This window comes from Vibrio sp. Vb0888 (assembly GCF_033338835.1).
Lineage (GTDB): Bacteria > Pseudomonadota > Gammaproteobacteria > Enterobacterales > Vibrionaceae > Vibrio > Vibrio alginolyticus.
Map to the genome: position 1 here is coordinate 115,343 of NZ_JAWOTL010000004.1, position 115,343 is coordinate 230,685.

Genomic DNA, 115,343 nt, shown 5'->3' on the forward strand with positions numbered 1-115,343 from the left:
CCAGATAACCAGTGATTGTTTTGGCTTGCGGATCTTGTTGACCAGTGAGCACAAAGCGCGTTTGCACTGGAAGATGTTGCGGGTTGGTCAGCCAACCTGTATCAGTAGTTTGAGCTGAAATACTCAGAGAGAGCAAACTCAAAGCAAGCGTCATAAAAAACATGGACGCAAACTGAGTCAGTTTAGTAATTTGATTCATAGTGATTCCTAGTTAAAAGACAAAGGTGCTAAATAACTGACGCTAGTGGTCAGAAAGCACGCTTTTATTCTCGGAACACACAGAAAGTCAGATGGACTCGATACTTACGGCCTATCGGTTCCGTCCAATGTTGCGCACCAATATAGGCACTGCACAACCAAATTGCCGAAGCAAAAAGACCGACAAACAGAACAACAATAAATACATCGAGTTGATGTTGAGAAAACTGAATTAACTTTTCAGACAATTCGCACTTGCTAGTTTCTTTAGTATCAATCGACTTGACGCTCGAACGCTCATCAGCAAGTGAAACCGCGGGCGATTCCGTCTCATATTTCATAGAGCATGACGATGCAAAGCCTGAATTTTGCATCAGACACACAACGACCACCCAGCCAATAATCGCCAGTAGCCATTTTGCCCGCTTATGTGGCGTGTGATGTCGTTTAGTCAACAAACTCATAAGAATTCAGATAAAGTAAGAACGAAGAAGATAATACGCGAGTCGTCATAAAGCTCAAGTTGTATCCTCTAAATAACCTTAAGAGGCTTCACTCGGTAACCTTTAATCTAGCTTGCCATAAATATATGCCAACTCTGCGACGGTTTTTGCCGAGAACTTCTTCAATAGATTAGCTCGGTGTACTTCAACCGTTCGCATTGCTATGCAAAGTTCGTCAGCAATACGAATGTTGCGCTTTCCTTCAATAATCAAACGTAAAATGTCTTTTTCTCTAGGTGTGAGCGATTCATAAGCCGATTTAGCTGCTGCCATATCGAGGTTTGTGGCAGACTGCGCCTGTCCCTGCAAAATGGCTCGTGCCAGTTCATCGCCTTTGACTGGTTTTTGGAAGAAATTGACCGCCCCAGCTTGCAATGCATCGACCGCCATCGGAACATCACCATGCCCTGTCAGATAAATAACGGCTAACGGGCTGTTGGCTTTATTTAAAATTTGGTGCACTTGCTGACCACGAAGGTTGGGCATTCGGCTATCAAGGATCACGCATCCGGCCTGATGAATGTCCACTTTATCGAGAAAAGATTGCCCATCAGCAAAAGTCGTCACGTTGAAGTCATGCTCTTCCAGCATAAAAGCGAGCGAGTCACGCACCGATTCATCATCATCGACTACAAAAACAGGTAGCTGCTTTTCACCGCTGCTCATTGAATGCTCCTATGCCTAGTTCAGATTAGTTTTGATATGGAAACACAAGCTCAACCAAACAACCATGTGGTGCTGTCGAGCTGATGACAAACTCGCCACCATGCATTTCCATCACATCGCGACAAATGGCTAACCCCAGCCCAAGCCCTTCTTCTTTGCTACTCACAAACGCTTGAGTCGGATTCTCTTGCTGCAACCCTGTACCATTGTCTAACACTCGAATAGAGAGTTGACTGATTTGGTAATCGCAATGCAGGGCAATTTTACCTTGATAACCTGATGAGTGATATTTCTCTTGGAACAAAGTACACGCATCAATCGCGTTGCTGATCACATTAACTAAAACCTGTTGTACGCCAACTGCATCGACAAGTAATGGACGAATGTTCCCTTCTGTACTGGCCACAATAGAAATGTTTTGCTTCTGCATTCGAAAATGGAGTAACTCAATCGTGTCATCAATGAGTACTTGAAGATCGCACGGCGCTTTGTCGACACTACGCTTGCGGATCAACGTTCTTAATCGCTGAATAATTGCATCGGCTCTTTCAACTTGGCCCTGTATTTTCTCAAGTACAGGGACAATATCTTCATGTGGGCGTTTTTTGGCCAAGCGAAGTAAACCGCCTTCACTATAATTGCGAATGGCTGCCAATGGCTGATTGAGTTCATGAGCAAGACTAGTGCCGATTTCTCCGACAATCGCGACCCTTTGTGAATGTTCTAACTGTTCACTTTTCTCTTTTAATCGTAACGATGTCTGCTCCAACGCTTGCTTACTCTTGCTAAATCGATACTCAAGCCAAAAGTGGTACGCGTTCAACACAATCACAAACATGAACAGAGCCCATGCCCATTCTTGATGACTACGCAGCCAGCGTAGAGCCTCACTCCACCAGGGTTGTTGCAACGGATGGAGATCCAACGCCTGATAAAGTTTGTCGATGCTCAGCAAGCTGACGGGGGACGTCCAACCTGACGCGCCTGCCGCAATAACCGCAGGGTGTTCAGGTGGCATCGCTAACAATACTTGCGCAATCTGTTTGGCGATCTGAGCTGAGCCGCGCTCTGTTTTGGCAAATGACCAGTTAGGATAAAGCGGTGTGGAAACAGCGCATAACGAGCGCTCGTTCGGCTGTTGATTTAAAACTCGGTAATTACCCGGTTGTAAAAGCCCTTCACTTAGCATCTGTTCCAATAAACAAGCAGGGACGACGGCCGCTTCCACATTACCATCACGTAATTGATACAGGTTGGCATCAATAGGAAAACCAAGATAGCGGACATCAGAAAAGAAATCGTTTGGATTAAGCCCCATTTTGACTATTTGATAGCGCATCGTTAGATAACCACCAAACGCTTTTTCTGATACCGCCGCAACGGGACGTCCTGAGACATCTTGCACCGTTTGATAACTTGAATTGGCTCGAACCACAAGCGCCGAACCAATGCCGTAATTCGAGTTTTGTGGGGCTCTGCTGGTTAGCGTTGCCATCCACGACAGCGCGTATTGCCTGCCCAATCGCACTGCCTGACCTGGGTTGGTTAAGATGAAATCCATGGTCTGAAACTTCACCGCTTCGCCCATTTCATCCAAGTTAAGGGGATGAAGGACAAAATGCACATCGGAAATTTGCTGATTGAGCCAATCAATGGTCGGTTGCCATCTCTGCTCAGCATAAAGATGGCCGCGTATCGCTAACACGCCCACTTCGACTTTTTGCTTGGCCTGTGGCTGCTCTGCTTTTTGCTCTTGCATTCCTTGCAGATCTGCTTGTTCAGAAACTGCGCCCTGAGTCAAAGATGCAAAGGCAACTAAGCAAAGAATCCAAAGCTGAAGCCACAGTGCTTTTTTCATGATGAGTCGAATCGTTCCGTCAAGAGAGTACGACAAGAATAACAGCTACCTTCCCTAAACCACATTTGTTTTAGATCAAGTTTGATCTGGGTATGTGGAAATCCACAATATAAGCCTCGCAGTGCATTTCTCACAATGGAATCAGTCAATTCAAATACAACAAAAAAGCAGGTGAGTTATGGATTCCACCAAACGTCGCTTTCTCAGCGCGGTCACAGCCGGAGCCGCGTTAATTCCAGTCGCAGGCATTGGCACGGCAACTGCGGGAAACATTATTCGAAATAACCAGTCCGCTGACCGAAAAGGACAAATCGGCAAGCGTTATGCCATGGTGATAGATTTGCGTAAATGTGTCGGATGCCAAGCGTGCACCGTAGGTTGCAGCATTGAAAACCAAGCGCCAATTGGTCAATTCCGAACCACCGTAAAGCAATACGAAGTTACGTTAGATGATGGCTCTACAGCCACGCGAGAAGCAAAAGCCTTTATGCTACCGCGCCTTTGTAACCACTGCGACAACCCACCTTGCGTGGCAGTGTGTCCGGTTCAAGCAACCTTTCAGCGCGAAGATGGTATTGTCATGGTGGATAACAGTCGCTGCGTCGCCTGCGCGTACTGTGTACAAGCTTGCCCTTATGATGCTCGTTTTATCAATGAGGACACCCTCACCGCAGACAAATGCACCTTCTGTGCTCACCGTCTAGAAAAAGGTCTATTGCCTGCCTGCGTGGAAACCTGTGTTGGCGGAGCACGTGTAATTGGTGATTTGAATGATCCATCAAGTGAAGTCCGCCGCTTAATTGCGAAGCACCAAGACGATATCAAAGTGCTAAAACCCAATGAAGGCACCAAGCCTCACGTGTTTTACATCGGCATGGATGAACGCTTCACCAGCCACATCGACGGACAACCTGCTATTTACGACCCACAAGGAGATCGCGCATGAACATCACCGAAGTGTTAGTCCAACCTCAAGCGATGGCTTGGCTCCCGTGGGCGGTGCAGTATTTCTTCTACATCGGTTCGGCTTATGCGGCTGCTGTTTTATTCCTAATCGCCCTATTATTTGAAAAACACACCAGTCACAGACTGCGCGCTGCGCTTGTTCTGACGCTGGCCATCGGCGCCATCGTGGGGCCATTAGCGTTAACTGGCGACCTTCACCAGCCGGGACGCGCATGGCATTTTTACGTACACATCACGCCGTGGTCATGGATGTCTCTAGGCTCGCTGTTCCTGCCTGTTTTTTCTACGCTGGCGGTTGCGACAGCATGGCTGTATCTGCGTCAGGATCTTATCGCACTGCGAAATCAACCGGGAAAAGTACTACCTCTGTTATCTAAGTTATCGCTCGGTGAGTGGACAATTTCTCACAAAGTGATGCTCACAATATCTGCAATCACCGTGTTATCAGGCTTAACCATCGCCCTCTATACTGGAGCTGAAATTGCAGTCGTTAAATCGCGCTCTTTATGGCACCAACCCGCGTCACCAATTCTTTGGTTTGTCACTGCATTTATGGGCGCTGTCGGATTTTCTCTGCTGATTTGGTTACTGCTGCCTAGCCAATCGAAAGCTCTCACTTCTGGTGATAACAATTTACTCAAAAAGTCACTGGTAACGAGCGGCGTTCTGACGCTGATTCTCCTACCCATTTGGGCATCCAACAACTCTACATTTTCGCTCTATTCTAGCGAACGATGGATGCACAACATTGCCTTGCTCACTTTTGTCGTTTTAGGTTGTATTTTGCTCGCCTTCATCTTCTTGCGCGATACCCAAAAGTCCACATCAGCCAGATTTCGTCACGTCATAGGGCTCGGTTTTGTGTCTGCTGCCGCACTGGCAAGTGCATGGCTGATTCGCTGGTTCACCATCATGGAAGTGCAAACCATCGCCAAGTTCGATGCAGGGCTGTATCCATACCAACTCACTATGGATGGAAATGGCTGGATAGGCATTATCGGCATGCTCGGATTATGGCTTGCTCTGGCACTGCTCGGCTCAGAGCTGGTTCAGCCAAAACAAAAGATCGAAGTAAAAGCCTCATCACCCACCTTAACTGAACGCTAATCAAAGGGGATTTCATCATGGATAACAAACGCCGTCAGTTTTTGAAATCAGGCATTGCAGTGGGTGGGCTTGGCGCATTCGCTGCGGGTTACGCCACCACCACCAAACACATGGTCAAGGGTGCGCTCGAAGGCACTGCGGGAGAAAAAACGCGTGATATTCACCACGGTAACTCGCTTGAACCAGAGTACACGGTCAACAGCAAAGGCAACCTAATCCCTAATCCAAATCAGCGCGTTGCACCATCGATGTGCTTTGGTTGTTGGTCACTGTGCGGATTGCGTGTACGCATTGATAACCGCAACGACGAGATTTTGCGTATTACTGGCAACCCATATCACCCACTCTCTCATCAGCAACACATTCCGTTCGAAACGCCAGTCAAAGGTGCTTATTTAAGTTTGGCAGGAGAAGCGGGCCTTGACGGTCGTTCAACAGCATGCGCACGTGGCAATGGGATGCTAGAAATTCGCAACAGCCCGTACCGCATTACTCAGCCACTGAAACGAGTTGGAAAACGCGGCGAAGGAAAATGGATTCCGATCAGTTACGAACAACTGATAGAAGAAGTCGTCGAGGGCGGTGATTTATTTGGTGAAGGTCATGTGGATGGCTTACGCGACATTCGCGATTTAACAACGCCCGTTGATCCTGAAAACCCAGAATATGGACCGAAAGCCAACCAACTGTTAATGACCAACGCCGGTAACGAAGGCCGAGACGACATATTCAAACGCTTCGCGTTCAACAGCTATGGTACGCGTAACTTTGGGCATCATGGCTCTTACTGCGGCTACGCATTTCGTGCTGGCAGCGGCGCATTCATGAACGATTTAGATAAGAACGCGCACTTGAAGCCAGACTTTGATAACGCGGAATACATCATCTTCATCGGTATGTCACCAGCTCAAGCGGGTAACCCTTTTAAGCGTCAGGCGCGCCAACTCGCCAATGCGCGAACAGAAGGTAGCTTGGAATACACCATCATCACACCAAGTTTGCCTGCTGGTTCATCGAGCTTGGCTGCCGGTGACAACAACCGCTGGGTACCAATCAAACCAGGCACCGACTCTGCCCTCGTGCTTGGCATGATCCAGTGGATCATCGAAAACCAACGCTACAACAAAACCTTCTTGGCGCAGCCGGGGGCAAACGCGATGAAACGAGCCGGCACCGCGCACTGGTGTAATGCTACGCATCTCGTGATAAGCGATAATCAGCACCCGAGAAACGGCACGTTTTTACGCGCGTCCGACTTGAATCTGCCATTCGAGGGCGAAGCGTTGTCTGACTCCGACCCGTACGTCATCGTGGATGAGCAAAGCGGCGAATTTGGTGTTCATACCCAAGCTGAGGAAGCGGCACTGTTTGTCGATAAAACGGTTTCGCTTGCATCGGGCGAAGTGCGCGTAAAATCGTCTCTACAAAGACTCAAAGAAGAGGCGTTCAAATACAGTCTTGAGTTCTACAGCCAACAATGTGAAATCCCTGTCGAACAAGTTGTTGAACTAGCAAAGCGCTTCACCAGTCACGGAACAAAAGCGGTGGTCGATACCCACGGTGGCAACATGCACACCAATGGGTTCTATAACTCGTTTACCATCATGATGCTCAATGCGTTGATTGGTAACATAAATATGAAAGGCGGCGCGATGGCCAAAGCGGGTGGCTACCCAACTTCCGCTGCGGGTCCTCGTTACGACTTCACCAAATTTGCTGGCAAAGTCGGCCCGAAAGGCGTCTTTTTGTCGCGCAGTAAATTCCCCTACCACAAAACCAGCGAATACAAACGTCGCGTTGAGGCAGGTGAATCACCTTACCCAACTCGCGCCCCTTGGTATCCGTTTGCCGCGCCACTGCTGACAGAACACCTATCTGCGGCTATTGATGGTTATCCATATCGCGTTAAAGCGTGGATCAACCACATGGCGAACCCGATGTATGGTGTGCCCGGTTTGAAAACGCTGCTGGAAGACAAGCTTAAAGATCCAAAACAACTCGGTTTGATTGTGTCTGTTGATGCGTTCATTAACGAAACCACCGCATTGTCGGATTATATTGTGCCGGACACGGTCACCTACGAAAGCTGGGGTATGGCAACGCCTTGGCACGACGTTCCGGTGAAAACCGTCACCGCTCGCTGGCCGATTGTGGAAGCGCGAACAGAGAAAACCGCCGATGGTCGTTCAATTTGCTTAGAAAACTTTTTGATTGATGTCGCCAAGAAAATGCAACTAGGCGGCTTTGGTGACAACGCGATTCAAGATGCGCAAGGGAATTGGCACGCTCTCCACAGCGCTGAAGATTTCTACTTACGTTCCGCGGCAAACTTGGCTTATGTGAAAGGCGGGGTGCCTGAAGTTTCGGCAGAAGACATTGCGTGGTCCGGCCTAGAGCGTTTAATGCCAGCCATGCAGAAGACGCTGACAGCGGATGAGATGAAACGTGTGGCGTTTATTTTTGCTCGCGGTGGACGTTTTGAAAATGCAACCGAAGCGTATCAAGGTGAGCAAATGAAGCACAAATGGACACGACCTGTCGCGATATGGAATGAACGTGTCGGCAGCGCAAGAAACACCATGACCGGTGATTTCTACACGGGTTGCCCAACATGGCATCCACAAAAACTGGCCGATGGCACACCAATGGAAGACCAGTTCCCAAGCTCAGAATGGCCTTTCAGCCTAACGAACTTTAAATCCAACATTCACAGTGCGGTATCCAACCTATCGCCAAGGTTGAACTCGATTAAAGGCGTAAACCCAGTGTACATCCATCCAATCGATGCCGAGCGCGCAGGCATTAAAACGGGTGATGAGTTTGTTATCGAGACACCATCTGCAAGCACCAAAGCACTTGCGATGATAGTCAACGGGATTCGCCCTGGCACACTCGGATTTGAACATGGGTTTGGTCATACCGAGCTAGGACAACGCTCGCACTGGATCGGCGATAAACAACAACCCGTAAAAACGCGCAGCCAAGATGGCGTCAACATTAACGACATTGGCTTAATTGATCCTACCCGAGAAGGTAAAGGTGTATTGTTGGATTGGGTAGTGGGCGCGGCGGCACGTCAGTCCTTGCCGGCCAAAATCCGCAAAGCGTAACGCCGCACGTTAAGACGTCTCTACCACTTAGAGCTGCCGATTTGTGCAGCTCTTCACCACTTTGTTTTTATAGCTTATAGAACAACCAATAAAAACAAATACGGCCATTTACACTTATTAAATATGTGGAAATCCACAATACCTTTCATTATTGACAAGGCCGACAATATCGTCCGAGTGACTACCAAGTAGCACTTAGACATATTAATAAAAATTAAAGTGAGTCAGCATGTCAAAAATTCTTCCAGTGGTGGTGGCCTGTTTGTTAGCAACCACTATGGGCGCAAGCGCCTCGTCTATTCCGGAAAAAGCCAGCGTATGTAGCGGTTGTCACGGCCAAGATGGCATGGGACAGCCAAATATCGCGCCGATGATCGCTGGTTTAAACGCGAATTATCTCAACACTCAAATCGAACTATTCCTTAGTGGCGAACGCCAAAATGTGGTCATGCAAGGCATGGCGAAGGAACTCAGCGATCCCGCAGGCCGTAAGGAAGTTATGGAGTACTTTGCTAACCTCCCGAGCTATGAGTTCACGAATCCAGAACAACGCGGCGACCAAGCTGATATTCGTAACCCGTATCGTAAGTTAATTTTCCAAGGCGATTGGGATAGAAATATTCCAGCTTGCGCAACTTGTCATGGAGCCAGCGGTATGGGCGTCGACAAGTTCCCTCGCCTCGCAAGCCAACATGCTGATTACTTAAAAACGCAATTGATGGCATGGAAAAACGGCACTCGCAGTGGCGACCCGCTCAATATGATGGGGACCATCGCAAAAAATCTCACTGACAAAGAGATCGAAAATCTTGCTTACTACTTTGCCTCATTACGTTACTAGGAGCAGTCATGAAACGTTTCTATTCTTTGTTCGCACTGCCTTTCATTTCTACGCTCGTACTAGCTAACGCTCCATTACCGGACCGCCAGAAAGAGCTACCTGCGATAGAAAAAGAAAAGCACGGTGAATACTTAAAACCGCGTGATCTCAGCACAATCCCAAACACCGCATTTGGTGAGCAAGTAAAACGCGGTTACTCGCTCTTTGTTAACTCACAACAAATGCGCGGAAAATACGTTGGCAACGAACAAAACTGTGTGAACTGCCATATGGAGGCAGGACGAAAAGCAAACGCTGCGCCACTGTGGGCAGCTTACATGGCGTACCCGGCATATCGTAAGAAAAACGATCGCGTAAACAGCTATGCTGACCGTATCCAAGGTTGTTTCGAGTATTCCATGAACGGTAAAGCGCCCGCTTACGATTCGACAGAAATTGTTGCCCTTAGTGCTTACGCCTACTGGTTAGCGATGGGCGGCTTGCTTGACAAACATGGTATGGCGGATGAACCCATTCCAGAACTAGACGCAAAAACGTTGCAAATTGGTGGAAAAGCAAAAGACTTCCCGTTGCCCGAAGCCATCGCACAAGCATTACCAATTGAAAAGCGGGGTAATCTCTCTGGGCGTGGCTACCCAAAAATCGCCGCCCCTGAGCAAGAACCATCAATAGAGCGAGGCGCATTGGTCTACGAAAAGAACTGTGAAACTTGCCATCGCGCCGACGGTTCAGGCATCAAAGACACCAACGACCATTCATACATTCCACCACTTTGGGGCGAATATGCGTATAACTGGGGCGCAGGTATGCACCGGATTAACACAGCGGCCTATTTTATTTACGAAAACATGCCGCTTGGGAAAAGTGTGCAGCTGACAGAGCAAGAAGCTTGGGATGTCGCAGCATACGTCAACAGCCATGAGCGTCCACAAGATCCTCGATTCAAAGGCAATGTCACCGCAAACGCGGAGAAATATCACCAGCACCAAGGCTATTACGGCAAAACGCTCAACGGTACGCAAGTCGGCTCCAATGCCTTTAAGAGCGGAACGGTCAAGTAAAGTACAACTAAGTACCTTAAATAAAATGCTCTTTTTCCCTGCTCTGATTATCTGGGCAGGGTTACTTACCCTTAAAAACAAGTAATTACCCCCCTCCACAGACAAGCAATATCACATTATTTTCGACTTCCAACATACTCATCTTCGCCGTAAAATCTTGTACCAAACGCGACTTCGTTTATGTCTTAGATCTCCCATATCCTCTAATGCCAAAAGTAAGAAACTCGTAAACTCCTGAATCAAAACAAGCGTGCCTAGTGAAAAAAGAGTATTCTTAAAGCAAATGAATCTAAAACCTACCCGATGAGTATTCAACCTAATTCCCGTCAGTTAATTTCATGCGAAGAGTGCGGCCTTGTTGTTCGCATTCCCGATATCGAACAGGGGCAAAAAGCACAATGTCCTCGATGTTCGCATTCGCTGACTAAAGTGAATGCCAAGCCTTACCAAAGCGTGATCGCCATATCATCGGCATGTTTGATCATGTTAGTGCTAAGCATTTCTTTCCCTTTTATGTCGTTCAGCGTGCAAGGGTTGTCGCAAGAAATCACCTTGTTGCACGCTGCCAAAATGCTGGCTGAGTTTCAAAATGTGCTTTTGGGTGTGCTGCTACTCGCAACAGTTATCGTTTTGCCTGCAATCTATGTTGGTCTCATTCTCTTTCTTCACCTTGAAGCATTAAAAGCACGTAAACATACCCCCTCTAAAAAGCAGCAACGAATGGCAAAAGTTTTATGCCGTCTTCTGTTTCGAGTCGAACCTTGGTTAATGGTGGATGTATTTTTGATTGGCGTGTTGGTCAGCTTAATTAAAATCGCTTCCCTCGCAGACATAGGAATGGGCACTTCATTCTGGGCGTTTTGTGTATATACCGTTCTGGTAGTCAAATGCATATCAATGGTCGACAAAAGCTGGCTCTGGGGGCACTTTATTCCAGCTATCGAGCTACCTGATGTAAAAGAGGGTGATACGCACCATAACCACAACCATATTGGTTGTCATACGTGCCACCAGCTCAACCCTATTGAAGCTAAAAAACACCAACACTGCATTCGTTGTAAAAGCCCTATTCACAAATACAACCCCGCAGACAATTTACAAAAAGCTTGGGCGCTTTTGTTTGCTTCAATCATTTTCTATATCCCTGCGAACCTCTACCCTATGATGTACACCGTAAGCCTTGGACATGCAGAAGGTTCGACTATCATGGAGGGGGTAATATTGCTTTGGCATTTAGGTTCTTACCCTATTGCGATGGTAATTTTCTTTGCTAGCGTATTTATTCCAATGGCGAAAATGCTGGCACTCGCGTGGCTGTATTACAATGCGCAAAAAGCGCGATATCTTCCGCACGAAGAGAGTATTTCACGCTTAAAGATCTACCGCATAACTGAGTTTATTGGCCGTTGGTCCATGATCGATATCTTCGTCGTCGCGATCTTAGTTGCACTGGTTCAGCTGCAAAACTTAATGGCGATTTATCCAGGTCCTGCTGCGCTCTCTTTCGCGGCAGTGGTCATTTTTACTATGCTTTCTGCAATGATATTTGACTCACGTTTGTTGTGGCAATTGCCACAAAACGAAGTGCAGGAGCCGATTTCTGACAACTTAAACGAGAAAGCCAAATATGAGTGATGAGAACAACGTAACCGCTCAAATAAAACCGCAAAAGCAGATTTCTGCGATATGGATTGTCCCGATCCTTGCGCTAGCCATGGGAGCGTGGATGCTGTTCCAATATATCAACAGTACAGGCCCACAAATTACTCTCCAACTGCCAACCGCAGATGGGATTGAGGTTGGCAAAACCGAAATCCGAGCATTGAATGTAAAAGTCGGACTGATTACTGAAGTCACTCTCAGTGAAAATTACGATCACATCATCGCTAAGGCACAAATGAACAAGGATGCAGAACGCATGCTGCGAGATGACACCATGTTTTGGGTTGTGAAGCCTCGTATTGGCCGTGATGGCGTTTCAGGTTTAGAGACCTTGCTCTCTGGCGCTTATATCCAACTTCAGCCGGGTAAATCTAAGATAGAGAAAGAGCGCTTTACGGTCTTAGATGTTCCCCCAGTCGCCTCTCCTGATGCAGAGGGGTTACGCCTTGTGTTAACACACCGCGAGGCTGGTAAGCTAGGCGTTGGTGACCCCGTCATTTATAAAGGCTTTACGGTTGGTCGTGTAGAGAAAACCAGCTTTGATGTTGACACTCGCAAAGCGTTATACCAACTCTTTATTTTCAAGCCTTATGACAGCTTAGTGCGCACTCGTACCAAGTTCTGGCTGAATTCTGGCGTAGATTTACAGCTCAACGCTGAAGGGTTCGAAGTCAAGTTTGGCTCATTAGAGAGCATGCTAACGGGTGGTGTTACCTTCGATACCGTTCCAGGTCTTGAATCCGGTGAACAGCTCACTGAAAATATGGTCAACTTCCGCTTGTACGATGATATTAAACAACTTCGAGAAGGCATGTACGATGATTATATTGAATTCGTTATGCTTTTTGATGAATCGGTACGAGGACTTAAACGTAAGGCACCTGTCGAATATCGAGGCTTGAGAATTGGTACTGTGATGCGTGTACCAATGCGACTTCCAACCCCAGAAGAGAACTTTTCTGCGAAAAAAATCCCTGTATTGGTACGTATCGAGCTCGGCCGTGTTTATGGCGATTTCCAATCCCAATCTTTACCAATGTTAAAAGATAAATTGAAGAGTGAGTTTGCTAAAGGCCTACGTGGTACTTTAAAAACAGGTAACTTATTAACAGGCGCACTGTATGTTGACGCCGACTTCTATCCAAATGACGAGCCTTACGTACCGAGTAAGTTTGCTGATTTAGATGTTTTCCCAACCATGCGTGGTGGTTTTGCGCAGGTTCAGCGCCAAGTGAACGACTTCCTAAATAAGATTAATAACTTACCGATGGAAGAAACGCTAGATTCTCTCAATTCAACGTTAAAAACGTCTGAAAAAACGTTAGCTTCAGCAGAACGCGTGGCGGACAGTATTGATAAACTTTTGAATCAAAAAGAGACGCAAGAGATCCCAACAGATATTCGCCAAAGCTTACAGCAATTACAAAAAACACTCGATGGTTATGGGCCCAACTCAACCATGTACAGCGAAATGGAAGCCACGCTAAAAGAATTAGAAAGCGTGATGACAGAGTTTAAACCCGTACTTAAACAGCTAAACGAAAAGCCAAACTCTCTCGTGTTTGGAGAAGATGAAATCAGTGACCCAATACCAGTTAAAGGCCAAAACTAATGAAACGAGTATTCTTTCTGTCTATCGCGCTATTTGTCGGTCTAACGGGTTGCAGTAGCGCTCCGCAAACTAAAGGAGCTATGTACCTTCTACCTAAGGCGGAACCAGTGACGCTGAGCTCTTCTGATATCGCTCAGCGCCCAACTTTAGTTGTTCGTCCAGTGACATTGGCGAGTTATTTGAATGATAATGGCATTGTTTATCGAACCTCTGAGACCCAAGTTATTCAGGCAAAACACAATCAATGGGCGCACAGTATTTCTGAGCAAATCACTCAGAGAGTTGTCGCGGAACTACGTCAAAAGCAAAGTCATTACTGGCCGACTGAAATGAATAATCTGTTGGATCAAAGCGGTGAAGCCAAACTACAGCTTACGTTAAATAAATTTAATGGCAGCTACAAAGGTAATATCGAAATTGAGGGAGAATGGTTACTCATTAATGCCGAAGGTAAGGTCGAAAACAGTGCGCCAATACAAATCTCAAAGCCGCTTCAAGATGAAGGCTATGAAGCGCTCGTCAACGCTTTATCCATAGGCTTAGAAAGCCTAACCTCAGACATTGCCAAACAACTCTAAGTCAATGTTAATTACAGGGAAGCAAGTTGCTTCCCTTTTTTATGCAGAGTGTAGCGACTTCTACTAAGCTGAAAGCTGACGAAAAGCCGAAAAGGAAATTGGATGAAACCATGTAACCTGCTATCACTCTCCTCACTCATTCTTGTATTACCTACATCAGTAGCGCTCTCAGCCGAGACACAAGAATCTCGTTGGCGAAATAGCATAGAAGTGTACATGCTAGGACTGAATATCCACGGGGATACCAGTATTGGTCGCTTTTCATCAGAGGTGGATGTCGATCCTAAGTTCATCGTAGACCACCTCGATATTGGGGCGATGTTGCGATTCGAGAGTATTTACCAAAGTAAGTGGGGCTACTACATAGATTATAGTTTCATGAACTTAAGTGGTGATGTTAATAATATCAAGGGCGCTCTGCCTAACGCTCGTTATCGTGCGGACATCGAAATACGGCAAGGTGTTCTAGAAGCAAAGGCATTCCAACGCGAACAATATTCATTTGGTAAACTGGATTATATGTTTGGATTACGTTGGTGGGACAATGACATCACCGGCAAGCTGTATCGTAATGACAACCGGGTACTAGAAGATAGACTGTCATTACAAGAAGATTGGGTCGATTTTTTAGTTGGCTTGCGACTCATTGATGAATTGAGCGAAAACTGGCGATTTCATGCCAGCATCGACGCCGGACTTGGCAACGATACTCACTTCACTTATGCCATTCAAACTGGTGTTCGTTATAGCTTTAACGAGTGGTCTGATCTCAACTTAGCTTACAAGTCGACCTGGGTCGATTACAAAAATGAAGAGGTATTTGAATATGATACGGCTTCTCAAGGGCTTTTAGTCGGACTTGGCTTTTACTTTTGATTAGGTTGAACCCTAGCCTATATTCAAGCGTTGTAACTTGTACCAACTCTAGGTACACGTCTAGTGCCACGTTACAGATGCTTAAATAAGGCAAATTGATCTTCATCAGACTATAAATTGCTCTTCGGTGCTACTCTCTGTCACAAAATATAAAACCCCACTCTATGACCTCATATAGGTCTTGTTGATAAGGTTCCCGAGTAGCAATGTCGATTAACATTTCCGATTTAACCACCGCCCTAAATAAGGTGGAGCATATTCATAAAGTGCAGCTTGAAAACGTACATCAGTTCTTCAAAGCAAACGAAGCTTTCTCGTTGCAAACATTCAGCCAGCTGATATCAAGCGACTCGCTTGATGATCGATTTAAAACCATCGATAAAGCGTTCTCTTTGCTTGGTGATGCAAAAACCTACCTTTTAGAAGCGTCTTACCTTATTAAGTAAAAAAGAAAGCCCCGATAAAATTCATTACCGGGGCTATCATTTTCTATCTAAACTACTGATTTACAATTTGTAACGATCATCAATTACCGTTAATTCTGGGAAGGTTTTACCCTCGTCCATCGCTTCTTCTGTCTCTTCTTTTACTTGGTTATCAATCCAGAAATTACCGATATCCATTGGATGAAGCACCCATTCTGTCGCTTTTGTCATGCCGTTTTTAGGAATTTTAACCCAGCGCCAATGAGCAACTCGAGAATAAGGCACCATGTAGCCAGGAACGATGATGTTCGCTTTGCTGACATAGTTTTGGATTTGATGCGACAAGTCGTAACGCTTCTCCTGATCAAACTCAGAATCATACGCTTCAATTAACTTGTCTAGCTCAGGGCTGCTGTAGTTGGTGTGAGCATTCGTTTGTGGTCGATTTGCATTATCCGAGTGTAGGTATTCCCAATACGCAGGGATCTCACCAGAGCCCATATTCAAAAACGCTAGCTGATGCTTTTTCTCAAGAATGTATTTAAACGCAGATGAGCCATCCACCAAGTTTAACGTGAACTCAAGACCAGCAAGTTTCGCTTGCTCTTTCAGGTATGCAATACGCGGTGTCCAAGAGTTGTATCCATAGGTGATAGCAAAGCTCAAGCGTTGGCCCTTGTCGTTAATACGAATACCATCTGCGCCCACTTTGTCAAAGCCCGCTTTTTCGAAGTGTTTAACCGCCGCATCAGCATCAAACTTTGGCGGTGTATTGTTAGGATCATCGTATTCGCCATGACCAAAGCCGAGTCCATGCGGTTTACGTGAATAATCTCCACGCATGATGTTTTCAATCATGCCGTCATAGTCAGTGGCTGCCATAACACCTTTACGCACTTCTAGGTTATCCAACATAGGCATCGCTGTGTTCATCCAAAGACCACCAGCTCCTTGCGGTGCTTCGTTAAAGCCCCAGTACTTTTGGATATAGCCTTTTTTGTACACATCACTATTGGTTTTGTCATGCCAAAAGCTTGGTAGCACCATCTCAAAGTAGTCTAAGTTGCCTTTCTCAAAGTGCTTCATGGCAATATCAGGATCGCGAATCACCTTAATGCGAACCTTTTCAACGTTATAACGGTTTTTATAGTAGCGGTTGTTGTATCCCCACCAATCTTCACCGACATGTTTGAATGTCACGCTCTTACCTTTCTTCACTTGATCAATGTAGTAAGGCGCTGCGGTTGGCTCAGATTTAAAGTTAAACTTTCTGACGAAGTTATCAGGCATACCATCGTTATTTGCGTCCTTTTCTCCTTCAAAGAAGTGTTCAGGACGAGGCTGAAAACCATTACTTGGCATGTTAATCATAACCATAAGTGAGTCATGACTTTGAGCTACAGCAAGATTGACTTTGATCGTGTAGTCATCAATTTTTTCAACACTCACAATACTGTTTGTGAAGAAGTCGTTATACCACGGGTCGATAATGTCTTTTGACGTGTAGTACTTCATCATAAAGACGTAATCATCTGCTGTAATTTTTTCACCATCTGACCACTCGGCCGTTTCGTCGAGTTTAAAGAATACGGTTTTGTTGTCTTCTCCAAATGCCCATGACTTAGCAAGTTGAGGGATCCATTTGCCAGTATTTGGATGACGCTGAGCCAGTTTTGGTGAACCATCCATTAAGTATTGGCGCAAACCTGAGTTCGCATCTGGACCAACACTTCGTAATGTTTGCGGAAAGCTCTGAATGTAAGTGCGATAGGTGCCACCTCGTACCGCTTCTTCAGAGGCAAATAGAGGTTCGTTGTTGTTTGAAATCCATTCGATATCAGCTGGCAATTCTGCCGCACTCAGTTGAAAACTGGCAGCGGTCAGTGTTGCTAGTACTGAAAATGGCAGTTTTTTAGTCATGTTTCTTCCTTGTTGTGTTTGCGCACTAAGGTCGTAACAAGGAAGACAGCGTGTGAAAGCTCACAGAAAGCTGCGATTTAAAATACGCAGATAGGAAATAATAGGAACGTAATATGAAGTGACGTCCTGCCAGCTTCTATATTAATTTCAAAGAGTTTCACTAGGTCATCCTAGACCTTACAACGCAGTGAATGCATCTTCGCCATAGTATTCTTTAGACATTTGTAACGCAAGCCATCAATAACACATGGTTGCATTTTCGAGGCATCACAGTGAGTTATGTTACAAAAGTGTGATCGGCATAGTACCAAGCCCTACTTTACTCAGAATAAACCGCAGAACCTTTATCTCAATTGGCCCCGATATACCAGTTAAAGCGAGTAAATGATCAGACATAGCTGGTTAAAAGGAATGGTTGTTTACCGCGATCAGTATTTTCATTCGATGTAAAAAGTGAGGCATCTTAGCCTCACTTTTCTCCATACAATCGAGACAGTGCTTACATGTTAGATAAGCTCTCATTGATCGACTTCAGCACTTCTGCAGGATTTGACGCTTGAGTGATAGGGCGACCAATCACAAGATAATCTGAACCTGATTGGATAGCGTCTACTGGCGTCATGATACGGCGTTGGTCACCTTGTTCTGAGCCAGCAGGTCGAATACCAGGGGTCACTAACTTAAATTCTTGGCCTAGTTCGCTCTTCAGTAATGAGGACTCTTGCGCTGAACATACCACACCATCTAAGCCTGCGTTTTTGGTCAAGGTTGCTAGACGAATCACTTGCTCCTGAGGCGCAACATTCAAACCAATACCAGCTAAATCACTTTGTTCCATACTGGTTAGTACCGTTACACCGATAAGAAGTGGACGATCTTTACCATATGGCTCAAGAATTTCACGTGATGCCGTCATCATACGCTCACCACCGCTCGCGTGTACGTTCACCATCCATACACCCATTTCAGCCGCAGCGCGAACTGCTTTCGAACAGGTGTTTGGAATATCGTGAAATTTTAAATCTAGGAATACCGAGAAACCACGTTTATGGAGTTCACGTACAAAATCAGGACCAAATAGCGTAAACATCTCCTTGCCAACTTTTAGTCGGCATGACGCAGGATCAATTCTATCTACAAACGCAAGTGCATCTGCTTGGTTATCATAATCCAGTGCGACAATAACTTTTTGGTCGATCATTTCATCTCCTAACTGTTTTGGTTCTTATTAAATAAAAAGTTAAAAAAATGCAGCGGACAGAAACTCTGCCAGCTGCATTAAGAATTATTCACCATCCAATCCGCGGATTGGCTTGATCGTCCCCCATCCTTTACAGGACGGACAATGCCAATAAAGGGAATGGGTAGAAAATCCACACTTCCGGCATCGGTAATGTGGTTTCACTTTTAACTGTTCACCCACCATCGCTTGTAGTGTTGATAGGCTGTCTTTCGCTCGACCATCTTCTGCTTCTGCAATGTGGTAGTCAATTAAACGGTAGAAGCCCTTCATGGTTGGGTTTTTCAGCAATTGTTTCGTCAGTAACTCTTGAGCAGCCCCAACGTTCTCGTGATGAGCAACTAATTGAGCCAACATCAACTCGGCTGATACGCCTGCTTTCTTATCAATACAAGCTCGCAGAAACTCGACAAGTTCATCTTCCTGACCCAGATGATGATAGCATTCTGCAATAGTTGGCAAGACATCACTGATAAAGTCTTTATCTTGCTCAAGTACCCCTGTCAGATATTTGATGGTGTGCTTATAGTCTTCAGACTCTAGATAAATTCGTCCCAAAGCAATACTTGCTCGAACACACTTCGGGTCTTCCGCTAACGCTTTTTTAAAATGCTGTATTGCCTTATTAGTATTCCCATCAGCTTGGTCGAGCATGGCTATTTCACACCAAAAATGGGCAATATTTGCACGCATCCTTGAGCGTTTATTACCTAACTTAGCCAATTGGTTCGCGTAATAAATCGCCTTTTCCCATTCTCGTGTTTGCTGATAAATGGTCACTAATTGTTGAAGAGCCGCCTCTTTGTAATCTGGCTCTTCGACTAACTGTTCGAAGATTTTCTCTGCACGATCAAGAAAACCTGAGACCATGTAGTCTTTCGCTAACTGTTGAAGGGCGAGGTTCTTTTGGTCCAGTGTTAAGCCTGAACGAGAAATAAGATTTTGGTGAATTCTGATTGCGCGGTCGACTTCACCACGAGACCGGAACAGGTTACCCAACGCAAGGTGAGTATCGATGGTCTCGTTATCAACTTGGAGCAATTCAATAAAGTGATCGACAGCCTTATCTGATTGGTCAGAGAGCAGCAGATTAAGACCCGTCATATACTGACGAGAGATTTGATGAGATTGCTTCTGCTTGTCTTGCTGAGCGCTGCGATGCCCCATATACCAGCCATACGCAGCAGCTATAGGCAACAACAAGAAGAGTAGTTCAAGCATTAAAGTTAAGCCTTATCCTTATGCCTGTTTTTCAATGGCTGGCTTATCAGCAGCGTTGTTTGATTCAGTTGGTTCGTACTTTTTCAGTTTTTTCTTTAAACGACGGACCTGTAGCTGAGTTTTCAGTTGGATGCTACCAAAGATAACCCACGCTAAAGCAAAGCCAACCACAAATACTACACCTAATAGCGTAGATAAGTGGAACTCTCCTTTTGCTAGAAGATAGTTAAAAGTCACGAGCTCTTGGTTTTGGGAACCTAACGCCAATGCAATTAAAAAGAGAGCTAAAACAGCAACGATTTTTATAATTTTCATGTTACATCACCCTTCTAGGAGTAAGTCGGTAAGATTATGCAGGAAAATGCTTCTTCAGACTACGTATATTAGCAATAATCTATACCCAAGTAACCTCAAGATGCTTAGTTTGTAGACATGCTTAGAAGTTAAAGTTATTTGGGTATAGAAAGCAGCAAAGAAAACAGCTGAATCCACAATTAGATTAGTAAACGATCTTGGATGTATGACTAACTTGGATACATTACAAAAAAGCGGCATACACAAACGTATGCCGCTTTTTTCAAACTAATAAGAGTGCATTAACCAATATTTACACGCTCACGAAGTTCTTTACCAGGTTTGAAATGTGGAACGTATTTACCTTCCAATTCCACTTTATCGCCCGTTTTAGGGTTACGACCTACGCGAGGCTCGCGGTAATGAAGAGAAAAACTACCAAAGCCACGGATCTCGATACGGTCACCGCTCTCTAGTGTAGAGGCCATGTGCTCTAAAATATCTTTTACAGCATCCTCTACCTCTTTCGCTGATAAGTGTGTTTGCTCAGCGCAGAGTCTTTCAATCAGTTCAGACTTAGTCATAGTTGCCCTCTTTGAGTATCTTTATCACTTATTATAGTAAGTAATACTAATTCCAACAAACACTTGCTGACAATTCTAGACAAATTTTATGCAAAATGCGCAATGAAGAAATGCCTTTTATTAAGATAGTTTACTGTCATTAGTATTACTACTTAAATATGACCAAATATAAAAAAGGAGCCTTGCGGCTCCTTTTTTGCTTAAGCGAGTATATTATTCGCCTTTAGCAGCTTTGAAAGCGTCAGCCATTGCGTTACCGAATGCATTGTCATCTTGCTTGTTGATAGATGCCATTGCTTCTTGCTCGTCAGCTTCGTCTTTAGCTTTGATAGATAGGTTGATTACGCGGTTCTTACGGTCTACACCTGTGAACTTCGCTTCAACAACATCACCAGCGCTTAGGATTAGAGAAGCATCTTCTACGCGATCGCGTGATACTTCAGAAGCACGGATGTAACCTTCAACGCCTTCTGCGATTTCAACAGTAGCGCCTTTAGCGTCAACAGCAGTTACAGTAGCGTTAACTAGAACACCTTTCTTGTTGTCAGCAACGTAAGCATTGAATGGGTCATTTTCCATTTGCTTGATGCCTAGAGAGATGCGCTCACGCTCAGCGTCTACTGCTAGAACAACTGCAGAGATCTCGTCGCCTTTCTTGTACTCACGTACAGCTTCTTCGCCAGCAACATTCCAAGAAATGTCAGATAGGTGAACTAGACCATCGATGCCGCCTTCTAGACCGATGAAGATACCGAAGTCAGTGATAGACTTGATCTTACCAGTAACTTTGTCGCCTTTAGCTTGTGCTTCAGCGAATGACTGCCATGGGTTAGCTTTACACTGTTTCAGACCTAGAGAGATACGACGACGTTCTTCGTCGATTTCAAGAACCATAACCTCAACTTCGTCGCCAACATTAACAACTTTAGAAGGGTGGATGTTCTTGTTAGTCCAATCCATTTCTGAAACGTGAACTAGACCTTCAACGCCTTCTTCGATTTCAACGAAGCAGCCGTAGTCAGTTAGGTTAGTTACGCGACCAGTTAGTTTGTGACCTTCTGGGTAACGCTTAGCGATTGCTACCCATGGATCTTCGCCTAGTTGCTTAAGACCTAGTGATACGCGAGTACGCTCACGGTCGAACTTAAGAACTTTAACTTGGATCTCGTCACCAACGTTAACGATTTCAGATGGGTGCTTAACGCGCTTCCAAGCCATATCAGTGATATGTAGAAGACCGTCAACGCCACCTAGGTCAACGAACGCACCGTAGTCAGTAAGGTTCTTAACGATACCTTTAACTTCAGAACCTTCTTGTAGAGTTTCTAGAAGCTCGTCACGCTCAACGCTGTTCTCTGATTCGATAACTGCACGACGTGAAACAACTACGTTGTTACGTTTTTGGTCAAGTTTGATAACTTTGAACTCTAGCTCTTTGTTTTCTAGGTGAGCAGTGTCGCGGATTGGACGTACGTCTACTAGAGAGCCAGGAAGGAAAGCACGGATACCGTTTAGTTCAACAGTGAAACCGCCTTTAACTTTACCGTTGATGATACCAACAACAGTTTCAGCTTCTTCGTAAGCTTTCTCAAGTACGATCCAAGCTTCGTGACGCTTAGCTTTCTCACGAGAAAGTTGAGTTTCACCGAAACCATCTTCAACAGCGTCTAGAGCTACGTCTACTTCAGCGCCAACTTCAACTTCAAGTTCGCCAGCAGCGTTCTTGAACTGTTCAGCAGGGATAGCAGATTCAGACTTAAGACCAGCGTCAACAAGAACGAAACCGTTCTCGATAGCTACTACAGTACCTTTAACGATGCTGCCTTGTTGGAATTCTGTTTCGTTTAGAAACTCTTCAAAGAGTTGAGCAAAAGATTCAGTCATTTAATTAATCTTCAATAAATTAAACTTCCACGGGTATCCTACCGCATGGGGTTATTAAATTCGCCAGTCATCATCCTTGCGACCAACGCTCTTAGCCTAGTCGAGTATTATTACTCAGCTAGCTTCGATTCGATATATTGTAGTGCCTTTTCTACTACTTCGTCGATAGTCATCGACGTAGAATCTAGCACAAGCGCATCCTCAGCAGGGCGTAATGGCGCCACTGGGCGGTTACGATCTCGGTCGTCACGCTCTTGGATCTCGCTTAAAAGGTCAGCAAATCTAACATCTAACCCTTTCTCTTGCAACTGTTTAAGGCGTCGATTTGCACGCTCTTCAGCACTCGCATCAAGGAAGATTTTTGCTTGCGCACTCGGGAATACAATTGTGCCCATATCACGACCATCAGCAACCAGACCCGGAGCGGTCTCAAATGCACGCTGACGACGTAGTAATGCTTCACGAACACGTGGCAAAGCCGCAACTTTAGATGCTGCCATGCCTGTTTCTTCTTTGCGAAGCTCCCCTGACACGTCTTCGCCTTCTAGAATGACCTTAACTAAGTCACCTTCCGCGATAAATTGAACGTCTAGGTGGGTTGCTAGTGGGACAAGAGCATCTTCTGACTCGGTGTCGACACCGTGGTGAATCGCAGCGAGTGCAAGTACACGATAAATTGCGCCAGAATCTAAGAGTTGGAAACCCAACTTTTTCGCCAGCAACATACATAAAGTGCCTTTACCTGCACCACTAGGTCCATCTACGGTTACAACCGGAGTTTGAGAGGACATGTTCTTCTCCACCAATAGTTTCTTTTCAGCAATTTGCTCGGTTTTCGAGGCGCACATTATACGGGTAATCAGTCTTTGGAGCGAGGAAAAATGTCGTGTAAAGCATTACACCTAATGCGTAATTGGATTCATCAATAAACATAAAGTTCAACAAAAACGGCGAGAGCTTCTGCCCTCGCCGTTTTAAATGTCATGAACTTAAGCTCGATTAAACAATCGGTTTTTGACCACGCTCAGCTAACTTTAAGATCACACTGTCAGCAACTTTGCCCGCGACACCTGCTAGCTTGTCTGCCAGCTTTTTCTTCTGCACATAATGCACAGAAAGTACGGTTTTATCTTTGCATGCCGCAACAACGATATCATCAGATGTACTAATGTCATCCACCAAACCAAGCTCTTTCGCTTGTGTACCGAACCAGTGCTCACCAGTGGCTACTTTGTCTAGGTCCAAACTAGGACGACGCTCACGGATGAAGTCTTTAAACAAGACATGTGTTTCTTCAAGTTCTTGCTTAAACTTATCGCGCGCTTTATCGGTATTCTCACCGAACATCGTTAGCGTGCGTTTATATTCACCCGCTGTTAGTTGTTCGTACTCAATGTCATGTTTCTTCAACAGTTTGTTGAAGTTAGGAATTTGTGCGATAACGCCAATAGACCCCACAATTGCAAATGGTGCAGAAACAATCTTATCTGCTACACATGCCATCATGTAACCACCACTTGCCGCAACTTTGTCAACAGAGATGGTCAGAGGAAGACCCGCAGCTTTGATTCGGTCCAGTTGAGAAGAGGCAAGGCCGTAACCATGAACCATACCACCGCCAGACTCTAAGCGAAGTAACACTTCATCACCTTCACGTGCGACAGCCAAAATAGCGGTGATTTCTTCACGTAGAGACGCGACTTCTTTTGCGTCTATGCTACCGTTGAAATCAAGAACAAATAGGTGTGGTTCACGCTTGCTATCTAATGAACCGTCTTTGCTCGCTTGTTTGATTTCTTTCTCGCGAGATTTGTTCTTCTCTTTTTCTTCTTTCTTGACGGCTTTATCTCGAGCCTTGATGAAAGCATCGTCATGCAAATGATGCTCTAACTGCTCAACAGATTGTTTGTGTTGCTCTGAAAGGTTGGTAATCTCTAACTCCCCTTTCGCCGCACCCGATTTGCCACCAGCCGATTTTGCAATAATGAGCAGAACAATTATCGCAGCAACCACCGTGATAATTTTGGCCAGAAACAGACCATAATCTAATAAAAATTCCAACGAGAGCTCCTTTATCTCATTTCAGATGACGTTAGTATGTTACGCAGAAACATCAGCGAGAAGGCAGCGCGGTTTGTAACCACTTGTTCTGATTGATAGCATACCTAACGAAAGTTCTGGAATTGGTATAACACATGAATTGGTGTATTGTAACCATCTTGTCACGATTACCAAGATTTTCCATTGAGAAACAGGCGTTTTTTAGCGTCAATTAACTATCATGGACCCTCTTACAATAATAAGGATTTATCGCCGTGAACTACTCCGTTTCAGCTGATGCTCTAAAAGGTAAAGTCATTCTTGTTACTGGCGCTGGTAATGGCATCGGCCGTCAAGCCGCGCTTTCTTATGCCGAGCACGGTGCAACTGTTATTCTCTTGGGTAGAAATGTGCAAAACCTTGAATCTATCTATGATGAGATTGAAGCTGCTGGCTATCCACAAGCTGCTATCATTCCATTGGATCTCAAGGGTGCAACTCAGCAGAATTACATTGATATGGCAGAGACAATCGAAGGACAGTTTGGTCGCTTGGATGGTCTATTACACAACGCAGGTGTCTTGAGTTCGCTGTGTCCATTTGATCAAATCAAAGAGGAAGACTTCGACGATATCATGCAGATCAACGTGAAAGCCGAAGTGCTAATGACTCAAGCATTACTGCCTGTGATGCGTAAATCAGAAGCTGGGCGTATTATCTTTACCTCTTCAACTGTCGGCCACTCTGGCCGCGCATTCTGGGGGCCATACGCTATCTCTAAATTTGCCGTAGAAGGCATGATGCAAGTTTTAGCTGACGAGCTGAGTGATACACCGATCCGCGTTAACGCAATTAACCCTGGTGCCACTCGTACTCGCATGCGTGAAAAAGCATATCCGGGTGAAGATGCGAATACTCTCAAAACGCCACTGGATATCATGCCGCTATATTTGCACTTAATGGATCCTGCGGTTACCGATGTGAACGGTCAGTGCATCGACGCTCAACCGAAGCGTAAATAACTCATTCAGGTTACCTCACATAATCGATTGAAAAGGCAGCAAACGCTGCCTTTTTTCATTTCTCTCTTCATAAAAATCTTGCGACTTTCTCCCACAGAAATATACTGTACATATATACAGGTATTTATTATGCAAGATATTATTCAGAACTTAAAAAGCCAACACCTTGTTTGGCAAGCAAATTTAACGAAAGCAGATCCTCAGCAGTTGCAGACTAGTTCCGGTTTTTCTGAATTAGATGATTTGCTCGGCGGAGGCTTTCCACCTCATGGCGTAGTGGAGATGGAATCTATTGGTAGTATTGGTGAATTGCGTTTGCTCGCTCCCTATTTAAAAGCCACTCAGACCAATGGTATGACCGCATTTATTCAACCACCTGCGCTAGTGAATTCTCTGTTTTTACACTACATCGGGTTGGATATAAACCAAGTGTGGGTTGTTACTCCAACTCACCCCAAAGATGCTCTTTGGGCTGCAGAGCAATGTCTGAAAAGTGGGGTATGCAGTAATGTTTTGTTATGGCAAGAAGAGCTTGAAATACACCAAGTGAAACGCTTACAGGTAGCGAGTGAACAAGGTACTTGCCCTCTCTTTATGCTTAAAACAGATACTATCAACCGCTTGTCTTTGCCTGTGTCACTCAGTTTAAAACTGAAAGGCGACGAGCAAGGGATTCATGTTGAAGTGCTGAAAAGGAAAGGAGGCTGGAATAGAGGTAGCGTTAGTATCGGCTTCCAACACCATTATCCGCAACTGGTGAAACCATCATCTGAAACTGTGCACTCGACTGTGGTCAATTTCCCACTGGCGAACCAAGGTTAGTGATATGGCTCTGTGGATTTACTTGCACTTCCCTCGCCTGCAGCTAGACGCACTCTTTGGTGATAACCAAGAACAACCCGTGGTGATTGTCGAAAGCCAACGTTGCCAGATTATTCAATACAACGAGATTGCCGAACAACAAGGCATTAAACCAGGTATGGGCCTAGGCAGTGCTGCGTCCTTGTGTCGAGATTTACAAGTGCATCCTTATCATCCGCACACCGAATGGAGCAAGTTACAAGAAATTGCTCAATGGCTGTATTTGATCACATCTGACGTTGTGTTGATGCCAAACCAAGGTATTTTACTGCGTGCTACTCCAATGCTCGCTCTGTATGAAGGGCTTGAAAACTATTGGAATAAAGTCAGAGCTCACTTATCGGAGCTGAAACTGAGTTTTCAATTCGGATGTGGTTTTTCGCCTTTTGCTGCCAAATTGATGGCAATATCAGGAGCGAACGTCATCAGTGAAGACAAATCTGCCATACAAAAAGTCCTATCACCATTACCGTTAACACTGGCAGATTTATCAAGCGCTACAGTAGAGAAGTTACAACGTGTAGGCGTCACCACATTGCAAAACCTGCTTGAACTGCCATTGCAAGACATCGCACGACGCTTTGATATCGATTTGGTGAACTACGTTGGTCGACTGACTGGGCAGTTTAAACACCCTGTCGACCTTTATCACCCTACCGAATCCTTCCAAGTTTATTTAGAGCTGTTGTTTGAGATCGAAAACGTTCAGTGGATTGAAAAACCGTTGGCCAAATTACTTCGTCAACTCGAAACCTTTCTTAAATTAAGAGATAAGGTCGCTTTTGAACTGTGTTTAACACTCCACCAGCGTGAGAAACAAGAGCAACACCTTCAACTCACTTCTGCGCAAGGTGATTACCTATGTCAGCGTTGGCAACAGTTAGCGAGTTTGAGCTTAGAGTCACTCTCGCTTAATGGCCCAGTCACAGGGCTAACGTTAAAAGTCATCCGTCAAGGTGAGCCTCTTAGTGCATCACGCGATCTCTTTGCTGGGCAGAAAGGAAACATGAATGCTTTAGAGCTGCTCTCTTTACTGCAAGCTAAATTGGGGAAAAGTGCCGTTTTAAAACCCAATATTGCTTGCGATCCTAGACCAGAAAAGGCCAGTCAGTATCGCCCTGCTGATGCTCCAGATAAAAAGGGGCACGCCATACCCTCCATACTACGCCCCGCAATGCAATTACCCACTCCCATTGTATTGCAAGAACAAGTTTCTTTGGTCCACGGACCTGAGCGAATAGTTTCTGGGTGGTGGGATGGTGATGAGATCATGCGTGATTACTACATTGCACACACCAAGCAAGGCCGCTGGTTATGGATATTTCGCGATCAGCACAAGCACTGGTTTCTTCATGGCTATTTTTGTTAAATCGACAGTTATTTTTGTTGGGTCATTATGAGTTACGCGGAACTATTTTGTCAGTCTAACTTCTCTTTTTTGACTGGAGCTTCTCATGCAGAAGAGCTGGTACTCCAAGCTGCTTTCTATCGCTATCAAGCTCTAGCTATAACGGATGAATGTTCAGTCGCGGGCGTTGTCAAAGCCCATGCGACCATCGAACAACATAAACTCGATATCAAACAAATCGTTGGAAGTATGTTTTGGTTAAATGATGAATGCCAAATCGTACTGCTTTGCCCTTGTCGCAAGGCTTATGCCGAGTTGTGTCGTATCATCACAAACGCAAGAAGACGTAGTGAAAAAGGCAACTATCAACTGTTCGAATGGGATTTGATGTCGGTTCGACATTGTTTGGTATTGTGGCTGCCCACACATCAAGAGAGTGATCACTATTGGGGGCGCTGGCTCAATCAACACCACGCTAATCGTTTGTGGGTAGCGATTCAGCGCCATTTGAGTAACAACGATACTGAGTACATTGCGCACTGCGAGCAGTTAGCACATGAATTTCAATTACCTATAACTGCCTGCGGAGGCGTTCTCATGCATGATGTTGAACGCTTGCCATTACAGCATGTACTTACTGCTATAAAGCATGGGTGTAGCGTCGATAAACTCGGTTTTGGCCGTATTTCGAATACTGAGCGAGCGCTTCGTCCTTTTAAAAAGTTGATTCGGATTTACAAACCAGAATGGCTGGAAGAAAGTACTTACATCGCCGATTTATGCGAGTTTAAGCTCTCCGATTTAAAATACGAATATCCTACCGAGCTGATCCCAGATGGTTATACACCCGACTCTTACTTACGTATGTTGGTCGAACGTGGTAAAAGGCTGCGTTTTCCTGAAGGCGTGCCAGCAGAAGTCAATCAAACCATCGAGAATGAACTGGCGCTTATTCAAGAGCTGAAATACCACTACTACTTCCTTACTATTCACGACATCGTAATGTTCGCGAAACAGCAAGGCATTCTTTACCAAGGGCGAGGTTCCGCTGCAAACTCTGTGGTGTGTTATTGCCTGGAAATTACCGCCGTCGATCCTCGACAAATCGCTGTCTTATTCGAACGATTTATCAGTAAAGAACGTAAGGAACCGCCGGATATTGATGTGGACTTTGAACACGAGCGCCGTGAAGAAGTTATCCAGTATATTTACAAAAAATATGGCCGTAAGCGTGCAGCACTTGCTGCAACAGTGATCAGCTATCGCTTTAAAAGTGCCGTGCGTGAAGTCGGTAAAGCACTAGGGATTGAAGAGACCCAATTAGATTTTTTCATTAAGAATGTTAATCGCCGAGATCGCAGCCAAGGCTGGCAAGCTCAAATTATTGAACTTGGCTTACAACCAGAATCTCTCAAAGGGCAGCAGTTTATCCAATTGGTCAACGAGATCATTGGCTTCCCACGCCATTTATCTCAGCACGTAGGTGGCTTTGTAATTTCATCTGGCCCTTTATATGAGTTGGTACCTGTTGAAAATGCCTCGATGGAAGATCGCACTATCATTCAATGGGATAAAGACGATTTAGAAAGCTTGAAGCTACTAAAAGTCGATGTGCTCGCACTCGGCATGTTAAACGCCATCAAAAAGTGCTTTCAGCTGGTCGAGAAACATCACCAGCGATCCCTCTCTATTTCCGAAATCACTCGCCGACAAGATGATCCACACGTGTATCGCATGATCCAAAAAGCTGACACGATAGGCGTATTCCAAATAGAATCTCGTGCACAAATGAGCATGCTTCCTCGCCTAAAGCCTGCTTGTTATTACGACTTAGTGATTCAAATTGCAATTGTTCGTCCAGGCCCTATTCAGGGTGATATGGTGCATCCTTTTTTAAAACGACGAGATCACAAAGAGCCTGTCAGTTATCCATCGGAAGAAGTAAAAAGCGTTCTTGAGCGGACTATGGGCGTCCCTATTTTCCAAGAGCAAGTCATCAAGCTAGCCATGGTAGCCGCAGGGTTTAGCGGCGGCGAGGCCGATCAACTCCGTCGAGCGATGGCATCATGGAAAAAGAATGGCGATCTCGCTAAATTCAGACCAAAACTGATCAATGGTATGCAAGAGAGAGGTTATGACTTAGCGTTTGCTGAGCGCATTTTCGATCAGATTTGCGGCTTTGGTGAGTACGGCTTCCCTGAAAGTCATTCAGCGTCTTTCGCAGTGCTGGCATATTGTTCTGCATGGTTAAAATATTATTACCCAGCCGAATTTTACACTGCATTGTTGAACAGCCAACCAATGGGATTTTATAGCCCATCGCAATTAGTACAAGATGCTCGCCGACATGGCGTCGAAGTATTGCCGGTGTGCGTCAATCATTCAAAATATCAACATCATCTCGTCTCACGTCCGAATGGCAGGCTCGGCGTGCAACTTGGTTTTCGCTTGGTGAAAGGCTTTAACGCAGAAAGCGCACAAAGGCTTATTGAGCGCAAACCACTTAATGGTTACCGATCGATTCAAGAAGTAAAGCAGATATTAAGAAGCCGAAGTGACATTGAATTATTGGCTTCAGCCAATGCATTTCAAGCCTTATCGGGAAATCGTTATAACGCTCGCTGGGCAGCAATGGATTCCTTATCTGACCTACCATTGTTTCACAAGGTCGAAGAACCCAATGTTAGCTACCAGACTCAACCCTCTGAATATGAAAATTTAATTGAGGATTACGCAAGCACGGGACTATCTCTTAGCCGCCATCCAATTAAATTATTAGAAGAAACGGGCAAACTCCCTCACTTTACCCGCATGAGGCAACTGACAGAGAAACCGCATAAGTCACTGGTCACAGTGGTAGGTGTGGTAACAGGAAGACAATCTCCAGGCACCGCCGCTGGCGTGACATTTTTTACGTTAGAAGATGACACGGGCAACATTAATGTGGTCGTTTGGCAAGCTACAGCACGAGCCCAAAAGCAAGCGTATTTAGGCGCTAAAGTATTAATGGTGAAAGGCATTCTTGAAAGAGAGGGAGAAGTCACGCACGTCATTGCTGGTAAGTTGATTGATTGCACGCACTACTTGAACAATCTACAAAGTAAATCTCGGGATTTCCATTAGTACAGAGGAATTAAGGAGAGAGATGTTAAAAATCAGAGAGAGGTGCGCTCCCTCTGATTTCACTAGATCTAATCATGCACTTTTAGAAAGCATCTGGCGTAATCGGTCTTGAGCAACTTCAACCAGCAGATCCGGTTGGAATTTAGATATAAAGCGATCACAGCCTACTTTTTGTACCATGGCTTCATTAAAACTACCGCTCAGAGAAGTGTTCAATGTGATAAACAACTTAGACATACGTGGATCTTGGCGCACTTCATGGGTCAGTTTATAACCGTCCATTTCAGGCATTTCAGCATCCGTAATCATCATCAACAGCTCTTTTTCTACATCTTTACCTTCATCACACCAACGTTTTAAAACCGTTAACGCTTCTAGCCCGTCACGACACTCGATGATATTCATACCTAATTGAGAAAGCGTATCGCGAACTTGATTACGAGCTGTAGAGGAATCATCCACAATCAGAACATTACGCCCGACCATTGCTTGGGCCAATTCTTGATCGAGAATATCCTCCGAGATAGTCACGTCGTAATGTACGATCTCTGCTAAAACTTTTTCAACGTCAATAATTTCGACAATTTGAGAGGCATCCCCCTCTTTAATTTGCGTGATAGCCGTGAGGTAATTCGAGCGACCAGACGTGGAAGGAGGCGGCTGAATTTCAGTCCATGCCGTATTAATAATGTTTTTAACCGGACCGACTAAGAAGCCCTGCACCGTGCGGTTGTACTCTGTCACGATCAAATTTTCTTCTTCCGCTTCACCACGCAAAGCTGGGAAACCTATCGCGCCACGCAAATCAATCACTGGCACTGCTTCACCTCGTAAAGAAGCGACCCCACGAATGTTGTAGTGTGAGCCAGGAAGCTTGGTTAACGGTGGCAGCTTGATGACCTCTTTCACTTTGAACACATTAATCGCAAACAATTGGCGACTATTTAAAGTGAACAGCAGAAGCTCTAGTCGATTTTCACCAACCAAGTTTGTACGCTGGTCAACCGTATTTAACACTCCGGACATACTACTACCTAAATTATGGATAATTCTTATTTTACTCGAAATCAGTACAGACACAGCAAGGTTATATAACCAAATAACCTTAAAATATTTGGCTTTTCGAGCACAGCTTTAAAGTACAACAGTTTTAGCGTATTACTTCTCTTTGCATCAGACGCAAAGTCACGCAGCACATTGAAAGCCATTTTGTTTATTTACTTGAGCTTTTTAGGAAATTACATGAATGGCGCAGATATAGCAATGCAGCATAACTCAAATTCCCTTTCTAGTAATAGGCGATCAAAAAGGGTGAGCCGTTAAGTCTCACCCTAAATCACCTACAAATGCAGTCTCAACAGCCAGGCACATCATCATGTTAAAAAGTACTTAACCTTCCACAACCTTCATCAATAGTTGACCATCGTACAACGCTTGCTTAATCAACGCGGCACCAGGCATTGTGGCTTGCTTATAGAAACGAGACTCCACCAGCTCAAGATCTTGGTGATAAACAGGTAAACTCTGCTCTTCGATACAGCGACGAACCGCAGGATAAAGCACATCTTTTGCTTGGTTAATCACACCACCGATCAAGATTTTCTCAGGGTTAAATAAGTTGATCACAATAGCAATTGCAGAGCCTAAGTAGCCTCCAAGTTTTTCAATCACATCGACGGCCAAAGGATCACCGTTTGCAGCGGCTTCACAAATGCTCTCAATACTCATTTCCTCTTGTTTAGCAAGAATAGAGTCTTCGCCATCAGCGATTCGTCTTACGACTTCTTCACGAATTGCCTGAGAACTGGCAACGGTTTCCAAACAGCCAATATTGCCGCAATGACAACGTTTTCCATTTGGGTCAATTTGAATATGCCCGAGTTCACCAATGTTACCGTGACGGCCTTGCAAAACGCGCCCATCCAGAATGATGCCCGCACCTAAACCGTGGTGGATAGAGATAAGAACGGAGTTGTCATTATCTTGAGAATGACCAAAAAGCTTTTCTGCTAATGCCCAAGCTCGCGTGTCATTGGCAATGAAAACTGGCAAGCCTGTTGCTTTGTATATCTCTGGTCCAAGAGCAAGATTTTCGACATTGTAATGAGGCATCTGCAAAACGACACCTTGCTCTGAGTTCACGAGACCAGGCAGCGTAAGGGCAATACTGGTAACACGATCAAGTTGATCCGCGTAAGTCTGAAAGAATTCATCAATTTCGTAAAGCAGGCGCTCAAGCACATCGTCTTGATCAAGCTCGTGTATCTCGATTTTAGTATCGATTAGTACATCACCGCCTAACTCATGCAAAGCAATGGTTAAATAACCCCGCCCCAAACGCATTGACAAAAATTGCCAGCCTTCATTATTGACCTGCAAACCGACAGCAGGTCGACCACGACTCGTCGCTTCTTGTACTGTCGTTTCATGAATCAAGTGCGCTTCAATTAATTCTCGAGTGATTTTGGTGATACTAGCAGGAGCAAGCTCACTCTGCTTGGACAAATCAATTCGAGAAATAGGACCTTTTAGGTCAATTAGTTTATATACACGACCAGCATTGACCTGTTTGATATGATCAATATGGCCCGGTTGAGCCATGTACATCTTGCACTCCGAAATTCTATAACGGGACAATTTTTTTACTTTGCGAACTAATTGTGAAGTGAATTAATAAATCCCCGTGACAAGCATCACGTATAAACCTGTTTGTTTGTGTATTCAATCAAATAACGAAGAATCTACTCCTGTTAAATTGTTTGAAAAATAACTTATTTTTATTCACTAAATTATGAAGTAATGCCTTTAAAGCAGCGTATTTTTATCAATAAGGCCATTGCCTGTCGAATATCTGTCTGTTTTACCGGGGTTACTCTTAATGTAAACATTCTGTGCATATACTTATATTCAAGTAGCTTTAAGGTGTGGGCTAAGCGAGGCTAACCTTGAGAGCGATTGCGTAAAGTAAGGATAGAGTTCAAGTTACCTGTACACACACATTCATCGGAGAATCTATGACTTCCAAATTAAGACGAACAAAAATTGTCACTACGCTGGGTCCTTCAACGGATAAGGACAATATACTTGAGGAGATCATCAAAGCCGGTGCAAACGTTGTCCGTATGAATTTTTCACATGGAACCAGTGAAGACCACATTCAACGTGCGAACAAAGTCCGTACCATTGCAGCAAGACTTGGGCGTCAGGTTGCAATTCTTGGTGACTTACAAGGCCCTAAAATCCGTGTATCAACGTTTAAAGACGGCCAAGTCATTTTGAATGTGGGCGATAAATTCACATTAGATAGTGATTTACCAAAAGGTGAAGGCAATCAAGAATCTGTAGGGTTAGATTATAAAGAACTACCGCAAGATGTTTCACCAAATGACATTTTATTACTCGATGATGGACGCGTTCAGCTGCAAGTTACCAAAGTAGAGGGTAATAAAGTTCATACCCGTGTGATTGTCGGTGGTCCACTGTCCAACAATAAAGGGATCAACAAAAAAGGCGGCGGATTGTCAGCCGATGCGCTCACAGAGAAAGATAAAGCCGACATTCTTACCGCCGCAGCAATTCAAGTAGACTACCTTGCTATTTCATTCCCGCGTAACGGCGAAGACATGCATTACGCTCGACGCTTAGCCAGAGATGCAGGCCTTGAAGCCATGTTAGTGGCTAAAGTCGAACGAGCAGAAACCGTCGCGACCAATGAGTCTATTGACGACATTATTCTCGCATCCGATGTGGTGATGGTTGCACGTGGTGACCTTGGTGTAGAAATCGGTGACCCTGAGCTCATAGGTGTCCAGAAAAAACTGATTCGCCGCGCACGCAGTTTAAACCGTATCGTGATTACTGCGACACAAATGATGGAGTCCATGATTACTAGCCCAATGCCAACGCGTGCTGAAGTGATGGATGTGGCCAATGCGGTTCTAGACGGCACTGACGCGGTGATGCTTTCTGGAGAGACCGCTGCAGGTAAATATCCTGTAGAAACGGTCAAATCCATGGCCGAAGTATGTGTGGGGGCAGAAAAAATGTCGGAGGCAAGTCTATCAACCTATCGCTTAGATAGAACCTTCGAAACCGCTGAAGAAACCATCGCAATGGCAACCATGTACTCTGCGAATCACATGGAAGGAATTAAAGCGATGATCTCGTTAACTGAGTCCGGCAGGACTGCGTTGATGATGTCTCGCTTAAGCTCTGGCTTGCCAATATTTGCCTTATCACGGAATGAATCGACACTAAATCGAGCAGCATTATACCGAGGCGTGACACCTGTATATTTCGAGTCAAAAAGTGATGCGGGTTTACCAACGGCTCAAGCAGCGATTACTAGCCTTAAAGAGCAAGGGTTCTTGCACAAAGGTGATTTAGTCATTATTACTCAAGGCGATGTAATGGATGTTGTTGGCTCAACCAACTGCATGCGCATTCTACAAGCGTAGTCGTTATACCTAACCGGAGTTAACCACAAGAACCCGCAAATAAGGCTCCGAAAATGGAGCCTTATTTATATGCTTTGTATATTGCGCACATCGTGAACGTAAGAAGGTTTATGCACTCTCTCTACCATCAATTTCAACATCCAGCTGGTCATAGAGTTGAACTAGGTTAAACCCAGCTTGAAGCCCAAGTTGATAGTCATGCTCTAGTGACTCTTGGTCACTTAACAAAGAAGAAGAACGAAGTCCCTCTTTAGGCGCAACTTGTAAAATAAAAGTGTCGTCAGGTGGAGCAGATATAAAGGCCTGAGTGAGCTCAAATGTTTGATAATGAATCATCAGCATGTCGGCTAAACCTGAATCAAAATTCTCACCAATCAGATGACTTAAACGATACAAGTTATCGGCACCGAACAACCAACGGCCTCCATTTAACAGCATTTTCCCTGCAAGCTTCGATTGATGTGCTGCATTAATTTTTTGTTGGAAGAACGACGCCCAATCCAGCTTCCACTGATTCACTTTTTGCTGCCATGATTGCTGTACTGAGTTGATAGACTCCCGATACCATTCGACAGGCACATCCCCCACCTCACTTTGGGCTCTCGCTTCAATCTCTGAAAACGGCTCTGTGCGAATGACAATAATGTTGCGAGCATTCTGACGCCACGCTTCTTGAACAGGGATAGAGGCAGACACGCCGCCATCCACAAACTTATTGCCATTTACGTCGACAGGTCCGTGATATAACTTGGGAATCGCACATGTCGCTAGCATAGTGTTAAACCACGAGTCATCCAAGATTGGTAGATATTGATCTGATAGCGTCTCTATATTCGTTACCGCAGCAAACGCCCCTCGTTTTCCCAATGCACTGCGACCTAAATCAAGGTCAAGCTTGTATGGGAAATCTTGAATCCGTTCTAATGCCCACTCTAAACCTAAGTACTGCTGCTTTCGGATATAGCGAAACAGATTAAAAAATTCAGGAGACGTTGTCAGCTCGGTAATAAAAGCTTTGCCCATGCCATGTTGACGACACAAGTAAGAACATAAGTTAAGTGCTCCGGCAGAGGTGCCATAGAATTCATCGAAAGGATCGAAGTTGGAAAGTAAAAAGGCGTCTAAAACGCCAGCGGTAAAAATCCCTCTCTGCCCTCCACCTTGCGTGACTAAAGCAGTTTTACCATGCCTAAAGTGCTCATAAACTTTTACATCAAGCTCTGCATGGCTTTCTGTGATTATACCGCTGTTACGTATCATAGGCTCACGCCGTTTTGTTAAAACGTTTGGTAAAAGTGGTTATCTTAAGCTGTTGTAATAGCAATGATGCCAAATGACAAAAGCACTGCAAAAACAGTCACCACAATGATTAATGCGGATTTTAGATCGTGTTCCATAAACACCTCCTTAATATGTAACAAATTAATAACACCGGTGTGAAATATGTTCAAGATTTGCTTAATTTAGTCGCGCAATTTTGACTAACCCATCACAATTAGCTTAGTCATAATAAGGAGATAGGGCATGAACCAAAAACTCAGCTGGCTAGTAGGAATCATGATGATGAGTACTGCTATCAATGCACAAGCGAATATCATCGTTACACCATACATAGGCTATACAGGAGGCGGCCAAGTAGAGGATGAAAGTGGTAATACATACGATCTCGACCCCGCAGTGAATTACGCTCTTTCAGTCGAGACTCCCTTAGAAAAAGGAAGGATCGGATTGTTTTACTCCAATCAATCGACGGAACTTGAAAAGCTGTCCAACTCGGCAGATATCCATTATCTGCACTTCCAAAGCAGCATGTACTATCCTGTCGCAGAAAAATGGCAAACCTATATCGGTGTAGGTTTGGGCGCTTCTTACGCCGATGTGGATTGGGTAGACAAAAAATACGGATTTTCGGCTAGCGCTTTTGCAGGGCTGGAATATGAATTTTCAAAGAACTTTGCATTAACAGCCCAACTGAGATGGTTAGGAACGGTCGTTGATAACGATACATCTGGCGCCTGTACTCTACCTAATGACGGCTCAAACTGTATCATTAAGTTCGATACTGATTGGATGAACCAATTCCAATCAAATGTCGGTTTTAGTTTCCGCTTCTAATTTTTATGCATGTTCCTTTATAGGACTCGTCACAAAGAACGCTGAACGAGTCCTGCACAGAGCCGATAAAGGATATCGTCTAAACACCATTGTTTGGCAAAGTAACGAAGCATCATCTAGATAGGTGCACAAAAGATAGCCGTACGCCCTAATTAATCAAAATAGTCTTAAACACCAAAGCAATTATTAGATCCCAGTCATTTATTCCAGACAAACAACCACACACCCACATAAAACCACAATCAAACTCAAATTTAACAAGATTAAAACCAGACAACGCATCTGAATTAACATTTAGATTCTATTGCGCTAAGTATTATTAGAAGTTAGTCTGATCAGTGAAAACAGATAAATATTTCAGTTTTATCAAACACACATCAAAATTTTAAGATTAATAATCTACTTTCTCTTACAGTAGCCAGAATATAGCTCTACAAAATTATAAGAAGTTAGAATTAAGGATAGAAAAGCTGATGGATAACAGCGGTCCTTTCTTCCAACTATTTGCGCAATTATTACTGTGTTACGTAGAGAGCTTCATTCCTCAGGGAGTCTTATAGGAGTCAAATATGAAGCGAGAACAATGGGGATCCCGGGCGGGATTCATCTTAGCAGCAGTTGGGTCTGCTATCGGTTTGGGAAACATTTGGCGTTTCCCATACATGGCCTATGAAAACGGTGGCGGCGCATTTTTTATTCCTTACATTTTTGCCATGATCACTGCCGGTATTCCATTTATGATCCTTGAGTTCAGTATGGGACAAAAATACCGAGGCTCGGCACCAAAAACACTTGCGAAAATTCATTCTAAATTTGAATGGCTTGGCTGGTTCCAAGTTGGTGTGGCTGCAGTTATTGCCGTTTACTATGTGGCTGTTATCGGTTGGTCGATTTCTTACTTTGGGTTGTCGTTCACTCAAGGTTGGGGAACCGATACCAACGCATTTTTCTTTAGTGAATACCTAAAGCTAGGTGACAACTCACCAACAGACTTAGGCAGTATTCAATGGAAGATTGCTTTATCCATGGTAATTGCTTGGGCAATTACTTACACCGCCATTGCCAAAGGCGTGAAATCAGGAATTGAACGAGCATCTAAAATTATGATGCCAATCCTATTCTTGATGGTGATTTTCTTAATCGGACGTATGATTTTCTTGCCAGGAGCTCTAGATGGCGTGAACTACATGTTCGAACCCGATTTCAGCAAAATTTGGGATGTGAAAGTATGGGCAGCGGCATATGGTCAGATCTTCTTTACGCTAAGTATCGGCTTCGCCATCATGCTAGCTTACTCTAGCTACCTACCAGAAAAGTCAGACATAACGAATAACGCGTTTATGACCGTGTTGATCAACTGTGGCTTCTCGATCCTAGCCGGCATCATGATCTTCTCAGTATTGGGTTACATGGCTCAAGAGCAAGGTAAGCCGTTAACAGAGGTGGTATCTGCAGGCGTTGGCTTGGCTTTTGTTACTTTACCTGCGGCAATTAACCTACTACCTGCCCCATATATTCTTGGTCCACTGTTCTTCTTTGCACTGGTGGTTGCTGGTCTAAGTTCGCATATTTCAATTATGGAAGCCGTAACTTCAGCCATTATCGACAAGCTGAAGTGGAGCCGTAAAAAAGCTGCAAATGTTGTGATCGGTATTGGCTTCGTTGTCTCTATGGCGTTTGCTACCAATGGCGGTCTGCTGCTACTCGATCTAGTAGACCACTTTGCAAACAACGTTGGCATCATGGTTGGTGGTCTGGTTGAGATTGTCTTGATGGCGTGGCTATTGAAGCGCGTGCCAGAAGTACGTAATTACGTTAACGAGCGCTCTGATTTCTCTGTTGGTCAATGGTTCGAGATCTGCTTACGCTTCGTTACACCAATCATGCTCGCCATTATCTTAGCGACCAAGCTATACGCCCTAATTACTGAAGGCTACGGTGGCTATGATCTAACTTTAGGCTGGGCACTTATCGCCGCACTCTTTATCTTTGGTCTAGTGATCAACGCAGTGAACCGCAAGGAGACAGCAAAATGACAATCAGCGCAATTATTATGATGGTTATTGGTTTAGGTATCACTTGGGGCGGCGCTGCCGTTTGCATTAAGCGAGCCATGGATAAACAATAGAACGTTAAGTTCCATACAAAAAAACGCCGGTAGTTACCGGCGTTTTTTTATACATACATTAGTTCAATTCTAGAAACTGTACTTGATGCCAACGGCGCCGCCAAGTTGCAAGTCAGCACCTTTGTAAAGATCTAGCTCTGGGTGTATTTGGCCATAAAGGTCCCAGCCGCGTGATAAATCCCAGTTCACACCAAGTGGTACTCTCACACCAAACTCGTCATCCCATTCATACCAGCCACCAACGCCGACATACCAAGTCACAGGCATGTTTTGATCGAATGTTCCACGCTTAGCGATGTAATCAAACGCCATACCATCGTTTCCGATAATGCCACGATATTTGTTATCTAACTCTACAACAACACTTAATTGTTGATCGACAGCCATACCAACTGATAGATCCGTTGGTTCGCTTGCCGCCATTGCCGTACTAGAAACTAGTCCCAAAACTAAAATGAATTTGTTCTTCATACACGTTATCAATTATTCAAAAAAACATTATTCGCTATTCAAACATAATGGCATATCAATATGTCAACGATGGGTAAGCTCGATGTATGAAAAAGCTGACAAAAGTAAAGATGAGTTTAGGATCACACTAAAAAAGGAACTGTCAGTTAATAAAATAGGAACTAAAAAAGGAGGCCGAAGCCTCCTTTTATGCATTACTATGAATGACTGCGATTAACCGTGGTTACGAATCCACTCATCCATTTCAGTTTTTAGGTTATCAGACTTAGTACCGAAGATAGCCTGTACACCACCAGCTACAACTACAACACCAGCAGCGCCTAGTTGTTTTAGCTTGTCTTGGTCAACAGCTGCTGTATCTGCAACTGCTACACGTAGACGTGTGATACATGCATCTAGACCAGTAATGTTAGCTTTACCGCCAAACGCTGCAACCAGTTCACCGCCCATATCAGAGCCAGAAGTTACAGCTGCACTTTCCGTTTCATCTTCACGGCCAGGTGTTTTTAGGTCAAGCGCTGTGATTACACCACGGAACACTACGTAGTAAATTACTGCGTAAACTAGACCGACGGCAATCATTAGCACCATCTTCTGAGCGTTACCAGATAGGACTAGGAAGTCGATCAGACCGTGAGAGAAAGAAGTACCGTGTACAAAGCCTAGAGTGTTCGAAACGATGTATGCAGAACCAGCTAGTAGAGCGTGGATACCGTATAGTAGCGGAGCAACGAATAGGAATGAGAATTCGATTGGCTCAGTAATACCAGTTAGGAATGAAGTCAGTGCAGCTGACGCCATGATACCCATTACTTTTGCACGGTTTTCTGGTTTAGCACAATGAGCAATTGCGATTGCTGCAGCTGGTAGACCGAACATCTTGAACATGTAACCACCCGCTAGCTGACCGAAGCCATTACCAGCAGCACGAGATGCTTCATCAGCAACTAGGTAACAAGTTAGTACACCATTTTGAGCTTCACCGGCAGCGTTAACACAAGAACCTGCTTCGAAGAAGAACGGTACGTTCCATACGTGGTGTAGACCGAATGGGATTAGAGAACGCTCAACAACACCGTAGATACCGAATGCTAGCTGTGGGTTTTGGTGTGCAGCCCAATCAGAGAATGCAGAAATTGCACCGCCAATTGGTGGCCAGATAACAGAAAGGATAACACCTAGGATGATCGCAGCAAAACCAGTGATGATTGGCACTGCGCGCTTACCAGCGAAGAAGCCAAGGTACTCTGGAAGTTGGATTTTGAAGAAACGGTTGAATGCCCAAGCAGCCACACCACCGACAAGGATACCACCTAGTACACCTGTATCGATTTTCTCAACACCCATAACGCCCGCCATTACACCTAGCGTTGCCGTCATGATGCCGTAACCAACGATAGCTGCAAGACCTGCAACACCGTCGTTGTTAGTGAAGCCTAGAGCTACACCTACTGCAAATAGAAGTGCCATTTGGCCGAATACTGAACCACCAGCTTGTTCCATAAGATTAGAAACGATCTCTGGAATAAAGCTTAGATGGGCAGCACCCACACCTAATAAAATACCTGCAACTGGTAAAACTGATACTGGAAGCATCAGAGCCTTACCAACTTTTTGCAGGTTAGCAAAAAGGTTCTTAAACATGTTTATGCTCCTGATAAATTTATAAGTATTATTTGGGCACTAACGGCACACCCCCGTAGCCTAAAGGTTAGCACCCAATGAAAATGTAACCACAACTGCATTATATTTTCCGGCTCTAAATATATATTGATGACCCTCAAACTTTCCACACAGTTACGAAATTTAGTTTCAAAACAAGTCTTGGATCACACCCAAAAACAGCCGATGAAAAGGTTTGCATTGCACTTATATTACTGTTTTATAAAGAATTAATTATTTATATAATTAATTTTAAGGCGTAAATAAAATACGCCTCAATGTTATTTTTAGTAACAAAATTACATTTGTGATTTTTGAATGTTATTAAATCAACATTTTTAGTAAACATTAAACTCGTGAGCGTATCTGTTGCTTTTATCAACAAAAAAGGAGCCTAAGCTCCTTTTATATGCTCTTATTATTTTTTCATCGCAAAAAAAGATCTCGGAAGTTTTCGGTGGTTTTTTGTGCCACTTCAGAAAGAGAGCACGATTTGAGTTGCGCAATATAAGAAGCGACTTCGACAACGTAAGCGGGTTGATTCTCTTTGCCACGATGAGGGACAGGAGCCAAGTAAGGAGAATCTGTCTCAATAAGAAGCTTCTCTAAAGGTAGAGTCTTCACCACTTCTTTTAGCTCTGTAGCTTGACGGAAAGTAACAATCCCCGAGATAGAAATATAAAACCCCAGCTCCAGTGCAGCTTCAGCAAATGGAAGATCTTCTGTAAAACAGTGGATAACACCACCACATTTCTCTGCCCCACCCTTACGCAAAATATCTAGAGTATCCGCACGTGCGTTTCTGGTATGGATAATTAAAGGTTTGTTGAGCTCCACTGCAAGATCAACGTGTTGCTCAAAGCGCTCTTTCTGTAACGCGGCCGTTTCGGGCTTGTAATGATAATCTAAACCCGTTTCGCCAATAGCGACGACTTTTGCATTCGACGCATGGTGGCGCAATACGTCCATCGAAAAGTCGCTTTCAACATCAAGTGGGTGCACACCGCACGAAGCATAAACATTGTCATAAGGCTCGATCATTTCCATCATTTTCGGGAAAGAATCCAGCGTTACTCCAACAGAAAGTAGTTCAGTTACGTTTGCTTGTTTAGCTTTGTTAATAACGTCTTCCACATTGATGTGGAGATCGTCGTAATTCAATTTGTCTAAATGACAATGAGAATCTACGAACATAATGCCTCTCGTGATTCAATTAACCAATTCATTGATAGTAGCTCAAGGTTCAGGCCAGGAAAGGCTTGCACCTGAGCTTTCAGGTTCATCAGCGCCTTCGCTGATGAGTACAAACCGTTATAGTTGTCCGATTGAAACTTTGTCGCGCCCGGAAGCATTTGAGCTTCTGATACACCAAACTGCGCTTTCTGAGCATCTGTCAGTAAATACCATGCCCAGTCTAGTGATTGCTCTGAGTGTTTAGCGATTAAAGAAGCACACTCAGAAACGTCTGAAACAGGCGAAGACATTGCCTTAATAAAACTGCGTTCAAAAGCCAAGTAAGCTTCGAGCTCACCATTATTTAACGCATCCAATGTTTTTATTGGAGAGCCCATATTCAGTTTTAAGGCATAAGCAGGAACTTGCTTCGCCCCTTGTTCGTGCATCCATTGCATCGCTTGTTCCGCTGACGGAGGCGCAACAACCCAGTGTTGGCAACGGCTACGAATCGTTGGGAGCAGACGCTCCTGATTGTGGGTAACGAGCAAAAACAAGCACTTTGCCCCAGGCTCTTCTAGCGTCTTTAACAGCGCATTCGATGCCGACTCGTTCATAGAGTCCGCCGGTTCTATTACAAATAGGCGGTAACCATTAAGCTGAGATGATTCCTGAGCAAGACGGTTACAAGCGCGAATTTGGTCCACCGTTATCGCCTTTCCTTCTTTCTCTGGCTTGATCCAGTGTAAATCAGGGTGGTTTTGAGATTGATTTAGCTGGCAGCTATGACAAAAACCGCATGCTTCACTCGCGTAATTTTGGCAAAGAAGTACTTGGCTAAAAAACTCGATAAGTTTTTCGATGCCCAAGCCCTGCTCGCTTTGTAATAAAAGCGCACCTGGTATTCTGTCCGACTCTAACCCTACTTTGAGGTTATCCCATATTGGCTGTAGCCATGGATAATCATTTAACATGAGTCACCTAAATTTACGTTTCACTTATTGACGAGCTAGCCACTCGTTTAGAGCGTCCCGAATATCACGCGACACGCCTTCAATCGTCTGTTCTGCGTTAATGATAACGATGGAAGGATCGGCATGAGCAATCTCCAAATAACGCTCACGTGTACGCTCGAAGAAACTAATATCCATCTTCTCTATACGATCTAACTCACCACGCCCACGCGCACGCTCAAGCCCAACACGAGGGTCAATATCCATATAGAGAGTGAGAGCAGGTTTAAAATCACCAAGCGTTGTATCCCGGAGATTTTTCATTAACGATGCGTCAATCTGACGGCCACCACCTTGATAAGCTTGCGACGACATATCGTGTCGGTCACCAACCACCCACTGACCGTTTTCCAAAGCTGGTTTGATCACGTTCTCAACCAACTGAACACGTGCAGCGTACAGAAGAAGCAACTCCGTCATGTCCTTAAGTTCTTCGCCTTCGTGCTCTTCTTTCACCAGAGCGCGCATTTTTTCTGCTAGCGGTGTGCCTCCTGGCTCACGGGTATTTACGATATCCTCAATACCGGCCGCTTTTAGCGTATCTAAAACGGTTTTAATCGCAGTGCTTTTACCCGCGCCTTCTAGGCCTTCAACGACAATAAAGTTTGCTTTCATCATTTGTTCTTTCTTAGTTCTCTTAAATAGGCACGAACAGCACGGTTGTGCTCAGCAAGGGATTTCGAAAATACATGTCCGCCCTTTCCACTTGCTACAAAATATAAATAGTTGCTGCTTTCTGGATTCAAAGCCGCTTCAATGGAAGCTTCACCAGCCATCGCAATCGGTGTTGGTGGCAAACCATTGATGGTATAGGTGTTATATGGTGTCGGCGTACGCAAATCTTTCTTACGAATGTTGCCATCGTAGGCGTCACCCATACCATAAATAACTGTCGGATCAGTTTGTAACCGCATGCGTTTGTTCAATCGGTTGATAAACACAGAAGCGACGCGCTCACGCTCAGAATCAATAGCCGTCTCTTTCTCGATGATAGACGCGAGAATCAAGGCTTCATATTTATCCTGTAATGGCAGCTTTTCTTGACGAGCTTCCCAGCTAGCGTCCAGTATTTTATTGAGTTTTCGATGCGCTCGTTTTAATAACTGGCTTTCACTCGCACCCGCTGTGTAATGGTAGGTTTCTGCTAAAAACAACCCTTCTAGCTTTTCTCTCTCAATTCCGAGCTTCGCAGCCATTTCTTTTTCTGAAAGATCGGTTAAATCATGCTTTAAATAAGGAGCACTTTTTAGTTGACCTACCCATTCAGAAAAGCGGCTGCCTTCAACAAAAGTGATCGCAAACTGGTATTCTTTTCCAGTATTCAGATGCTCCAATGTTTGCGAAAGTGACATACCAGGCTCAAGTTGGTAAGTACCCGCTCGCACTTGCAACAATTCTGGATATAAGTGAGGAATTAAACGGATGTACTCCGATGTTTCAATCACCTCATCTTCAACTAAGACGCGCATGACATGATGAAAGCTTGTACCACTTTCTACAGTAAACAGCTGAGGTTGTTCCAATAGAATAGGCTTTTCAACGTATTGTTTAGCCTGTGAAATTATATAAAAAACAGCTGCTGCGCCTATCACTGCGATCAGCACAACAAAAGCCAACAGTTTTTTAATCACGTAGTTAAATTCCCTTGCAGTCGTTGAGTCAATTTTCCTATCGGAAATATAGTCTTAGAGTTCGATGTCACTATGCTGCGAATAGGTGCGACACCTAATATTGAGTTACACATGAAAGCCTCGTCAGCACTCAGCAAATCTGGAAGTATAAAACGCCCCTCGATGACTTCAATATGACTTACTTTAAGTAACTCAAGCACCTTACGACGCATTACGCCCGTAACGCCTGATAAGGTCAGCTCCGGCGTAAATACTTTATTACCTTTAACCCAAAAAAGGTTGGCCATTGTAGTTTCAATGACATGGTTTTGCACATTTAACGTTATTGCATCTGCAAACTCTGTATTGTCGATTTCAGCCTTGGCGAGAATCTGCTCTAAACGGTTGTTGTGCTTATGTCCCGCAAGTAAAGGTTGAATCCCTAGACGAGTATTACAAACGCCCAAGTCCACACCTTGTTCTTGCCAAGATGAATAATGAGAAGGAAACGCAAAATTGGAAATCGTCACGATAGGGCTTTCAATCCCATTAGGGCTATACCCTCGCCCGCCAATACCGCGGCTAACGTGAATCTTCACCCCCGCTCGTGCGTCAGATAAAACCGCTTTGCTTGCCCAATCATGCACAACTTTCCAGTCAGGTGAAGAGATCTTCAAAGCGTCAAGGCAAGCACTCATGCGCTCAGTATGTTCCTGCCAGTAAACCAACTCTCCATTTTGGGTCAGGATGGTGGTAAAGCCTCCATCACCGTATTGGAATGAGCGATCACCTAGCTCTACATGCGTTTGCGGAACTCCATTTACCCAAAACATTCACGTACCTTCAAATTAGCAGACAACAAATAAAACAAAACGGCTCAATGCTAAGCATCGAGCCGTTAGAATACAAGTTTCGCTTATCTAAATTAGGTTAGATAGTGTTACTCAGCGAACTTCTTGAAGATCAAAGAACCGTTTGTACCACCAAAGCCAAACGAGTTACAGATAGCGTACTCCATACCTTCAACTTTGCGCGCTGTATGCGGCACAAGGTCGATGTCTAGACCTTCTTCTGGATCATCAAGGTTAATGGTTGGCGGAACAATTTGGTCAACCAAAGACATAACCGTGATAATTGCTTCAACAGAGCCAGCAGCACCTAATAGGTGACCCGTCATCGACTTAGTTGAAGACACAAGAACTTGCTTCGCACCTTCTTCACCAAGAGCACGTTTCACGCCCTTGATTTCTGCAACATCACCAGCTGGAGTAGAAGTACCGTGAGCATTCACATAACCTACTTGAGTACCTGTGATGTTAGCGTCACGCATCGCCGCTTCCATCGCAAGTGCACCACCAGAGCCGTCTTCGCTTGGAGATGTCATGTGGTAAGCATCACCAGACATACCAAAACCAACCAGTTCTGCGTAAATCTTCGCGCCACGTGCTTTTGCGTGTTCGTACTCTTCAAGCACCATCATGCCAGCACCATCACCTAGAACAAAACCATCACGTCCTTTATCCCATGGGCGAGACGCTTTTTGAGGCTCGTCATTACGAGTAGATAGCGCTTTAGCTGCACCGAAGCCAGCCATGCCAAGAGGCGTAGAAGCTTTTTCTGCACCACCAGCAACCATCGCATCTGCATCGCCGTAGGCAATCATACGTGCTGCATGGCCGATATTATGCAGGCCAGTAGTACATGCGGTAGAAATCGCGATATTTGGACCACGAAGACCACGCATGATAGATAGGTTACCTGCAACCATGTTTACAATGGTCGAAGGAACAAAAAATGGGCTAACTTTGCGAGGGCCTTTGTCTACTAATGCAGTATGGCCAGTTTCGATAAGGTCAAGACCGCCAATGCCTGAGCCGATAGCAACACCAACTCGAGCCGCATTTTCTTCGGTAATTTGTAAGCCAGAGTTATCAAGAGCTTGAATACCCGCTGCAATGCCGTACTGGATGAAAAGGTCCATCTTACGAGCATCTTTTTTAGACATGTACTCTGTGCAATCGAAATCTTTAACAAGACCTGCAAAACGAGTTGAGAAGTTCGTAGTATCAAAGTGCTCGATATTTACGATACCACTTTGACCTTCTAGCAGGGCTTTCCAAGATGATTCTACTGTGTTGCCTACCGGTGACAACATACCCATGCCAGTGACAACTACACGACGCTTGGACACGATATAATTCTCCGGGAATTGAATATTTCTATGAGAGGATAGAAGAAGTTAGAAAGAACACAGGCGGTCTAGGAGACCGCCTGGGAGAGCTAATTACTGAGCGCTGTTTACGTAGTCGATTGCAGCTTGAACAGTAGTGATCTTCTCAGCTTCTTCGTCAGGAATCTCAGTGTCGAATTCCTCTTCTAGAGCCATAACTAGTTCTACAGTGTCTAGAGAATCAGCACCTAGATCGTCAACGAAAGAAGCTTCGTTTTTAACTTCTGCTTCGTCTACACCTAGCTGTTCAACAATGATTTTCTTTACGCGTTCTTCGATGTTGCTCATTTTTCTTTTCCTTTACAGATTTCGCCTAATGCGATGATTCCGTAGTTTATTCGAACTATTGAAAGTTGCAAGGGGGTCCTTGCTGGTCAAACCACAAAATTAGCGAATTTAACCGAATTTCAATACATTTTTGACTTAAATCATGCACAAATCTTGCGCATAAGCATGACAAGTTCATGACAGTTAACTGCAACTATAGGCTATTTTTCACAATGTAAAATAGCTTATTTTGCATAAACTGTCGCATTAAACCATGTACATGCCACCATTTACATGCAAAGTTTCACCAGTAATGTACGCTGCTTCAGGAGAAGCAAGGAAAACTACTGCTGATGCAATTTCACGTGGGTCACCTAAACGACCTGCTGGCACGTTCGACAAAGTTGCCGCACGTTGGTCATCATTTAGCGCCTTAGTCATGTCAGTTTCGATGAAACCAGGAGCAACAGTGTTCACTGTTACACCACGAGACGCAACTTCACGAGCCATTGATTTAGTAAAACCAATCACGCCCGCTTTCGCTGCTGCGTAGTTAGTTTGACCAGCATTACCCATGGTACCAACAACAGAGCCTACGTTGATGATACGACCCGCACGTTTTTTCATCATACCGCGTAAAACCGCTTTAGACATGCGGTAGATAGGCGTTAGGTTGGTATCGATGATGTCGTTCCACTCATCATCTTTCATGCGCATCAATAGGTTGTCACGAGTAATACCAGCGTTATTCACCAGAATATCGATCACACCAAATTCTTCGTTGATCGTTTTTAATGTCGCTTCGATAGACTCGACATCAGTCACGTTAAGCGCTAAGCCTTTACCGTTATCACCAAGATACTCGCTGATAGCAGCCGCACCACTTTCAGAAGTAGCAGTACCGATAACCGTAGCACCTCGCTCGACAAGAAGTTCCGCGATCGCGCGGCCAATACCACGGCTTGCGCCGGTAACTAGCGCGATCTTACCTTCTAGATTCATCATGTTGTGTTTCCTTTTCTTATCGCAAATTTATCGCTTGATGGATTACTTCGCAGCGTCTAGCGATGCGATATCATTCACTGCTGCTGCAGTTAGCGTTTTCACGATACGTTTTGTTAGACCTGTTAAAACTTTACCAGGACCAAGCTCAAGAAGATTTTCTACGCCTTGTTCGTGCATCAGTTCAACTGTTTCAGTCCAACGAACTGGGCTATGTAGCTGACGAACAAGCGCATCTTTGATTTTTGCAGGATCTGTCTCAGCAATCACATCAACGTTGTTGATAACTGGCAGCTGTGGTGAGTTAAATTCGATAGACTCAAGAGCTACAGCAAGTTTTTCCGCTGCTGGCTTCATAAGTGCACAGTGTGAAGGTACTGAAACAGGAAGAGGAAGCGCACGCTTCGCACCAGCTTCTTTACATAGCGCACCAGCTCGCTCTACTGCGTCTTTGCTACCAGCGATAACGACTTGACCAGGCGAGTTAAAGTTTACTGGAGAGACCACTTCGCCTTGCGCTGCGTCTTCACACGCTTTTGCAATCGCATCATCAGCCAAACCGATAATCGCGTACATTGCGCCAGTACCAGCTGGTACTGCTTCTTGCATAAGTTGACCACGTAATTCAACCAGCTTGATGGCTTCTTTAAAGTCAATAACACCCGCACATACAAGTGCTGAGTACTCACCTAGGCTGTGACCGGCTAGGTTTGCTGGTTGCTCTAAGCCAAGTTCCTGCCATACACGCCAGATTGCAACAGATGAAGCTAGCAAAGCTGGTTGAGTACGGAAAGTCTCGTTTAAATCTTCTGCAGGTCCATTTTGAACAAGCGCCCATAGATCGTAACCTAGTGCGTCAGATGCTTCTGCAAATGTTTGTTTTACTACGTCATATTGTTCGCCTAGTTCTGCAAGCATACCTACAGCTTGAGAACCTTGACCTGGAAATACGATAGCAAACTTGCTCATGTTGTTTTCCTTTAAGCAAAGTAAAAAGAAATAAGATGCACCAAGTGCACCTTAAATTTTGAATTCTTGTGAAACTTAGAACTTCACAAGGGCCGAGCCCCAAGTGAATCCGCCGCCAAACGCTTCAAGAAGCAGAGTTTGACCGCGTTTAATACGACCATCACGTACCGCTTCATCTAGTGCTGTTGGCACAGTCGCAGCTGATGTGTTGCCGTGTTTATCAAGTGTAATCACGACTTGGTCTAGTGACATCGAAAGTTTCTTCGCTGTCGCTGAAATAATGCGGTAGTTCGCTTGGTGCGGCACTAGCCAGTCTAGTTCAGACTTATGCATGTTGTTGGCTTCAAGCGTATCTTTTACTAGTTTCGATAGCTGAGTGACAGCGACTTTGAATACTTCGTTCCCAGCCATATGAAGCCATTTATCCGCATCTTGCCCCCGCACAGGTACAGGTAGGCTTAGAAGCTCTCCGAATTGACCATCCGAGTATATGTGGGTAGAGATAATGCCAGGCTCTTGGCTAGCGCCTACGACAACGGCTCCGGCACCATCACCAAATAGGATGATGGTTGAACGGTCTGTCGGATCACACGTTTTAGACAAAGCATCTGAACCAATCACAAGTACGTTTTTGCACATACCAGATTTGATATGTTGGTCTGCAACAGATAATGCGTACACAAAACCAGAACAAGCAGCGGCTAAGTCAAAAGCTGGACAACCTTTAATGCCAAGCTTTGCCTGCACCTGACACGCAGATGAAGGGAAAGTATGGCTACTGCTCGTTGTGGCTACGATAATCAGGTCGATATCGTTTTTATCAATACCCGCCATATCGATAGCGTTTTCAGCTGCGTAGAATGCCATGTCTGCTACAGTTTCGTTTTCTGCAGCAATTCGACGCTCTTTAATACCCGTGCGAGCAACGATCCACTCATCACTTGTATCTACCATTTTCTCTAGATCTGCGTTTGTACGCACCTGAGATGGCAGGTAGCTGCCAGTACCTAAAATTTTGCTATACATGAAGACTAATAATGCCTCTCGAGTAAAACCGCTTCCAAACGATCGCTAATACGGCTTGGTACTTGTCGTTTGACCTCGTGTACTGCCTCGCCAAGTGCATTGACAATCGCAGATACATCCGCACTTCCATGGCTTTTTATGACAATGCCGCGCAATCCTAGCAAACTTGCGCCGTTATACTGGTCGGGGTTCAGTGTTTTTAGTTCATTAAACAGCCTAGAAAACAACTTTCTAGCTATCCAACCCTTTATCGTTGATGCCATTATGCTGGTTTTAATTTTTTCGATAAAAAGTTGAGCTGTTCCCTCACTGGCTTTTAAGCATACGTTGCCGACAAATCCATCACAAACAATGACGTCAGCAACATCATGCAAAATTTGATTACCTTCAATATAACCGACAAAGTTAATCGCATCGGTCTGAGAAAGCATTTCTGCGCAACGTTTGACTAAATCGTTACCTTTAATCTCTTCTGCGCCAATATTGAGTACAGCAACGCGAGGAGGACGACCCAAGTGTTCTTCAGCTAATGCACTGCCCATTACAGCAAATTGGAACAAGCTATCAGCATCGCACGATACATTCGCCCCCAGATCTAGCATCCAAGTGCGCTTTCCGGTAATCGTCGGTAAAGCGGAAACTAAAGCAGGACGTTCAATGCCAGGAAGTAACTTAAGAATGAAACGCGATAGTGCCATTAATGCACCGGTGTTGCCACCACTAACACAAGCATCCGCTTTCTGCTCAGAAACCAAATCGATAGCCATACGCATAGAACTATTTTGGCTATTACGTAACGCCAATGAAGGTTTTTCTGAGTTCGAGATAACTTTCTCGCTGTGAAGAATAGTCAAGCGGGAACTGGTCGAGGTACCGAGTTGAGATAATTGAGACGTGATCAGAGATTGATCACCAATAAGAATCACTTTTAGCTCTGGGAAATGAGACAGTGCCTGCACGGCGGCAGGCACTGTTACGCGTGGACCGAAATCCCCGCCCATTGCATCAAGTGCAACGGTAATACTTTGCAAAGGTTCAACCTTACTTGTTGATAACCTTTTGACCACGGTAGTAACCTTCAGCAGTTACATTGTGGCGTAGGTGAGTTTCACCAGAAGTCGCGTCTACAGATAGAGCAGCTGTAGTTAGCGCATCGTGTGAACGACGCATACCGCGCTTAGAACGAGTTTTACGGTTTTTCTGTACGGCCATTGACCCTACTCCTATACTATTGGGTTAAAAACCTGAAGAAGAATCGGCTACCACACCTATTACTTTTTCAGACTTTTCAAAACGTCGAATGGATTCGGTTTTTCTTCCTCAATTTCTTCAGGAATCTCACCAAAAACCATGTTATTTGAATCAACGCTACAATCCGCTTCATCGTGCATCGCAATTTGAGGTAATGCTAAGATGAACTCGTCTTCAACAAGTTGTATGAGGTCTAATTCACCATATTCATTTAGATCTACCAAATCATAAATTTCTGGTGCTTCCTGTTCTGTTTTCTCACCGTAGTAAGGAGTAGAAAGGAATTCAACTTCGCACTCATGTGCGAATACCTCATTACAACGCTGACACTCTAAATCGACTTCGATGTTAGCTTTACCAGAGATAACAACGAGTCGCTGTTCATCCATCCCAAATGACAATGAGACTTCTGCGTCGCGTTTTACGCCTTCAGTTGTTTCCACTAAGCGCTTGAAAAGACTAGCTTGGATGATGCCATCGTAATCCAATCGTTTCTGTGCAGCTTTAGCTGGGTCAACCGTTCGCGGTATTTTTACCTTTTGCATAGGGCGCGAATATTATCTTCCAAATCAAAATTAGTCAAAGAAAAAGGCAAAAAAGTTGTACTTTTTTACGCTTAACATACAGAGCATTAGCCAGAATCATTTTTGATCGATTATCCTATTGGAAATGCTCCCACGAATTGTAATTCAAAATGAAAAATTACCAACTGGTTTTAGCCTCAACTTCCCCTTTTCGTAAACAACTGCTTGAAAAGCTCTCACTACCATTCGTTTGTTTACCACCTGATTGCGATGAAACACCTTTTGACCAAGAAACGCCAACTGAACTTGTGCAGAGACTGGCCCAAGAGAAAGCAATATCTTGCCAGACGGATAAAGCAAGTTTAGTTATCGGCAGTGACCAAGTTTGTGTCATTAATGGTGAAATCGTTGGCAAGCCTTTAAATAGAGATAACGCGATAAATCAACTTTTGGCTCAAAGTGGAAAAGTCATCACTTTCTATACTGGTCTTGCGGTACATAACACCGTCACAAACCATACAGAAGTCGGCTTTGATTCTTTCGAGGTGCACTTTAGAGATTTAACGCTTGAACAAATCGAACGCTACGTCGACAGGGAAGAACCTTTTTACTGCGCAGGCAGCTTTAAAAGCGAAGGCATGGGAATTTGTTTGTTTACGAAATTAGTTGGTAAAGACCCGAACACACTTGTCGGACTACCATTGATTGATTTGATTGATATGTTGCATGTTCAAGGACTCGATGTCCTTTAACCCAAATACGATAAAAGGGAGCCACAGGCTCCCTTTTGCATCCGCGAGGAAAACATGGTTACGCGTTTCTTAAACCCGCCAACACTTTTTCTAGTTTCGGTTCCATCGGTGCGTTGATTTCCATCCACTCATCATTTGATGGGTGTTGGAACTTGATGTTTGCCGCGTGTAGGAACAAACGATCTAAACCAACTTGACCTGTATAAGCATCAAAGCGACGATCACCGTAGCGATCATCCCAAGCGATTGGGTGACCAGTGTATTGCGTATGAACTCGGATTTGGTGAGTTCGACCAGTAATCGGACTCGCCTGAATCAATGTAGCTTGTTCGAACTTTTCCAAAATCTTAAAACGCGTTTCTGACGGCTTACCATTAGGGTTAACACGAACAATACTGTTCACTTCGTTTTTGAGCAGTGGCGCGTTCACAACCTTACAACTGCTTTTCCATTGCCCCATGACAAGAGCTAAGTAAAACTTCTTTACTGTCTTTTCACGAAACTGGGCTTGCAAGTGACGAAGTGCAGAACGCTTCTTAGCAACCAGCAAAATCCCTGAAGTATCACGGTCAATACGATGCACAAGTTCAAGAAAGCGAGCTTGAGGTCGCAGAGCCCTAAGCGCTTCAATCGCACCAAACTTTAAACCACTGCCACCATGCACAGCGGTGCCAGATGGTTTGTTTAGAATCAACATATGATCATCTTCGAAGATAATCATATTTTCCAACTCAGCGACTTTGTTAAGTTTCGTACTTGGTGCGACATCGTCATCTTTTTTCTCGACGGTAACCGGTGGAATACGAACGAGATCGCCTGCTTTTAACTTGTACTCTGCTTTTATACGCTTTTTATTTACGCGCACTTCGCCCTTACGCACAATTCGGTAAATCATGCTTTTAGGAATGTCTTTTAATTGGTTGCGCAAAAAATTATCAATGCGCTGACCCGCCATATCTTCGTCAATGTCGACGAACTGGACTTTTGTTCTTATTTCGTTCATGAGCCGTATTGTAAACTCAATTTCGTGCGACTTCACATTATTCTTGTCGTAAAAGAAACACTCGGTGGCACATACTAGTCTAAATTTCGCCAAGCTTTTGTTTAAATTATTAAAACTCTCAATCAAGTTCTCAATTTGTTTTCTGTCTTGAACAGTTTGTACATCTCAACTGCTTATGAAACAGCCAGTTATAAAATAGAAATTTTGAGTTTAGCGGCAAATTTTCTATCGTTTGCGTGAAAGCAGATTGCTGATAGCCACGTGCACTGCTATAGTTCACAGCTGCTAAGGAAGGTTTGGTTACATTTTATTCATTACCAATCATTTATCCTCAAGCAATGTGAGTAGATCGTTGAAGGTCGAGTGCAGCATTGGCGTGAGACACATCGAATTCAACACTCTTGCCACCCTACTCCTCGCATATTCACGTTGAGTACCTACCGCCCAAATAGCGGGTCACAAGTCTACGTTTCCAACAGAAACCACAAGAGGCTTGTGATGACTGAAGTGCCCGAGAGCATCCCCTTCCAGCCGGGAGGCTGCAAAATACAAGCCATGGGATCAGGCACCGTGAAAGAGCGAAAAAACAGTGGCAAGTCGACAAGAAAGATATAAAAGAAAAGACAACGAGAATTTTCAATGAAAAGAATGTTAATTAACGCAACTCAAAAAGAAGAGTTGCGTGTCGCTCTGGTTGATGGCCAGCGACTTTTCGATCTTGATATCGAGAGTCCAGGACATGAATCTAAAAAAGCGAATATCTACAAAGGACGTATCACACGTATCGAACCAAGCTTAGAAGCCGCATTTGTTGATTACGGCGCCGAGCGTCACGGTTTCCTCCCTCTCAAAGAAATTGCCCGCGAATATTTCCCTGAAGGTTACACCTACCAAGGTCGTCCAAGCATCAAAGAAGTGCTAACGGAAGGCCAAGAAGTTATCGTTCAAGTGGAAAAAGAAGAACGTGGAAGCAAGGGCGCTGCTCTTACTACTTTCATTTCTCTTGCTGGTAGTTACCTTGTTCTGATGCCTAACAACCCTCGTGCTGGCGGTATTTCTCGTCGAATCGAAGGTGACGAGCGTACTCAACTAAAAGCCGCATTAAGTACTTTGGAACTGCCTCAGGGCATGGGCCTAATCGTACGTACTGCTGGCGTTGGCAAGAGTGCTGAAGAACTTGAGTGGGATTTGAATGTACTACTTAACCACTGGGGTGCAATCAAAGGTGCAGCGGACTCTAACCCTGCTCCATTCTTAATCCACCAAGAAAGTAACGTTATCGTTCGTGCAATCCGTGACTATTTGCGTCGTGATATTGGCGAAATCTTAATTGATAGCAACACCATCTACGAACGTGCAAAAGAGCACATTCAATTGGTGCGCCCTGATTTCCTTAACCGCGTTAAGAAATATGAAGGCGAAGTTCCACTATTCAGCCACTACCAAATCGAAAGCCAAATTGAATCGGCTTTCCAACGTGAAGTGCGTCTGCCATCTGGCGGTTCTATTGTTATTGACCCGACTGAAGCACTAACGTCTATCGATATCAACTCTGCTCGTGCAACCAAGGGCGGTGATATTGAAGAAACAGCCCTAAACACGAACCTAGAAGCAGCCGACGAAATTGCTCGCCAGTTACGTCTACGTGACTTGGGTGGCTTAGTGGTTATCGACTTTATCGATATGACACCTGTTCGCCACCAACGAGAAGTAGAAAACCGTCTACGTGAAGCCGTTCGTCTTGATCGCGCTCGTGTACAAATCGGTCGTATTTCTCGCTTTGGTTTGTTGGAGATGTCACGTCAACGTTTAAGCCCTTCTCTAGCAGAAGCAAGCCACCACATCTGTCCTCGCTGTAGCGGTACTGGAGTCGTTCGCGACAACGAATCTCTAGCACTTTCTGTACTTCGTTTAATCGAAGAGGAAGCACTGAAAGACAATACAGCGCAAGTTCTCGCAGTTGTACCTGTGCCAATCGCTTCTTACTTGTTGAACGAAAAACGTCGTTCAGTTAACCATATCGAACGCATTCAAGAAGTGAAGATTACGGTTGTTCCAAACTCTGACATGGAAACGCCGCACTTCGAAGTTATCCGTGTTCGTGAAGGTGAAGAGTTCGATCTGATTTCTTACCTACTTCCTAAAAAACTGGAAGCAATGAAAGAAGCGGAAGGTAAAGAGCCAGCGGAAGTTGACGTAAAACCAAAACGAATTGAAGAGCCAGTTCTTAAAGGCTTTGCGGCTCCGTCTCAAACCGCACCTGCACCAGCAGCTAAACCAGCTCCTGAGGCGAAGAAGAAAGAACAAAACGTTGAACAAGAAGAGAAACCTGGATTGTTCAGCCGTCTGTTTAAAGCACTTGGTAGCTTCCTATTCGGTGGTTCTGAAGAAACAAAAGAAGAACAGAAACCTCAGGAAGAGAAAAAACCAAATCGCGATAATCGACGTAACAAACGTGATCGCAACGATCGTCGTCGCAATAACAACCAGCGTGATAATCGTGATAACCGCGACAATCGCGATAACCGACGTCGTCGTAAGCCTCGTGATGAGCAGGCTAATGAGCAAAACGAAGCTCAACAACAAACAAATAAACCGCAAAACCGTAACCAAAAGCGTAAACCTAAAGCTCAACAGGCAGATAAAGCCCAAGAGCAGAAAGCAAACGCAAAAGTAGCGGAAAAAGGTCTGCAGCTAGCAGCGGAAGCTCGTACTGAAACAAAACCAGAAGAGAGCAAACCGAAGCAGCAAAATGCGAAAGCAGAAAAAGTGAAAGAGCGCCGCCAACGTCGCAAATTGAACAAGTCTGTACGCGTTAAGGACCAAGAAGCTATTGAGAAGAAAGCCGAAGAAACAGCGGTTAAGACTCAAGAAACGGTTGAAGCTAAAGTTGAAAAGCCAACAGAAGCAGCGGTAGAGGCACAGCAAGACAACAAGCAAGCAGAGTTTAAGCAACGTCGTAATCGTCGTTCGCCACGTCACCTGCGTGCAAGCGGCCAGCGTCGTCGCCGTGGCCGTGATCGCCGCCCTAACCCGTTCCGCCTACGTAAGGGAGGTGTCGCTTCTCCTGAAATGGCTATGGGTAAAGTAATGCCACGTTACATTCCGAAACCAGCACCTAAGAAGGAAGAGCGAGTTAAGGAAGAAGCTGTAGCAGCAGTACCTACAATCCAAGGTGGCTTTGCGTGTCCAGAAATGGCAATGGGTAAAGTGATTATTCGTCGCGAGCAACCTGTCGTAACAGATGCGCCAGTTGTTGAACACAAGGTTCAAGAAACCGTTGAAGCGAAAGTGGAAGCTCCAGTAGTAGAAGCACCTGTTGTTGAAACAGTAATCGCAGAAAAAGCTGAATCGGCAGTAGTAGAAACAGCATCGGTAGAGCCTATCGTTGAAACTCCTGTAACTGAACATGCTGAACCGGTTGATGCCATTGTAGAAACGGCACCTACTGAAGAGCCTATCGTTGAAGCAGCAAAAGAGATTGTAGCCGAAGCGCCAGTAGATAAACCAGAGCCTAAAGTCGAAGCCATTAAAGTTGCTGCTAAGCTAAACGCTAGCGCACCGATGACGAAAGCACCTGGCCCTCAAGAGCTACGCGAAATCACGGTTGCAGCAGCGCCGTTCAAAACCGAACGTTACCAAGCTAAAGGTGCAGGTAGCCAAGTGGCTAAAAACCGTGCATCGGCAGAGATGACAAAGCCTAACTTTAACTAGGCTAAATCATTACGTTCAACTGCTTAACGGCATAAATAAATTAAAGGCTACCATCTGGTAGCCTTTTTTATCTTCATATTTGCCCAATAAATTGTTCATATAAATACCAATTCGTGATCACATTTGTACGCCATTATTCGTATCATTCTTGAACTTAATCACACTTTTCGGTAGCATGCGCCGACTCAAGTTTTCGACACCATTCTGATGCTGCTCTTTTAATACTACGGTTTACACTGCAATGTTTGATTAAAAATCAACCTTCCAGTGGCTTGTGCAAATACGAATATGTGTCGGGTTTAACTCATTGCAAAGAGAACTTAAAAACAAACATGTTCGAATTTCCCCAATTTTCTAAGCACTCCGTAAAAAATGATGTGCTATCAGGCTTAACCGTTGCGCTAGCATTGGTTCCTGAAGCTGTCGCATTTGCGTTCGTCGCAGGCGTAGATCCGATGGTCGGTCTTTACGCTGCATTCATCGTTGGTCTTATTACTTCCATTTTCGGTGGTCGTCCTGGCATGATTTCTGGTGCAACAGGTGCCATGGCAGTCGTAATGGTTTCGCTTGTCGCGACTCACGGTGTCCAGTACCTATTCGCAGCCATCATGCTCGCTGGTATTCTTCAAATTGCCGCTGGTATGTTTAAATTGGGTAAGTTCATCCGTATCGTACCTCACCCTGTGATGATCGGTTTTGTGAACGGTCTGGCTATTGTTATCTTCCTAGCTCAGTTGGGTCAGTTTAAAGCGCCAGACATCAACGACATGCTTACTTGGCTACCACAAGACCAGATGCTGCTAATGCTTGGTTTGGTTGCGCTGACTATGGCAATCATTCACTTTCTACCAAAAATCACAACAGCTGTACCCTCTTCACTTGTTGCGATCGTAACGGTGACGGCTTTAGTGGTTGGCTTGGATCTGGAAACTCGCACTGTTGTTGACTTCCTGCGTACAATGTCTGGTGATGAAGCTGCAACACTCGCAGGTTCACTACCAACCTTCTCTATTCCTGCGGTACCATTTACACTAGAGACACTACAAATCATTCTTCCATACGCGATCATTCTCGCGGCCATTGGTCTAATTGAATCTCTACTAACACTGACAGTTTTAGATGAGATGACGAATACTCGTGGTCAATCTAACCGCGAATGTATCGGTCAAGGTATGGCAAACATGACGTGTTCTGTGTTTGGCGCAATGGGTGGTTGTGCGATGATTGGTCAGTCGATGATCAACGTAAACTCAGGTGGTCGCGGCCGTCTATCTGGTATCGTTGCGGCTATCGCTCTATTGATGTTTATCTTATTCGCTTCTTCGCTAATTGAAATGATCCCACTCGCTGCTCTGGTTGGTGTGATGTTCATGGTTGTCATTGGTACATTCGAATGGGCAACATTTAAGCTAGCACGCCGCGTACCGAAGCAAGACTTCTTCGTTATTGTTCTTGTGACCGTTGTTACTGTTCTTACTGACCTTGCTGTTGCCGTAGCGGTTGGTGTTATCGTTTCTGCATTAATGTTTGCATGGCAACACGCTAAGCACATCTATGCCGACACGTGCTTAAACGAGGAAGGTTCAAAAGAGTACAAGATTCACGGCCCTATTTTCTTTGGCTCTGCGGCTAACTTCCTGGAGTTGTTTAACGCGCCTGAAGATCCAAAAGATGTGATTGTCGATTTTGCAGACTCTCGCGTGACAGATCACTCTGCAATTGAAGCCATTGAAACACTGGCTGAGCGTTACAATGCTCAAGGTAAAACGCTGCACCTTCGTCACCTAAGCCCAGATTGTCGTAAACTTTTGGACAAAGCTGGCAGCTTGGTTGAAATTAACGTGAAGGAAGACCCAAGCTACAAAGTCGCAACCGACATACTAGCGGGTTAACACGAATAAAAAGGGATGAGCTGAGCTCATCCCTTTTTCTATTGTCTTCAAGCACGGCGATTATAGCTTCTTCAAAATTGCGTCTGATGCCTCTTCGATTAAATCAAGCACCAGTTCAAAGCCATCTTCCCCACCATAATATGGGTCAGGGACTTCGTCGTAACCTGACCCAGAATGACTTAAAAATAACGATACTTTGTGTCGATACTTCAACGGACAGATATCCAATAAATCGGCCAAATTTGCTTTATCTGCGGCTAATATAAGGTCAAACTTTTCAAAGTCATCAATGGTGACTCGGCGCGCTTGCATTCCTTTAAAAGAATAACCTCGCTGCTTTCCTGCTGCCATCGCTCTTGAATCCGGTCGGTTTCCTGCGTGGTAGCCAATTGTACCTGCCGAATCAACCTCTACTTCAACGCCTAGCTTTTGAGCTTTCGCTCTTAACACTGCCTCTCCAGTTGGTGACCGACAAATGTTTCCCATACAAACAACAAGTATTTTCTTCATTTTATTCCCTGAATTATCGGTGGTTTTTCTTCACGATATGTTGGTCTATCATAGCGAGATAAATCAATGAACCCAAATTAGCTTGGACACAGCACGAAAAGGAATTGAGGAAGTATTATGTCTATCGAAGAAAATAAAGAAGCACGCCATAAAGCTCGCCAACAAAAAGTCAAAGAACAGGTAGACGCAAAAATCGCTGCTGCTCAAGAGGAAAAAGGTCTGCTACTGATCATTACCGGAAATGGTAAAGGTAAATCGACATCAGGATTCGGTACGATCGCACGCGCAGTGGGTCATGGTTTGAATTGTGCTGTCGCGCAGTTTATTAAAGGTACTTGGGACAACGGTGAGCGCAACCTACTTGAGAAACTCGGCGTTGAATTCCAAGTAATGGCAACCGGCTTTACGTGGGAAACTCAAAACAAAGCCGCTGATACCGAAGCTGCGCAAGGCGTATGGCAAGAATGTAAGCGCATGCTGCAAGACGACTCTATCGATGTCATCTTGTTTGACGAGCTAACTTATATGGTGAGCTACGGCTACATCGACTTAGACGAAGTGGTCGAAGCACTGAGCAACAGACCTAAAATGCAGTCGGTTATTATTACTGGGCGTGGCGCACATCGAACCCTGATTGAAATGGCCGATACCGTTTCTGAAGTGAAAAATGTAAAGCACGCATTTGAATCTGGCGTAAAAGCTCTCAAAGGCGTCGATTGGTAACACTCGCAGAGTAATTTAAAAAGGGTTGGCAAAATGCCAACCCTTTTGATTTTCACGCACGGTTAGTTGAAAAGATTCTTCAATAAACCATCGACCGCATCTTTGGTTTTCTCGTCTTTGATTTTGTCCGTTAGCTTCTCTACGCCACGATCGATTTCTTTCTGAGCTTTCTGCTTCAGAACATCATCGAATACGAGCTTGAATTTAGGTTCTGCCCACTTACCAGACACATTGATTGGAATCGTGATGTCTTTCAGCTCATCTATATCTTTACCGCCCTGGCCTTCTAGGCTACCTACAACTGACGTGCTGATAGTAAAGTCGACTGTTTCATTGATGTAGTTTGCGGTACCTTTACCACGAACACGTAACAATGGAGACTGAGCTTGCATATTATCCGTTGATACAACACCTTTGTTGAGTTTCAATGTCGCCGTCATCGCACTGAAGTCTGTTTTCTTAGCTTCATTGGTGCCTTCAACTTTTTGCCCTTTAAATTTCGCATAGTTTTCACGAATCAACTGAGCAACGTTGATGCCATTCACCGCACCGTCAGCAAAATTGATAACAACCGTACCAGATAGATTCTTCTTGATACCGGTAGGCGTGAGACTCTTACCTGTAACATTCACATCAATGTTACCTGTCCCTTCAAGTTTGTCGTTTTCAGCAACGTCTATAAGTAGCGGTTGAACTTTCACGCCTTTGATTGACTTTTTAACGCTGTAAGTCGCTGGTGATTGGCGTGCATCTAACTTCGCTGTCGCTGAGATTGAGCCTTGGTACAACTTCGAACTAAAAGATGTAAGCTCAAACACGCCACGATTTACAGTGAAGCTCGTTTTTACCGCTTCCATCTTCGCATTTGCCGCTTTGAATTTGTCGATGGTAATGTCACCCTTTACATCTAACGCTTTCAACGCAGACAAATCAGGCTCAACCTCAGGTCCGGCAGGAGCACTCTCGCCACCAGAAGCAGGCTTATTACCTTCGGCAGCTTGCTTATCTAACCCTAAGAACTCATCAAGATCGATATTGGGGCTATGGAGAGCAAAGCGTACTTTAGGAATATCACCGAGTGTCACATCTGCCTTACCATCTAGGGCGATAGCATTCGCTGTTAACTTCTCTAGAACAAAACTCAGATGGTTTTTCGTTAGGTCGAAAGACAGATCAGACACCATGTCGACTTTCATCGGGGACTGAGGTAAAGCATCACCCTCAAAAGTCGATTTAAGAGTTAACTTATCCAACTGTACTTTGCTGATAGCCTTGTCCACGCTAAGTTGACCAGCACCCTGCATATCTAACTTCATACCACCAGCGTCACCCTTAATGGCATAAGTCAGGTTATTTACTTTATCGAATTCAAACGTGTCTAAACCGATCGTTGCCGATTCAATTTTATTGGCAGGGTCAGAGTATGTCGCATCAAAGTTGATGTTCTTTAGCGCGTAGTTTGCCAAACCTTTTTCTAGCTTAAAGTCTGCCTGACCTTTCGCGGTGAACTTTTGGTCGTTCATTTCGCCCTTCACGCCAAAATCAGCCGTTGTCCAGTTGTCAAAAGCGAATTCGGAAAGGTTTAATGAAATATCATAGAGTTTGGTGTAACTACCGGCTTGCTTATCCTGCATTTCTAATGAACCGTTAGAAACCGTAACGCCAGCAAGATTAATACTCCAATCAGAACCAGAAGTTTGCGTTTCACCATTTTGCGTAGGCGCAGCATTGCTCTCTTGTTCTGCTTGTTGTGTTTGGGCTTTCGTCAATGCATCAATATTCTTGCTGCCATCTTTCTTGGTTTCAATGTAGAACTCAGCACCATCAAGCGTGACGTTTCCAATTTCAAGCTGTTGACTAAAAAGTGGCATAACAGAGATGTCTACACCAACGGTATCAACTTTGAATAAATTGGGTTTACTAAAGCCTTGTGGATTTCGCAATTCTGTATGTCCCAACTCAAAGCCAATCGATGGGAAAAATTGCCAACTGATATCCCCTTCAATCACCAACTCTAATCCCGTTTGCTTTTGCGCTTGCTCAACAATAAGGGGTTTAAACTGATTCGGATTGACGAAGATGGTTAACGCTAAAATTGCGACCAAAATGACCACAATCGGTATTGCTAGAATTAAGAGCAGTTTCTTCATTTGTTTTTCCTTGCTCGAGTGTTTTTACAATTATAAGCGCAGACTCCATTTACCGCTGACAGTTCCACAAAAGCGTGAAAAGTGTCTGGTTTTAACCTGCAACTGACTAATTTAAAAACAAAAAAAGAAGTGGCACTTAAGGTGCCACTTCTTCTCCTAAAAATAAAGCGATATAGCCGTCTATAGGCTTAAGCTTTCAAAAGTCTTGCAATGTGAGCTTTTAATACATCAATTGCGATACGGTTTTTACCACCGCGAGGAACAATAATGTCCGCATATTGCTTAGAAGGTTCGATAAACTGCATGAACATCGGACGTACTGTTTGTTGGTATTGCTTAAGAACAGATTCCATAGTTCGGCCTCGTTCTTCCACATCACGCTTAACACGGCGAAGCAAGCAAATATCTAACGGTGTGTCCATAAATACTGTCGCATGCATCAAATCACGAAGACGAGGGTCTGTAAGAAGAAGGATACCTTCTAGAATGATCACCTTTTTAGGTGTCATTGTGGTGGTGTTAATTGTTCTTGTGTGCTCAGTGTAGCTGTACTCAGGCACTTCTACTGCTTCACCACGTACCAATTTTTCTAGGTGCTCACACAGTAGGTCGTGGTCCAACGCACTCGGGTGATCGTAGTTCGTCTTTACTCGCTCTTCCATGCTTAGGTGGCTTTGGTCGTTGTAGTAGCAATCTTCCGTGATGACACCGATTTGATGATCGCCTACTTTCGCGCGAAGCTCATTATAAATAGTGCTCGCGATCAGACTTTTTCCAGAAGCAGAAGCGCCAGCAATACCTACGATGACGCATTGATTATTATCAGACATTAGTTTGCACCCGATGATGATTTCTAGTCACATAAAAAGATAAACTGCCTGATTATAGGGAGTTCACCCCATAGTTACTAGTTGGAATTAGGGTTTAGTCATAAGTTTCTGCCTGCTCAGAGGATTAACCTCCGAGCAAACGTTAAAATGTGCAATTATCAACCAACAGGCATAGTAAACTTAGTTCACCATTGTAAAGCTAATCGCATCTGGTTTTGCTTTGCCTTGCCAAAACATCGTGCTACATACGCGATCGGCAAGTTGCTTATAATACCCTGCATGCTCACTTTCTGGGCGTCTTGCTACCGTTGGCACGCCAGCGTCAATATCTTCTCTCATAGAGATATGAAGCGGAATTTGTCCTAACAATGCTAAGCCAAATTCTTGCGACATTTTTTCAGCTCCGCCCATACCAAAAATATGCTCTTTCGCGCCACATTGACTACAAATGTGATAACTCATGTTTTCCACAACACCAATAACCGGGACATGGACTTTGTTAAACATTGCCGCTCCCTTCCTTGCATCGGCAAGGGCTAAATCTTGCGGTGTTGTGACTAACACGCTACCTGTTACCGGAATTTGTTGTGACAGCGTCAATTGAATATCCCCCGTACCTGGCGGCATATCAATCACCAAATAATCCAAATCTGGCCAATCTGTTTCAGTTAATAACTGCGACAACGCTTTTGAAGCCATTGGACCGCGCCATATCGCCGCTTCTGATTTATCCACCAAATAACCGATAGAATGAGTATAGATGCCGTGAGCAAAAATGGGTTCCATCCACTTGCCATCACGAACTTCTGGTTTAGCATCTTCTTGCCCCAACATCATAGGTACAGACGGACCATAGATATCTGCATCCAACAATCCCACTTTCGCCCCAGATTGAGCAATTGCCAACGCTAAGTTAACTGCGGTAGTAGATTTACCAACGCCACCTTTCGCAGAACTGACGGCAATGATGTTCTTAACACCCTTAACCGAGTTAGCCACTTGAGTTTCTAAAGCTTTAACTCCAAGGCGAATATTAAATGGGAATTCAGATACTTTACCCGAGGCTTGCTGCTGTTTGATCCAGTCATGCAGTACGGTTTGAAGCTCATTACTTGCGAATGACAACGTTATATCAATAGAACCCTGTGTCGTAATCGAAATTGCGCCATGAATATCTGCCCAGTTTTCCACCAACTGTGGATGTTGGAATTGGTTAAACCAGTGACAAAAATCTTGTTTTGAAGTGAACTGATGCATAAGCCCTCCTTTTAGATGTCATGCTACCACCGTCCAGGCTCAACCAGAACCCCAAAAAAACTAAGGCATTCCGCAGTTTGACACCTTGGAGTTAGTCAGTTCATGGGGTAGTATTATCCATCAAAATTTATTTATACCTATCAAGAAAAGCGAATATTAAGTATGGCAAACGATCCAAAAAACTTTCCGTCAAGGAAAATGCTGGTAACTTGTGCCCTTCCGTACGCTAACGGTTCGATCCACCTTGGTCATATGCTTGAGCATATCCAAGCGGACATTTGGGTTCGTTACCAACGCCTACGCGGCAACACTGTAAACTTCATCTGTGCTGACGATGCTCACGGCACGCCAATCATGCTTAAAGCGCAACAGATGGGTATTACTCCTGAAGAAATGATTGCCGCAGTTAGCGAAGAGCACCAAAAAGACTTCGCTGGATTTGATATCAGCTTTGATAACTACCACAGCACACACTCAGATGAGAACCGTGAGCTAGCGTCACACATTTATCTTGAGTTGAAGAAAAATGGCTTTATCTCTAGCCGCACTATCTCTCAGCTGTTCGATCCAGAAAAAGAGATGTTCTTACCGGACCGTTTCGTAAAAGGTACCTGTCCAAAATGTAAGTCTGAAGACCAGTACGGTGACAACTGTGACAACTGTGGTGAGACTTACAGCCCAACAGAACTGATCAATCCTAAATCTGCGGTTTCTGGTGCGACGCCAGTAATGAAAGATTCAGAGCACTTCTTCTTCGACCTGCCTCAGTTTGAAAGCATGCTAAAAGAGTGGACTCGCTCTGGCTCGCTACAAGCTGAAACAGCGAACAAAATGCAAGAATGGTTCGAATCTGGCTTGCAGCAATGGGATATCTCACGTGATGCACCATACTTTGGCTTCGAGATCCCTGGTGAGAAGAACAAATTCTTCTACGTATGGCTAGACGCGCCTATCGGCTACATGGGCTCTTTCAAAAACCTATGTGACAAGCGCGACGACCTAGATTTCGACGAGTACTGGAAGAAAGACAGCTCAGCAGAACTGTACCACTTCATCGGTAAAGACATCGTTTACTTCCACAGCCTATTCTGGCCAGCAATGCTAGAAGGTTCCGGCTTCCGTAAACCAAACAACGTATTCGTACACGGTTACGTAACCGTAAACGGCGCGAAAATGTCGAAGTCTAAAGGTACGTTCGTAAAAGCAAGCACTTACCTAGAGCACCTAGACCCTGAGTGTCTACGTTACTACTACGCTGCGAAGCTAAACAGCCGTATCGATGATCTAGATCTTAACCTTGAAGACTTCACTCAGCGCGTAAACGCTGACGTTGTTAACAAGATCGTTAACCTGGCATCTCGTAACGCAGGTTTCATCGCGAAACGTTTTGAAGGCAAACTGTCTGACAACTTTGCAGAGCCTGAACTTTACAACGAATTTGTTGCTGCTGCTGACCGTATCGCTGAGCTTTACGAAACGCGTGAGTTTGGTCGTGCAATCCGTGAAATCACGGCATTGGCAGACAAAGCTAACCAATACGTTGATGAAAAAGCACCGTGGGTTGTAGCAAAAGAAGAAGGCAAAGATCAGGAACTACAAGACATCTGTTCTGTCGGTATCAACCTGTTCCGCGTACTGATGACTTACCTGAAACCAGTAATGCCATCGCTAGCTGCGCGTACTGAAGCGTTTCTAAACCAAGAGCTAACTTGGGAAAACATCGCTGCTCCACTAACAGGCCACGAGATCACTAAGTTCAAAGCACTGTTCAACCGTATCGATCCGAAGAATGTTGAAGCGATGATCGAAGCGTCTAAAGAAGATGCGGCGGCAGAAATGGCGGCGAAAGAGAAAGCTGAAGCGGAAAAGAACAAGGCTAGCCAAACCGAGCTAGACAAAGAACCAATCGCTGAAGAGATTGAGTTCGATGCTTTTGCCGCAGTAGATATGCGTATCGCTCGCATCATCTCTTGTGAAGAAGTACCAAAAGCCAACAAACTGCTTAAGTTCCAATTGGACATCGGTGGTGAAACTCGTCAGGTATTCTCTGGCATCAAGTCAGCTTACAAACCTGAAGAGCTAGAAGGCAAGCTAACAGTAATGGTAGCAAACCTAAAACCTCGTAAGATGAAGTTTGGTATGTCTGAAGGTATGATCCTAGCGGCAGGCCCTGGTGGTAGCGACCTGTGGATCCTTGAGCCACACGAAGGCGCTCAACCAGGGATGCGTGTAATGTAAGTTGTAGCTTTACAATCAAATTTAAAAAGTCCTCGCCAGTTCAGCGGGGACTTTTTTGACTGAATTCACACTTTTGGGGAATTTGTGCACCAAACTTGTACAGCACCTCTCCCATCACAATCCTAAATTACTGTTTTAATAGAATTTAATTAGTGGCATCAAAACTGCAATCTTCCTTGCTAGGTCCAAACACTAACAAGGAGTTGGTTATGTTTGTTTTGATTTCCACATTATTATCTATCGCTATTTTAGCCGGAATATATCACTTATCTTCTAAACGAGAGCAGCAACACGCGCGTAAATATCAGCTGTTAACATTATTGCGAGATGTTGTTCATCTGCTGAGACGCCATCGAGCTGCGACGCACTACTCACTTCAATTTCAACAAAATAACGAACAAGAATTAGAAGTCCTTCATAACGATCTCACCAACAAGCTTCATCTTTTAGTCGAAACCTCACGGTTTGAAAACAAACCCATGTATCGCGTATTACAGATTAAAGTAGGGAAACTACTTGAACAATGGGATGACCATAGTGTTGCAAGAAACCAGATGGAGCATGGTAAGTTGATTCGTCATTGCTTGTTCTTGATGGATGAAGTAACCATCGCATGGCTAGCGGTTGAGCAAAGAGATGACTTGCATAATGAGTATCACATGAACTGGCAAAACATTATGGATAGCTTGGAGACCCTGACTCAGTTACGAATCAGCATTCAAGATTTAGGAGAACAAGGCGGAAATGAGCGTTTCAAAAACTATGCATCGGTCATGATGCGTAAGCTAAACCAACTAGCGGTTATCGCTCCACTTAGCATTACCTCTCCTGCTTCCACGCGCTCAATACAGACGCTAAATGAATACGTGACAGGGAGTCATGTCGACTTAACAGAAGCAGAGCTTTATGGCGTCACATCGGACTTGTCATTGACCATCTTCAATACTTACGACCATGTCCTTTCAGATGTCGTAGAGTCATTATATCTACCGTTACCCAGACTCTCGCTAGCAGGATAAACGTTCCATGCCTTATTATTGGTGCTAGGTCCGTCGCCGACTTATAAATAAAAACAAAAAAACCGCAGGCCTAAGGCACTGCGGTTTTCGTTTATTCAACTTGTCAGCGCTTAGCTGTCGTCTTCCGTGAAGTTCGTTGGTAATTGCTTTTTCATTTCGTTCCAGATCAACGCACTTTCCATACCATAATGACGAATCACTACTGGTAGTTGCTCACGCTGGCCACTTTCACAAGTTTCGAGCAATTGATGGTAAAACTTCAGAGCTAGCTCACGAGAAGCTGGATTTGAGAAGTAGTAGCTACCGACACGATCGTAGAGCTTCTTCAAACCATTAAAGATCAAACCGTAAATTTGATTTCCTGAATGGAATGCTAGGCGCTGGAAAAGCATATAATCGTAAAAGTTGAACGTTTTAGCAATCAAGATTTCTTGACGCTTCGCTTCATCTTTCTCGTTATCTTCTTTCACATTCTGCAGAACTTTTTCGGCATACGGCGAGGAAGCGATGAATTCGTCCCAGGAAGCCGCATTCATTAAAGCTTCACAAGATTCGATTACGTTCTTAATTGTACGCTCAGAGCTCTCTTTGTTCGCTTTAAATGCATAGCGCATAAAGATAGGACTGATGTTAGTACGTGCCGCAAGCAGATCTTCTACAATGTTTGTCGCATTATCAACGTCTAGCGTCATTAAAGTATCCAAAATATGCAGACCAGAGGTCTCCATAAATTGGTTAACTTTCGTAGGTTTGCCGTGCTGGATAGTCAGCCATCCATCACGGGCTAGTCGTTGAAGAACCTCTCTTAAAGTCGTTCGAGTAACACCAATCAGTTCGGACAGCTCGCGCTCAGCAGGTAAAATTGAGCCTGGAGGAAAACGGCCGTTCCAAATGCTCTCGATAATATATTTTTCTGCGAATCCCGCAGGGCTTTTCGCCTTTATGACCATTCTACTTTTTATCCAATATTGATTTCTGAGGGTCGATACTACTCATCATACCACTACTTAGCGGTTTGAGAAAATTTACGATCAATAGTGAAAACGACTCCATAACATAGAGTTAATACTCTATATGTTGTGTCAATTTAAGAGGCTCTAACATGCGAGCGAAAGCAGTAAAATATGAATTTTCATTTAATTAAACAGCTCACAAATCTCGGAGAAATAAAGACAACCGTGTCACATTTTTATATTCAAAATATGAAAAATTACTTTGTATATCACAGTTAATATTCTTTCTTAATTTGCCTTTTCTCGTCACTGACCGTCATTTAAAATCCAAGAGGATTTTTTTAATACTTTCATGGTATAGTAACGCCGTTTTGATCGCGTTATTACATTTAAAAAGTCATTTTAGTCGGTAGCATCACGTTTTGTTATTGACTAATAAATGCCTGAGTGTAGAGTTTGCGGTCGAAAGTGAGCGGTGCTTGAGTTCAGGGGAAGTAACTTGGCAAGACTACAATAAACAAAGGATTGTTGTTTTACTAAGTTATTGTTTTTAAAGACTAGTTAATAAGTCTAACAAACAGATACTTAAGCACTATTGTAGTGTCTATTCATAATTTTGTTATAAAGAGAATTATCATGCCGATATCGCTCGGAAACGCTTTTATCAAGAACTTCCTTGGTAAAGCGCCTGATTGGTACAAAGTTGCCATTATAGCCTTCTTAATAATTAACCCGATTGTATTCTTCCTAATAAACCCATTTGTAGCTGGATGGTTGTTGGTCGCTGAATTTATTTTCACGCTAGCAATGGCATTAAAATGCTACCCATTACAACCTGGCGGTTTACTTGCTATTGAAGCCATTGCTATCGGCATGACTAGCCCTGCGCAAGTTAAGCACGAATTAGTAGCAAATATCGAAGTACTGCTACTTCTGGTATTTATGGTTGCGGGCATCTACTTCATGAAGCAGCTGTTGCTGTTCATTTTTACCAAAATTTTACTTGGCATTCGCTCTAAAACCCTTCTATCACTCGCGTTCTGCTTTGCTGCGGCATTTTTATCTGCATTTTTGGATGCCTTGACGGTTATCGCCGTTGTTATCAGCGTGGCGATCGGCTTTTACTCTATCTATCACAAAGTAGCGTCTGGTAACCCTATCGGTGACCATGACCATACACAAGATGACACGATCACTGAACTAACGCGTGATGACCTAGAAAACTATCGTGCCTTTTTGCGCTCTTTGTTGATGCATGCTGGTGTAGGTACTGCCTTAGGTGGCGTAACCACGATGGTTGGTGAACCTCAAAACTTAATTATTGCAGACCAAGCGGGTTGGTTATTTGGTGAATTCCTAATCCGTATGTCTCCAGTGACACTACCTGTATTTTTCTGTGGTCTCATCACTTGTGCTTTAGTTGAAAAGCTTAAAGTGTTTGGCTACGGCGCGAAGCTTCCTAATAACGTTCGTCAGATCCTCGTCGATTTTGACCGTGAAGAGCGTAAAACGCGAACAAATCAAGATGTCGCAAAACTCTGGGTTCAAGGTCTTATTGCGGTTTGGTTGATCGTTGCACTCGCTTTGCACTTAGCGGCTGTCGGCTTAATTGGCCTTTCTGTGATCATTTTAGCGACCGCATTTACTGGTGTCATTGAAGAGCACTCCATGGGGAAAGCGTTTGAAGAGGCCCTGCCCTTCACTGCACTGCTTGCTGTATTTTTCTCGATCGTTGCTGTAATCATTGATCAAGAGCTGTTTAAACCAGTCATCGATGCGGTGCTTGCCGTTGAAGATAAAGGTACTCAGCTAGCTCTGTTCTATGTGGCGAATGGCTTATTATCTATGGTGTCGGATAACGTGTTCGTTGGTACGGTTTACATCAATGAAGTAAAAACTGCACTCATTGAGGGCCTCATTACTCGTGATCAGTTCGACTTACTGGCGGTGGCAATCAATACTGGTACTAACCTGCCTTCTGTTGCAACGCCAAACGGTCAAGCGGCATTCCTATTCTTACTCACATCGGCTCTCGCTCCATTAATTCGTCTGTCTTACGGTCGAATGGTTATCATGGCGCTGCCTTACACCGTCGTTCTTGCGATTGTCGGTCTGATGGGAATCATGTTCTTCCTAGAGCCTGCAACAGCTTCTTTCTACGAAGCTGGTTGGATTTTACCTCATAGTGGTGATCTGACTCCCGTAGTATCCGGTGGTCACTAAAATTTGAGTTGATTAGGAAACTTATCCACGATAAAAAGCTCTGAGTATTCAGAGCTTTTTCTATTTCAGACAGGAACAAAAACGTGACTATTTTAAATTCACTTAACCAGTTTTCAAAGGGACGTTTATCGTGGCTACTGCTTCTGCTATTCGTCGTTTTCTTTGAAGCATGTGCCCTCTATTTTCAGCACGTCATGATGCTTGCACCATGTGTCATGTGTATTTATGAAAGAGTCGCGATGATGGGAGTGGGCGTCGCTGCAATGGTTGGTATATTGGCACCCAAGAACCCAATTTTCCGCTGGCTAGGTTTGATAGGCTGGGGATTAAGTGCTTACAAGGGTTTGTTACTTGCAATGCAGCACGTTGACTACCAGTTTAATCCATCACCATTCGCGACTTGCGATTTATTCGTCACATTCCCTAGCTGGGCTCAGCTCAATCAGTGGGTTCCTTGGATGTTTGAAGCATATGGTGATTGCTCTAAGGTTGTATGGCAGTTCCTTGATTTATCAATGCCACAATGGTTAGTCGTAATTTTTGCAGGCAATTTAATCGCTTTGGCATTAATTGTAATTGCACAATTCTTCCCTGCAAAACGCGTTAATCCAATTCGTTAATCCTACTGACGCGTAAAAATTAACAAAAAGCCGACCATCTGGTCGGCTTTTTGTTAAGTGGATAGCGCGGCGATTCGACTTAGCCGCGTGATTGACCACAGCACTGCTTGAATTTTTTTCCGCTCTCACAAGGACAGGGATCATTGCGCCCGATACCTTTGAATGGGTTTAGGCTTTGAGCTTTATTGCCTACCATCAACTCATCCGCGCCCAGCGCGACTTCACCGACCATTAAATCAAGCTGGTCGACTAAATCTGTCAGGGCCGGTGGCGTTTCAATACCTGCGTCACGCATCTGTTGCTGCGTTGCTGGCTCATCGATCGCCAGCATCAAAGTGGTCAGTAATGCTTGCAGCATACGCTGTAATCCATCATTGAGCTCAACGTCTTGCCACTGTTCTTCAATCATTGGCCAAACAGACATAAAGCCTTCGGCAAAATCAGCAAGTTGTTCAGGTTCTTTGCCTGTTAGCTCTAGCACGGAATATTCGTTTCGTTGAATTCGGTTATGCTGCTTGTGAATTTGCTCTTCCACAGCTGGTTGAATCGCTTTGAATCCCTCACCTAATAGCGGCTCTAACCACTTTTCAGGAGCGAGTGGTTTTGTCGTCAGATTCGCAGCTAACACTGCGCCTTCGATAAATAGGCAAGATTCATCGACGTGAACTTCACCTTTTTCAATCAATGTGTATTGCATGACATCTGGTTTCCCATAAATTTGGCGGCATTATACCTCAGAGCTCAAAAGCACGTAACCTAACGTTGTGTGTTTGACTGCATTGGGCGCTTCGACTCTTTTAATGACAAACTTAACTTACATCGCTACAATCGCCCTCCTTTTTACCACCAAACTGTATTAGGCAAGCTATGCAAGTTGTACTAGGCCCAATGGAAGGCGTTTTAGATCATTTGATGCGCCAAATCCTGACCGAGATAAACGACTATGACCTGTGTGTTACGGAGTTTGTTCGCGTAATCGACCAGCTATTACCCGATCATGTGTTTCACCGTTTATGCCCAGAGCTGTTGCAAGGTTCTCAGACTGCATCTGGTGTGCCAGTACATGTGCAATTGTTGGGACAAGAACCGAACTGGATGGCTGAGAACGCAATTAAAGCGGCAAACCTTGGCGCCAGAGGTATTGATATAAACTTTGGTTGCCCAGCCAAAATGGTCAACAAAAGTAAAGGTGGAGCAGCGCTACTCCAACATCCAGAGCTCATTCACCGTGTGGTTAAAGCTTGTCGAGAAGCCGTTCCAGAAGCCATTCCCGTAACTGCAAAAATTCGTCTTGGCTGGGAGAACCCTGAAGATTGCTTTGAAATTGTCGATGCCATTCAGTCTGCTGGCGCAAATGAACTGACCGTACACGCACGTACTAAACAAGGTGGTTATAAAGCTTCTGAGATAAAATGGGATTACATCAACCAAATTCGTGAACGTTTTGATATCCCACTGATTGCGAATGGCGAAATTTGGAATTATGAAGACGGTCAACGTTGCATTGAAACGACTGGCGTTAGCTCTTTGATGGTGTGCCGAGGCGCTTTCAATATCCCTAACTTAGGCAATATGGTAAAACATAACCACCAGCCAATGTCATGGCCCGAGGTGGTTGAGTTGCTCATCTATTACTCCAAGTTTGAGATGAAAGGCGATAAAGGCTTGTATTACCCAAACCGCGTAAAACAATGGTTCTCTTACTTACGTCAAGCTTATCCTGAAGCAAAAGACCTATTTAGAGAAATCAGAACGTTCAACAAAGCCGCACCAATTGTTGAGCATATTCAACGCTACCGCGATGACTTAAACTCTCAGGTTGCATAATTCCCGAACACAAAAAAGAACGAATATCTCGTCCTTTTTTGTACCTAAATCCTAGTAACAGATCTTATTTTTGCCGGTACTTTTGGCTTGATATAACTTTTCATCCGCCGCTTTAAACAATTCATCAAAGTTTTCTACTCGGCTCTCTTTACTAAACACCACACCGCCAGAGATCGTAAAGCCTTCTTTCGTTACGCGTATCGAGCGCTCATCTATGGCTTTTTTTACTCTGTCTAAAATGAGTTTAATGCCTTCTGAATCTTCGTCATAAATAGCTAAAACGAACTCTTCGCCACCAAACCTTGAGGCAACATCGGTATGGCGAATATTTTCACGTATACATTTTGCAACAAGCTGAATTGCAGAATCACCGACATCATGACCATAGGTGTCGTTGATCTTCTTGAAGTTATCAATATCGAACACTGCTAAAGCAACCTGTTTTTTTGTCATCTTATTACGCCACACGGTTTGCATACCTCGACGATTCAATAAGCTGGTCATTGGGTCTCTTGCTGCCAGTTCTTTAAAGTAACGTCGCTCGCTATGCATATTCACATAGAACAAGACGACGGTACTCAGCACGTAAATAAATAGTGCGACAATAAGGCTGTATTTTTCAAAAACCGCTAGGTTCTTAGCTTCATCCCAAAGGTTGTACTCGTAGTACATGCTGTGATTCGCACTCAATCGCTCTAATTCGACTGGTTTGATTCGTGTACTGTTTGAAGGAATGGATTGTAAATTGGAAACCAAATGAAACTGACCAACAAGACCTAGCGACGAAGCCATGAGCGTATTGATGTCGAAATCAATAGACAAAACACCTTGATGTTCTCCTTTCTCATAGACGGGTACCGTCATACTAATGACTTGACCTTCCATCGAGTCCAACACAGGCCCTGGTCCAGCCAAGGTAATGTTCACTTTATCTTGCGCGGTTTTTTGCCAAAAAGGTCGGGCTTTTAGCGTTGACAAAAGCTCTCTAGTGAAATTTTTTGCGTAGGTATCGGGTGAGGAGATAACGTAACCGCGCTTGTCAATGTAATGGATTCCAACAATGTGCGATTCAATATCGTGCAGAAATGACAATGACGGCGCAAAACCCGCCTTTTGTTCAGCTAACTGGTTAATCGTTGAACCTTGCTGACATAAGCTTTCATCCCCTACGATCATATAATCAAGGTCAACCGCAGGTAACCCTTCACTATAAACACTTTCGAGTAATAACACATCTATAGGCCAAAGATAACAAAGCCCTTCTTTGACTAAAGAATTATGTTCTTCAAACAGTGGGTTAGCGTAATTGGTATAGTTGGTGAAGCTGTAATCTAAAGCCGTGAGTACTTTAATACCGCGAGACATTGCACGCTCGATACGCGAATACTCAGAATCGATATAGCGGTTAACCGCATCATAGTAATTTTTCGTTGTCACGAGTAAAACCACTACAAATAACGCCAGAGGAAAAAAGATGACAAATGAGAGGCTAAATCGCCTTTGGTTTACCATTGAGTACCATGCATATGAAAGGTCAATAGTCTCTTATGACTGCTATTAAATTGATACTCGTTATCTGGTGACGCATGCAATGCAGCACCAGATAACAAGAGACCAAACAAATGTGTGCGCGCTGTTTGAGACCGTTTATATATTAAAGGAGTTTAATCAATATAGAGTGTGGTGTCACTTTAGTCGCCATAATTTGCAGCTCTGTGCCGACATATTGACAGAGATATGACCTTTATAATCAACCTGTTCTGTGTCATCTAACAACGATATAACTTGGCTAACCTCCAAGCCCAGTTGCCACATAGGTAAATCGATTGAACATTCATTACCACTGAGATTAATCATAACAACGACTGCTTCACGACCCAGTACACGTGCGTACGCCAACTGGTTGTTAGTGCAATGCAGCCATTGAATACAGCCCGACTGTAAAGGCTTACATTGTTTACGTATCTTGATCCATTGTTGGTAAAGCGATAGCCATTGTGAACTTTCAATTTCATTCCAAGGAAAACAACGACGATTATCCGGGTCTAGCCCTCCTTCTAGACCGACTTCACTCCCATAGTAAATACAAGGCGTGCCAACGTAAGTCATAAGCATTGCTAGCGCGATGTTCATTTTACGCTTATCACCATCAACCAATGTGATAAACCGAGCAGTATCGTGACTATCGAGTTGATTTAGCTGCGATAGCTGATTCGAAAATGGGATTTTTGCTCTGGCTTCGTCCAACCATGCTTTAAACTCCAAACCATCAATGTTGATTGGATCGTACATAATGTCTTGTCGTGCGATAAAAGCTCGGACTGGATGAGCAAAACCGTAGTAGTTCATCGCCCCATCCTCTTGATCACCTTGCAACCACTGCGTTGCTTCAAAAAAGTGCTCACCTAACACATAAGCATTCGGGTTTACTGACTTAGTTGCATGACGAAACGCTGCCACATAATGAGCATTGTTTTTCGCGCCGTCCCCTTCGCCAAGCATATGGATTACATCAAACCGCCAGCCATCAACCAAGTACGGTGGCTTCAGCCAATACTTGATGACAGAATCTTCACTTTGGTAGATGTAGTCGCGCACCTGTTCATTTTCGAAGTTCAGAACCGGTAAGTTACCAATGCCTTTCCAACCAATGTAGTGATTGGTTTCGCCTTCGAAAAAGTAGTAATCACGGAGCTTTGACTGCGGATTGCCATATGCTCCTTCTCCTTTTTGTTGGATATCAAACCAAGGATGATGCACTGACGTGTGGTTAAACACCGCGTCTAAGACAATCTTCATATTCTTACCACGGATTTTCTCACACAGTTCAGCAAACTGATCGTTGGTGCCGAACATAGGGTCAACAGTGAAGTAATCAGTGGTGTCGTATTTATGATTACTTGGTGAAGAAAAGATCGGATTAAAATAAAGCGCAGTAACGCCGAGCTGTTCAAGATAGTCCAACTTTTGCTCCACACCTTTGAGGTCGCCGCCAAAGAATTCACGTGCCCCGGTATTTTGGTGAGAGCCTACCGCATCTCCCCACGCCTTGACGATCGATGCAGAATCATACTGAGCATAAGCGTGGCGAATATCAGACTCACTTTTACTAGCAGAAAAACGGTCAGGAAAGATTTGATAGAAAACTTGCTCTTGGACCCAGCTTGGTGGTTGATGCTCTACATTCAACTTAAAGTGGAACTCTTTGGGTGGAATACGCTTTTGTACGCCTCGTGCATCGAGCCAGTATTGTTGTCCGTCTTTGAGGAGCTTAAACACATAATGTGTGACATCTCGATCTTGATTTGGTCGAAACGATGCCTCCCATAGTAATAATTCACCAGCTGTTCCTACTTGAGCCATATCGACCAGATATTCTTCATTGTCCGGCTCAATACGCACATAGACGGAATCAAAATCCAATGTCTCGGTTTTCAGTCTGACTGTAACTTGCTCGTCATTAAAAGCTAAACCATCAATAGTTTGACTATGAAAAATAAATGGCAGGTTCATTATGGGCACTCCTCGTCATCGGATATGCCACTATGTTATTGAAGAATTAGAGACAAGAAATCCTCCTTGCGAGTTGACATATCAGCCAATTTTCCCAAGGAGGATCACACTTAGTAGGCGTAGTGACTTGTCGGATACCGCTTAGTTCAACAAGAGACTGTCATCTGCCAGCTCTTCACCACGCACTTTGGAGAACATATCCAACAAGTCTGGTACTTGCATGTTAGCGCGCTGCTCTCCAGCCACATCAAGCACAATTTCACCTTGGTGAAGCATTACGGTCCTATCGCCACATGCTAATGCGTCTTTCATCGAATGCGTCACCATCATCACTGTTAAATCGAACTCATCGACAATACGTTTAGTTAAGTCGATAACAAACGCCGCCATACGAGGATCAAGCGCAGCCGTGTGTTCATCAAGCAATAACAGCTTACTCTCCGATAACGTCGCCATCACAAGGCTAACGGCTTGTCGTTGTCCACCAGACAGCAACCCAATGCTATCGCCCAAGCGGTCTTCTAAACCAAGACCGAGGATGCTAATTCGCTCTTGGAACAGCTTGCGACGTTTAGTAGAGAGCGCCAACCCCCAGCTGCGTTTTTTACCACGCATGTGCGCTAGAGCCATGTTCTCTTCTATCGTAAGTTCACCACAAGTCCCGGCCAATGGATCTTGAAACACTCGGGCGCATTGCGTCGCACGTTGGGCAACCGTCTGCTTGGTGACGTCTTTGCCGTCAATGATAACCTGACCACCTATCATCGGCGTCTCACCTGTCACCGCACCAAGCAACGTCGATTTTCCTGCGCCATTAGAACCAATCACGGTAAGAAATTGATGATCTGGAACCTCTAAAGAGACGCCTTTCAATGCACGATTTTCCAAAATCGTCCCAGGGTTGAACGTGACCTGAATATTATTTAGTTCGATCATAATGCCTCCCCAGAACCATTTTTTGATGCCGCTTGTTTAGCATCAGTAACGCGTTGTTTCGCTCTCATGCTCTGTTTTAGCTTTGGAGCAATAAGCGCCACAGCCACCAATACTGCGGTAACAAGGTTGAGGTCTGAAGCTTGTAAACCAAACATGCCAGAACTCAAAGCGAAAGCTACTGCAAGGCGATAAAGTACCGAACCGATGATGACCGCAAACACCGCAACCCAAATCTTGCGCCCGGGAATAAGGGTCTGCCCCAAAATCACAGCTGCCAAACCAACGACAATGGTGCCCACGCCAGAGGTCACATCCGCAAAGCTGTTCGTTTGTGCAAACAACGCGCCTGCGAATCCCACAAACCCGTTGGATAAAGCCAAGCCAAAGTAGGTATAAAAGCCAGTGCTCGCCCCTTGCGCAGAAACCATACGCGCATTCACACCCGTGGCTCGTAAACCAAGACCAAAGTCGCTGTTCAGCAGGCGAATGACAAAGAAAGCGGACAGAAGAACTAAGGCCCCAACAACCAGAGGGCGAATAAACATCGCATCGCCCAATGCTTCAAACGGAGTGAGAATCGTATCCTCTCCAAGCAACGCCATATTAGGTTTGCCCATAATACGAATATTAATTGAAAATGCAGCGATCATGGTAAGAATGGAAGCTAACAGGTGTAAAATACCACACCGAACAGCCAGAAAAGCGGTTACCCACCCCGTCATACTACCAGCTATCATCGCCATTATTGTCGCAAGCCAAGGATTAATACCTGCGACAATCGCCGTTGCAGCCACCGCCGCTCCCATTGGAAAGCTGCCATCCACACTCAAATCGGGGAAATCGAGAACACGGAACGTAAGATACACACCCAGAGCGACTAGGCCATAAATCAAGCCAATTTCGAGTGCACCAAAAAAAGCAAATGCAGACATAACTGCTCCTTTCTGCATGCTCAGGCTGGCTAATACCAACCTGAACTTAAGACTTCTAACGTATACTCCCCTTCTTCTCTAGCAGAATGCTTTACACGAGAAATCTGGAGAGTATCAGTTTTGGGGCAAGCCTCTATCAACCAACGTGACAGGCTTAACCCCAAAAAGCGTTACTTATTGCATGCTTGTCGCACGTTCAATCACAGAACTTGGCAGCTTGATACCGAGCTTAGATGCTGCGCTTTCATTAATTACAAGGTCAGAGCCCGTCGCGACTTTTACATCCAGCTTGCCTGGTTCTTGACCATCAAGAATCGCCGCCACGTAATCCGCGGTTTGTACACCAACCTGATAGTAGTCAAAACCTAAGCCTGCAATTGCACCCTTTTCGACATACGACGTCGCGCCACCAAATACAGGTTTCTTCGCTTGATTCGCTGCAACAATCATCCCTTCAATCGCACTTGCAACTGTATTGTCTGTTGGGGCGTAAAGAATGTCTGATTTCGCTGCAATCGCTTGAGTCGCAGACTGAACATCAGCACTTTTTAGTGCGGTCGCTTCAACCACTTGTATGCCTTTTGCTTTTGCGCTTTCTTTTAGTAATTCAACTAAAGTCACGGCATTAGCTTCACCGGGATTAAATACAACCCCGATGCTTTTCACCTGAGGAAGAATTTCTTGGATGAGATCGACATGCTGAGCAACGGGTGAAAGATCAGACAGGCCAGTTACGTTTTTGCCTGGTTGTTCCATCGACTTAACCAATTTCGCACCAACCGGATCTGTTACCGCAGTAAAGACAACAGGAATAGAGCGAGTAGCCGACACCAAGGCTTGTGCCGAAGGTGTCGCGATGCCAACTAACACATCAGGATTTTCGCCGACGTACTGACGGGCAATTTGCACCGCAATCGCTGGATTACCCTGTGCGGTCTTATAATCAAATTCTAGATTTTTGCCTTCTTCGTAGCCTTTCGCTTTCAAACCATCAAGCAATCCTTGACGCGTCGCGTCTAACGCCGGGTGTTCGACAATCTGTGAAACTGCGACAGTTGCAGTGGCGGCCAGTACATTGGTAGAAGAGAAAATAGCAGTAGCTGATAGAACGGCAGTGGCTAATAAACGTTTCGTTTTCATCATAACTCCTTGATGTGACTTCGTCCTTGTTTCACGAGCTTTCAATATGTGTATCGACTCGTGAATTCAAATGTTTGAAGGCGGTATTGTTGTGTTCATATAACTGTGCACTTCTTGCGCATCTTGTTTTTATTATTACTACTAAGTCTTAGTAAAGAAAAGAAAGATTTAACACTAAAGCAACATTTGTGATCGGGGGGACTTCTTCATCCGGAAAGAATCTTTGGTAAACAAAGCTTCGCTCGCTTCATCAACGACCGTCAAAGTAGGTAATAGAGGCAGGATCAAAAATGGAGCGGCCAGTGCACACTCCATTTCAAACAATTTAAATTAGAACCAACGCTCTAATGACGATTTATCGAGCTGGCGAAACGCTCGGTTCAGTATTATCGCAAGCTCTTTGTAACGAGGGCGAGCTTTGACAGGCTCTAATGCAAAACCTGTTTCCACAATTTTTTGATGCAACTCCCGATACCAAGAGGCCAAAGAAGGCGGCAATTTCGTGTTGGATCGAGCACCAAGCCACCAAATGCCTTGAAGTGGCAAGCTAATCGCAAACAAGGCAACAACAATGGATTGAGGTAACGCGTGGTAATTGTTGAATGCCATTTGAGTGAGTACGCTGATCGCAGCAACGGCCGGCATGACTTTAATGCCAAAGCGAGTCGCCTTAATGATACGCTGTTCCGGAAATATGGCGCTTAGCTCTTTACGAACTGGCCAGATCTCCATGTAATTCTGGCCATCTTTCAGGCTATGGATCAATCCGACTTTATTACTCATACCGCTCTCTCACTAAAAAATAGTTGAACATTTCAACTGAAGGTACAAAAAATTGATGAAAGTTAATATTCTTTCAAATTTTTTTTGTTATCATTGCTTATTATCGCTATCCTTTGCAGACCCTCAATCTCATTGTTGCTGTTATTTACAATTTAAGCAACTCCGAGATATCTATCTGCACGGATCGCATCATAGTGATGGAAGGGTTCATCACTATTTCTTTATATGGAATTAGAACAATTTTTGACCAGGATTAGTACGCAGCCTTCTGGGTATCGGCTATTCTTGTGATTAATTTTTCATTCTTTAACTGATTTTTTATCAGACGAATAACAGGTAGTCATACATGTCTAAGCTAGTTTTAGTTTTAAACTGCGGTAGTTCTTCTCTTAAATTTGCCGTTGTTGATGCCGAGAACGGCGACGAGCACTTGTCAGGTCTTGCTGAGTGTCTTCACCTTCCTGAAGCTCGCATCAAGTGGAAACTTGATGGCAAGCACGAAGCTCAACTAGGCAATGGTGCAGCTCACGAAGAAGCACTAGCGTTTATGGTAGAAACTATTCTTGCTTCTAAGCCAGAGCTTAAAGCTAACCTAGGCGCAATCGGTCACCGTATCGTTCACGGCGGCGAGCAGTTCACTCAATCTGCACTAATTACTGATGAAGTTCTAAAAGGTATTCAAGACGCTGCAACATTTGCACCTCTTCATAACCCTGCTCACATCATCGGTATCGAAGCGGCTAAGAAAAACTTCCCAGAGCTGAAAAACGTTGCTGTATTTGACACTGCGTTCCACCAAACTATGCCTGAAGAGTCTTACCTATACGCTCTTCCATACAACCTATACAAAGAACACGGTATCCGTCGTTACGGCATGCACGGTACTTCTCACTTGTTCATCACTCGTGAAGTTGCAGGCCTACTAAACAAACCAGTTGAAGAAGTAAACATCATCAACTGTCACCTAGGTAACGGCGCATCTGTATGTGCGATCAAGAACGGTCAATCTGTAGACACTTCTATGGGTCTTACTCCACTTGAAGGTCTGGTAATGGGTACTCGCTGTGGCGACATCGACCCTGCTATCGTCTTCCACCTACACGACGCTCTAGGTTACTCTGTTGATCAAATCAACACGATGCTAACTAAAGAATCTGGTCTTCAAGGTCTAACTGAAGTGACTTCTGACTGTCGTTTCGTTGAAGACAACTACGGTCAAAAAGAAGAAGCAACACGCGCAATGGACGTGTTCTGCCACCGTCTAGCTAAATACGTTGCTGGCTACACTGCTTCAATGGAAGGCCGTCTAGACGCAATCACTTTCACTGGCGGTATCGGCGAGAACTCTGGCCCTATCCGTGAAATGGTTCTAAACCGTCTTGGCATCTTCGGTATCGAAGTAGATAGCGAAGCTAACCTTAAAGCTCGCTTCGGCGGCGAAGGCGTTATCACGACTGAAAACAGCCGTATCCCTGCAATGGTTATCTCTACTAACGAAGAGCTAGTCATCGCTGAAGACACTGCTCGCCTGACAGGTCTTTAATTGAATTCCTGGCTAGCCACTCGGCTAGCCAGATTTTCATTCAAACGAATTTCTTAGGGGCTCAACTCCTATTCTTCGAGCTTCATGGAATAAGAGTTGAGCTTTTATCCCCCAAATAGCTAAAGGTACTCTACGAATGTCTCGTACTATTATGCTTATCCCTACTAGCGCAGGCGTTGGCCTAACAAGCGTTAGCATGGGTGTTCTTCGCGCTATGGAGCGTAAAGGCGTTAAAGTTTCTTTCTACAAGCCAATCTGTCAGCCACGTTCAGGTGGTGATCAACCAGATCTGACTTCAACTATCGTTGGTCGTAACAGCGATATGAAGATCGGTGAACCAATGGCGATGTCTGTTGCTGAAAGCCTAATCGGTAACGACAACATGGACGAGCTGCTAGAAACCGTTGTTGAACGTTACAACCAAATCAACAAAGACGCAGACGTTACGCTAATCGAAGGTCTTGTACCTACTCGTAAGCACCCATTTGCAAACCAAGTAAACGCGGAAATCGCGGCAACACTTGGTGCAGAAATCGTGCTAGTTGCGACTCCAGGTACTGATAACCCTGCACAACTGAAAGAGCGTATCGAAGTAGCATGTTCTAACTTCGGCGGCACTAAAAACAAAAACATCTCTGGTGTTATCATCAACAAGCTAAACGCTCCTGTTGACGAAGCTGGCCGTACTCGCCCTGACCTATCTGAAATCTTTGACGATGCAGACAGCGCGAAACAAAACGAATTGAAAGTGATGGAAATTTTCAACACTTCTCCAATTCGTGTACTAGGTTGTGTGCCATGGAGCATTGATCTGATTGCGACTCGTGCAATCGACATGGCTAAGCACCTGAAAGCAGATATCATCAACGAAGGTGACATCAACACTCGTCGCATCAAGAGCATCACTTTCTGTGCACGTTCTCTGCCAAACATGATTGAGCACTTCAAACCGGGCTCTCTACTTGTTACTTCTGCAGACCGTCCTGATGTTATCGTTGCTGCTTCTCTTGCTGCAATGAACGGTGTGGATATTGGTGCAGTACTGCTAACTGGCGGTTACGATATCCCTAGCGAAATCGAAGGCCTATGTAAACCAGCATTCGACACTGGTCTACCTATCTTCAAAGCACAAGGTAACACTTGGCAAACGTCTCTAAACCTACAGAGCTTCAGCATCGAAGTACCTGCAGACGATAAAGAGCGTATCGAGTTCATCAACGAACACGTTGCTGGCCACATCGACGGTAACTGGATCGAGTCTATGACTGAAGGCACTCAGAAGTCTCGTCGTCTAAGCCCACCAGCGTTCCGTTACCAGCTAACTGAACTTGCTCGTAAAGCAGGTAAGCGTATCGTTCTTCCAGAAGGTGACGAACCACGCACAGTTAAAGCAGCAGCGATCTGTGCTGAACGCGGCATTGCAGACTGTGTACTTCTAGGTAACCCAGATGAAATCCGTCGCGTAGCGGCTCAACAAGGCGTTGAGCTAGGTACTGGTGTAACCATCATTGATGCAGATGCTGTTCGTGAAAACTACGTTGCTCGCCTAGTTGAGTTGCGCGGTGCGAAAGGCATGACTGAAGTTGTGGCTCGTGAGAAGCTACAAGATTCAGTATTCCTAGGCACAATGATGCTTGAGAACGACGAAGTTGACGGCCTAGTTTCTGGTGCTGTTCACACTACGGCGAACACTATCGTTCCTCCGTTCCAAATCATCAAGACGGCACCAAATGCGTCTATCGTATCTTCAGTATTCTTCATGCTTCTGCCTGATCAAGTACTGGTTTACGGTGACTGTGCAATCAACCCAGATCCAACTGCTGAACAGCTTGCTGAAATCGCTATCCAATCTGCTGACTCTGCAGCAGCATTTGGTATCGAACCACGCGTTGCAATGATCTCTTACTCTACTGGTGAATCTGGTAAGGGTGCAGACGTTGATAAAGTACGTGAAGCAACAAAACTGGCTCAAGAGAAACGTCCTGATCTTATCATTGACGGTCCTCTACAGTACGACGCTGCTATTATGGAAAACGTTGCTGCTTCTAAAGCACCAAACTCTCCAGTTGCAGGTAAAGCGACAGTATTTGTATTCCCAGACCTAAACACGGGTAACACAACTTACAAAGCGGTACAACGTTCAGCTGACCTAGTATCTATCGGTCCAATGCTGCAAGGTATGCGTAAGCCTGTAAACGACTTGTCTCGTGGCGCGCTAGTAGACGACATCGTGTACACCATCGCTCTAACAGCTATCCAAGCAGACCAAGAAGCTAAATAATCGCTTCTGACATCTAGTTGGATATAGATACAAAGCCCTCGATTCATCGAGGGCTTTTCTATTGCTGGCCAGAACACTTATTTGTTTTTTATACCAATCACTGCACAACCTATAATTACTGGTGCACAAAGCTTTTCTCCCTATCGCCCCCATACCTAATCGACATTGCTCGTGCTTGTTCTTACACCGATTGACCCACTCCTCAAAATGTATTGGCTCCAAAGCAGCACGGTCCCTGTTCAATTTATCGACATTATTTACGTTTTAGCTAAACTTTTTTGCTAGGAAATACGTAAAAACTACTGCAATGCACAAACTCGTTGACTGCTAAGGAATATATATGAAGGATTTCATCAATACATCACTGATAAAGTTTGGTTTAGCTGCGTTTCTGATTAGTTTTTCTTCATTCAGCTTTTCCGCCCCGAGTATTAAAGGCGTCGATCAAGATATGTCCGGAGGAACGGTGACCGCTGAAATGGCTCATGCTGATGACAATGGGTGGATGGTTGTCCACCGAACAGACGAATCAATGAAGCCTGGTCCTGTTATCGGCTACGCTCCGTTAAAAATGGGAAAGAATGAAAACGTAAATGCAATTTTGATGGAACCAGTAGAATCAGGCGATATGCTGATGTTAATGGTCCACGGAGAGAAAGGTGGCATGAAGACTGGCGTGTTTGAGTATACGCTCGGCGCTAAAGAGGACGGCCCTGTAAAAGTGGACGGAAAGCTAGTGATGGACATCGTACGCGCTAAGTAAGGTGGCGATGAATGAAAAAGTAAACTTCCTACTCCAGGTATTTAGATGACACAAAAGTACTTAACGGCATTGCTAACCGTTAAGTACTTTTTCATTTGCGATGGAAGCAGCAAACTAACCAATCCTTTCTCTTCCATGAGGAGTATTTAGGTCTAAATCAGGCCCTTTTGGTACAACTTGCGTCGGATTAATCCCAGTGTGGCTGAAGTAGTAGTGGCGTTTAATGTGATAGAAATCCGTCGTGTCTTCGACGCCTTCGACTTGATATAACTCTTTTAAGTAGCCTTGTATATTTTCGTAGTCTGCGATGCGCTGCTTGTTACACTTGAAATGCCCCACATACACCGCATCAAAACGAATAAGAGTCGTAAACAAACGCCAATCAGCCTCAGTAATTGTGTTCCCTGCTAAGTAACGATGCGTCGCTAGGTGAGCATCGATTTTATCTAACGCATTAAACAAAGAATCAAACGCTTCTTCATACGCCTCTTGCGTAGTCGCGAAGCCACAACGATACACTCCGTTGTTGACATTTGGATAAACAAAATCGTTCCACTCATCAATAACGTGTTTTAGATGATCTGGATAGTAGTCGTCGTGATTCCCTGTTAACGCATTGAATTCCGAATTGAACATGCGAATGATCTCTGACGACTCGTTTGACACAATAGTATTGGTCTTTTTATCCCAAAGTACAGGCACGGTTACGCGGCCCGTGTAATCGGGTTTGGCCTGCGTGTAAATTTGATACATGCGCGTGTGACCAAACAATGGCTCAGGAAGCCCCATTTGCCAACCTTGGCTGAGCATATCAGGGCAAACGACCGTGACATCAATATGTGGTTCTAAACCTTTCAGCTTGCGGAAAATGAGGGTTCGATGTGCCCACGGACAAGCAAGAGAGACATACAAATGGTATCGACCGGACTCTGGTGTAAACTCCGCATCAGGGTCGTTTTTAACCCAATGACGGAATCCGGCATCTTCGCGCACAAATTTGCCACCATTTGATTTTGTGTCATACCAGACATCTTGCCAAACACCTTCAACCAACTTACCCATGATTGCTCTCCTCTCGTTCTGTTTGTGTCTATATTAGCGTTTCCTATCAAACAGAGAATCATCGAACTTAGGACATCATGTTCAAGAAATTCGAATGTATAAATCAGACACATAAAAAAAGCGCGACCCGATGAAGGTGTCGCGCTTAAGCCCGTCACAGGCTGAATTTATACACTAACGTGTAAACAAGATACCGCGTGAACGTCATTACCTAAAATGGTTGGCTTTGTCTTCGCACACTCTTCGGTTGCTTGTGGGCAACGAGTGCGGAATACACAACCCGACGGTGGGTTGATAGGTGAAGGAAGATCACCCTCTAGCATTTGGATTTTCTTATTGCGCTCAATATCCGGGTCCGGGATCGGAACCGCAGACATCAGCGCACGCGTATATGGGTGCTTAGGATCAGCAAACAGAGCCTCGGCCTCGCCAAGTTCCACGGCATTACCTAAATACATAACTAAAACGCGATCTGAAATGTGTTTAACGACAGACAAGTCATGCGCAATGAATACCAGAGAAAGCCCTAACTCTTTTTGAATCTCTTTAAGTAGGTTAACCACCTGAGCTTGAATAGATACATCAAGCGCCGATACTGGCTCGTCACAAATGATCATCTTAGGCTTAAGGATAAGCGCACGCGCTATCCCGATACGCTGACACTGACCACCCGAGAACTCGTGTGGGTAACGGTTAATCACGTTAGGTAATAGGCCAACTTTCGCCATCATCTCTTTAACGCGATCTTTCACTTCCTGCTTAGACAGTTCTGGATAGAATGTCTCAAGAGGTTCAGCAATGATATCACCAACAGTCATACGCGGATTCAGCGATGCCAATGGGTCTTGGAAAATCATCTGAATTTCTTTACGCGTCTCACGGCGCTGAACGCTTTTCATTTTAGTAAGGTCTTGACCCAACCAAACTACTTGGCCGTCAGTAGCTTCAACCAGACCAATGATGGCACGAGCAAACGTCGATTTACCACAACCTGATTCACCTACTACACCAAGCGTTTCCCCTTCGTATAGTCGAACGTTCACGCCATCTACCGCTTTCAGGCTCGAAGGCTTTGACCACGGCCATGCCGACTTTGAGGCAATGCTGAAGTGAACTTTCAGCTCAGAAATGTCCAGAATTAGTTTTTTGTCTACTGCGTTCATTTGTTCCAAGCCTCCCATTCAGAAAAACATGCACGCTGACGACCATCACCAAATGGTGTCAGAATTGGCGCCTCGCGCTTACAACGATCCATCACACGGTGACAGCGCTCTTGATAAGGGCAGCCCGGCGGTAGACGAAGCAAGTTTGGTGGATTACCAGGAATGGTCGGCAGAATTTCACCCTCAGTATCGAGGCGAGGAATCGCCTTCAGCAGCCCCTCCGCATAAGGATGGCTTGGATTGTAGAAAATTTCGTTTACGTTGCCGTACTCCATGGTACGGCCTGCATACATCACCAGCACCTTGTCACACGAACCTGCAACCACACCAAGGTCGTGAGTGATCATGATGATCGCTGTGTTGAACTCAGATTTCAGCTCATTCAACAAGTCCATGATCTGTGCTTGTACCGTCACATCAAGTGCTGTTGTTGGCTCATCGGCTATAAGCAGTTTAGGACGACATAACAACGCCATCGCGATCATTACACGCTGACGCATACCGCCTGAAAACTCATGCGGGTACATCGTGATACGCTTACGCGCTTCAGGGATTTTTACCGCTTCCAGCATGCGTACTGATTCTTCAAATGCTTCCGCTTTGCCCATGCCTTTGTGCAGCATAAGCACTTCCATCAACTGATCACTGACTTTCATGTAAGGGTTCAGTGATGTCATTGGGTCTTGGAAGATCATTGCGATCTGTTCCGCACGCACTTTGTTCAGTTCTTTTTCTGGTAAGTTTAGGATTTCTTTGCCTTCAAACTTTGCGCTACCAGAAATAATACCATTCTTAGCCAAAAGGCCCATGATTGCGAATACGGTTTGAGATTTACCTGATCCCGACTCTCCAACGATACCTAAGGTTTCGCCTTGGTTGAGAGAGAAGTTCAAATCGTTTACTGCGGTTACGATACCATCTTGCGTGGTGAATTCGACGCGCAGATCTTTGACATCTAATAAGCTCATCATTGCTTCCTTAATCTTATCTTTTAATTATCTGTCTTTTGGATCCAGCGCATCGCGCAGGCCGTCACCAACGTAGTTGAAGCAGAATAGCGTCACAACCATGAACACTGCTGGGAATGCCAGCTGCCAGATTGCTACTTCCATTGTCTGTGCACCTTCTTGTAGAAGAGCGCCCCAACTTGTCATTGGTTCCTGAACACCAAGACCAAGGAATGATAGGAATGATTCCGTTAGAATCATACTTGGGATAAGCAGCGTAGAGTATACCGCTACAATACCCAGTACGTTCGGTACGATATGACGAGTAATGATTTTCCAGTTGCTTACACCACACACATGTGCCGCTTCGATAAACTCCTTGCTACGTAGACTAAGAGTCTGACCACGTACGATACGCGCCATATCTAGCCATGCGATAGCACCAATCGCAACGAAGATCAGCATGATGTTACGACCGAAGAATGTTACCAGTACAATCACCAGGAACATAAACGGTACCGCGTATAAAATTTCTAGAATACGCATCATTACGCGGTCAACTTTACCGCCGATGAAACCAGATGCTGCGCCGTAGAGCGTACCAATCAGTACCGCTACAAATGCACCCATAACACCTACCATCAACGAAATACGACCTCCAATTAGCGTACGCACGTATAAATCACGGCCTAAGCTGTCAGTACCAAACCAATGGTCAGCATTCGGTGCAACGTGCATCGCGTACCAGTCAGTATCATCAAATGTGTACGGTGCGATCATTGGCAGGATAATAACCGCCAACGTCATTAGAATAAGAAGGAATAAGCTCACCATCGCCGCTTTGTTGCGCATGAAACGGATACGAGCATCTTGCCAAAGACTGCGACCTTCAATCTCCAAGTTTTCGGAGAATTTCTCAATCGCTTCTAGGTTTTCTTTTTTCGTTAACATAACCAAACGTCCCTGTTAGTAGCGAATTTTCGGGTCAATCATTGCAAGTAAAATATCTACAATCGCGTTGAATAGAATAAATAGGAAACCAATCAGAATGGTTACCCCCATTACTAGCGAGTAGTCACGGTTAAATGCAGCGTTAACGAATAGTTTACCAATACCAGGCAGACCAAAAATGGTTTCGATAACAACGGAACCGGTGATGATACCTACGAAAGCTGGGCCCATGTAAGAAACAACAGGGAGAAGTGCCGGCTTAAGAGCGTGTTTGATAATGATGTAACGATAACTTAAACCTTTAGCACGTGCCGTACGAATAAAGTTACTGTTTAGGGTTTCGATCATCGAACCACGCGTGATACGAGCAAAGGTAGCAACATACAGTAGCGACATACCAATAACAGGAAGCACTAAATACTGCCAGCTACCATCTTGCCAACCGCCCGCAGGGAAGATATTCCAGTGAAGCGAGAATATGTAGATAAGCGCAGGTGCCAATACAAAGGATGGCATTACCACACCAAGCATCGCAGTCGACATAATGGTGTAATCAATCCAAGTATTTTGCTTGAGCGCAGCAATGGTGCCGACGGTAACCCCCATTATCAAAGTAAAGATAAAGGCGATGAAGCCCACTTTAGCCGAAACAGGTAAGGCAACAGCGATCAGCTCATTTACTGAGTAATCAAGGTATTTAAATGACGGTCCGAAATCACCTTGGATAACATTGGTCAGATACGTGGTGTATTGTTCAAATACAGGTTTATCCAAGCCATATTTAGCTTCGATATTTGCCATTACTTCGGGTGGCAATGGACGCTCTGTCGAGAAAGGGTTTCCCGGTGCAAAGCGCATAAGAAAGAAAGATACGGTGATCAAAACCAACATTGTTGGGATCGCCTCAAATATCCTTTTTGCGATGAATTTAAGCATAAACTCACTCTTTCAGTCTGTGACAGTTAAATTAAAGAAGTCGTCCAATTCTTTTGGACTAAAGATAGGCGCTACATGCAATTTCTCACATGTAGAGCCTCATTTTTATAGTTCTATCGAGTTACGAATTACTCTGTGATGTAGAGATCTTTAGAGTAAATCTTGTCTTCCGCGTTATTTACTGGGAAGCCACCAACTTTCGGTGATAGTAGACGTGATTTCACGTACTGGTAGATAGGTGCGATTGGCATATCTTTTGCCATCAACTTCTCTGCTTCTAGGTAAAGTGCTTGGCGCTCTTCGTCAGAAGTTGAAGCAAATGCTTTGTTCATGATCGCATCGTACTCTTTGCTGTCGTAGTGAATACCACCAGTAGTGTTATTACTCATCATCAGCGTTAGGAAAGATGAAGCTTCGTTGTAGTCGCCACACCAACCTGCACGAGCAACCTCAAAGTTGCCAGAATCTTTGGTAGATAGGTAAGTTTTCCACTCTTGGTTTTCTAGCGTAACGTCAAGACCAAGTGTCTTCTTCCACATTGAACCCAGTGCAACCGCAAGTTTCTTGTGGTTCTCTGATGTATTGTATAGAAGGTTAAATTCAAGAGGGTTGTCTGCGCCGTAACCCGCTTCTTCCAATAGACGCGCAGCTTCTGCGTTACGCTCTTCTTGCGTCATTTTGCCGTATGCAGGGATTTCTGGGTTGAAACCTGCCGTAATTTCAGGTGTTAGGAAGTAAGCTGGCTTTTGACCTTGACCTAAAATCGCATCAGTCACAATGTTACGGTCAATCGCATAAGAAATCGCTTTACGCACGCGAACATCATCAAACGGCTTTTTCTTCGTATTGAAGATGTAGTAGTAAGTACATAAGTTACCGGTTACAGACACTTCTTGTGGGTGCTCTTTCTTCAGACGCTTGAAGTGCTCTGTAGGCAGCTCGTTTGTGAAGTCGATTTCACCCGCTAGGAAGCGGTTCATTTCCGCTACTTGGTTCTCGATTGGTAGGAAAGTAACTTGGTCAAGCGTCGTGTTTTCGTTGTCCCAGTACTGTTCGTTACGTTTTAGAACCAAACGCTCGTTTACAACCCAGTTGTCAACAACATAAGCACCGTTACCTACAAAGTTCTCTGGCTTCGTCCATTGATCGCCGAACTTTTCAACAGTTGCTTGATGAACAGGTTTCACTGTCGTGTGGCCCATCATCATTACAAAATATGGTACTGCAGTATCTAACTCAACCACTAACGTGTGGTCGTCAACCGCTTTAACACCTAACTCGCTCTTATCTTTTTTACCCGCAACAATGTCTTTTGCGTTCTTCATCTTGGTGTATTCCATGTACCAAGCATATGGAGAGGCGGTTGCTGGATCGACTGCACGTTGGAAGCTGTAAACGAAATCACCTGCAGTGACAGGATCACCGTTTGACCATTTTGCGTCTTCACGTAAGTGGAAAGTGTATGTTTTGTTGTCTTCAGTGTCCCAAGATTCTGCAACACCAGGGATAGTGTTACCGTCCGCATCTTGGTTTACAAGGCCTTCAAGAAGATCGCGAATCACGTGGGATTCTGGAACACCTTGAGATTTATGAGGGTCTATTGTCGCAACTTCTGTACCGTTACCACGCACCAATTCTTGAACAGCAGCAAGTTTTGGCTCTTTAGAATCAGATTTAGCTTCAGGAGCTGGAGCCGGAGCAGGCTCAGCAGCTTGTTTCTCCGCAGGCTTTTCACCACAACCAGCTAGAGCGAGAGAAAGACCAGCACCAATAAATAAAGCGCGCGTGATTTTATTCTTATACATGCGTAAAACTCCAAATTTTTTCGTTAGCATCCATGACTTCTTTGTAAGGGCCTGGAACGGTCAGAGTTTTAGATTTTTTTAGTGCACTTTCTGAGCACAAAAGTCTAAAACCTTACAAAGACTGCGGCACACATTAGCAATCATTGAAGTAATTTGCCATAAAAATGTAGCAAAAAAACCAATAATGCTGACTAAACCACACATATCTAGCAGTAAACTCTAACCCCAAAGCATTCACCAGCCAAATAAAGACCAGAAGCGACATTTAACAGGCGAAACTTTCGATTAATCTGAGTTTAAACCATTTACTAGCATCTTATGCTAGATATTTACACATCATTTAACATTTATGACAAATCAAGTCTAACAAATAATTGTTTATATATTGGGCAAAAAACTTTTATTGTGAAGAATATCACCAGACAAAAGATAGGAAATATTGAAACAAAGTGAGCAATACAATGAAGATAAATACAAAAAAAGCTAAGTGCCATTAGCACTTAGCTTTTTTCACTAGAATGCGGGTTAGTTCTATTTTTCCCAACGCTGTGCAGCTTGATGATCGGTGTCGCGCGACTCAATCCAACGATCTTCATTCGTCGTACGCTCTTTTTTCCAAAATGGTGCTTGGGTTTTCAGATAATCCATGATGAACTCGCACGCATCAAATGCCGCGCCGCGGTGCGCACTGGAAACGCCCACAAATACAATTTGATCACCGCTATCCATGTCTCCGACACGATGAATCACGCGTACACCTAATAGTGGCCAGCGAGACTCAGCTTGATCGCAAATGTCGCTCAAGCTCTTCTCTGTCATCCCCGGATAGTGCTCTAGATGTAAACCAATGACATTATCCCCAAGGTTCATATCTCGAACTTTACCAACGAATGTAACGACAGCGCCGGCAGCCGTCCCTTCAGATAGACGTTGATATTCTTGCTCAACCGAAAAGTCTTCAATTTGTACAGAAACACGAGAATCCATCTTAACCCCCAGTTACCGGCGGGAAAAACGCAACTTCATCACCTGCTTTTACTTGTGTATCCAGAGGGACGATAGATTGGTTCACTGCAGCAAGTAGCTTTCCTGACTCGAGTGCTAAATCCCACTTGCCATCTTTCTCAGTGCCTTCTTCCACTAGATGTGCACGAATTGATTCAACCGTTTCAAACGGCCCGTCTAACTCAACACTGTCGATGCCAATCAGCTCGCGAGTTTGAGCAAAGAAAAGTACTTTAATCATGATTCCACCTTAAAGTGACCAGATTTACCACCCGTTTTCTCTAATAGACGAACTTGACCAATGACCATGTCTTTTTGTACTGCTTTACACATATCGTAAATCGTTAGAGCAGCAACGGAAGCTGCCGTGAGCGCTTCCATTTCCACACCAGTTTTACCCGCAAGTTTACATACTGATTCGATGCGAACTTTGTTCTCTGCTTCGATAGCTTCCAGTTGAACTTCAACTTTAGAGAGTAGTAGCGGATGACAAAGTGGAATCAAATCCCAGGTTTTCTTCGCAGCTTGAATACCAGCAATACGAGCCGTCGCAAATACATCACCTTTATGGTGCTGGCCAGAGACAATCAGTTGAAGTGTTTCTGGGGCCATGTGAACAAATGCTTCAGCACGAGCTTCACGAACCGTCTCCGTTTTTGCTGACACGTCAACCATGTTTGCTTCGCCAGAAGCATTGATATGTGTAAATTGGGTCATTGTTTTTCCTTCGCTTTTAGGAAAGGTTATACAGATAGGTGTGGCATGAAGTTACAAGGGCGATGACTTGCATCCAACTGCTGTTTAATAATTTTTGTCCAGCCTGTGCGGCACGCACCAGTTGAACCTGGCATTGCGAAGATCACGGTGTGGTTAGCAAAACCAGCCATCGCACGAGACTGAATCGTAGACGTACCGATCTCTTCGTACGACACCATACGGAACAACTCACCAAAACCTTCAACTTCTTTATCAAATAGAGGCTTAAGTGCTTCTGGCGTGCTATCACGTGAGGTGAAACCTGTACCGCCAGTAATCATGATCGCTTGTACGCTTTCATCAGCAATCCATTGAGAAACAATCGCGCGGATCTTGTACATGTCATCAATAACAATTTGCTTGTCTACTACGTTGTGACCCGCTTCTTGAGCATGCTCAGCTAGGTAACGACCAGAGGTATCGTTTTCTTCAGTACGAGTGTCAGATACCGTTAGAACGGCAATATTTGCAGGTTGGAATTTGCTTTCAGCGTGACCCATTTGTTCACCTATTCTCTTAATTAGCTTTGATACGCTTGGTATCGATTCGGAAAAAGTTAGAGCCAGCTTATCACTAAGCTCGCTCTAAAAGTTGAATGAAGTTAGCCGCCGATAGACGCGAGGTGTGGCGTCATACCAGTATTGCCATCATGCAAGAAATGGCTTACCGACTTGGTTTGTAACTGCGCCTGGATACGTTCAATAAGCTCACTCTCTTGCTCATCACGTTCCAAAAGATCACGCAATTCTACACCGTAGTCTCCAAACAGACATAGGTGCAGCTTACCCATCGCAGAAACGCGCAGTCGGTTGCAGCTTTCACAAAAGTCTTTTTCATAAGGCATGATAAGACCTATTTCACCCTTGTAATCAGGATGAACAAATACTTGCGCAGGACCATCATTATGCGAGCGTACTTTCAGCAACCAACCATTTGCAATTAGCTGGTTACGAATTGCCACTCCGGATACATGGTGCTTATTAAATAGCTCATCCATCTCACCCGTTTGCATCAACTCAATGAAACGCAGTTGGATTGGACGATCTTTTATCCAGTTAAGAAACGCTGGCAGCTCGTGATGGTTCAGATCTTTCATCAACACCACATTAACTTTTACTTGCTCATAACCGACCTCGAACGCACGTTCGATACCATTCATGACTTCAGTAAACTTATTTTCACCTGTGATTTGATGAAACATACGCGGGTCAAGGCTATCCACACTGACATTAATGTGGGTTAAACCCGCTTCACGCCAATCTGCGACTTGTTTTGCCATGCGATAGCCATTGGTTGTCGTTGCAACTTTTTGAATGCCAGGCGTCGCCGCTACTGAATGGATAATGTCGGTAAAATCTTTGCGTAAGCTAGGCTCACCACCAGTGATGCGCACTTTTGACGTGCCACAATCAGCGAATGCTTTTACGACCCGTTTGATTTCAGGGAGAGATAAAAAAGACGAGTTTTTATTGCCCGAAGGCTTATAGCCATCAGGAAGGCAATAGGTACATTTGAAATTACATACGTCGGTCACAGACAGACGCAAGTAATAAAACTTACGATGAAATTTGTCTTCGAATTGTTGCGCCACGGAACACCTTTCCAAACACGGGAGGCATGGCCATTTCCAATCATGCCCTTGTGACAGTATGCCACTGGCTCAAAACGCTTATCCAAGGACTTAGCAATAGTGAGCTCGGAGTTATGGCAACCAGAGATATGAAATCTCTGATAGCTTTGCGGTGTAAAATACTTAATATTTGTAATGGAATCCAGACTTGAGTGATAAAAAACTCTCTAGAGACACAATTTACCGCTAAGTGAGTACCTTTAAGACACTCCTTAAGATAAATTGTAGCCGTTTTTTATTAGATTATTAGAAGAACATAATGAATATCTACACAGATAAAAAAGTGGTCGCTGTTGGCGGTGGTCATGGCTTAGGTCGAATGCTGGCCGCATTACGAGATTTTGGCAGCAATGCAACTGGGATTGTTGCCACGACTGACAATGGTGGTTCAACAGGAAGAATTCGTCACTGCCAAGGAGGAATCGCTTGGGGAGACACACGTAACTGTATTAATCAGCTCATTACAGAGCCTTCGATCAGTTCTATGATGTTTGAATATCGCTTCAAAGGCACTGGCGAACTTGATGGTCATAATCTTGGTAATTTGATGCTTACTGCACTCGATAACTTATCGGTCAGACCTTTAGATGCCATTAATCTGATTCGCAATATGTTAAAAGTCGACGTTAACATCCTTCCTATGTCCGAACACCCTTCGGATCTTTCCGCGTTATCCGTAGATGGGAAGTGGGTTACGGGAGAAACAAATGTCGACGAAATGAAAGCAGACTTGCGACGTTTGGATCTTTCACCAGAAGTGCCTGCTACCAAAGAAGCCATCACAGCTTTGGCGGAAGCGGACGCGATTATTCTTGGCCCTGGCAGTTTTTTAACTAGTATCATGCCTCCTTTATTGCTGCCTGAACTCGGCAAAGCGATTGCAGCAAACACAAAAGCAAACGTCATTTTTGTTGCTAACCTGAGTCCAGAATACGGCCCAGCAGGAAGAATGACGATGGCTCAAAAATTAGAATGGTGTGAACGTGCCTGCCAAGGAAGAAAAATAGACGTGGTTCTAACAGAGAAAACCGAGCAAGACGTCTTAAGTCAATGGAATGTAGTGACGGAGTCACTCGCCTCCTCTAACCGAGACTGGCGTCACGATAGAAACAAGCTCAAACTAGCGATTGAAAATCAGCTACAACTTTCTATCTAGGAGCACGTTACCTGACTAGCGCCCTCTTTTAAGTTGTTTATTGATAATGAAAACCCTTCTGTCATCGAAGGGTTTTAGTTCAGGCATCCAGTAAGAACAGATGTTTACTAAGAAAAATGGTTAATAGGAATAAATAGCTACTGTCGCCAAGAGCGATAAGCATCTCGAGTTTCGTGCAAAAGATCGAACATAACCTCTAACACCTCAGACTCCGCAGTTAACTCACCGGCTTTCGCTTTTTTGTCTATGGACATCGCCAGTTCACAAAGGCGATCTGCCCCAAAGCTCGCAGCACTACTTTTCAACGCGTGGCTGATTTCTTTTGAGTAAGCTAATCGCTCTGCCCCCTGTAGTTGGGATAAGTTCTCGATATAGGTATCCATTTCTCCTAGGAAGATATCGAACAGTACAGGTACGTTGTCACTGCCAATTTCCATCGACAGTTCATCTATTTTTTGCTGATTTAATACATTTACACTCATACTTTTTGCCGCTCTTCCTTGCCGTTCCATGCCTGTAACTTGCGGTAAATCGTCGACGGACTGACATCAAGGTATCCCGCCGCTCGAGGAATATTGCCATCACATGCTTCAATCGCTTGCTCGATTGCCATTTTTTCCGTCATCCATAATGGCATAATCTCAGATGCGGTCATCGCTTTCGGCTCAATTAATTTAGCCACAGACGACGGACGGTCAAGCGGTTGATTCAACGGTGGCGGTAACATGTCCAACGTAATCTCTTTACCGTTGTTTAGAACAACGATATTGCGTAGCACGTTTTGTAACTGACGAACGTTACCCGGCCACTCATAGCTGTTGAATCGCTCGATGACATCAGGCGCAAAACGTATGAAGCTTTTTCCTTCTTCGTGTGACATGTAACCTAACAGTGAGTATGCAATTTCAATAACATCTTCGCCTCGTTCGCGTAAAGGCGGTAAATGCAAAGGAATGACATACAAACGATAGTACAAATCTTCACGGAATCGACCTTCTTGTACCTCTTTCCAAGGATCACGGTTAGTGGCACAAACAAAGCGCACATCCACGCTCTTCATTTTTGAGGAACCCACTTTTTGGAATGTGCCCGTTTGAATAAATCGTAGCAACTTGGTTTGTAAATCCAAGTCCATCTCACAAAGCTCATCTAGAAAAAGTGTGCCGCCATCCGCTAACTCAGCTGCCCCTTGACGATCATTCGCAGCGCCAGTAAAGGCCCCTTTTACGTGACCAAACAGTTCACTCTCAATCAAATCTTTTGGAATTGCAGCACAGTTAATTGCAATAAAAGGTTTGTCACCACGTTTACTTGCTGCGTGAATAGCCTCAGCACATACCTCTTTACCAGTACCACTTTCACCTGTGATAAAAATACTCGCTTTACTGCTCGCCGCTGAATCTATCGTACGGTAAACCTGCTGCATGGTTTGGCTACTGCCGATAAACCCCTGATAGCTCTGATTGCCTGGATTATCGGCTTCATTTTTTAGCTTGGTCGCTTTACGAATTGCATTGTTAACCGTGACACGTAAACGGTCTGCTTCACACGGTTTAATTAGAAAGTCTTGTGAGCCATGACGCATGGCCTCGACAGCGGTATCGATAGAACCATGCGCTGTCATAAAGATTATAGGTACGTCGGGATGACTCTTTTTAACGGCATGTAAAACGTCCATCCCCGTCATATCTGGCAGACGGAGATCGAGTAAAATAAGATCTGGAATTCGATGATTTAGGCTCTCAATGGCATCCCTACCTGTGCCGACAATATTGATATCTATGCCAAGCGGTGTCAGGTATGAGCGGTACAGAGCCGCAACAGATGCGGTGTCCTCGACCATTAAAAGGTAACGAGACTTTGGGCCTTCGGGTTTTTGTTGCATAACCTAGCTATTATTTTGTTGTGTTTTAAACAATAATCGCATTACGCTTTGCATTTTGCAAATAACATTAGCTAAATTATGGGCAAAGGAAAAAATTCAAAAATAATATCAATTATTTAAAAAGTGGCACAAACCATGCTGTAACAATAGTGACCCCTCGGGTCACCTAGCCAACTGACGTTGTTAGTGAACGATATGTTCACAAAACAAGCCAATAGACCCGACTGCCTATTGGCTTCTTTTTTTTACAAGCGACCTAAAATGCTTGGATAGTTAAATCGGTAAGTTTGTTCAACTATTTGCGATGAACTGCGCTCGTAGTTTTTCAATCTCGTCACGCTTTTGTGCCGCTAACTCAAATTCTAAATCTTGCGCATGCTGATACATCGCTGCCTCCAGTCGACTGATTTCTTTTTCTAGCTGCTGAGGGGACAGTGCCTCGTAAGTTTGCGAAGGCTCCGCCACTTTCGATAATGGTACCTGTTTAGTGTTACGCTGGCGTTTAGACTTAGTGATATCGCCAAGTTCCATGATGTCTTTGATATTTCGTTTGAGCGCTTGTGGCGAAATACCCATTTCTTCGTTGTACGCTTCCTGCTTCTCGCGACGACGGTTAGTTTCATCCATCGCCTTTTTCATTGAGTTGGTGATTCGGTCAGCGTATAGAATCGCCTTACCTTCGATGTTTCGCGCAGCACGACCAATGGTCTGAATGAGTGAGCGTTCAGACCGCAAGAAGCCCTCTTTATCCGCATCCAAAATTGCAACTAACGAGACCTCTGGCATATCCAGGCCCTCTCTCAATAAGTTTATTCCCACCAGCACGTCAAATTCCCCAAGACGAAGGTCACGGATAATTTCCACACGCTCAACAGTATCAATGTCTGAGTGTAAATAACGTACCTTAACATCATGTTCGTGAAGGTATTCGGTGAGATCTTCAGCCATTCGTTTGGTCAGTGTTGTAACCAGAACTCGTTCATCTTTAGCTGCGCGAATACGGATCTCAGACAATAGGTCGTCGACTTGGGTCGCTACTGGGCGAACTTCCAACTCAGGGTCAAGCAAGCCTGTAGGACGAACGACTTGATCCGCTACATCACCCGCCGATTTTTCTAGTTCGTAATTTCCAGGAGTAGCAGAGACGAAAATCGTTTGTGGCGCTAGTGCTTCAAACTCCTCAAACTTCAGTGGACGATTATCCAAAGCTGAAGGTAACCGGAAACCAAACTCCACCAGCGTTTCTTTACGCGAACGGTCGCCTTTATACATGGCACCTATCTGCGGTACTGTCACGTGAGATTCATCGATGATCAACAAGCCATCATGAGGTAAGTAGTCAAACAGGGTTGGTGGCGGCTCACCTTCCGAGCGTCCACTGAGATAACGAGAATAGTTTTCGATACCGGAGCAAAAGCCCAACTCATTCATCATTTCGATATCGAATTGAGTGCGCTGGCTAATTCGCTGCTCTTCCAGTAGCTTGTTGTTATCTAGAAGCTGCTTTTTGCGCACTTCTAGTTCGACTTTAATATTTTCAATCGCTTCAAGAATGCGATCTCTTGGCGTGACATAGTGCGTCTTGGGATAGATGGTATAGCGCGGCAAGTCTCGTTGTTTCACCACGCCTGTCAATGGATCGAACACACTGATGCAATCCACCTCATCGTCAAACATCTCAACGCGCACAGCGTCTTGGTCTGATTCAGCAGGGAATATATCAATCACCTCGCCACGGACACGGAACTGCCCTCGCTCAAAAGCAACATCATTGCGCGAGTATTGGAGCTCCGCTAGGCGACGAAGCATATCACGCTGCTCAATCACATCTCCACGTCGCAAATGAAGCATCATTTGTAAGTAGGATTCCGGATCACCCAAACCATAGATAGCTGAAACCGAAGCAACTATAATAGCGTCTTTCCGTTCCAATAAAGCTTTAGTGGCAGACAGTCGCATTTGCTCAATGTGGGCGTTAACCGAAGCGTCCTTTTCAATGAAAGTATCTGTTGTGGGAACGTATGCTTCAGGTTGGTAGTAATCGTAGTAAGAAACAAAATACTCAACCGCATTATTAGGAAAGAATGACTTCATCTCACCATATAACTGAGCAGCAAGCGTTTTGTTTGGCGCAAGTAATATTGCGGGTCGTTGGGCTTGAGCAATCACATTCGCTAGTGTGAAGGTTTTACCTGAGCCTGTGACCCCCAACAAGGTTTGATGTGCTAGCCCAGCATCGAGCCCCTCAAGCAACTGATTGATCGCTCCTGGTTGATCGCCCGACGGCTGATAATCGGAGACCAATTCATAGACTTTACTCATACCCTTCCTCAATTTTACTGCGCTTTGGCTGTATATATATACACCTTAGCTAATGAAATCTACGTCTATCGAGAATTTAACCATCATTGTTAATAAATTTTCTTGTTTGTCTAGAATGCTATAGCCATACAAAAGTGACTCTGATATAGTACTTCGCCCTAGTTGAAGAGCTACACACATTCTTCACATTATAGTTTCCACAACTTTTCCCCAAAAATTAGCTTAAAACTTTCTTATCCCCAAAAGATTGATTTTTATCCACTTTGAATACCTTTTGATTAACATCGATAAATCTCTGTTTTATTTGCTTATTTTACGCATAACTCTGACTAAAGATTCATTAAATAAAAACTTAGTTGCATATCAATTTTCTTTACCCAGATCTCATCAACATACTTATCCACAAATTTAGTGGATAACTAACCTCGAGCCTTTACTGGCAAGCCATACAGAAAAGTAAAGCCCTTAACTCAATATTTTTTTCTAAAAATGTATTTTTTTACTGTTGACAGTAGTTTGAGTGCTCGGTAAGATTCGTCCCGCTTTCAAGCAAAGCAATTCCTCCTTAGCTCAGTTGGTAGAGCGACGGACTGTTAATCCGCAGGTCGCTGGTTCGAGCCCAGCAGGAGGAGCCAGATTATAGAAAAGCCGTGTCGCAAGACACGGCTTTTTTTGTATCTTAATCGCCATGAAATCTAAGCCAATCTAGGCGTCATAAAATCACACCGAAATAAGTTCAAATTACAGAACTCATAACATTGTCATAGATAGTGTTCTCACAGTACCACACATTTAATTCTGTCTCTTTTCTAGCAAAAAACAATCATAACCAATTGAATCTATTATTAATGCAATTTAATCATTGAAAAAATGAAAAGCATTCATTTTACTCATACCAAATAAATCCATACGATTAAAAGGGTTAAGAATGGTTCCGTCCTACTCGTCGCCTCCATTCTAATTATCAATAACTCAGGGATTTACTTATGACTATTCCGACAACTGACATGCTAGATGCATGGGCTGGATTTACTGCTGGTGAATGGCAAAACTCTGTCAACACTCGTGACTTCATCCAAAAAAACTATACACCCTATGAGGGAGACGAGACTTTCTTAGCTGAAGTTAGCGAATCCACTTCAGCATTATGGAACCAAGTGCTTGAAGGCATAAAACAAGAAAGCCGCACACACGCCCCTATTGATTTTGACACAGACTTGCCCTCAACAATCACTTCCCACGATGCAGGCTACATCAACAAAGATCTGGAAAAGATCGTTGGCTTACAAACTGATCAACCGCTAAAACGTGCAATCATCGCCAATGGCGGGATTCGCATGGTAAAAAACTCGTGCGAAGTTTATGGCCGCGAGCTAGATCCAACGGTTGAAAAAATCTTCACTGAATACCGTAAAACTCACAACAAAGCGTGTTTCGACCTTTACACCCAAGAAATTCTGGCGTGTCGTAAATCAGGCATCATCACGGGCCTTCCTGATGCCTATGGCCGTGGTCGTATCATTGGTGACTATCGTCGTCTCGCCCTATACGGTATCGACTTCTTAAAAGCAGACAAAAAAGAGCAATACAACTCAACACAAACGTTCTTAGAACAAGGCAACGATCTTGAGAAAACACTTCGTCTGCGCGAAGAAATAGCCGATCAAGTTCAAGCGCTTGAAGACATTCGTCAAATGGGTCTGAAATACGGCATTGATATGTCGCTACCTGCAAAAACTGCACAAGAAGCGATCCAATTTACCTACTTTGGCTACCTAGCGGCGGTTAAATCGCAAAACGGCGCAGCAATGTCACTGGGCCGTACTTCGACTTTCCTAGACGTCTATCTAGAACGCGATATAGCAAACGGTTTGATTGATGAATCACAAGCGCAAGAAATGATTGACCACTTCATCATGAAGCTACGCATGGTTCGCTTCCTACGCACACCAGAATACGATTCATTGTTCTCTGGCGACCCAATCTGGGCAACCGAAGCCATGGCTGGTATGGGCGTTGATGGCCGTACGCTAGTATCTAAAACGACATTCCGGTACTTACATACTCTACATACTATGGGCCCTGCTCCTGAGCCAAACATGACGATTCTTTGGTCAGAGCAATTACCTGAAGCGTTCAAACAATATGCTGCAAAAGTGTCGATTGATACCTCTTCGGTTCAATACGAAAACGACGATCTAATGCGTCCTGATTTCGACAATGACGACTACGCGATTGCCTGTTGTGTGAGCCCGCAGGTTGTTGGTCAGCACATGCAATTCTTTGGTGCACGTGCCAACCTTGCAAAAGCACTGCTTTACACCATCAATGGTGGTATCGATGAAAAATCGAAAGCGCAAGTGGGTCCGGTAGTGGACAAAGTTCAAGATGAAATTCTCGACTTTGACGCTTTGATGCCTCGTTTCGACAATATGTTGGAGTGGCTAGCAACGCAATACGTCACAGCGTTGAACATCATCCATTACTCACATGACCGTTACAGCTACGAAGCATCACTGATGGCACTGATGGATCGCGACGTGCACCGCACGATGGCGTGTGGTATTGCAGGTCTGTCTGTTGTCGCTGACTCTTTGGCGGCAATTAAATACGCGACCGTGAAACCTGTTCGTGATGAAGATGGCATCGCCGTTGATTTTGAAATCGAAGGTGATTATCCAAAATTTGGTAACAACGATGCCCGTGTTGATGACATCGCTTGTGATCTAGTTGAGCGCTTCATGAAGAAAATTCAGAAGATGCACACCTACCGCGAAGCAGTGCCAACTCAATCGATTTTAACAATCACATCTAACGTGGTTTACGGTAAAAAAACGGGTAATACACCTGATGGCCGTCTCGCAGGTATGCCTTTTGGACCGGGTGCAAACCCAATGCACGGTCGTGATGAAAAAGGGGCGGTTGCGTCTCTGGCATCGGTTTCTAAATTACCGTTTGCTTACGCTAAAGATGGTATTTCTTACACTTTCTCAATTGTGCCGAGCGCATTGGGTAAAGATGACTTGAGTCAGAAGAAGAACCTAGCTGCGCTAATGGATGGTTACTTCCATCACGAAGCAAGCAACGAGGGCATTGCGATTGAAGGTGGTCAACACCTTAACGTCAACGTTCTAGACCGAGAGATGTTATTGGATGCGGTTGAACATCCAGAGAAATACCCTCAGTTGACGATTCGAGTGTCTGGTTATGCGGTACGTTTTAACTCTCTAACGACAGAGCAACAGCAAGACGTCATCACTCGTACCTTCACGAATAAGATATAAACACAGTCCATCAAGCACTCAGAAAGTTTAAATAATTAGCTTGTAAATATGCATTGCCCGCCTCTCTTTTCTACCTGGGAGAGGCGGGCTTTTTTTAAAATCACACATTAGATGAAAATTAATAGGTAGTATCCTCTCGCTAACAATACATTCAGCAAACGATTCAATTTCTTATTGATTCATCAAAATAGATCAAATAGACGACTATTTTTCCATCGTGTATGTAAAACCACATCGTTCACTGGTTGTTATTGGTGTCACAAAACACGATAATATCAAGATCGGATTTTAAGAACGTAATAACTATGACCGAATATGTTTTGTTGTTGGTCGGCACTGTGCTGGTGAACAACTTTGTACTGGTGAAGTTTTTGGGCCTATGTCCTTTCATGGGCGTGTCCAAAAAACTGGAAACAGCAATAGGTATGGGCTTAGCGACAACTTTTGTGCTAACGCTCGCGTCAGTGTGTGCGTATTTAGTGGAAAGCTACATCCTTCGTCCACTGGGTATTGAGTACCTTCGAACCATGAGTTTTATTTTGGTGATAGCCGTTGTGGTGCAGTTCACCGAAATGGTTGTGCACAAAACCAGCCCGACGCTTTATCGCTTGCTTGGCATTTTCTTACCGCTGATCACAACAAACTGCGCAGTATTGGGCGTGGCACTTCTTAACATTAATGAAAACCATAACTTTATTGAATCGATCATCTACGGCTTCGGCGCCGCTGTTGGTTTCTCATTGGTGTTGATACTTTTTGCATCCATGCGAGAACGCATAGCCGCCGCCGACGTTCCTGTACCTTTTAAAGGTGCATCAATAGCAATGATTACAGCAGGTTTAATGTCACTCGCCTTTATGGGCTTTACAGGTTTGGTGAAGTAAGCGATGAGTACGATTTTAATTGCGATTATCGCGTTAGCGGTTCTGGCTGCGATTTTCGGCGCGATACTTGGTTTTGCTTCTATTCGCTTTAAAGTTGAAGCGGACCCTATTGTGGATCAAATCGACGCCATTTTACCGCAAACTCAATGCGGTCAATGTGGCTACCCTGGTTGCCGCCCTTATGCTGAAGCAATTGCAAATGGCGACCACATAAACAAATGTCCCCCTGGTGGTCAGGCAACAATCGAAAAGCTCGCCGACTTAATGGGTGTTGAGCCAGAAGAATCTGCGCACGATCTCGACAGCAAAATTCCAACCGTTGCGTTTATTCATGAAGACATGTGTATTGGCTGCACTAAGTGTATTCAGGCGTGTCCGGTGGATGCAATTGTAGGCGGAACAAAGGCGGTCCATACCGTAATCAAAGACGAATGTACGGGCTGTGACTTGTGTGTTGCCCCATGTCCGACTGATTGTATTGAAATGATTCCTGTGGCAACGACCACAGAAAGCTGGAAGTGGCAACTTCACGCCATTCCGGTACTTAACATTACGGATGCTGCCGACAATGCAGCGAACGTGAAAGATTCAATTAAGTAAGGTTTCACATGTTGTCTTTGATTGAACAAATTCGTACAGGCGCGCTTTGGGATTTCCCAGGTGGTGTGCATCCGGCAGAAAATAAAAAGCAGTCCAACAAAACTGAACTCGCTCATGCGGCTATCCCGTCAGAAATTGTATTGCCGCTAAAACAGCACATTGGTAAAGCGGGTAACCTACTGGTTGCCGAAGGTGACTACGTATTAAAAGGTCAGCCATTAACGCAATCGGAGACCGGCTTTACGGTTCCAGTGCATGCTCCAACATCAGGTACGCTCACCGCGATTGAGCCACGAACTGTCGCGCACCCTTCTGGGTTAAGTGAGTTGTGCGCAGTCATCACGCCTGATGGGAAAGATGCATGGTGTGAAAGAAACCCCGTCGCAGATTACCAACAAGAAACCCCTGACGCACTGATTGATATTATTCGTCTCGCTGGTATTTCTGGTATGGGTGGCGCAGGCTTCCCTACTGCAAAAAAAATCCAATCAGGTTTTGCTCGTACCGAGATTCTTATCGTTAATGCAGCAGAGTGCGAGCCATACATCACGTCTGATGACAAGCTCATGCAAGAACATGCCGAAGAGCTTATTCAAGGTATCGAAATTGTCGAACATATCCTGACACCAAAGCTCACGATTATTGGCATTGAAGACAACAAACCAGAAGCAATCAAAGCGCTAGAAGCTGCGGCTATAAACAAAGATATCGTTATTCGCGTTATCCCAACTAAATACCCTTCTGGCGGTGAAAAACAGCTGATCAAAATTTTAACCAATAAAGAAGTACCAAGTGGCGCGATTCCAGCCGATATTGGTATTTTGGTTCAGAATGTTGGTTCTCTTTACGCTATAAAACGCGCAGTCATCGACGGTGAGCCGATGATAAAGCGCATCGTGACTCTCACTGGTAAAACCTTCAAACAACCACGCAACGTTTGGGCATTGTTAGGGACACCAGTACAAGCACTGTTGGATGAGTTTGGCTATAAAGCAGATAAGAAGTTACAGCGTTTAATTATGGGTGGGCCAATGATGGGCTTTACCCTTCCTCACTCCCAAGTGCCGATTACCAAGACAGCAAACTGTATCCTTGCTCCGACTCGTCGTGAGATCTCTCCGCACCAGTATGAGATGGAATGTATTCGCTGTAGCCAATGTGCCGAAGCGTGCCCTGCTTCGCTGCTGCCTCAACAACTGCAATGGCATGCGAAAGCTGAAGAATATGACAAACTCGATGAATTAAACTTAAAGGATTGTATCGAGTGCGGCGCTTGTGCGTTTGTATGTCCAAGTGAAATTCCGCTCGTACAGTACTACCGCCAAGCGAAAGCAGAAATTCGAACTAGAACACAAGAAGCGGAAGCTGCAGAGCGAGCAAAACTGCGTTTTGAAGAGAAAAAAGCGCGTATGGAACGCGAAAAAGCAGAACGTGAAAATCGCTTCAAGAAAGCTGCCGATCAGCGCCGTAAAGAGATGAAGTCTTCTGGCGGCGATGATGCGATAGCAGCAGCAATCGCACGAGTGAAAGCTCAAAAGACAGAAACCACAGAAAAAACAGAGCCAGCAGTAAAACCAGCCGTAGCGGCAGCCATTGCCAAAGCGAAGGCGAAACAAGCGGCAGCAGCTAAAGCAGGCTCTAGTGAACCTGATAACTCAGAAATGGCAAAACTGCGCGAAGAGCGCAAACGTCTTGCTCGCGAACGGAAAGCGCAAAAAGAACAAGGCGAAACGCCAGACAATAACGCTGATGATAAAAAGTCGGCAGTTGCGGCCGCCATCGCCCGAGCTAAAGCGAAAAAAGCACAACAAGAAGATTCAACTGAATCTGTAGAATCGGAAACGTCTGCACAGCAAGACAGCGATCCGAAGAAAGCCGCGGTTGCTGCTGCCATTGCACGTGCCAAAGCACGTAAAGCGAAGCAAGCAGACTCAACTGAAGCGGAAGAAGCTGACGCACCTGCTGAGCAAACCGACGATCCGAAAAAAGCCGCAGTTGCCGCTGCAATTGCTCGAGCCAAAGCGCGCAAAGCGAAGCAAGCAGACTCAATTGAAGCGGAAGAAGCTGACGCACCTGCCGAGCAAACCGAAGATCCGAAAAAAGCCGCCGTGGCTGCTGCGATTGCACGTGCCAAAGCACGTAAAGCGAAGCAAGCAGACTCAACTGAAGCGGAAGAAGCTGAAGCACCTACTGAGCAAACCGACGATCCGAAAAAAGCCGCCGTGGCTGCCGCGATTGCACGTGCCAAAGCACGTAAAGCGAAACAAGCAGACTCAACTGAAGCGGAAGAAGCTGAAGCACCTGCTGAGCAAACCGACGATCCGAAGAAAGCCGCGGTGGCTGCTGCCATTGCTCGTGCCAAAGCGCGTAAAGCGAAACAAGCAGACTCAACTGAAGCGGAAGAAGCTGACGCACCTGCCGAGCAAACCGACGATCCGAAGAAAGCCGCGGTGGCTGCTGCCATCGCTCGAGCCAAAGCGCGCAAAGCGAAGCAAGAAACGCAAACTGAGCCTGTTGAAGACGCAACTTCTGAAGAACCAGAAGTGGATCCGAAAAAAGCCACGGTTGCCGCAGCAATTGCGCGCGCGAAGGCTCGTAAAGCGAAACAAGCAGACTCAACTGAAGCGGAAGAAGCTGAAGCACCTGCCGAGCAAACCGAAGATCCGAAAAAAGCCGCCGTGGCTGCTGCCATCGCTCGAGCCAAAGCGCGCAAAGCGAAGCAAGAAACGCAAACAGAGCCTGTTGAAGAAGCAACCTCCGAAGAACCAGAAGTGGATCCGAAGAAAGCCGCGGTTGCCGCAGCAATTGCGCGCGCGAAGGCACGCAAAGCGCAACAAGAAGCTAATAAAAATAATACTGAGGAGAACGAGTAGTGTCGTTTTTTATTGCCAGTTCACCGCATACCCACAGTCGTCGTAGTACGCCAGACTTAATGAAATGGGTGGCACTTTGCGCACTTCCAGGTTTAGTAGCTCAAACCTACTTCTTTGGCTGGGGTACGCTTATTCAGCTGATTTTTGCCATTGCAGTCGCTGTATCCCTTGAAGCCTTAGTCATGATCTGTCGTAAACGCTCACCAATGAGAGCGCTACGTGATAACAGTGCAATAGTTACCGCTTGGTTATTAGCCGTTGCTATACCACCATGGTCTCCGTGGTGGATTATGGTGATCGGGCTTATTTTTGCGATAGTAATCGCTAAACACCTCTATGGTGGCCTTGGACAAAACTTATTCAACCCTGCAATGGTCGCTTATGTGGTCTTGTTGATCTCTTTCCCAGTACAAATGACGAGTTGGAGTGCACCGACATCACTCATACCTGATCATGTAAATTTTGCAGATACACTCTCTTTAATTTTTACGGGCTATGATTACGACGGCTTATCACTTCAGCAAGTTCGCTCAGGTGTTGACGGCGTGACAATGGCGACACCACTTGATGCATTTAAGACTGGCATTCTTACAGGTGCCACTCCAAGCGAAGTAATGTCGCAGCCAATATTTGATGGCTTAGGTGGTATTGGTTGGCAATGGGTAAACCTTGCTTACCTTCTTGGCGGCATAGTCATGATCAAAAAGCGTATCATCCAATGGTATATTCCAGCAGGTTTCCTTGCGAGTCTGACTCTGTTTAGCCTAGTGTTCACGTTGCTGACGCCAGGGGAAACTGCGTCGCCAGTTTTACACTTGTTATCTGGTGCAACCATGCTTGGCGCATTCTTTATTGCAACCGATCCCGTTTCGGCGTCTACCACCGTCAAAGGACGTTTAATCTTCGGTGCGCTTATTGGTGCTTTGGTTTTTATCATTCGCAGTTGGGGCGGTTTCCCAGATGGTGTTGCATTTGCAGTGTTGCTTGCAAATATGTGTGTGCCACTGATCGATTACTACACCAAACCTAGAACTTACGGTCACTGAGGTAAACATGTTAACCGCTATTAGAAAAAATGGTCTGACACTCGCGATGTTTGCATGTGCAACAACCGGATTAGTCGCCCTTACTCAGTACCTAACAAAAGACCAAATCAAGGTACAAGAGCAAAAACAATTACTTTCTGTTTTGAATCAAGTCATTCCAGAAAACATGCATGACAACGCACTCACGCAAGCTTGTACAATGGTCACGTCTCCAGATCTGGGGACATTACGTGCGATGCCAGCCTACCTCGCCACGAAGAATGGTGAACCAACAGCAATCGCAATAGAATCTATCGCGCCAGATGGCTACAATGGTGAGATAAAAGTGATTACTGGGATTGATAATCAGGGCAATATTTTGGGGACACGCGTCCTAAACCACCAAGAAACCCCTGGTCTGGGCGATAAAATCGATCTTCGTGTCACCGACTGGATCCTGAGCTTTACGGGCAAACAAGTCACGGAAAGTAACTGGAACTCATGGAAAGTTCGTAAAGATGGTGGTGATTTCGATCAATTTACTGGTGCAACGATCACGCCTAGAGCCGTCGTAAAAGTGGTGCGAAATACCGTTAACTACGTAAACCAATCTCGTGAAGACATTCTTAGCCAGCCTTTGGGCTGTGAAGGAGAGCAGTAATGAGTGAAAATAAATTGCTGATGAAAAACGGTATGTGGAGCAATAACCCTGCTCTCGTACAGCTGCTGGGTCTGTGTCCACTACTAGCGGTTTCTTCCACGATAACCAATGCCTTAGGTCTTGGTATTGCAACCTTATTAGTGCTGGTCGGCTCCAACGTCACGGTTTCTCTTATTCGTAATTACGTACCAAAAGAGATCCGCATTCCTGTGTTCGTGATGATCATTGCCTCTCTCGTTACCTGTGTTCAGTTATTGATGAATGCCTATGCGTATGGTTTATACCTATCTCTTGGTATCTTTATTCCTCTGATTGTAACCAACTGCATCATTATTGGTCGAGCTGAAGCATATGCTTCAAAAAATGATGTTGCGCCTGCAGCATTAGACGGTTTATGGATGGGGCTTGGTATGACAAGCGTTTTGGTCGTGCTAGGTGCCATGCGTGAGTTAATTGGTAATGGCACACTATTCGACGGGGCAGATCTGCTATTAGGAGACTGGGCATCCGCTCTCCGCATTCAAGTTTTCCAATTTGACAACAGCTTTCTGCTAGCGCTTCTTCCACCCGGTGCATTTATCGGTGTTGGTCTGTTGATAGCGCTTAAAAATGTCATCGATAATTCAGTCCAGGCACGTCAACCTAAAGAAGAAAAACCAACCATAGAACGTGCTCGCGTCACCAACGCATAACAAGATAAGGCTCTGTCATAGGAGCCTTTTTCATAAACCGCAGAGACGGTATTGGAAGTCAGCAATGAACAAAATAAAAAGAATCGAAATTCTTGAGCGATTACGAGAAAACAATCCGAATCCTCAAACTGAGCTTAACTGGAGCTCCCCTTTTGAACTGCTAATCGCGGTATTACTATCAGCGCAAGCAACCGATGTAAGTGTCAATAAAGCCACCGACAAGCTTTTCCCTGTCGCTAATACACCACAAAGTATTCTCGATTTGGGAGTCGATGGCTTAAAAGAATACATAAAGACCATCGGTTTGTTTAACTCAAAGGCAGAAAACACAATCAAGACTTGTAAGATCTTGTTGGAAAAACACAATGGTGAAGTTCCTGAAGATCGTGCCGCGTTAGAAGCGCTACCAGGCGTAGGTCGCAAGACCGCAAACGTCGTGCTCAACACCGCTTTTGGTTGGCCAACTATTGCCGTCGATACGCACATTTATCGCGTGTCGAATCGCACTAAATTTGCGATGGGAAAAACGGTTGATGATGTCGAGCAGAAGCTATTAAAAGTTGTGCCAAAAGAGTTCAAACTCGATGTGCACCACTGGCTCATTCTTCATGGTCGTTATACGTGCGTAGCAAGAAAGCCTCGCTGCGGTAGCTGTATTATCGAAGATTTGTGCGAATATAAAGAGAAAGTATACCCAGATAGCTAATGCTATTTGTAAATCAAAGCTAGGAGCAAAAAATGTCAAACGGTCGAATTCTCCACACTATGCTTCGCGTAGGTGATCTAGACAAATCCATCAAGTTTTACACTGAAGTTATGGGCATGCAGCTGCTTCGTACTAACGAAAATAAAGAGTACGAATACACGCTAGCGTTTCTTGGTTATGGTGACGAATCCCAAGGTGCAGTGATCGAACTGACTTACAACTGGGGTAAAACTGAGTATGACTTAGGTACCGCTTTTGGTCATATCGCCATTGGTGTTGACGATATCTACACAACTTGCGACGCTATCAAAGCGGCGGGCGGTAATGTGACGCGTGAGCCAGGTCCAGTAAAAGGCGGAAGCACGCACATTGCATTCGTAAAAGACCCAGATGGTTATATGATTGAGCTTATTCAAAACAAGCAAGCTTCAGCAGGTCTTGAAGGCTAAGCGGCACTTCTAATAATCACTTGTACTGCAAGTTGAACTCCGATTACAGGCAGGTCTGCGATCTGCCTGTCCTTTTATAAACAAAACTCTTTACTTGATAATAGTTATCGTTTAGATTTATCCGCAACTTCGATATGCGGGATTACGATAATGATCAGTGAATGGGAAAAACACACACTTCTAGCCGATACGGCACTTCAACTAGATGACCCTGTTCGCAGCATTCTTCATTACCAGCAAGCCCTAAGCCTGAGTGAAGATATCAGCGAATGTGTGGAAATTGAGGCGGACGAGCGATTATTAATTTCTGTGATTTCTTGTCATAACTTAGCTCAGTTCTGGCGTTGGGCTGGAGATACTGACTATGAACTCAAATACCTTCAACTGGCCTCTGAAAAGGTCTTAACACTTATCCCACAATGCCCAAATAAAGAGTGTGCAAGCTTTATCGACTCGATAGGATGCTGTACTAAGGCGTTGATAGACTTTATGAAGCGTCACCCTAATCCGGCTATTGCCAAACAGGTTGAAAAAATCGATACCGCCACCAATTGCGAAGTCATTGCCAAATTCCGCTTAAACTAACATTCAAATTATACAGCAGGAATCACCGAAACGTGCTTGGCAAAATACCACTAAAATATTATTAACAACGTCAGTAAATCAAAAACGCCGAAGCTTTCAGCTTCGGCGTTTTTATAAGCATCACACTTGGGTTCGCCCTAGAGATATCACGACTCGGCGGTTTTTGTCTTTTCCTATTGGCGAACCGTTATCTGCAATAGGACGACGCTTGCCGTACCCTTGCACTTGAATTCGATCTTCCGGTAGCCCTAGAGACTGAAAGTAATCACGAAGTGACTCTGCACGTCGCTCTGATAAACTTTGACTCGCACTTTTACCATCGGTTGAATCTGTGTACGTCGCCACCAGCACGAGATCGATATCTTGATTATGTCGGATATAATCTGCAATTTGTGATAAACGCTTTTTAGAAGCCTTGGTTAACTGATCACCTTGTCTTTCGTAGTGCAAAATCGTAAAAGCAATGTCCTCGAAACTGTATTTCAATAAGTTGGAAATACAGTCGCTAAACGCGTTGTACTTGTTTTGAAATAGTACTGATGACAATGCGACTTCAATTCTCTGATCTCGGCTCTGCCAATCTTGGTAACTAAAAGTCGGATAACGGCCTTTTTCCAGCTCAGACAAAATGCCCCATGCTGTTTGCCCTCCGACATAACCATCAAACTGTTTAAAAAACTTTAGGTTTGTAATTCGATCGGCGTGTTCACCTGGTCGCCAAGGTGGCGGCATAGAAATGAGACTGACGTTACGTGTTTCTCCCATCGGACGACGCATTTTTAACTCAAAGTCTAAATTAATTTTTTTATTCGCACGAGATGAAAACACCGCATCTCCAAAGCTTGGAATGGGGTGTACAAGCTGACATTCTAATGGTGTATTGACCACCATTTCCCATTGAGATTGCTGTGGAGTTGCAGCATAACGTTTGCCCATCAAAGCGAAGCTGCTTGTGCTAAACAACGAAAATACAACACCACTGGTAATCAGCCATTTCTTCATCTAATACTGTCTCTTAAACGGCAGTCTGTTGCCGTCAATTTGCATCAATAAAACCACCTCAACCGGCATGCAAAAATCTCGCCAATATAGGGCTATCTGTCACACTGACATTAATGTGAGCCACCGTGTTCCAATCACCTTAACCGCCACTTAGCGTTTTACTTCCTCATGTTTTATCGGTTTACACGATGCAAAGTATGGCGAATGAACGTCTACATAATATGCAATACAAACTTATTGATTGGATGCAAAATAGAATTCCGGTTTTCTCTTAAATTGCGGTTTTTCTCATCGGTATAATCTGCAATAATGCAGCCTTCGTCACACAAAAATAAGCCAACATGACACTAGAAAATGAAGCTCTAACCTTGAAAAAACGCTTTCGTGGTTATTTCCCTGTGGTAGTAGACGTTGAGACCGCTGGTTTCAATGCTCAAACTGATGCACTTTTAGAAATCTGTGCC

Annotated in this window: 101 protein-coding genes, 1 tRNA gene and 1 riboswitch (2 of these 103 running past the window's edge); of the genes, 43 read left to right on the plus strand and 59 right to left on the minus strand. The window is 44.6% G+C overall.

Annotated elements, in window-relative coordinates:
- The 4 genes from R7P72_RS08100 to R7P72_RS08115 all read right to left on the minus strand — a co-directional run.
- Positions 1–199 carry the beginning of a protein-disulfide reductase DsbD family protein gene (locus R7P72_RS08100; RefSeq protein ID WP_054576214.1) on the minus strand. The gene continues 1,913 nt to the left of window position 1, outside the view, so only the first 199 of its 2,112 coding nucleotides appear in the window; its start codon is at positions 197–199; its stop codon lies off the left edge, out of view.
- A gap of 64 nt (positions 200–263) precedes the next feature.
- Entirely contained in the window at positions 264–662 is a 399-nt protein-coding gene (locus R7P72_RS08105) for a hypothetical protein (RefSeq protein ID WP_005376702.1), read from the minus strand.
- 102 nt (positions 663–764) lie between these two features.
- Positions 765–1,367 carry a response regulator transcription factor gene (locus tag R7P72_RS08110; protein WP_047103388.1) on the minus strand — a complete coding sequence of 201 codons (603 nt, stop codon included), beginning with the start codon at positions 1,365–1,367 and terminating at the stop codon, positions 765–767.
- Between the two features lie 25 nt (positions 1,368–1,392).
- A complete protein-coding gene (locus tag R7P72_RS08115) occupies positions 1,393–3,225 on the minus strand; it encodes a sensor histidine kinase (protein WP_213907177.1) in 1,833 nt (610 codons plus the stop codon).
- A 178-nt stretch (positions 3,226–3,403) separates the two neighbouring features.
- On the opposite strand from R7P72_RS08115, the gene dsrO reads away from it, so the two are divergent.
- The 10 genes from dsrO (at position 3,404) to R7P72_RS08165 (ending at position 15,484) form a co-directional block, all read left to right on the plus strand.
- Positions 3,404–4,171 (plus strand): sulfate reduction electron transfer complex DsrMKJOP subunit DsrO, encoded by a 768-nt coding sequence (dsrO, locus tag R7P72_RS08120; RefSeq protein ID WP_005376699.1) that lies wholly within the window; start codon positions 3,404–3,406, stop codon positions 4,169–4,171.
- Positions 4,168–5,298: an NrfD/PsrC family molybdoenzyme membrane anchor subunit gene (gene nrfD, locus R7P72_RS08125; protein ID WP_005376698.1), complete on the plus strand. Its 1,131-nt coding sequence runs from the start codon at positions 4,168–4,170 to the stop codon at positions 5,296–5,298. Before dsrO ends, nrfD begins: the two co-directional genes overlap by 4 nt.
- Positions 5,299–5,315: 17 nt before the next feature.
- Positions 5,316–8,408 carry a tetrathionate reductase subunit A gene (locus R7P72_RS08130; RefSeq protein WP_318110410.1) on the plus strand — a complete coding sequence of 1,031 codons (3,093 nt, stop codon included), beginning with the start codon at positions 5,316–5,318 and terminating at the stop codon, positions 8,406–8,408.
- Between the two features lie 277 nt (positions 8,409–8,685).
- On the plus strand, positions 8,686–9,249 hold the full coding sequence (locus tag R7P72_RS08135) for a c-type cytochrome (protein ID WP_372059261.1): 564 nt from the start codon (positions 8,686–8,688) through the stop codon (positions 9,247–9,249).
- A gap of 8 nt (positions 9,250–9,257) precedes the next feature.
- Complete coding sequence (locus R7P72_RS08140; protein WP_005376684.1) at positions 9,258–10,310, plus strand: c-type cytochrome; 1,053 nt, start codon at positions 9,258–9,260, stop codon at positions 10,308–10,310.
- A 303-nt stretch (positions 10,311–10,613) separates the two neighbouring features.
- A complete protein-coding gene (locus R7P72_RS08145) occupies positions 10,614–11,945 on the plus strand; it encodes a paraquat-inducible protein A (RefSeq protein ID WP_005376683.1) in 1,332 nt (443 codons plus the stop codon).
- Positions 11,938–13,584 (plus strand): intermembrane transport protein PqiB, encoded by a 1,647-nt coding sequence (pqiB, locus tag R7P72_RS08150; RefSeq protein ID WP_005376682.1) that lies wholly within the window; start codon positions 11,938–11,940, stop codon positions 13,582–13,584. The genes R7P72_RS08145 and pqiB overlap by 8 nt, the downstream gene beginning before the upstream one ends.
- Positions 13,584–14,162 (plus strand): membrane integrity-associated transporter subunit PqiC, encoded by a 579-nt coding sequence (locus R7P72_RS08155; RefSeq protein ID WP_005376681.1) that lies wholly within the window; start codon positions 13,584–13,586, stop codon positions 14,160–14,162. Before pqiB ends, R7P72_RS08155 begins: the two co-directional genes overlap by 1 nt.
- A gap of 102 nt (positions 14,163–14,264) precedes the next feature.
- Positions 14,265–15,038 (plus strand): hypothetical protein, encoded by a 774-nt coding sequence (locus R7P72_RS08160; RefSeq protein WP_031778929.1) that lies wholly within the window; start codon positions 14,265–14,267, stop codon positions 15,036–15,038.
- Between the two features lie 206 nt (positions 15,039–15,244).
- A complete protein-coding gene (locus tag R7P72_RS08165) occupies positions 15,245–15,484 on the plus strand; it encodes a hypothetical protein (protein ID WP_005376679.1) in 240 nt (79 codons plus the stop codon).
- A gap of 60 nt (positions 15,485–15,544) precedes the next feature.
- On the opposite strand, the gene R7P72_RS08170 is transcribed toward R7P72_RS08165, so the two are convergent.
- The 8 genes from R7P72_RS08170 to sohB form a co-directional block, all read right to left on the minus strand.
- Positions 15,545–17,383 carry an extracellular solute-binding protein gene (locus R7P72_RS08170; protein WP_005376669.1) on the minus strand — a complete coding sequence of 613 codons (1,839 nt, stop codon included), beginning with the start codon at positions 17,381–17,383 and terminating at the stop codon, positions 15,545–15,547.
- A gap of 499 nt (positions 17,384–17,882) precedes the next feature.
- Complete coding sequence (pyrF, locus tag R7P72_RS08175; protein ID WP_005376667.1) at positions 17,883–18,584, minus strand: orotidine-5'-phosphate decarboxylase; 702 nt, start codon at positions 18,582–18,584, stop codon at positions 17,883–17,885.
- An 84-nt stretch (positions 18,585–18,668) separates the two neighbouring features.
- On the minus strand, positions 18,669–19,844 hold the full coding sequence (gene lapB / locus R7P72_RS08180; protein ID WP_005376665.1) for a lipopolysaccharide assembly protein LapB: 1,176 nt from the start codon (positions 19,842–19,844) through the stop codon (positions 18,669–18,671).
- An 18-nt stretch (positions 19,845–19,862) separates the two neighbouring features.
- Complete coding sequence (locus tag R7P72_RS08185) at positions 19,863–20,159, minus strand: LapA family protein (protein WP_005376663.1); 297 nt, start codon at positions 20,157–20,159, stop codon at positions 19,863–19,865.
- A gap of 281 nt (positions 20,160–20,440) precedes the next feature.
- Entirely contained in the window at positions 20,441–20,722 is a 282-nt protein-coding gene (gene ihfB / locus R7P72_RS08190) for an integration host factor subunit beta (protein ID WP_005385816.1), read from the minus strand.
- A gap of 213 nt (positions 20,723–20,935) precedes the next feature.
- The gene (rpsA, locus tag R7P72_RS08195; protein WP_005385817.1) at positions 20,936–22,606 is read right to left on the minus strand and encodes a 30S ribosomal protein S1; all 1,671 of its coding nucleotides are present in this window, start codon (positions 22,604–22,606) and stop codon (positions 20,936–20,938) included.
- Between the two features lie 110 nt (positions 22,607–22,716).
- Positions 22,717–23,397: a (d)CMP kinase gene (gene cmk, locus R7P72_RS08200; protein ID WP_021033981.1), complete on the minus strand. Its 681-nt coding sequence runs from the start codon at positions 23,395–23,397 to the stop codon at positions 22,717–22,719.
- A 208-nt stretch (positions 23,398–23,605) separates the two neighbouring features.
- A complete protein-coding gene (sohB, locus tag R7P72_RS08205) occupies positions 23,606–24,667 on the minus strand; it encodes a protease SohB (RefSeq protein WP_005385819.1) in 1,062 nt (353 codons plus the stop codon).
- 254 nt (positions 24,668–24,921) lie between these two features.
- Here sohB and R7P72_RS08210 point away from each other — a divergent pair, with 254 nt between their 5' ends.
- From R7P72_RS08210 to R7P72_RS08225, 4 genes are all read left to right on the plus strand, one after another.
- Complete coding sequence (locus R7P72_RS08210) at positions 24,922–25,668, plus strand: YciK family oxidoreductase (RefSeq protein WP_005372980.1); 747 nt, start codon at positions 24,922–24,924, stop codon at positions 25,666–25,668.
- 129 nt (positions 25,669–25,797) lie between these two features.
- Positions 25,798–26,490 carry a translesion DNA synthesis-associated protein ImuA gene (imuA, locus tag R7P72_RS08215; protein ID WP_005372979.1) on the plus strand — a complete coding sequence of 231 codons (693 nt, stop codon included), beginning with the start codon at positions 25,798–25,800 and terminating at the stop codon, positions 26,488–26,490.
- A gap of 4 nt (positions 26,491–26,494) precedes the next feature.
- Positions 26,495–27,898 carry a Y-family DNA polymerase gene (locus R7P72_RS08220; protein WP_005372978.1) on the plus strand — a complete coding sequence of 468 codons (1,404 nt, stop codon included), beginning with the start codon at positions 26,495–26,497 and terminating at the stop codon, positions 27,896–27,898.
- 27 nt (positions 27,899–27,925) lie between these two features.
- Positions 27,926–31,000 carry an error-prone DNA polymerase gene (locus R7P72_RS08225; protein ID WP_005372977.1) on the plus strand — a complete coding sequence of 1,025 codons (3,075 nt, stop codon included), beginning with the start codon at positions 27,926–27,928 and terminating at the stop codon, positions 30,998–31,000.
- Positions 31,001–31,072: 72 nt separating this feature from the next.
- Here R7P72_RS08225 and R7P72_RS08230 read toward each other — a convergent pair whose 3' ends face one another.
- Positions 31,073–32,026, minus strand: coding sequence for a chemotaxis protein CheV (locus R7P72_RS08230; RefSeq protein WP_005372976.1), 954 nt, complete (start codon positions 32,024–32,026; stop codon positions 31,073–31,075).
- Between the two features lie 363 nt (positions 32,027–32,389).
- The gene (locus R7P72_RS08235) at positions 32,390–33,607 is read right to left on the minus strand and encodes an ROK family protein (protein WP_005372973.1); all 1,218 of its coding nucleotides are present in this window, start codon (positions 33,605–33,607) and stop codon (positions 32,390–32,392) included.
- Between the two features lie 407 nt (positions 33,608–34,014).
- On the opposite strand from R7P72_RS08235, the gene pyk reads away from it, so the two are divergent.
- Positions 34,015–35,457, plus strand: a complete 1,443-nt coding sequence (gene pyk / locus R7P72_RS08240) for a pyruvate kinase (RefSeq protein WP_005372972.1) — start codon at positions 34,015–34,017, stop codon at positions 35,455–35,457.
- A 108-nt stretch (positions 35,458–35,565) separates the two neighbouring features.
- On the opposite strand, the gene R7P72_RS08245 is transcribed toward pyk, so the two are convergent.
- Positions 35,566–36,717 (minus strand): patatin family protein, encoded by a 1,152-nt coding sequence (locus tag R7P72_RS08245; protein ID WP_005372971.1) that lies wholly within the window; start codon positions 36,715–36,717, stop codon positions 35,566–35,568.
- Positions 36,718–36,761: 44 nt separating this feature from the next.
- Positions 36,762–36,854 (minus strand): YnhF family membrane protein, encoded by a 93-nt coding sequence (locus tag R7P72_RS08250; protein WP_005372970.1) that lies wholly within the window; start codon positions 36,852–36,854, stop codon positions 36,762–36,764.
- A gap of 127 nt (positions 36,855–36,981) precedes the next feature.
- On the opposite strand from R7P72_RS08250, the gene R7P72_RS08255 reads away from it, so the two are divergent.
- The 3 genes from R7P72_RS08255 (at position 36,982) to R7P72_RS08265 (ending at position 39,700) form a co-directional block, all read left to right on the plus strand.
- The gene (locus R7P72_RS08255; RefSeq protein WP_005372968.1) at positions 36,982–37,572 is read left to right on the plus strand and encodes an outer membrane protein; all 591 of its coding nucleotides are present in this window, start codon (positions 36,982–36,984) and stop codon (positions 37,570–37,572) included.
- Between the two features lie 569 nt (positions 37,573–38,141).
- Positions 38,142–39,608: a sodium-dependent transporter gene (locus R7P72_RS08260; RefSeq protein WP_005372966.1), complete on the plus strand. Its 1,467-nt coding sequence runs from the start codon at positions 38,142–38,144 to the stop codon at positions 39,606–39,608.
- Entirely contained in the window at positions 39,605–39,700 is a 96-nt protein-coding gene (locus R7P72_RS08265; protein ID WP_005372963.1) for a MetS family NSS transporter small subunit, read from the plus strand. The genes R7P72_RS08260 and R7P72_RS08265 overlap by 4 nt, the downstream gene beginning before the upstream one ends.
- A gap of 69 nt (positions 39,701–39,769) precedes the next feature.
- Here the strand turns inward: R7P72_RS08265 and R7P72_RS08270 are convergent, their stop codons facing one another.
- From R7P72_RS08270 to yceD, 15 genes are all read right to left on the minus strand, one after another.
- The gene (locus R7P72_RS08270; protein WP_005372960.1) at positions 39,770–40,171 is read right to left on the minus strand and encodes a hypothetical protein; all 402 of its coding nucleotides are present in this window, start codon (positions 40,169–40,171) and stop codon (positions 39,770–39,772) included.
- A 213-nt stretch (positions 40,172–40,384) separates the two neighbouring features.
- On the minus strand, positions 40,385–41,815 hold the full coding sequence (gene ptsG, locus R7P72_RS08275) for a PTS glucose transporter subunit IIBC (protein WP_005372959.1): 1,431 nt from the start codon (positions 41,813–41,815) through the stop codon (positions 40,385–40,387).
- 444 nt (positions 41,816–42,259) lie between these two features.
- Positions 42,260–43,027: a TatD family hydrolase gene (locus R7P72_RS08280; RefSeq protein ID WP_017633841.1), complete on the minus strand. Its 768-nt coding sequence runs from the start codon at positions 43,025–43,027 to the stop codon at positions 42,260–42,262.
- Positions 43,018–43,980: a DNA polymerase III subunit delta' gene (locus R7P72_RS08285; RefSeq protein WP_017633842.1), complete on the minus strand. Its 963-nt coding sequence runs from the start codon at positions 43,978–43,980 to the stop codon at positions 43,018–43,020. Before R7P72_RS08285 ends, R7P72_RS08280 begins: the two co-directional genes overlap by 10 nt.
- Positions 43,981–44,004: 24 nt before the next feature.
- Positions 44,005–44,637, minus strand: coding sequence for a dTMP kinase (gene tmk / locus R7P72_RS08290; RefSeq protein WP_005387350.1), 633 nt, complete (start codon positions 44,635–44,637; stop codon positions 44,005–44,007).
- On the minus strand, positions 44,634–45,650 hold the full coding sequence (gene mltG / locus R7P72_RS08295; protein WP_213907176.1) for an endolytic transglycosylase MltG: 1,017 nt from the start codon (positions 45,648–45,650) through the stop codon (positions 44,634–44,636). The genes tmk and mltG overlap by 4 nt, the downstream gene beginning before the upstream one ends.
- Positions 45,647–46,462, minus strand: a complete 816-nt coding sequence (gene pabC, locus R7P72_RS08300) for an aminodeoxychorismate lyase (protein ID WP_065274708.1) — start codon at positions 46,460–46,462, stop codon at positions 45,647–45,649. The genes mltG and pabC overlap by 4 nt, the downstream gene beginning before the upstream one ends.
- Before the next feature lie 107 nt (positions 46,463–46,569).
- Complete coding sequence (fabF, locus tag R7P72_RS08305; RefSeq protein WP_033905745.1) at positions 46,570–47,820, minus strand: beta-ketoacyl-ACP synthase II; 1,251 nt, start codon at positions 47,818–47,820, stop codon at positions 46,570–46,572.
- Positions 47,821–47,913: 93 nt separating this feature from the next.
- Positions 47,914–48,147 (minus strand): acyl carrier protein, encoded by a 234-nt coding sequence (gene acpP, locus R7P72_RS08310; protein ID WP_004406112.1) that lies wholly within the window; start codon positions 48,145–48,147, stop codon positions 47,914–47,916.
- A gap of 246 nt (positions 48,148–48,393) precedes the next feature.
- Entirely contained in the window at positions 48,394–49,128 is a 735-nt protein-coding gene (gene fabG / locus R7P72_RS08315; protein WP_031781117.1) for a 3-oxoacyl-ACP reductase FabG, read from the minus strand.
- Between the two features lie 45 nt (positions 49,129–49,173).
- Positions 49,174–50,097, minus strand: a complete 924-nt coding sequence (gene fabD / locus R7P72_RS08320) for an ACP S-malonyltransferase (protein WP_054574794.1) — start codon at positions 50,095–50,097, stop codon at positions 49,174–49,176.
- Between the two features lie 75 nt (positions 50,098–50,172).
- Positions 50,173–51,123 carry a beta-ketoacyl-ACP synthase III gene (locus R7P72_RS08325; protein ID WP_017821385.1) on the minus strand — a complete coding sequence of 317 codons (951 nt, stop codon included), beginning with the start codon at positions 51,121–51,123 and terminating at the stop codon, positions 50,173–50,175.
- A 5-nt stretch (positions 51,124–51,128) separates the two neighbouring features.
- A complete protein-coding gene (gene plsX / locus R7P72_RS08330) occupies positions 51,129–52,154 on the minus strand; it encodes a phosphate acyltransferase PlsX (RefSeq protein ID WP_017633846.1) in 1,026 nt (341 codons plus the stop codon).
- A gap of 10 nt (positions 52,155–52,164) precedes the next feature.
- Positions 52,165–52,335: a 50S ribosomal protein L32 gene (gene rpmF / locus R7P72_RS08335; RefSeq protein WP_005396978.1), complete on the minus strand. Its 171-nt coding sequence runs from the start codon at positions 52,333–52,335 to the stop codon at positions 52,165–52,167.
- Positions 52,336–52,394: 59 nt separating this feature from the next.
- Positions 52,395–52,919, minus strand: a complete 525-nt coding sequence (gene yceD, locus R7P72_RS08340; RefSeq protein WP_005387307.1) for a 23S rRNA accumulation protein YceD — start codon at positions 52,917–52,919, stop codon at positions 52,395–52,397.
- A gap of 149 nt (positions 52,920–53,068) precedes the next feature.
- Here yceD and R7P72_RS08345 point away from each other — a divergent pair, with 149 nt between their 5' ends.
- Positions 53,069–53,650, plus strand: a complete 582-nt coding sequence (locus tag R7P72_RS08345; protein WP_054729223.1) for a Maf family protein — start codon at positions 53,069–53,071, stop codon at positions 53,648–53,650.
- A 58-nt stretch (positions 53,651–53,708) separates the two neighbouring features.
- Here R7P72_RS08345 and rluC read toward each other — a convergent pair whose 3' ends face one another.
- Entirely contained in the window at positions 53,709–54,653 is a 945-nt protein-coding gene (gene rluC / locus R7P72_RS08350; RefSeq protein ID WP_021033985.1) for a 23S rRNA pseudouridine(955/2504/2580) synthase RluC, read from the minus strand.
- A gap of 639 nt (positions 54,654–55,292) precedes the next feature.
- On the opposite strand from rluC, the gene rne reads away from it, so the two are divergent.
- Complete coding sequence (gene rne / locus R7P72_RS08355) at positions 55,293–58,367, plus strand: ribonuclease E (protein WP_318110411.1); 3,075 nt, start codon at positions 55,293–55,295, stop codon at positions 58,365–58,367.
- 332 nt (positions 58,368–58,699) lie between these two features.
- The gene (locus tag R7P72_RS08360; RefSeq protein WP_213907175.1) at positions 58,700–60,259 is read left to right on the plus strand and encodes a SulP family inorganic anion transporter; all 1,560 of its coding nucleotides are present in this window, start codon (positions 58,700–58,702) and stop codon (positions 60,257–60,259) included.
- Positions 60,260–60,319: 60 nt separating this feature from the next.
- Here R7P72_RS08360 and R7P72_RS08365 read toward each other — a convergent pair whose 3' ends face one another.
- The gene (locus R7P72_RS08365; RefSeq protein ID WP_005380839.1) at positions 60,320–60,769 is read right to left on the minus strand and encodes a low molecular weight protein-tyrosine-phosphatase; all 450 of its coding nucleotides are present in this window, start codon (positions 60,767–60,769) and stop codon (positions 60,320–60,322) included.
- A gap of 117 nt (positions 60,770–60,886) precedes the next feature.
- Between R7P72_RS08365 and cobO the strand changes: the two genes are divergently transcribed.
- Entirely contained in the window at positions 60,887–61,492 is a 606-nt protein-coding gene (gene cobO / locus R7P72_RS08370) for a cob(I)yrinic acid a,c-diamide adenosyltransferase (RefSeq protein ID WP_005380837.1), read from the plus strand.
- A 62-nt stretch (positions 61,493–61,554) separates the two neighbouring features.
- Here cobO and R7P72_RS08375 read toward each other — a convergent pair whose 3' ends face one another.
- The 3 genes from R7P72_RS08375 to apbC form a co-directional block, all read right to left on the minus strand.
- Complete coding sequence (locus tag R7P72_RS08375) at positions 61,555–63,642, minus strand: AsmA family protein (RefSeq protein ID WP_062730505.1); 2,088 nt, start codon at positions 63,640–63,642, stop codon at positions 61,555–61,557.
- Positions 63,643–63,830: 188 nt separating this feature from the next.
- Positions 63,831–64,472, minus strand: a complete 642-nt coding sequence (gene udk / locus R7P72_RS08380) for a uridine kinase (RefSeq protein WP_005380833.1) — start codon at positions 64,470–64,472, stop codon at positions 63,831–63,833.
- 180 nt (positions 64,473–64,652) lie between these two features.
- A complete protein-coding gene (gene apbC, locus R7P72_RS08385) occupies positions 64,653–65,729 on the minus strand; it encodes an iron-sulfur cluster carrier protein ApbC (protein ID WP_318110412.1) in 1,077 nt (358 codons plus the stop codon).
- Positions 65,730–65,891: 162 nt separating this feature from the next.
- Here apbC and metG point away from each other — a divergent pair, with 162 nt between their 5' ends.
- Both metG and R7P72_RS08395 read left to right on the plus strand, forming a co-directional pair.
- Positions 65,892–67,967, plus strand: a complete 2,076-nt coding sequence (gene metG, locus R7P72_RS08390; protein WP_005387290.1) for a methionine--tRNA ligase — start codon at positions 65,892–65,894, stop codon at positions 67,965–67,967.
- 209 nt (positions 67,968–68,176) lie between these two features.
- Entirely contained in the window at positions 68,177–68,986 is an 810-nt protein-coding gene (locus R7P72_RS08395) for a hypothetical protein (protein WP_025767216.1), read from the plus strand.
- A gap of 110 nt (positions 68,987–69,096) precedes the next feature.
- Here the strand turns inward: R7P72_RS08395 and fadR are convergent, their stop codons facing one another.
- Positions 69,097–69,936 carry a fatty acid metabolism transcriptional regulator FadR gene (gene fadR / locus R7P72_RS08400; protein WP_005380824.1) on the minus strand — a complete coding sequence of 280 codons (840 nt, stop codon included), beginning with the start codon at positions 69,934–69,936 and terminating at the stop codon, positions 69,097–69,099.
- 639 nt (positions 69,937–70,575) lie between these two features.
- Between fadR and nhaB the strand changes: the two genes are divergently transcribed.
- Both nhaB and dsbB read left to right on the plus strand, forming a co-directional pair.
- Positions 70,576–72,162 carry a Na(+)/H(+) antiporter NhaB gene (gene nhaB / locus R7P72_RS08405; RefSeq protein ID WP_005380822.1) on the plus strand — a complete coding sequence of 529 codons (1,587 nt, stop codon included), beginning with the start codon at positions 70,576–70,578 and terminating at the stop codon, positions 72,160–72,162.
- A gap of 83 nt (positions 72,163–72,245) precedes the next feature.
- Entirely contained in the window at positions 72,246–72,782 is a 537-nt protein-coding gene (dsbB, locus tag R7P72_RS08410; protein ID WP_047103441.1) for a disulfide bond formation protein DsbB, read from the plus strand.
- Between the two features lie 79 nt (positions 72,783–72,861).
- On the opposite strand, the gene R7P72_RS08415 is transcribed toward dsbB, so the two are convergent.
- Complete coding sequence (locus R7P72_RS08415; RefSeq protein WP_005380818.1) at positions 72,862–73,479, minus strand: YecA family protein; 618 nt, start codon at positions 73,477–73,479, stop codon at positions 72,862–72,864.
- Between the two features lie 170 nt (positions 73,480–73,649).
- Between R7P72_RS08415 and dusC the strand changes: the two genes are divergently transcribed.
- Positions 73,650–74,609, plus strand: a complete 960-nt coding sequence (gene dusC / locus R7P72_RS08420) for a tRNA dihydrouridine(16) synthase DusC (protein ID WP_047103443.1) — start codon at positions 73,650–73,652, stop codon at positions 74,607–74,609.
- 51 nt (positions 74,610–74,660) lie between these two features.
- Here the strand turns inward: dusC and R7P72_RS08425 are convergent, their stop codons facing one another.
- The 6 genes from R7P72_RS08425 to yfbV form a co-directional block, all read right to left on the minus strand.
- Complete coding sequence (locus R7P72_RS08425; RefSeq protein ID WP_005387278.1) at positions 74,661–76,121, minus strand: sensor domain-containing diguanylate cyclase; 1,461 nt, start codon at positions 76,119–76,121, stop codon at positions 74,661–74,663.
- A 174-nt stretch (positions 76,122–76,295) separates the two neighbouring features.
- On the minus strand, positions 76,296–78,122 hold the full coding sequence (malZ, locus tag R7P72_RS08430; RefSeq protein ID WP_047103445.1) for a maltodextrin glucosidase: 1,827 nt from the start codon (positions 78,120–78,122) through the stop codon (positions 76,296–76,298).
- Between the two features lie 141 nt (positions 78,123–78,263).
- Entirely contained in the window at positions 78,264–79,058 is a 795-nt protein-coding gene (locus tag R7P72_RS08435; protein ID WP_005380813.1) for an ABC transporter ATP-binding protein, read from the minus strand.
- Complete coding sequence (locus R7P72_RS08440) at positions 79,055–79,990, minus strand: ABC transporter permease (RefSeq protein WP_005380812.1); 936 nt, start codon at positions 79,988–79,990, stop codon at positions 79,055–79,057. The genes R7P72_RS08435 and R7P72_RS08440 overlap by 4 nt, the downstream gene beginning before the upstream one ends.
- Before the next feature lie 174 nt (positions 79,991–80,164).
- Positions 80,165–81,130: an ABC transporter substrate-binding protein gene (locus R7P72_RS08445; RefSeq protein ID WP_005380811.1), complete on the minus strand. Its 966-nt coding sequence runs from the start codon at positions 81,128–81,130 to the stop codon at positions 80,165–80,167.
- 330 nt (positions 81,131–81,460) lie between these two features.
- Positions 81,461–81,913 carry a terminus macrodomain insulation protein YfbV gene (gene yfbV, locus R7P72_RS08450; protein ID WP_005380809.1) on the minus strand — a complete coding sequence of 151 codons (453 nt, stop codon included), beginning with the start codon at positions 81,911–81,913 and terminating at the stop codon, positions 81,461–81,463.
- A 346-nt stretch (positions 81,914–82,259) separates the two neighbouring features.
- On the opposite strand from yfbV, the gene R7P72_RS08455 reads away from it, so the two are divergent.
- The 3 genes from R7P72_RS08455 to R7P72_RS08465 all read left to right on the plus strand — a co-directional run bounded on the left by R7P72_RS08455 (position 82,260) and on the right by R7P72_RS08465 (position 86,500).
- Entirely contained in the window at positions 82,260–83,456 is a 1,197-nt protein-coding gene (locus R7P72_RS08455) for an acetate kinase (protein WP_005380807.1), read from the plus strand.
- A gap of 136 nt (positions 83,457–83,592) precedes the next feature.
- Entirely contained in the window at positions 83,593–85,737 is a 2,145-nt protein-coding gene (gene pta, locus R7P72_RS08460) for a phosphate acetyltransferase (protein WP_005380805.1), read from the plus strand.
- A 340-nt stretch (positions 85,738–86,077) separates the two neighbouring features.
- Positions 86,078–86,500 carry a hypothetical protein gene (locus tag R7P72_RS08465; RefSeq protein WP_005380804.1) on the plus strand — a complete coding sequence of 141 codons (423 nt, stop codon included), beginning with the start codon at positions 86,078–86,080 and terminating at the stop codon, positions 86,498–86,500.
- A gap of 114 nt (positions 86,501–86,614) precedes the next feature.
- On the opposite strand, the gene R7P72_RS08470 is transcribed toward R7P72_RS08465, so the two are convergent.
- The 11 genes from R7P72_RS08470 to moaA form a co-directional block, all read right to left on the minus strand.
- Positions 86,615–87,562, minus strand: a complete 948-nt coding sequence (locus R7P72_RS08470; RefSeq protein ID WP_213907172.1) for a glutathione S-transferase family protein — start codon at positions 87,560–87,562, stop codon at positions 86,615–86,617.
- Positions 87,563–87,729: 167 nt separating this feature from the next.
- Positions 87,730–88,743, minus strand: a complete 1,014-nt coding sequence (gene oppF / locus R7P72_RS08475) for a murein tripeptide/oligopeptide ABC transporter ATP binding protein OppF (protein WP_005387265.1) — start codon at positions 88,741–88,743, stop codon at positions 87,730–87,732.
- Positions 88,722–89,693: an ABC transporter ATP-binding protein gene (locus R7P72_RS08480; RefSeq protein ID WP_005380792.1), complete on the minus strand. Its 972-nt coding sequence runs from the start codon at positions 89,691–89,693 to the stop codon at positions 88,722–88,724. The genes oppF and R7P72_RS08480 overlap by 22 nt, the downstream gene beginning before the upstream one ends.
- Positions 89,694–89,720: 27 nt before the next feature.
- Complete coding sequence (gene oppC / locus R7P72_RS08485) at positions 89,721–90,623, minus strand: oligopeptide ABC transporter permease OppC (protein ID WP_005380790.1); 903 nt, start codon at positions 90,621–90,623, stop codon at positions 89,721–89,723.
- A 15-nt stretch (positions 90,624–90,638) separates the two neighbouring features.
- Positions 90,639–91,559, minus strand: coding sequence for an oligopeptide ABC transporter permease OppB (gene oppB, locus R7P72_RS08490; RefSeq protein WP_005380786.1), 921 nt, complete (start codon positions 91,557–91,559; stop codon positions 90,639–90,641).
- A 128-nt stretch (positions 91,560–91,687) separates the two neighbouring features.
- Positions 91,688–93,364 (minus strand): ABC transporter substrate-binding protein, encoded by a 1,677-nt coding sequence (locus R7P72_RS08495; protein ID WP_031779051.1) that lies wholly within the window; start codon positions 93,362–93,364, stop codon positions 91,688–91,690.
- Between the two features lie 531 nt (positions 93,365–93,895).
- Complete coding sequence (gene moaE, locus R7P72_RS08500) at positions 93,896–94,351, minus strand: molybdopterin synthase catalytic subunit MoaE (protein ID WP_005380781.1); 456 nt, start codon at positions 94,349–94,351, stop codon at positions 93,896–93,898.
- A gap of 1 nt (position 94,352) precedes the next feature.
- A complete protein-coding gene (gene moaD, locus R7P72_RS08505) occupies positions 94,353–94,610 on the minus strand; it encodes a molybdopterin synthase sulfur carrier subunit (RefSeq protein ID WP_005380780.1) in 258 nt (85 codons plus the stop codon).
- Positions 94,607–95,086 (minus strand): cyclic pyranopterin monophosphate synthase MoaC, encoded by a 480-nt coding sequence (gene moaC / locus R7P72_RS08510; protein WP_005380779.1) that lies wholly within the window; start codon positions 95,084–95,086, stop codon positions 94,607–94,609. The genes moaD and moaC overlap by 4 nt, the downstream gene beginning before the upstream one ends.
- Before the next feature lie 26 nt (positions 95,087–95,112).
- Positions 95,113–95,625 (minus strand): molybdenum cofactor biosynthesis protein B, encoded by a 513-nt coding sequence (gene moaB, locus R7P72_RS08515; RefSeq protein WP_005380778.1) that lies wholly within the window; start codon positions 95,623–95,625, stop codon positions 95,113–95,115.
- Positions 95,626–95,726: 101 nt separating this feature from the next.
- The gene (gene moaA / locus R7P72_RS08520) at positions 95,727–96,716 is read right to left on the minus strand and encodes a GTP 3',8-cyclase MoaA (RefSeq protein ID WP_005380776.1); all 990 of its coding nucleotides are present in this window, start codon (positions 96,714–96,716) and stop codon (positions 95,727–95,729) included.
- Positions 96,705–96,839, minus strand: a riboswitch (molybdenum cofactor riboswitch). It overlaps the preceding gene by 12 nt.
- Before the next feature lie 175 nt (positions 96,840–97,014).
- On the opposite strand from moaA, the gene R7P72_RS08525 reads away from it, so the two are divergent.
- On the plus strand, positions 97,015–97,911 hold the full coding sequence (locus R7P72_RS08525) for a YvcK family protein (RefSeq protein ID WP_005380772.1): 897 nt from the start codon (positions 97,015–97,017) through the stop codon (positions 97,909–97,911).
- A gap of 137 nt (positions 97,912–98,048) precedes the next feature.
- On the opposite strand, the gene luxU is transcribed toward R7P72_RS08525, so the two are convergent.
- The 3 genes from luxU to uvrB all read right to left on the minus strand — a co-directional run bounded on the left by luxU (position 98,049) and on the right by uvrB (position 102,118).
- Positions 98,049–98,393: a quorum-sensing phosphorelay protein LuxU gene (luxU, locus tag R7P72_RS08530; RefSeq protein WP_005380770.1), complete on the minus strand. Its 345-nt coding sequence runs from the start codon at positions 98,391–98,393 to the stop codon at positions 98,049–98,051.
- Entirely contained in the window at positions 98,390–99,796 is a 1,407-nt protein-coding gene (luxO, locus tag R7P72_RS08535) for a quorum-sensing sigma-54 dependent transcriptional regulator LuxO (protein ID WP_005380768.1), read from the minus strand. Before luxO ends, luxU begins: the two co-directional genes overlap by 4 nt.
- A gap of 291 nt (positions 99,797–100,087) precedes the next feature.
- Entirely contained in the window at positions 100,088–102,118 is a 2,031-nt protein-coding gene (gene uvrB, locus R7P72_RS08540) for an excinuclease ABC subunit UvrB (RefSeq protein ID WP_005380766.1), read from the minus strand.
- 559 nt (positions 102,119–102,677) lie between these two features.
- Between uvrB and R7P72_RS08545 the strand changes: the two genes are divergently transcribed.
- The 11 genes from R7P72_RS08545 (at position 102,678) to R7P72_RS08595 (ending at position 113,877) form a co-directional block, all read left to right on the plus strand.
- Positions 102,678–102,753, plus strand: a tRNA-Asn gene (locus R7P72_RS08545).
- 351 nt (positions 102,754–103,104) lie between these two features.
- Positions 103,105–105,402, plus strand: coding sequence for a formate C-acetyltransferase (pflB, locus tag R7P72_RS08550; RefSeq protein ID WP_205390964.1), 2,298 nt, complete (start codon positions 103,105–103,107; stop codon positions 105,400–105,402).
- A gap of 305 nt (positions 105,403–105,707) precedes the next feature.
- The gene (gene rsxA, locus R7P72_RS08555) at positions 105,708–106,286 is read left to right on the plus strand and encodes an electron transport complex subunit RsxA (RefSeq protein WP_005380762.1); all 579 of its coding nucleotides are present in this window, start codon (positions 105,708–105,710) and stop codon (positions 106,284–106,286) included.
- Between the two features lie 3 nt (positions 106,287–106,289).
- Positions 106,290–106,886, plus strand: a complete 597-nt coding sequence (gene rsxB, locus R7P72_RS08560; protein ID WP_085569756.1) for an electron transport complex subunit RsxB — start codon at positions 106,290–106,292, stop codon at positions 106,884–106,886.
- 8 nt (positions 106,887–106,894) lie between these two features.
- On the plus strand, positions 106,895–109,759 hold the full coding sequence (gene rsxC / locus R7P72_RS08565) for an electron transport complex subunit RsxC (RefSeq protein WP_318110413.1): 2,865 nt from the start codon (positions 106,895–106,897) through the stop codon (positions 109,757–109,759).
- Positions 109,759–110,805: an electron transport complex subunit RsxD gene (gene rsxD / locus R7P72_RS08570; RefSeq protein WP_005390256.1), complete on the plus strand. Its 1,047-nt coding sequence runs from the start codon at positions 109,759–109,761 to the stop codon at positions 110,803–110,805. Before rsxC ends, rsxD begins: the two co-directional genes overlap by 1 nt.
- Before the next feature lie 7 nt (positions 110,806–110,812).
- Complete coding sequence (gene rsxG / locus R7P72_RS08575; RefSeq protein WP_205390966.1) at positions 110,813–111,445, plus strand: electron transport complex subunit RsxG; 633 nt, start codon at positions 110,813–110,815, stop codon at positions 111,443–111,445.
- On the plus strand, positions 111,445–112,137 hold the full coding sequence (locus tag R7P72_RS08580) for an electron transport complex subunit E (RefSeq protein ID WP_005396543.1): 693 nt from the start codon (positions 111,445–111,447) through the stop codon (positions 112,135–112,137). Before rsxG ends, R7P72_RS08580 begins: the two co-directional genes overlap by 1 nt.
- A 64-nt stretch (positions 112,138–112,201) precedes the next feature.
- Positions 112,202–112,843, plus strand: coding sequence for an endonuclease III (gene nth / locus R7P72_RS08585; RefSeq protein ID WP_005380743.1), 642 nt, complete (start codon positions 112,202–112,204; stop codon positions 112,841–112,843).
- A 32-nt stretch (positions 112,844–112,875) separates the two neighbouring features.
- The gene (gene gloA / locus R7P72_RS08590; protein WP_005380739.1) at positions 112,876–113,292 is read left to right on the plus strand and encodes a lactoylglutathione lyase; all 417 of its coding nucleotides are present in this window, start codon (positions 112,876–112,878) and stop codon (positions 113,290–113,292) included.
- A gap of 150 nt (positions 113,293–113,442) precedes the next feature.
- On the plus strand, positions 113,443–113,877 hold the full coding sequence (locus R7P72_RS08595; RefSeq protein WP_005384886.1) for a DUF2753 domain-containing protein: 435 nt from the start codon (positions 113,443–113,445) through the stop codon (positions 113,875–113,877).
- A gap of 120 nt (positions 113,878–113,997) precedes the next feature.
- Here R7P72_RS08595 and motY read toward each other — a convergent pair whose 3' ends face one another.
- Positions 113,998–114,879: a flagellar protein MotY gene (gene motY / locus R7P72_RS08600; protein ID WP_005384887.1), complete on the minus strand. Its 882-nt coding sequence runs from the start codon at positions 114,877–114,879 to the stop codon at positions 113,998–114,000.
- 341 nt (positions 114,880–115,220) lie between these two features.
- Here motY and rnt point away from each other — a divergent pair, with 341 nt between their 5' ends.
- On the plus strand, positions 115,221–115,343 hold the beginning of the coding sequence (gene rnt, locus R7P72_RS08605; protein WP_137282275.1) for a ribonuclease T. 522 nt of this gene lie beyond the right edge of the window; 123 of the gene's 645 nt are visible here — the first part of the coding sequence; the start codon lies at positions 115,221–115,223; its stop codon lies beyond the right edge, outside the window.

Coding starts and splice junctions, on each gene's coding strand:
- nhaB (WP_005380822.1), top strand. CDS start 70,576: ATGCCGATATCGCTCGGAAACGCTTTTATCAAGAACTTCCTTGGTAAA.
- R7P72_RS08445 (WP_005380811.1), bottom strand. CDS start 81,130: ATGAAAACGAAACGTTTATTAGCCACTGCCGTTCTATCAGCTACTGCT.
- pqiB (WP_005376682.1), top strand. CDS start 11,938: ATGAGTGATGAGAACAACGTAACCGCTCAAATAAAACCGCAAAAGCAG.
- rsxB (WP_085569756.1), top strand. CDS start 106,290: ATGAGTACGATTTTAATTGCGATTATCGCGTTAGCGGTTCTGGCTGCG.
- R7P72_RS08375 (WP_062730505.1), bottom strand. CDS start 63,642: ATGAAGAAACTGCTCTTAATTCTAGCAATACCGATTGTGGTCATTTTG.
- R7P72_RS08225 (WP_005372977.1), top strand. CDS start 27,926: ATGAGTTACGCGGAACTATTTTGTCAGTCTAACTTCTCTTTTTTGACT.
- R7P72_RS08220 (WP_005372978.1), top strand. CDS start 26,495: ATGGCTCTGTGGATTTACTTGCACTTCCCTCGCCTGCAGCTAGACGCA.
- moaB (WP_005380778.1), bottom strand. CDS start 95,625: ATGGGTCACGCTGAAAGCAAATTCCAACCTGCAAATATTGCCGTTCTA.
- R7P72_RS08155 (WP_005376681.1), top strand. CDS start 13,584: ATGAAACGAGTATTCTTTCTGTCTATCGCGCTATTTGTCGGTCTAACG.
- moaC (WP_005380779.1), bottom strand. CDS start 95,086: ATGACCCAATTTACACATATCAATGCTTCTGGCGAAGCAAACATGGTT.
- moaE (WP_005380781.1), bottom strand. CDS start 94,351: ATGGATTCTCGTGTTTCTGTACAAATTGAAGACTTTTCGGTTGAGCAA.
- R7P72_RS08105 (WP_005376702.1), bottom strand. CDS start 662: ATGAGTTTGTTGACTAAACGACATCACACGCCACATAAGCGGGCAAAA.
- acpP (WP_004406112.1), bottom strand. CDS start 48,147: ATGAGCAACATCGAAGAACGCGTAAAGAAAATCATTGTTGAACAGCTA.
- imuA (WP_005372979.1), top strand. CDS start 25,798: ATGCAAGATATTATTCAGAACTTAAAAAGCCAACACCTTGTTTGGCAA.
- oppF (WP_005387265.1), bottom strand. CDS start 88,743: ATGGGAGGCTTGGAACAAATGAACGCAGTAGACAAAAAACTAATTCTG.
- rpsA (WP_005385817.1), bottom strand. CDS start 22,606: ATGACTGAATCTTTTGCTCAACTCTTTGAAGAGTTTCTAAACGAAACA.
- R7P72_RS08130 (WP_318110410.1), top strand. CDS start 5,316: ATGGATAACAAACGCCGTCAGTTTTTGAAATCAGGCATTGCAGTGGGT.
- dusC (WP_047103443.1), top strand. CDS start 73,650: ATGCAAGTTGTACTAGGCCCAATGGAAGGCGTTTTAGATCATTTGATG.
- R7P72_RS08595 (WP_005384886.1), top strand. CDS start 113,443: ATGATCAGTGAATGGGAAAAACACACACTTCTAGCCGATACGGCACTT.
- pyk (WP_005372972.1), top strand. CDS start 34,015: ATGACTTCCAAATTAAGACGAACAAAAATTGTCACTACGCTGGGTCCT.
- R7P72_RS08440 (WP_005380812.1), bottom strand. CDS start 79,990: ATGTCTGCATTTGCTTTTTTTGGTGCACTCGAAATTGGCTTGATTTAT.
- luxU (WP_005380770.1), bottom strand. CDS start 98,393: ATGAGTGTAAATGTATTAAATCAGCAAAAAATAGATGAACTGTCGATG.
- metG (WP_005387290.1), top strand. CDS start 65,892: ATGGCAAACGATCCAAAAAACTTTCCGTCAAGGAAAATGCTGGTAACT.
- R7P72_RS08495 (WP_031779051.1), bottom strand. CDS start 93,364: ATGTATAAGAATAAAATCACGCGCGCTTTATTTATTGGTGCTGGTCTT.
- R7P72_RS08465 (WP_005380804.1), top strand. CDS start 86,078: ATGAAGGATTTCATCAATACATCACTGATAAAGTTTGGTTTAGCTGCG.
- R7P72_RS08455 (WP_005380807.1), top strand. CDS start 82,260: ATGTCTAAGCTAGTTTTAGTTTTAAACTGCGGTAGTTCTTCTCTTAAA.
- luxO (WP_005380768.1), bottom strand. CDS start 99,796: ATGCAACAAAAACCCGAAGGCCCAAAGTCTCGTTACCTTTTAATGGTC.
- R7P72_RS08480 (WP_005380792.1), bottom strand. CDS start 89,693: ATGAGCTTATTAGATGTCAAAGATCTGCGCGTCGAATTCACCACGCAA.
- R7P72_RS08185 (WP_005376663.1), bottom strand. CDS start 20,159: ATGAAAATTATAAAAATCGTTGCTGTTTTAGCTCTCTTTTTAATTGCA.
- R7P72_RS08265 (WP_005372963.1), top strand. CDS start 39,605: ATGACAATCAGCGCAATTATTATGATGGTTATTGGTTTAGGTATCACT.
- R7P72_RS08160 (WP_031778929.1), top strand. CDS start 14,265: ATGAAACCATGTAACCTGCTATCACTCTCCTCACTCATTCTTGTATTA.
- gloA (WP_005380739.1), top strand. CDS start 112,876: ATGTCAAACGGTCGAATTCTCCACACTATGCTTCGCGTAGGTGATCTA.
- lapB (WP_005376665.1), bottom strand. CDS start 19,844: ATGCTTGAACTACTCTTCTTGTTGTTGCCTATAGCTGCTGCGTATGGC.
- apbC (WP_318110412.1), bottom strand. CDS start 65,729: ATGCATCAGTTCACTTCAAAACAAGATTTTTGTCACTGGTTTAACCAA.
- fabD (WP_054574794.1), bottom strand. CDS start 50,097: ATGAGCAAGTTTGCTATCGTATTTCCAGGTCAAGGTTCTCAAGCTGTA.
- R7P72_RS08425 (WP_005387278.1), bottom strand. CDS start 76,121: ATGGTAAACCAAAGGCGATTTAGCCTCTCATTTGTCATCTTTTTTCCT.
- pabC (WP_065274708.1), bottom strand. CDS start 46,462: ATGTTTTGGGTAAATGGAGTTCCGCAAACGCATGTAGAGCTAGGTGAT.
- R7P72_RS08580 (WP_005396543.1), top strand. CDS start 111,445: ATGAGTGAAAATAAATTGCTGATGAAAAACGGTATGTGGAGCAATAAC.
- yfbV (WP_005380809.1), bottom strand. CDS start 81,913: ATGAGTAATAAAGTCGGATTGATCCATAGCCTGAAAGATGGCCAGAAT.
- R7P72_RS08235 (WP_005372973.1), bottom strand. CDS start 33,607: ATGTACATGGCTCAACCGGGCCATATTGATCATATCAAACAGGTCAAT.
- R7P72_RS08110 (WP_047103388.1), bottom strand. CDS start 1,367: ATGAGCAGCGGTGAAAAGCAGCTACCTGTTTTTGTAGTCGATGATGAT.
- udk (WP_005380833.1), bottom strand. CDS start 64,472: ATGTCTGATAATAATCAATGCGTCATCGTAGGTATTGCTGGCGCTTCT.
- pyrF (WP_005376667.1), bottom strand. CDS start 18,584: ATGATCGACCAAAAAGTTATTGTCGCACTGGATTATGATAACCAAGCA.
- R7P72_RS08115 (WP_213907177.1), bottom strand. CDS start 3,225: ATGAAAAAAGCACTGTGGCTTCAGCTTTGGATTCTTTGCTTAGTTGCC.
- rsxG (WP_205390966.1), top strand. CDS start 110,813: ATGTTAACCGCTATTAGAAAAAATGGTCTGACACTCGCGATGTTTGCA.
- R7P72_RS08525 (WP_005380772.1), top strand. CDS start 97,015: ATGAATATCTACACAGATAAAAAAGTGGTCGCTGTTGGCGGTGGTCAT.
- ihfB (WP_005385816.1), bottom strand. CDS start 20,722: ATGACTAAGTCTGAACTGATTGAAAGACTCTGCGCTGAGCAAACACAC.
- fadR (WP_005380824.1), bottom strand. CDS start 69,936: ATGGTCATAAAGGCGAAAAGCCCTGCGGGATTCGCAGAAAAATATATT.
- R7P72_RS08360 (WP_213907175.1), top strand. CDS start 58,700: ATGTTCGAATTTCCCCAATTTTCTAAGCACTCCGTAAAAAATGATGTG.
- nth (WP_005380743.1), top strand. CDS start 112,202: ATGAACAAAATAAAAAGAATCGAAATTCTTGAGCGATTACGAGAAAAC.
- ptsG (WP_005372959.1), bottom strand. CDS start 41,815: ATGTTTAAGAACCTTTTTGCTAACCTGCAAAAAGTTGGTAAGGCTCTG.
- R7P72_RS08285 (WP_017633842.1), bottom strand. CDS start 43,980: ATGTTAAATGATTATCCATGGCTACAGCCAATATGGGATAACCTCAAA.
- rsxC (WP_318110413.1), top strand. CDS start 106,895: ATGTTGTCTTTGATTGAACAAATTCGTACAGGCGCGCTTTGGGATTTC.
- R7P72_RS08470 (WP_213907172.1), bottom strand. CDS start 87,562: ATGGGTAAGTTGGTTGAAGGTGTTTGGCAAGATGTCTGGTATGACACA.
- pta (WP_005380805.1), top strand. CDS start 83,593: ATGTCTCGTACTATTATGCTTATCCCTACTAGCGCAGGCGTTGGCCTA.
- oppC (WP_005380790.1), bottom strand. CDS start 90,623: ATGTTAACGAAAAAAGAAAACCTAGAAGCGATTGAGAAATTCTCCGAA.
- oppB (WP_005380786.1), bottom strand. CDS start 91,559: ATGCTTAAATTCATCGCAAAAAGGATATTTGAGGCGATCCCAACAATG.
- R7P72_RS08345 (WP_054729223.1), top strand. CDS start 53,069: ATGAAAAATTACCAACTGGTTTTAGCCTCAACTTCCCCTTTTCGTAAA.
- yceD (WP_005387307.1), bottom strand. CDS start 52,919: ATGCAAAAGGTAAAAATACCGCGAACGGTTGACCCAGCTAAAGCTGCA.
- fabG (WP_031781117.1), bottom strand. CDS start 49,128: ATGAATCTAGAAGGTAAGATCGCGCTAGTTACCGGCGCAAGCCGTGGT.
- R7P72_RS08260 (WP_005372966.1), top strand. CDS start 38,142: ATGAAGCGAGAACAATGGGGATCCCGGGCGGGATTCATCTTAGCAGCA.
- tmk (WP_005387350.1), bottom strand. CDS start 44,637: ATGATGAAAGCAAACTTTATTGTCGTTGAAGGCCTAGAAGGCGCGGGT.
- rluC (WP_021033985.1), bottom strand. CDS start 54,653: ATGAACGAAATAAGAACAAAAGTCCAGTTCGTCGACATTGACGAAGAT.
- R7P72_RS08255 (WP_005372968.1), top strand. CDS start 36,982: ATGAACCAAAAACTCAGCTGGCTAGTAGGAATCATGATGATGAGTACT.
- R7P72_RS08280 (WP_017633841.1), bottom strand. CDS start 43,027: ATGTTCGTAGATTCTCATTGTCATTTAGACAAATTGAATTACGACGAT.
- rsxA (WP_005380762.1), top strand. CDS start 105,708: ATGACCGAATATGTTTTGTTGTTGGTCGGCACTGTGCTGGTGAACAAC.
- cmk (WP_021033981.1), bottom strand. CDS start 23,397: ATGTCCTCTCAAACTCCGGTTGTAACCGTAGATGGACCTAGTGGTGCA.
- nrfD (WP_005376698.1), top strand. CDS start 4,168: ATGAACATCACCGAAGTGTTAGTCCAACCTCAAGCGATGGCTTGGCTC.
- R7P72_RS08435 (WP_005380813.1), bottom strand. CDS start 79,058: ATGATCGAACTAAATAATATTCAGGTCACGTTCAACCCTGGGACGATT.
- uvrB (WP_005380766.1), bottom strand. CDS start 102,118: ATGAGTAAAGTCTATGAATTGGTCTCCGATTATCAGCCGTCGGGCGAT.
- motY (WP_005384887.1), bottom strand. CDS start 114,879: ATGAAGAAATGGCTGATTACCAGTGGTGTTGTATTTTCGTTGTTTAGC.
- pflB (WP_205390964.1), top strand. CDS start 103,105: ATGACTATTCCGACAACTGACATGCTAGATGCATGGGCTGGATTTACT.
- R7P72_RS08325 (WP_017821385.1), bottom strand. CDS start 51,123: ATGTATAGCAAAATTTTAGGTACTGGCAGCTACCTGCCATCTCAGGTG.
- cobO (WP_005380837.1), top strand. CDS start 60,887: ATGTCTATCGAAGAAAATAAAGAAGCACGCCATAAAGCTCGCCAACAA.
- R7P72_RS08415 (WP_005380818.1), bottom strand. CDS start 73,479: ATGCAATACACATTGATTGAAAAAGGTGAAGTTCACGTCGATGAATCT.
- moaD (WP_005380780.1), bottom strand. CDS start 94,610: ATGATTAAAGTACTTTTCTTTGCTCAAACTCGCGAGCTGATTGGCATC.
- R7P72_RS08245 (WP_005372971.1), bottom strand. CDS start 36,717: ATGATACGTAACAGCGGTATAATCACAGAAAGCCATGCAGAGCTTGAT.
- R7P72_RS08140 (WP_005376684.1), top strand. CDS start 9,258: ATGAAACGTTTCTATTCTTTGTTCGCACTGCCTTTCATTTCTACGCTC.
- rpmF (WP_005396978.1), bottom strand. CDS start 52,335: ATGGCCGTACAGAAAAACCGTAAAACTCGTTCTAAGCGCGGTATGCGT.
- rne (WP_318110411.1), top strand. CDS start 55,293: ATGAAAAGAATGTTAATTAACGCAACTCAAAAAGAAGAGTTGCGTGTC.
- R7P72_RS08270 (WP_005372960.1), bottom strand. CDS start 40,171: ATGAAGAACAAATTCATTTTAGTTTTGGGACTAGTTTCTAGTACGGCA.
- R7P72_RS08395 (WP_025767216.1), top strand. CDS start 68,177: ATGTTTGTTTTGATTTCCACATTATTATCTATCGCTATTTTAGCCGGA.
- R7P72_RS08250 (WP_005372970.1), bottom strand. CDS start 36,854: ATGGAACACGATCTAAAATCCGCATTAATCATTGTGGTGACTGTTTTT.
- R7P72_RS08365 (WP_005380839.1), bottom strand. CDS start 60,769: ATGAAGAAAATACTTGTTGTTTGTATGGGAAACATTTGTCGGTCACCA.
- R7P72_RS08145 (WP_005376683.1), top strand. CDS start 10,614: ATGAGTATTCAACCTAATTCCCGTCAGTTAATTTCATGCGAAGAGTGC.
- R7P72_RS08135 (WP_372059261.1), top strand. CDS start 8,686: ATGGGCGCAAGCGCCTCGTCTATTCCGGAAAAAGCCAGCGTATGTAGC.
- R7P72_RS08165 (WP_005376679.1), top strand. CDS start 15,245: ATGTCGATTAACATTTCCGATTTAACCACCGCCCTAAATAAGGTGGAG.
- malZ (WP_047103445.1), bottom strand. CDS start 78,122: ATGAACCTGCCATTTATTTTTCATAGTCAAACTATTGATGGTTTAGCT.
- R7P72_RS08230 (WP_005372976.1), bottom strand. CDS start 32,026: ATGTCCGGAGTGTTAAATACGGTTGACCAGCGTACAAACTTGGTTGGT.
- R7P72_RS08170 (WP_005376669.1), bottom strand. CDS start 17,383: ATGACTAAAAAACTGCCATTTTCAGTACTAGCAACACTGACCGCTGCC.
- dsrO (WP_005376699.1), top strand. CDS start 3,404: ATGGATTCCACCAAACGTCGCTTTCTCAGCGCGGTCACAGCCGGAGCC.